The following is a 92737-nucleotide window of genomic DNA, read 5'->3' as shown; positions in this document are numbered from 1 at the left end:
TCAGGGAGAACTCATCTCGGGGCAAGTTTCGTGCTTAGATGCTTTCAGCACTTATCTCTTCCGCATTTAGCTACCGGGCAGTGCCATTGGCATGACAACCCGAACACCAGTGATGCGTCCACTCCGGTCCTCTCGTACTAGGAGCAGCCCCCCTCAGTTCTCCAGCGCCCACGGCAGATAGGGACCGAACTGTCTCACGACGTTCTAAACCCAGCTCGCGTACCACTTTAAATGGCGAACAGCCATACCCTTGGGACCTACTTCAGCCCCAGGATGTGATGAGCCGACATCGAGGTGCCAAACACCGCCGTCGATATGAACTCTTGGGCGGTATCAGCCTGTTATCCCCGGAGTACCTTTTATCCGTTGAGCGATGGCCCTTCCATTCAGAACCACCGGATCACTATGACCTGCTTTCGCACCTGCTCGCGCCGTCACGCTCGCAGTCAAGCTGGCTTATGCCATTGCACTAACCTCCTGATGTCCGACCAGGATTAGCCAACCTTCGTGCTCCTCCGTTACTCTTTAGGAGGAGACCGCCCCAGTCAAACTACCCACCAGACACTGTCCGCAACCCGGATCACGGGTCCACGTTAGAACATCAAACATTAAAGGGTGGTATTTCAAGGTCGGCTCCACGCAGACTGGCGTCCACGCTTCAAAGCCTCCCACCTATCCTACACATCAAGGCTCAATGTTCAGTGTCAAGCTATAGTAAAGGTTCACGGGGTCTTTCCGTCTTGCCGCGGGTACACTGCATCTTCACAGCGAGTTCAATTTCACTGAGTCTCGGGTGGAGACAGCCTGGCCATCATTACGCCATTCGTGCAGGTCGGAACTTACCCGACAAGGAATTTCGCTACCTTAGGACCGTTATAGTTACGGCCGCCGTTTACCGGGGCTTCGATCAAGAGCTTCGCCTTGCGGCTGACCCCATCAATTAACCTTCCGGCACCGGGCAGGCGTCACACCGTATACGTCCACTTTCGTGTTTGCACAGTGCTGTGTTTTTAATAAACAGTTGCAGCCAGCTGGTATCTTCGACTGATTTCAGCTCCACGAGCAAGTCGCTTCACCTACACATCAGCGTGCCTTCTCCCGAAGTTACGGCACCATTTTGCCTAGTTCCTTCACCCGAGTTCTCTCAAGCGCCTTGGTATTCTCTACCTGACCACCTGTGTCGGTTTGGGGTACGATTTGATGTTACCTGATGCTTAGAGGCTTTTCCTGGAAGCAGGGCATTTGTTGCTTCAGCACCGTAGTGCCTCGTCATCACGCCTCAGCCTTAATTTTCCGGATTTGCCTGGAAAACCAGCCTACACGCTTAAACCGGGACAACCGTCGCCCGGCCAACATAGCCTTCTCCGTCCCCCCTTCGCAGTAACACCAAGTACAGGAATATTAACCTGTTTCCCATCGACTACGCCTTTCGGCCTCGCCTTAGGGGTCGACTCACCCTGCCCCGATTAACGTTGGACAGGAACCCTTGGTCTTCCGGCGAGCGGGCTTTTCACCCGCTTTATCGTTACTTATGTCAGCATTCGCACTTCTGATACCTCCAGCATACCTCACAGCACACCTTCACAGGCTTACAGAACGCTCCCCTACCCAACAACACATAGTGTCGCTGCCGCAGCTTCGGTGCATGGTTTAGCCCCGTTACATCTTCCGCGCAGGCCGACTCGACCAGTGAGCTATTACGCTTTCTTTAAATGATGGCTGCTTCTAAGCCAACATCCTGGCTGTCTGGGCCTTCCCACATCGTTTCCCACTTAACCATGACTTTGGGACCTTAGCTGGCGGTCTGGGTTGTTTCCCTCTTCACGACGGACGTTAGCACCCGCCGTGTGTCTCCCGTGATAACATTCTCCGGTATTCGCAGTTTGCATCGGGTTGGTAAGTCGGGATGACCCCCTTGCCGAAACAGTGCTCTACCCCCGGAGATGAATTCACGAGGCGCTACCTAAATAGCTTTCGGGGAGAACCAGCTATCTCCCGGTTTGATTGGCCTTTCACCCCCAGCCACAAGTCATCCGCTAATTTTTCAACATTAGTCGGTTCGGTCCTCCAGTTAGTGTTACCCAACCTTCAACCTGCCCATGGCTAGATCACCGGGTTTCGGGTCTATACCCTGCAACTTAACGCCCAGTTAAGACTCGGTTTCCCTTCGGCTCCCCTATTCGGTTAACCTTGCTACAGAATATAAGTCGCTGACCCATTATACAAAAGGTACGCAGTCACCCCATAAAGAGGCTCCCACTGCTTGTACGTACACGGTTTCAGGTTCTTTTTCACTCCCCTCGCCGGGGTTCTTTTCGCCTTTCCCTCACGGTACTGGTTCACTATCGGTCAGTCAGGAGTATTTAGCCTTGGAGGATGGTCCCCCCATATTCAGACAGGATACCACGTGTCCCGCCCTACTCATCGAGCTCACAGCATGTGCATTTTTGTGTACGGGGCTGTCACCCTGTATCGCGCGCCTTTCCAGACGCTTCCACTAACACACACACTGATTCAGGCTCTGGGCTGCTCCCCGTTCGCTCGCCGCTACTGGGGGAATCTCGGTTGATTTCTTTTCCTCGGGGTACTTAGATGTTTCAGTTCCCCCGGTTCGCCTCATTAACCTATGGATTCAGTTAATGATAGTGTGTCGAAACACACTGGGTTTCCCCATTCGGAAATCGCCGGTTATAACGGTTCATATCACCTTACCGACGCTTATCGCAGATTAGCACGTCCTTCATCGCCTCTGACTGCCAGGGCATCCACCGTGTACGCTTAGTCGCTTAACCTCACAACCCGAAGATGTTTCGTAAAACACCATCGTGTCGCGAAAATTTGAGAGACTCACGAACAACTTACGTTGTTCAGTGTTTCAATTTTCAGCTTGATCCAGATTTTTAAAGAGCAAATATCTCAAACATCACTCGTAAGTGAGTTTTGAGATACATAGGTCGGCGACTTTCACTCACAAACCAGCAAGTGGCGTCCCCTAGGGGATTCGAACCCCTGTTACCGCCGTGAAAGGGCGGTGTCCTGGGCCTCTAGACGAAGGGGACGTATCAGTCTGCTTCGCAAGACGCCTTGCTTTTTACTTTCTATCAGACAATCTGTGTGAGCACTTCAAAGAACGCTTCTTTAAGGTAAGGAGGTGATCCAACCGCAGGTTCCCCTACGGTTACCTTGTTACGACTTCACCCCAGTCATGAATCACAAAGTGGTAAGCGCCCTCCCGAAGGTTAAGCTACCTACTTCTTTTGCAACCCACTCCCATGGTGTGACGGGCGGTGTGTACAAGGCCCGGGAACGTATTCACCGTGGCATTCTGATCCACGATTACTAGCGATTCCGACTTCATGGAGTCGAGTTGCAGACTCCAATCCGGACTACGACGCACTTTATGAGGTCCGCTTGCTCTCGCGAGGTCGCTTCTCTTTGTATGCGCCATTGTAGCACGTGTGTAGCCCTGGTCGTAAGGGCCATGATGACTTGACGTCATCCCCACCTTCCTCCAGTTTATCACTGGCAGTCTCCTTTGAGTTCCCGGCCGGACCGCTGGCAACAAAGGATAAGGGTTGCGCTCGTTGCGGGACTTAACCCAACATTTCACAACACGAGCTGACGACAGCCATGCAGCACCTGTCTCACAGTTCCCGAAGGCACCAATCCATCTCTGGAAAGTTCTGTGGATGTCAAGACCAGGTAAGGTTCTTCGCGTTGCATCGAATTAAACCACATGCTCCACCGCTTGTGCGGGCCCCCGTCAATTCATTTGAGTTTTAACCTTGCGGCCGTACTCCCCAGGCGGTCGACTTAACGCGTTAGCTCCGGAAGCCACGCCTCAAGGGCACAACCTCCAAGTCGACATCGTTTACGGCGTGGACTACCAGGGTATCTAATCCTGTTTGCTCCCCACGCTTTCGCACCTGAGCGTCAGTCTTCGTCCAGGGGGCCGCCTTCGCCACCGGTATTCCTCCAGATCTCTACGCATTTCACCGCTACACCTGGAATTCTACCCCCCTCTACGAGACTCAAGCCTGCCAGTATCAGATGCAGTTCCCAGGTTGAGCCCGGGGATTTCACATCTGACTTAACAGACCGCCTGCGTGCGCTTTACGCCCAGTAATTCCGATTAACGCTTGCACCCTCCGTATTACCGCGGCTGCTGGCACGGAGTTAGCCGGTGCTTCTTCTGCGGGTAACGTCAATGAGCAAAGGTATTAACTTTACTCCCTTCCTCCCCGCTGAAAGTACTTTACAACCCGAAGGCCTTCTTCATACACGCGGCATGGCTGCATCAGGCTTGCGCCCATTGTGCAATATTCCCCACTGCTGCCTCCCGTAGGAGTCTGGACCGTGTCTCAGTTCCAGTGTGGCTGGTCATCCTCTCAGACCAGCTAGGGATCGTCGCCTAGGTGAGCCGTTACCCCACCTACTAGCTAATCCCATCTGGGCACATCCGATGGCAAGAGGCCCGAAGGTCCCCCTCTTTGGTCTTGCGACGTTATGCGGTATTAGCTACCGTTTCCAGTAGTTATCCCCCTCCATCGGGCAGTTTCCCAGACATTACTCACCCGTCCGCCACTCGTCAGCAAAGAAGCAAGCTTCTTCCTGTTACCGTTCGACTTGCATGTGTTAGGCCTGCCGCCAGCGTTCAATCTGAGCCATGATCAAACTCTTCAATTTAAAAGTTTGATGCTCAAAGAATTAAACTTCGTAATGAATTACGTGTTCACTCTTGAGACTTGGTATTCATTTATCGTCCGACGACGTTAAGAATCCGTATCTTCGAGTGCCCACACAGATTGTCTGATAAATTGTTAAAGAGCAGTGCCGCTTCGCTTTTTCTCAGCGGCGCGGGGTGTGCATAATACGCTTTCCCGCTACAGAGTCAAGCATTTTTTTGCTTTTCTCTGCCGGAATTCTCAGGAGAATCCCGCTGACCCGGCGGCTTGTCTGCCGTTGTTCCGTGTCAGTGGTGGCGCATTATAGGGAGTTATTCTGAGCTGACAAGAGGAAATTTAAAATAATTTTCCGAATGCGCGTTTTTTCATCAAAACACCTGTTAGTGTGCCATAAAACAAGCAATTTGCCGTTTTTGCAACCGCAATCACACTTCCAGGTGGCATACTAAGGAGGAAAAAAAGAATAAGGAAGATGAGTATGCCATTAAGCGCACAACAGTTAGCTGCACAGAAAAACCTTTCGTATGTTCTGGCTGAGAAGCTAGCGCAACGGATCTTAAAAGGTGAATACGCACCTGGCACCATTCTGCCTGGTGAAATTGAGCTGGGTGAGCAATTTGGAGTGAGCCGTACTGCGGTACGCGAAGCGGTCAAGACGCTAACGGCAAAAGGAATGGTTTTGCCACGACCACGAATTGGTACGCGTGTCATGCCACAATCCAACTGGAATTTTCTTGATCAAGAGTTGCTCACCTGGTGGATGACTGAAGAGAACTTTCATCAAGTTATTGATCATTTTCTGGTTATGCGTATCTGTCTGGAGCCGCAAGCCTGCTTATTGGCCGCAACGGTAGGCACCGCAGAACAGAAGGCGCATCTCAATACACTGATGGCCGAAATGGTGGCGTTAAAAGAACATTTCCGCCGGGAGCGTTGGATTGAGGTCGATATGGCCTGGCATGAACATATTTATGAAATGAGCGCCAATCCATTTTTGACATCTTTCGCTTCTCTATTTCATTCGGTTTATCACACTTACTTTACGTCAATAACCAGCGACACCGTGATAAAGCTGGATCTACACCAGGCTATTGTCGATGCAATAATCCAAAGCGATGGCGACGCTGCATTTAAAGCTTGTCAGGCGCTGCTACGCTCCCCTGATAAGTAACATAACAAACAGGGCGCTGAATACAGTATGGCGGGTTTGCCGTGCATTGCGGCAAGGGTCATCTTTATACAGACACTAAATCTCACCATCCTGAATACCACCTTATCCGCAACTACTGCCATCATCAGTCATACGCTGACGGTGGCAATGCTTATCAGGGGAATTATTACTGTTGCTTCAGTAGCAGTGTTCATGCTTCTGAAAGCAACTGATGGTAATAATTTGATTAAAAGAAAGCGCAAATCTAAGCCGAGCCGCGCTCCATCAGAATCGGCGTAAGTTGTAGTCGTTGTTGCTGTAGATTTGGCTGTGCCATCCGGTGGATGAGTACATCAATCGCCAGCTCCCCCAGTTCATCTTTTGGTTGATGAATTGTAGTAAGCGGTGGCGTCATAAAGCTTGCCAGTTCAATATCGTCATAGCCAATCACCGCGATATCCTGCGGGACATATAACCCAACCTGATATAGCGCCTGATAAACGCCGACTGCCATAGCGTCATTTCCAGTAAACACTGCCTGTGGGCGTAGCGGATGCGATAACAACTGCTGCATCGCGTCAAACCCGCCGTTAAATTCAAAATCGCCAGTGACTTCATAACCATCAGGAACGTCAAGGCCAGCACGCTTCATTGCCGCCCGATAACCTTCCAGCCGCAAACGTGCAGGCGTTTTATCCAACGGGCCGGTAATACAGGCAATTCGGGTATAACCTTTGTCGATTAGATATTGCGTCGCTAAATCACCGCCCAGCAACGAGTTATCCTGAATAAGATCGCTGTCGCCATCGAACGGCGCCCAGTCCATCATCACTGTAGGGATTGTTGGATAACGTTGCATTATTTCACGCGAAGGCTGGTGTGTTTCAGTACAGAGTAATAGCAAACCATCTACACGCTTTTGCATCAGCGTTTCCAGATTGCGATTCATTCGCTGCTCATCGCCTTCGGTATTACACAGAACAAGACTATAACCGCGCTCGAAACAACTACGTTCAACGCCACGCACCAGTTCAGAATAGAAAGGATTGGTACTGGCAGTGATCAACATGCCAATGGTATGTGTTTGATTGAGCTTGAGGCTACGCGCCAGAGCTGATGGCGCGTAATTGAGTTCTTTAATCGCCGCTTCAACTTTGGCGGTAATCGCTTCACTGACGAAGCGATCTTTATTGATGACGTGAGAAACTGTTGAGGTAGAAACGCCCGCCAGGCGGGCAACATCTTTCATTGTAGCCAAGCGTCACCTCTGCCTGTCTAAAAATGCTTCGATCTCTTCACGCCACGGTACGGAAGGTTGTGCGCCTTTACGTGTTACGGCAATCGCAGCGGCAGCATGGGCAAAACGAATCGCCTCTGGCAATGGTTTTTCTTCCAGCAACGCCGTGATTAACGCGCCGTTAAAGGTATCTCCGGCAGCAATGGTATCGACAGCCTGCACCCGGAATCCAGGAACGCGCTGACCTTCACCATTCACGCTAGCCCATACACCACGACTTCCTAAAGTAATCAGTACAGTACGGATACCTTTTTCATGCAGTACTTGCGCTGCCTTCGCTGCATCTTCATCATTTGCAACACGAATACCGGTGAGCTTTTCTGCTTCCGTTTCGTTTGGCGTAATAATATCCACCAGCGCCAGCAGTTCGTCAGGAAGTTCGCGAGCCGGAGCCGGGTTAAGCGCAACGATAGTCTTATTTTGATGGGCGATTTTCGCCGCTGCCATCACACTTTCGAGTGGTGATTCCAACTGCATTAATAATGCTGACGCGTTGGCAATACGCTCACGTTGCGCTTCCACCAGCGCCGGGGAAAGGGCAGCATTAGCGCCGGCATGAATACCGATGACATTCTCACCTTCGCCATTAACAAAAATCAGCGCCACACCTGTTGATTCGCCTTTGATCACGCTGACCGGAGAAATATCGATGTTATCAGTGGCGAGCTGCTGGCGAACACTCTCACCAATACTGTCATCCCCCGTGCAGGCAATAAACGCGATATTCGCACCGCTACGCCCTGCAGCCACAGCCTGATTCGCGCCTTTACCGCCGAATGCGACTTGATAGTGGTTACCGGTTACGGTTTCGCCTGGAGTAGGAAAAGATTGAAGATTAAGAATGTGGTCAGCATTAATGCTGCCAAGAACAACGAGGCTGCCTGCGTTTTGCATATTCGGGATGTCCATAAAATGCGCCACCGTGTTAGGGTGGCGCGTGCCCTGCTTTTCTTTATATTACACGTTCATCTGTCGATGACGTATTTATGTCACCATCAGGTCATACAACCTGATTAAAACTACTGCTTAACAACCAGTTTCAGATCAACCGGATACTTAGCCTGAACTTTCTCGCCTTTCAGCACTTTATCGGCGGTTTCGACGCCTTTAGCGCCAATCTGATCGGGTAGCTGAGCGATAGTCGCTGCTAGTTTGCCATCATTCACCGCTTTTTCGCCATCCGGTGTACCGTCAAATCCGACGACCATCACATCCGATTTACCGGCAGTTTGCAGTGCGCGCAGCGCGCCCAGCGCCATTTCATCATTCTGCGCGAACACCGCCTGTACATCCGGGTGAGCGGTCAGCAGGTTCTGCATGACGTTCAAACCTTTGGTGCGATCGAAGTCTGCCGGCTGGCTGGCAAGAACGTTAAACTTGTGAGCAGCAACGGCCTGCTGGAAACCTTCACCACGTTCACGAGCAGCGGATGTACCGGCAATACCTTGCAGTTCGATAACTTTTGCACCTTCGCCAGCTTTCTTCGCGATGTAATCACCAGCAATTTTTCCGCCCAGTACGTTATCTGAAGCAATGTGGCTCACCACTTCACCTTTCGTTGCCTGGCGGTCAAGAGTGATAACCGGAATGTTCGCCTGGTTAGCCATCTTCACAGCATTACCTACTGCGTCGGAGTCCGTCGGGTTAATCAGCAGAATTTTGGTGCCGCGAACGGTTAAGTCCTGCACGTTCGCCAGCTCTTTCGCCGGGTTGTTCTGGGAGTCCAGCACCACCAGGTTATAACCGAGTTTATCCGCCTCTTTCTGCGCACCATCTTTCAGCGAAACAAAGAACGGGTTATTGAGCGTGGAAACCACCAGCGCAATGGTGTCTTTTGCCATCGCATTCGCACTGACGGTGGCGCTTAACGCAACAGCAGAAACCAGGGTAGCCAGTTTTTTCATGTTCATATTCAAGATGTCCTGTAGTCGTTATTACTGCTTTTTGTTGTCTACCAGCACCGCCAGCAAAATCACCACCGCTTTGACGATCATCTGGTAATAGGAGGAAACACCTAACAAATTCAACCCATTATTAAGGAAGCCAAGAATTAATGCGCCGATCAACGTCCCAACAATGCGACCTTTTCCGCCCGCCAGGCTCGTACCGCCCAGAACCACCGCAGCAATAGCATCCAGCTCATAGCCAGTACCCGCCGTGGGTTGCGCGGAGGAGAGGCGCGCCACTTCAATGATCCCGGCCAGCGATGCCAGCAGACCACAAAGAGAATAGACGATGATTTTGATTTTATTGACGTTGATACCAGAAAGACGCGTTGCCGCTTCGTTACCACCCAGCGCGTAGATGTAACGTCCCAGACGCGTGTGATGCAGCATGTACCAGGCCGCGAGGAAGACAATCCCCATGATCCAGACAGGCGTCGGAACACCCAGCGGACGACCAATACCAAACCAGCCGAACAGATCGGCGTTCTCAGTAAATCCGGTATTCACCGGGCTACCGTTGGTGTAAACCATGGTCACGCCGCGCAGTAAAAGCATCATAACCAGCGTAGCGATGAACGCCTGGACGCGACCTTTCGCCACAATCACCCCGGTTACCGCACCAATTGCGGCACCTAAGGCGAGAGCGGCTGCGACAGCCACCAGCGCGTTGACTTCAATGCCGACGATAGATGCAGCAACTGCGCCGGTCAGCGCCAACAGAGAACCTACCGACAGGTCGATGCCTGACGTCAGAATAACCAGTGTCATCCCGACCGCCATAATGGCGTTCACCGAGGTTTGCTGGAGAATATTGAATAAGTTATTGATGGTGAAAAAGTTCGGGCTTAACGTCGAGACAATCGCGATCAGCACCAGCAGAGCGATAAGCGATTTCTGCTCCATCAGCCACGCTTTCGTGAAATAACGGCGACCAGAGACAGTCTGGGTTGTCATTTTTTTACTCCTGATTCACGCGATTAAGCTTGCCCACAGCGGCAGCCATTAACACTTCCTGAGTGGCCTGCTCACGAGTAAATTCCCCGCTGAGATGCCCTTCATGCATGACGATAATGCGATCGCTCATGCCTAATACTTCTGGCATTTCCGATGACACCAGAATGATGCTCAAGCCATCGGCTTTAAACTGGTTAATCAGTTGATAGATCTCTTTTTTCGCGCCGACATCTACACCACGGGTAGGCTCATCAAGGATCAACACTTTAGGGCGAGTCATCAGGCCACGAGCAATCGCCACTTTTTGCTGATTGCCACCGGAGAGCAAACCAATTGCCTGTTCCATCGACGGCGTCTTCACGTTGAACAGACGGATAAAATCACTGACCGCCTGCTGCTCATCCGCATGTTTCAGGCTACCACCAGTGCGACTGAAGTAGCGTAGCGCGGTCAGTGACATGTTCTCTTTTACTGACATCCCCAGCACTAAACCGTCGCGTTTACGGTCTTCAGAGATATACACAATGCCATTCGCCAGGCCATCCTGCGGCGAGCGGGTAACGACCTCATGCCCATCCAGGGTGACGTAACCGCTGGTGCGCGGCAGGGCGCCGTAGAGCACTTTCATCAGTTCGGTACGGCCTGCGCCCATCAAACCAGAGACGCCAAGAATTTCGCCTTTGCGTAAAGTAAAAGAGACATCGTTAACGCCGGATCCGCAGAGATTATCGACTTTCAGTAAGACGTCCCCCGGCGCTTTGTCCAGGTGTGGATACTGATCTTCCAGCTTACGCCCCACCATCATCTCAATCAGTGAATCTTCAGTCAGTGATGCTACTTCGCGCTCGGCAATAAATTGCCCGTCACGAAAAACCGTAACGTCATCACAAATCTCGAAGATTTCTTTCATGCGGTGGGAAATATAGACAATGCCGCGCCCCTGCGATTTCAGTTCGCGGATAACGCGGAACAGGGATTCAGTTTCGGTATCGGTTAGCGCATCGGTCGGTTCATCCATAATGATGACTTTCGACTCAAAGCTCAGCACTTTGGCAATTTCCACCATCTGCTGGTCGCCAATAGAAAGATCGCCCACCAGCTTGTCGCTTTTAAAGCGCAGGTTAAGTTTGGCTAAGAGTTTATCCGCTTCGGCATACATGGTTTTCCAGTCAATTTTGCCAAAGCGATTAACAAACTCACGACCGAGGAAAATGTTTTCTGCGATGGTCAACTGCGGGATCAGGTTCAGTTCCTGGTGGATAATCCCAATCCCGGCTTCCTGGGAGGATTTCGGCCCGGTAAAAGTAGTCTCTTTCCCCAGCCATAAAAGCGTACCGGCATCACGGGTATAGATACCGGTCAGCACTTTCATCATGGTGGATTTACCCGCGCCGTTTTCACCCACCAGTGCCATCACACGACCTGGATAGACATTTAACGCGGCTCCCGAGAGAGCTTTTACGCCCGGGAACGCTTTATCGATGCCTTTAAGCTGTAGTAATGCTTCCATGGCGGCCTCAGAACGTCACGCCAGCACAGAGAATGATATTCGCATACGGAGAACATTCTCCGCTGCGAATTACCGCCTGACTTTCTGCGGTTTGTTGTTTGAATTGTTCATGCGTGGTGTAACGAATTTCAATGGTGTTTCCCTGGTGTTTTTGCAGCTGCTCAAGGTGAGTGAGCAACGTTTCGTGGAGTTGCGGATTATGTTGTTTGATCTCTTCCGCGATAATGGCTGCCTCGACCTGCATTTCACTTGTGACGACGCCCAGCACCTGCATAAAAGAAGGTACACCCTGGGTTAATGCCATATCGATACGCGTTGTCGTTTTAGGGATGGGTAAACCAGCATCACACACCACCAGCGTATCGGTATGCCCCAGGCGGGAGATCACCGACGAAATATCAGAATTAAGAACGGCGCCTTTTTTCATTTTTTTCTCCATCAGCGAAACGTTTCGCTGACCCGCAGTTTAATCCCGACTGATTAAGGAAAACCATCACGACGTTACGGAAATGTGATCAACATCGAAACGTTTTACATCGTGAGTAACCATGAAAACAAAAACGCCCCCTTATGGAGAAAGGAGGCGTCTGGAGTTAGATTTCGACCTGAGTACCCAGTTCGATAACCCTGTTTGGTGGAATTTCAAACTGATCTGGCGCGCGCAGCGCATTACGTTGCAACAGCAAGTATAGCTTGCCACGCAGACGCAAGTACCACGGGCGTTTGCCGAGGATTAACGACTCATGCGACATAAAGAAAGAGGTTTCCATCATCCGGCAACTTAACCCTTCCAGACCGCAACGGTGGAAAACTTCTTCCACGTTTGGCGTTTCTCGCCAACCATAACTTGCCACCACGCGCCAGAAAGTGGGCGACAATTGTTCAATCTGTACCCGACGGACGTTATGGACATATGGAGCGTCTTCAGTACGCAGAGTTAACAGAATAACCCGCTCATGCAACACCTTGTTATGTTTAAGGTTATGCATCAACGCAAAGGGAATGACATTAATTGCACGCGACATATACACAGCGGTTCCGGGAACGCGAACAGGCGGTGATTTCTCCAGTGAAGCAATCATCGCTTCCAGAGAGTTACCATGTTCGTGCATCCGACGCAGCAGGCGGAAACGCTCGCTCTTCCAGGTCGTCATCACGATAAACATCACCGTGCCGAGGCTCAGAGGCAACCAGCCACCGGAAAGCAGTTTATCGAGGTTAGCGGTAAACAGAGGGATATCGACACACAGGAAAGCAATCAGGATCAGCGCAACAAAATACTTATTCCAGTGCCAGTTCTGACGCGCCACGGTAGTTGAAAGAATAGACGTCAGTACCATCGTTCCGGTCACCGCAATCCCATACGCCGCCGCCAGGTTGCTGGAGTGCTCAAAGCTGACAATGACAATCACGACTGCGACATAGAGCATCCAGTTCACAAACGGAATGTAGATTTGCCCTGACTCCATTTCAGAGGTGTGAATAATGCGCATCGGCGACAAGTATCCCAGACGTACTGCCTGACGCGTCAATGAGAAGACACCAGAGATAACCGCCTGCGAGGCAATCACCGTTGCCAGTGCTGCAATTATCAGTAGCGGGATCAGTGCCCAGTCCGGAGCCAACAGGAAGAACGGGTTCTTAATCGCTTCCGGGTGTTTTAACAGCAGCGCCCCCTGCCCAAAGTAGTTAAGGGTCAAAGACGGCAATACGACGGTGAACCACGCCAGGCGAATAGGGAACTTACCAAAGTGCCCCATATCGGCATACAGCGCCTCGACACCGGTAATCGACAGTACCACCGCGCCTAACGCAATAAAGGAAACGGTTTTATATTCAAGGAAGAAATGCACCGCCCACATCGGATTCAGCGCATGTAACACTTCCGGGTTGGCAATAATGCTACGTAACCCCAGCCCCGCCAGAATCAAAAACCAGGTCAGCATAATCGGCGCAAACAGCTTACCGACCATAGCAGTGCCATGTTTTTGAATCATAAACAGTAAAGTGAGAACGATGATTGAGAGGGGAACTATCCAGGTATCCAGCTGCGGAGCGACGATTTCCAGACCTTCTATAGCGGACATCACCGAAATGGCAGGAGTTATGACAACTTCACCATAGAAGAAACTGCCGCCGATTAGCCCCATAATCACCAGCATTGACGTCGTTCGCGCCGACGTATTGCGCCCGGCAAGCGACATCAACGTCAGGATCCCCCCTTCACCGGCGTTATCTGCACGCATGACGAAGGTGAGATATTTTATGGAAACCACAAAGATTAGCAGCCAGAAGATCAGCGATAAAAAACCAAACACGGCATCGCGTTCAACGCCAAAACCAAACTGGCCGGACAAACATTCACGAAGTGTATATAACGGGCTGGTACCAATATCGCCGTAGACAACTCCAATCGCCGCGAGGGTAATCGCGGGCAACGATTGCTTATTATCAGTGCTCATAGACTAGTCTTTCGTTGAAATATGAAATGTGTGCGTAGTCCCTTGGCCCACAAAAAAGCGCACAGTATGCACGATTAACGGCAAAATCGTACTCCTAAATGCGGCCACATTAACCTGGCTCAAAGAAAAATAGCCCTCCTTTGAGACTATTTTTGCCACCAGCAAGAAACGTCTATACTCGCAGTTTACGCAGAACTTTTGACGAAAGGACGCCACTTCATTATGGCTCACCCTCATTTATTAGCGGAAAGAATTTCCCGTCTGAGCAGTTCGCTGGAAAAAGGGCTTTATGAACGTAGCCACGCCATCCGCCTGTGTTTGTTAGCGGCATTAAGTGGTGAAAGCGTATTCCTGCTTGGCCCGCCAGGTATTGCTAAAAGTTTAATCGCCCGGCGCTTAAAATTCGCCTTCCAGAATGCGCGCGCGTTTGAATATCTGATGACCCGCTTCTCCACACCGGAAGAAGTTTTTGGCCCCCTTTCTATTCAGGCGTTAAAAGATGAGGGACGCTATGAACGCTTAACCAGCGGCTACCTGCCGGAAGCGGAAATCGTCTTTCTTGATGAGATCTGGAAAGCCGGGCCAGCGATTCTTAATACCCTACTAACCGCTATTAATGAACGCCACTTCCGCAACGGCGCACATGTTGAAAAAATCCCTATGCGTCTGCTGGTGGCAGCATCCAACGAACTGCCAGAAGCAGACAGCAGCCTGGAAGCATTATATGACCGTATGCTGATTCGTCTGTGGTTAGATAAAGTGCAGGATAAAACGAATTTTCGCTCCATGCTGACCAGCCAACAGGATGAAAACGACAATCCCGTTCCGCCATCCTTGCAGGTCACGGATGAAGAATACGAACGCTGGCAGAAAGAGATTGGTGAAATTACGCTGCCCGATCATGTATTTGAGCTGATTTTTATGCTGCGTCAGCAACTGGATAAATTACCGGATGCGCCTTATGTCTCCGACCGTCGCTGGAAAAAAGCGATCCGCTTATTGCAGGCCAGCGCCTTTTTTAGCGGTCGCAGCGCGGTTGCCCCGATTGATCTCATCTTGCTGAAAGATTGCCTGTGGTATGACGCCCAAAGTCTGAATTTAATTCAACAACAAATTGACGTATTGATGACCAGTCATGCGTGGCAGCAACAGGAAATGCTGACGCGACTGAGTGCAATTGTGCAGCGTCGCCTGCAACTTCAGCAACAACAAAGCGATAAAACAGCCTTTACGGTGATTCGTCAGGGTGGCATGTTCAGCCGTCGCCCGCAGTATCAACTTCCAGCCAACATAACCGCCTCCACACTGACCCTGTTGCTGCAAAAACCATTAAAATTGCATGATATGGAAGTTGTTCATATCGCTTTTGAGCGTAGCGCGCTGGAACTGTGGCTGAACAAAGGCGGCGAGATTCGCGGCAAATTAAATGGTATCGGTTTTGCCCAGAAGCTAAATATGGAAGTTGATAGCGCCCAACATCTGGTGGTGCGCGATGTGAGTTTGCAGGAGGCGACTCTGGCGCTGCCCGGCGCATCGGCAGAGGGGCTACCCAGCGAAATAAAACAACAACTAGAAGATCTTGAAAGCGACTGGCGCAAGCAACACGCCTTATTCAGCGAACAGCAAAAATGTCTGTTTATCCATAGCGACTGGTTAGGTCGCATTGAAGCCAGCCTACAGGATGTCGGCACCCAGATTCGCCAGGCGCAACAATGCTAACACTGGATACGCTCAATGTGATGCTGGCCGTCAGCGAAGAGGGATTGATCGAAGAGATGATCATCGCTCTGTTGGCCTCGCCGCAGTTGGCGGTCTTCTTTGAAAAATTCCCACGACTGAAGGCGGCAATCACTGATGATATTCCCCGCTGGCGTGAGGCGCTGCGCAGTCGGCTGAAAGATGCCAGAGTTCCGCAGGAACTCACGGAAGAGGTCATGTGCTATCAGCAAAGCCAGCTTCTTTCCACGCCGCAATTTATTGTGCAACTACCGCAGATACTGGATTTACTGCATCGACTGAATTCCCCGTGGGCCGAACAAGCCCAGCAGTTGGTTGATGCCAACAGCACGATCACTCCGGCATTACACACGCTTTTTCTCCAGCGTTGGCGCTTAAGTCTGATCGTGCAAGCGACGACGTTAAATCAACAGTTATTAGAAGAAGAACGCGAACAACTGTTGAGTGAAGTTCAGGAACGCATGACGTTAAGCGGGCAGCTTGAACCGATTCTGGCAGAAAACAACACCGCAGCCGGTCGTCTGTGGGATATGAGCGCCGGTCAGCTTAAACGCGGCGACTATCAGTTAATTGTAAAATACGGTGAATTTCTTAACGAACAGCCGGAACTGAAGCGCCTGGCGGAACAGCTGGGGCGTTCGCGGGAAGCCAAATCAATACCCCGCAACGATGCGCAGATGGAAACCTTCCGCACCATGGTGCGCGAACCGGCGACCGTTCCTGAGCAGGTTGATGGTCTGCAACAAAGCGATGATATTTTACGCCTTCTACCGCCAGAACTGGCGACGCTTGGGATAACTGAACTGGAGTATGAATTTTACCGTCGGCTGGTGGAAAAGCAGTTACTCACCTATCGCCTGCACGGTGAGTCGTGGCGTGAAAAAGTTATCGAACGCCCGGTGGTACATAAAGATTACGACGAACAGCCGCGCGGACCGTTTATTGCCTGCGTGGATACTTCTGGCTCAATGGGCAGCTTTAATGAACAGTGTGCGAAAGCGTTCTGCCTGGCATTAATGCGCATTGCCCTCGCTGAAAACCGGCGCTGCTTTATTATGTTATTTTCCACCGAGATCGTCCGTTATGAGCTTTCAGGCTCACAAGGCATCGAACAAGCGATTCGCTTTTTAAGCCAGCAGTTTCGTGGCGGCACAGATCTTGCCAGTTGTTTTCGCGCCATTATGGAACGCTTGCAAAGTCGGGAATGGTTTGACGCCGATGCGGTGGTGATTTCTGATTTTATCGCCCAGCGGTTGCCTGACGACGTGACGAGTAAAGTGAAAGAGTTGCAGCGGGTACATCAGCATCGCTTTCATGCCGTGGCGATGTCGGCACACGGCAAACCCGGTATCATGCGCATTTTCGATCATATCTGGCGCTTTGATACCGGGATGCGTAGCCGCCTGCTCAGACGCTGGCGGCGATAAATTATTACAGCAGAGAAGGGACGCTCTCACGAACTGCCGCAGGCCAAACGCCACACTGGACCTGGCCGATATGCGGCAGTTGCAGCAGTAGCATGGTCAAACGAGACTGACCGATACCGCCGCCGATGGTCTGCGGCATTTCACCGCGCAGCAGCGCCTGATGCCACTCCAGTTGCAGGCGATCTTCGTCACCGGTTAGCGCCAGTTGGTGCTTCAGCGTATCGGCATCCACGCGGATCCCCATAGAAGAAAGTTCAAACGCATCTTCCAGCACCGGGTTCCACACCAGAATATCGCCGTTCAGACCTGCATGACCCAGTTCTGACGGAGTGCTCCAGTCATCATAATCCGGTGCACGCACGTCGTGGCGATGACCATCACTCAGCTTGCCGCCAATCCCAACGAGGAATACCGCGCCAAGATCTTTCGCAATCGCCCGTTCACGCCCTTTGGCATCAAGATCCGGATAACGAGACAGTAATTCCTGGCTGTGTACGAAGTGGATCTGATCCGGCAGGAACGGTGTCAGGCCAAACTCCTCACTAACAGCAGCTTCGGTTGCTTTAATTCCCGCCCAGATCGCCTCTACGGTACTTTTCAGAGTCGAGAATTGACGCTCGCCGTCGCCCATTACGCGTTCCCAGTCCCACTGGTCAACATAAACCGAGTGCAGCGGGGAAAGACGGTCTTCATCGGGGCGAAGGGCTTTCATGTGCGTGTACAGCCCTTCGCCCACGCTGAAGTCGTGTTGCCCTAACGTCTGACGTTTCCACTTCGCCAGTGAATGAACCACTTCGAACTGGGCATCAGGCAGAGCTTTCACTTTTACCTGCACCGCTTTTTCACAGCCCGACAAGTTATCCTGCGTGCCATCCCCCACACGACTAAGGATTGGCGCCTGGACTTCAATCAGTCCTAAGCGTTCTTCCAGTTGACGAGAAAAGTGAGATTTCACGAAGCTAATTTGACGTTGTTTGGCAATGTAAGCGGTTTTCATTTTTTTATACTCCTGCGTCCTGTTGCTTATGATTAAGCAACAAAAACCAGCACACATGCAATAATCATTCAATAAAAAGCCTTACTCACTTTTGATTCATTAAAAAAGAAGGCTAAAATAGAATGAATCATCAATATGAATAAGAAAATCCTATGGAAAATTATCTAATCGACAATCTGGACCGTGGCATCCTGGAAGCATTAATGGGCAATGCGCGCACCGCTTACGCTGAACTGGCGAAACAATTTGGCGTCAGCCCGGGGACGATTCACGTTCGTGTAGAGAAAATGAAGCAGGCGGGGATCATTACCGGTGCGCGTATCGACGTTAGCCCGAAACAGCTCGGTTATGATGTAGGTTGCTTTATCGGCATTATATTGAAGAGTGCCAAAGACTATCCTTCCGCTCTGGCAAAACTGGAAAGCCTCGACGAAGTCACCGAAGCCTACTACACCACCGGGCACTACAGCATCTTTATCAAAGTGATGTGCCGTTCGATCGATGCCCTCCAGCATGTACTTATCAACAAGATCCAAACAATTGATGAAATTCAGTCCACTGAAACACTGATCGTCCTGCAGAACCCGATCATGCGTACTATCAAGCCATGATCGGCTTTTTTAATCCCATACTTTTCCACAGGTAGATCCCAGCGCGTTCACAGCGTACAATACGCCACTCTTAATAAAGGTGGCGGTTTATGGCAGATATCACTCTTATCAGCGGCAGCACCCTCGGCGGTGCCGAATATGTAGCAGAACACCTGGCTGAAAAGCTGGAAGAGGCGGGTTTTACCACCGAAACGCTGCACGGTCCGCTGTTGGAAGATTTATCTGCCTCGGGGATCTGGCTGGTTATCAGTTCCACCCACGGTGCCGGAGATATTCCGGACAACCTTTCTCCTTTCTATGAAGCATTGCAGGAACAGAAGCCCGATCTTTCTGCAGTCCGCTTTGGCGCAATCGGTATTGGCAGTCGTGAATATGACACCTTTTGTGGGGCTATCGATAAACTCGAGGCAGAACTCAAAAATTCCGGTGCAAAACAGACAGGCGAAACACTGAAGATCAACATTCTTGATCACGACATTCCGGAAGATCCGGCAGAAGAATGGCTGGGATCGTGGATTAATTTACTCAAATAAGTATACAGATCGTGCGATCTACTGTGGATAACTCTGTCAGGAAGCTTGGATCAACCGGTAGTTATCCAAAGAACAACTGTTGTTCAGTTTTTGAGTTGTGTATAACCCCTCATTCTGATCCCAGCTTATACGGAGCAGGATCACCGATCATTCACAGCTAATGATCCTCAGCAGGTTGTTGATCCTAAAAGATAGATCTGCGTTATCCACAGACAAGATCGATCCTAATAAGAGATCACAATAGAACAGATCTCTAAATAAAAAGATCTTCTTTTTAATACCCAGGATCCCAGGTCTTTCTCAAGCCGTCAAAGTTGAGTAGAATCCACGGCCCGGGCTTCAATCCATTTTCATACCGCGTTATGCGAGGCAATCACCATGTTTTATCCGGATCCTTTTGACGTCATCATCATTGGCGGGGGTCATGCAGGCACCGAGGCCGCGATGGCTGCGGCGCGTATGGGTCAACAGACTCTGCTTTTGACACACAATATCGACACCCTGGGGCAGATGAGCTGCAACCCGGCAATCGGCGGTATTGGGAAGGGACATCTGGTAAAAGAAGTGGATGCACTCGGCGGTCTGATGGCAAAAGCGATCGACCAGGCGGGTATTCAGTTTAGGATACTAAACGCCAGCAAAGGGCCGGCGGTTCGTGCAACCCGAGCACAGGCGGATCGTGTGCTCTACCGTCAGGCAGTACGCACTGCTCTTGAGAATCAACCGAACCTGATGATCTTCCAGCAGGCGGTTGAGGATCTTATTGTCGAAAACGATCGTGTGGTCGGTGCTGTCACCCAAATGGGGCTGAAATTCCGTGCTAAAGCAGTCGTGCTTACTGTCGGCACTTTTCTTGACGGTAAGATTCATATCGGCCTGGATAATTACAGCGGTGGTCGTGCTGGAGATCCGCCTTCCATTCCGCTCTCACGCCGTTTGCGTGAACTTCCACTGCGCGTTGGTCGTCTGAAAACCGGTACGCCGCCGCGTATTGACGCGCGCACCATCGATTTCAGTGTGCTGGCGCAACAGCATGGCGATAACCCAATGCCGGTGTTCTCGTTTATGGGCAACGCAGCACAGCATCCACAGCAGGTGCCGTGCTATATCACCCATACCAACGAGAAAACGCATGACGTGATCCGCAGTAACCTCGATCGTAGTCCGATGTATGCCGGAGTGATCGAAGGTGTCGGCCCACGCTACTGTCCGTCGATCGAGGATAAAGTCATGCGCTTCGCTGACAGAAATCAGCATCAGATCTTCCTTGAGCCGGAAGGGCTAACCTCGAACGAAATTTATCCGAACGGCATCTCCACCAGCCTGCCGTTCGATGTGCAGATGCAAATCGTCCGCTCCATGCAGGGGATGGAAAACGCGAAAATCGTGCGTCCGGGTTATGCCATTGAGTATGACTTTTTCGATCCGCGCGACCTGAAACCGACGCTGGAAAGCAAGTTTATTCAGGGGCTGTTCTTTGCTGGTCAGATTAACGGTACTACCGGTTACGAAGAAGCTGCAGCGCAAGGTTTGCTGGCCGGTCTTAACGCCGCTCGCCTGTCTGCTGACAAAGAAGGCTGGGCGCCTGCGCGATCCCAGGCTTACCTTGGCGTACTGGTCGATGACCTGTGCACTTTAGGAACCAAAGAACCGTACCGTATGTTTACCTCGCGCGCAGAATATCGACTGATGCTGCGTGAAGATAACGCAGACCTGCGTCTGACTGAAATTGGTCGTGAGCTGGGGCTGGTTGATGATGAACGTTGGGCGCGCTTTAACGAGAAGCTTGAGAACATCGAGCGTGAGCGTCAGCGTCTGAAATCGACCTGGGTAACGCCGTCTGCGGAAGCTGCAGCCGAAGTGAATGCTCACCTGACTGCACCGCTTTCCCGTGAAGCCAGTGGTGAAGATCTGCTGCGTCGTCCGGAAATGACCTATGACAAATTAACTACACTGACGCCGTTTGCTCCTGCGTTGACAGACGAACAGGCGGCGGAACAGGTTGAGATTCAGGTTAAATACGAAGGTTATATTGCGCGTCAGCAGGATGAGATCGAAAAGCAGCTGCGTAACGAGAATACCTTGCTGCCTGCGACGCTGGATTACCGCCAGGTATCCGGTCTTTCTAACGAAGTGATCGCCAAACTCAACGATCACAAACCGGCTTCTATTGGTCAGGCTTCGCGTATTTCTGGCGTCACGCCTGCGGCTATCTCCATTCTGCTGGTATGGCTGAAAAAACAGGGTATGCTGCGTCGTAGCGCATAACGCATTAAAAATGCCAGGTAAGCACCCGCTTACCTGGCAACGCATCAAGAACAGGTAATCACCGTGCTCAATAAACTCTCTTCACTGCTGAAAGACGCAGGAATTTCGCTTACCGATCACCAGAAAAATCAGCTTATTGCCTACGTAAATATGCTGCACAAATGGAACAAAGCGTACAACCTGACTTCGGTACGCGATCCTAATGAGATGCTGGTACGCCATATTCTCGACAGCATTGTCGTTGCACCTTATCTGCAAGGTGAACGTTTTATTGATGTCGGCACCGGCCCGGGTCTGCCCGGCATTCCTCTCTCTATCGTACGCCCTGACGCTCACTTCACACTACTGGATAGCCTCGGTAAACGCGTGCGTTTCCTGCGTCAGGTTCAACATGAATTGAAACTTGAGAACATTGAGCCGGTACAGAGTAGGGTAGAAGAGTTTCCGTCAGAGCCACCGTTTGATGGTGTAATTAGCCGTGCTTTTGCCTCTCTGAACGATATGGTGAGCTGGTGCCACCATCTTCCAGGTGAGCAAGGCCGCTTCTATGCGCTGAAAGGACAAATGCCGGAAGATGAAATAGCCCTATTGCCTGCAGAATATCAGGTTGAATCAGTGGTTAAACTTCAGGTTCCGGCTCTGGATGGCGAACGCCATTTGGTGGTGATTAAAGCAAATAAAATTTAATTTTTATCAAAAAAATCATAAAAAATTTATCGGTTTGACTGTTAACAACAACCAGGTTTTCTACTGATATAACTGGTTACATTTAACGCCACGTTTACCGTTTTGCATCAATGAACTAACGTGGCTTTTTTGGGTAAGCAGGAAATAGGTCATCGGTGAAAATATCAGTCTGCTAAAAATCGGCGCTAAGAACCATAATTCGCTGTTAAAATATTATTAAGAATGTCAATGCCTGGTTTTTATTATGTAAATGCCATTTATGAAAACAGTATCTGTTTTTAGACTGAAATATCAGAAACTTGCAATGGCATCATTTGCCAAGTAAATAAATATGCTGTGCGCGAACATGCTCAATCTGTGATCTGAAGCACTCTTTACCACCAGTGTTTACGCGTTATTTACAGTTTTTCATGATCTGGTATGGTTAGCAGAAAAGTCGCAATTGTATGCACTGGAAAAATATTTAAACATTTATTCACCTTTTGGCTACTTATTGTTTGAAATCACGGGGGCGCACCGTATAATTTGACCGCTTTTTGATGCTTGACTCTAAGCCTTAAAGAAAGTTTTATACGACACGCGGCATACCTCGAAGGGAGCAGGAGTGAAAAACGTGATGTCTGTGTCGCTCTTGAGTCGAAACGTTGCTCGGAAGCTTCTGCTCGTTCAGTTACTGGCGGTGATAGCAAGTGGATTGCTGTTCAGCCTCAAAGACCCCTTCTGGGGCGTCTCTGCATTAAGCGGGGGCCTGGCAGTCTTTCTGCCTAACGTTTTGTTTATGATATTTGCCTGGCGTCACCAGGCGCATACACCAGCGAAAGGCCGGGTGGCCTGGACATTCGCATTTGGCGAAGCTTTCAAAGTTCTGGCGATGTTGGTGTTACTGGTGGTGGCGTTGGCGGTTTTAAAGGCGGTATTCTTGCCGCTGATCGTTACGTGGGTTTTGGTGCTGGTGGTTCAGATACTGGCACCGGCTGTAATTAACAACAAAGGGTAAAAGGCATCATGGCTTCAGAAAATATGACGCCGCAGGATTACATAGGACACCACCTGAATAACCTTCAGCTGGACCTGCGTACATTCTCGCTGGTGGATCCACAAAACCCCCCAGCCACCTTCTGGACAATCAATATTGACTCCATGTTCTTCTCGGTGGTGCTGGGTCTGTTGTTCCTGCTTATGTTCCGTAGCGTAGCCAAAAAGGCGACCAGCGGCGTACCAGGTAAGTTTCAGACCGCGATTGAGCTGGTAATCGGCTTTGTTAATGGTAGCGTGAAAGACATGTACCATGGCAAAAGCAAGCTGATTGCACCGCTGGCCCTGACGATCTTCGTTTGGGTATTCCTGATGAACCTGATGGACTTACTGCCTATCGATCTGCTGCCGTATATCGCAGAACACTGGATCGGTTTGCCGGCACTGCGTGTGGTTCCGTCTGCTGACGTGAACGTGACGCTGTCGATGGCACTGGGCGTATTTATCCTGATTCTGTTCTACAGCATCAAAATGAAAGGCATCGGCGGCTTCACGAAAGAGTTGACGCTGCAGCCGTTCAATCACTGGGCGTTCATCCCTGTCAACTTAATCCTTGAAGGGGTAAGCCTGCTGTCCAAACCAGTTTCACTCGGTTTGCGACTGTTCGGTAACATGTACGCAGGTGAGCTGATTTTCATTCTGATTGCTGGTCTGTTGCCGTGGTGGTCACAGTGGATCCTGAATGTGCCGTGGGCCATTTTCCACATCCTGATCATTACGCTGCAAGCCTTCATCTTCATGGTTCTGACGATCGTCTATCTGTCGATGGCGTCTGAAGAACATTAATTTACCAACACTACTACGTTTTAACTGAAACAAACTGGAGACTGTCATGGAAAACCTGAATATGGATCTGCTGTACATGGCTGCCGCTGTGATGATGGGTCTGGCGGCAATCGGTGCTGCGATCGGTATCGGCATCCTCGGGGGTAAATTCCTGGAAGGCGCAGCGCGTCAACCTGATCTGATTCCTCTGCTGCGTACTCAGTTCTTTATCGTTATGGGTCTGGTGGATGCTATCCCGATGATCGCTGTAGGTCTGGGTCTGTACGTGATGTTCGCTGTCGCGTAGTAAGCGTTGCTTTTATTTAAAGAGCAATATCAGAACGTTAACTAAATAGAGGCATTGTGCTGTGAATCTTAACGCAACAATCCTCGGCCAGGCCATCGCGTTTGTCCTGTTCGTTCTGTTCTGCATGAAGTACGTATGGCCGCCATTAATGGCAGCCATCGAAAAACGTCAAAAAGAAATTGCTGACGGCCTTGCTTCCGCAGAACGAGCACATAAGGACCTTGACCTTGCAAAGGCCAGCGCGACCGACCAGCTGAAAAAAGCGAAAGCGGAAGCCCAGGTAATCATCGAGCAGGCGAACAAACGCCGCTCGCAGATTCTGGACGAAGCGAAAGCTGAGGCAGAACAGGAACGTACTAAAATCGTGGCTCAGGCGCAGGCGGAAATTGAAGCCGAGCGTAAACGTGCCCGTGAAGAGCTGCGTAAGCAAGTTGCTATCCTGGCTGTTGCTGGCGCCGAGAAGATCATCGAACGTTCCGTGGATGAAGCTGCTAACAGCGACATCGTGGATAAACTTGTCGCTGAACTGTAAGGAGGGAGGGGCTGATGTCTGAATTTATTACGGTAGCTCGCCCCTACGCCAAAGCAGCTTTTGACTTTGCCGTCGAACACCAAAGTGTAGAACGCTGGCAGGACATGCTGGCGTTTGCCGCCGAGGTAACCAAAAACGAACAGATGGCAGAGCTTCTCTCTGGCGCGCTAGCGCCAGAAACGCTCGCCGAGTCGTTTATCGCAGTTTGTGGTGAGCAACTGGACGAAAATGGTCAGAACCTGATTCGGGTAATGGCTGAAAATGGTCGTCTTAACGCGCTCCCGGATGTTCTGGAGCAGTTTATTCACCTGCGTGCCGTGAGTGAGGCTACCGCTGAGGTAGACGTCATTTCCGCTGCTGCATTGAGTGAACAACAGCTCGCGAAAATTTCTGCTGCGATGGAAAAACGTCTGTCACGCAAAGTTAAGCTGAATTGCAAAATCGATAAGTCTGTAATGGCAGGCGTTATCATCCGAGCGGGTGATATGGTCATTGATGGCAGCGTACGCGGTCGTCTTGAGCGCCTTGCAGACGTCTTGCAGTCTTAAGGGGACTGGAGCATGCAACTGAATTCCACCGAAATCAGCGAACTGATCAAGCAGCGCATTGCTCAGTTCAATGTTGTGAGTGAAGCTCACAACGAAGGTACTATTGTTTCTGTAAGTGACGGTGTTATCCGCATCCACGGCCTGGCCGATTGTATGCAGGGTGAAATGATCTCCCTGCCGGGTAACCGTTACGCTATCGCACTGAACCTCGAGCGCGACTCTGTAGGTGCGGTAGTTATGGGTCCGTACGCTGACCTTGCCGAAGGCATGAAAGTTAAGTGTACTGGTCGTATCCTGGAAGTTCCGGTTGGCCGTGGCCTGCTGGGGCGTGTGGTTAACACTCTGGGTGCGCCAATCGACGGTAAAGGTCCTCTGGATCACGATGGCTTCTCTGCTGTAGAAGCAATCGCTCCGGGCGTTATCGAACGTCAGTCCGTAGATCAGCCGGTACAGACCGGTTATAAAGCCGTTGACTCCATGATCCCAATCGGTCGTGGTCAGCGTGAATTGATCATCGGTGACCGTCAGACCGGTAAAACCGCACTGGCTATCGATGCCATCATCAACCAGCGCGATTCCGGTATCAAATGTATCTATGTCGCTATCGGTCAGAAAGCGTCCACCATTTCTAACGTGGTACGTAAACTGGAAGAGCACGGCGCACTGGCTAACACCATCGTTGTGGTAGCAACCGCGTCTGAATCCGCAGCACTGCAATACCTGGCACCGTATGCCGGTTGCGCAATGGGCGAATACTTCCGTGACCGTGGCGAAGATGCGCTGATCATTTACGATGACCTGTCTAAACAGGCTGTTGCTTACCGTCAGATCTCCCTGCTGCTCCGTCGTCCGCCAGGACGTGAAGCATTCCCGGGCGACGTATTCTACCTCCACTCTCGTCTGCTGGAGCGTGCTGCGCGTGTTAACGCCGAATACGTTGAAGCTTTCACCAAAGGTGAAGTGAAAGGGAAAACCGGTTCTCTGACCGCACTGCCGATTATCGAAACTCAGGCAGGTGACGTTTCTGCGTTCGTTCCGACCAACGTAATCTCCATTACCGATGGTCAGATCTTCCTGGAAACCAACCTGTTCAACGCCGGTATTCGTCCTGCGGTTAACCCGGGTATTTCCGTATCCCGTGTTGGTGGTGCAGCACAGACCAAGATCATGAAAAAACTGTCCGGTGGTATTCGTACCGCTCTGGCACAGTATCGTGAACTGGCAGCGTTCTCTCAGTTTGCATCCGACCTTGACGATGCAACCCGTAAGCAGCTTGACCACGGTCAGAAAGTGACCGAACTGCTGAAACAGAAACAGTATGCGCCGATGTCTGTTGCGCAGCAGTCTCTGGTTCTGTTCGCAGCAGAACGTGGTTACCTGGCGGATGTTGAACTGTCGAAAATCGGCAGCTTCGAAGCCGCGCTGCTAGCTTACGTCGACCGTGATCACGCTCCGTTGATGCAAGAGATCAACCAGACCGGTGGCTACAACGACGAAATCGAAGGCAAGCTGAAAGGCATCCTCGATTCCTTCAAAGCAACCCAATCCTGGTAACGTCTGGCGGCTTGCCTTAGGGCAGGCCGCAAGGCATTGAGGAGAAGCTCATGGCCGGCGCAAAAGAGATACGTAGTAAGATCGCAAGCGTCCAGAACACGCAAAAGATCACTAAAGCGATGGAGATGGTCGCCGCTTCCAAAATGCGTAAATCGCAGGATCGCATGGCGGCCAGCCGTCCTTATGCAGAAACCATGCGCAAAGTGATTGGTCACCTTGCACACGGTAATCTGGAATATAAGCACCCATACCTGGAAGACCGCGACGTTAAACGCGTGGGCTACCTGGTGGTGTCGACCGACCGTGGTTTGTGCGGTGGTTTGAACATTAACCTGTTCAAAAAACTGCTGGCGGAAATGAAGACCTGGACCGACAAAGGCGTTCAATGCGACCTCGCAATGATCGGCTCGAAAGGTGTTTCGTTCTTCAACTCCGTGGGCGGCAATGTTGTTGCCCAGGTCACCGGCATGGGGGATAACCCTTCCCTGTCCGAACTGATCGGTCCGGTAAAAGTGATGTTGCAGGCCTACGACGAAGGCCGTCTGGACAAGCTTTACATTGTCAGCAACAAATTTATTAACACCATGTCTCAGGTTCCGACCATCAGCCAGCTGCTGCCATTACCGGCGTCAGATGATGATGATCTGAAACATAAATCCTGGGATTACCTGTACGAACCCGATCCGAAGGCGTTGCTGGATACCCTGCTGCGTCGTTATGTCGAATCTCAGGTTTATCAGGGCGTGGTTGAAAACCTGGCCAGCGAGCAGGCCGCCCGTATGGTGGCGATGAAAGCCGCGACCGACAATGGCGGCAGCCTGATTAAAGAGCTGCAGTTGGTATACAACAAAGCTCGTCAGGCCAGCATTACTCAGGAACTCACCGAGATCGTCTCGGGGGCCGCCGCGGTTTAAACAGGTTATTTCGTAGAGGATTTAAGATGGCTACTGGAAAGATTGTCCAGGTAATCGGCGCCGTAGTTGACGTCGAATTCCCTCAGGATGCCGTACCGCGCGTGTACGATGCTCTTGAGGTGCAAAATGGTAATGAGCGTCTGGTGCTGGAAGTTCAGCAGCAGCTCGGCGGCGGTATCGTGCGTACCATCGCAATGGGTTCTTCCGACGGTCTGCGTCGCGGTCTGGATGTAAAAGACCTCGAACACCCGATCGAAGTCCCGGTAGGTAAAGCGACTCTGGGCCGTATCATGAACGTACTGGGCGAACCGGTCGACATGAAAGGCGAGATCGGTGAAGAAGAGCGTTGGGCGATTCACCGTGCAGCACCTTCCTACGAAGAGCTGTCAAACTCTCAGGAACTGCTGGAAACCGGTATCAAAGTTATCGACCTGATGTGTCCGTTCGCTAAGGGCGGTAAAGTTGGTCTGTTCGGTGGTGCGGGTGTAGGTAAAACCGTAAACATGATGGAGCTCATTCGTAACATCGCGATCGAGCACTCCGGTTACTCTGTGTTTGCGGGCGTAGGTGAACGTACTCGTGAGGGTAACGACTTCTACCACGAAATGACCGACTCCAACGTTATCGACAAAGTATCCCTGGTGTATGGCCAGATGAACGAGCCGCCGGGAAACCGTCTGCGCGTTGCTCTGACCGGTCTGACCATGGCTGAGAAATTCCGTGACGAAGGTCGTGACGTACTGCTGTTCGTTGACAACATCTATCGTTACACCCTGGCCGGTACGGAAGTATCCGCACTGCTGGGTCGTATGCCTTCAGCGGTAGGTTATCAGCCGACTCTGGCGGAAGAGATGGGCGTTCTGCAGGAACGTATCACCTCCACCAAAACCGGTTCTATCACCTCTGTACAGGCGGTATACGTACCTGCGGATGACTTGACTGACCCGTCTCCGGCAACCACCTTTGCGCACCTTGACGCAACCGTGGTACTGAGCCGTCAGATCGCGTCTCTGGGTATCTACCCGGCAGTTGACCCGCTGGACTCCACCAGCCGTCAGCTGGATCCGCTGGTGGTTGGTCAGGAACACTACGACACCGCTCGTGGCGTTCAGTCCATCCTGCAACGTTATCAGGAACTGAAAGACATCATCGCCATCCTGGGTATGGATGAACTGTCGGAAGAAGACAAACTGGTGGTAGCGCGCGCTCGTAAGATCCAGCGTTTCCTGTCCCAGCCGTTCTTCGTGGCAGAAGTATTCACCGGTTCTCCGGGTAAATACGTCTCCCTGAAAGACACCATCCGTGGCTTTAAAGGCATCATGGAAGGCGAATACGATCACCTGCCGGAGCAGGCGTTCTACATGGTCGGTTCCATCGAAGAAGCAGTGGAAAAAGCCAAAAAACTTTAACGCCTTAATCGGAGGGTGATATGGCAATGACTTACCACCTGGACGTCGTCAGCGCAGAGCAACAAATGTTCTCTGGTCTGGTCGAGAAAATCCAGGTAACGGGTAGCGAAGGTGAACTGGGGATCTACCCAGGGCACGCACCGCTGCTCACCGCCATTAAGCCTGGTATGATTCGCATCGTGAAACAGCACGGTCACGAAGAGTTTATCTATCTGTCTGGCGGCATTCTTGAAGTGCAGCCTGGCAACGTGACCGTTCTGGCCGACACCGCAATTCGCGGCCAGGATCTCGACGAAGCGCGAGCCATGGAAGCGAAACGTAAGGCTGAAGAGCACATTAGCAGCTCTCACGGCGACGTAGATTACGCTCAGGCGTCTGCGGAACTGGCCAAAGCGATCGCGCAGCTGCGCGTTATCGAGTTGACCAAAAAAGCGATGTAACACCGGCTTGAAAAGCACGAAAGCCAGTCTGGAAACAGGCTGGCTTTTTTATTGCGTGCGCCGCGCATATTTTCATCTGGATAGTAGTACAGCAGGATTTGTGCTGTGGTCATTCATGTTCCGCGATTAACACTTTTTATATAAACCAGCGAAATTCTTTGCTGGTTTTCTCGTTTATTCATTGATCGAAATAAGAGCAAAAACATCATGTAGACACTTAAATGAAGGTGCTACCTTACTTTTATGCAGACAAAAGGCGCGCCAATGGTCGAAAATGGTGTTTTCGTCAGTAGGGATAATCCTTTATTGCACAATTTATCCTCTGTCCATTTCACGATGAAAAAAATGTAGTTTTTTCAAGGTGAAGCGGTTTAAATTCGTTCTCAAATCACAGTCAGGACGCGTATGTTGAATAATGCTATGAGCGTAGTGATCCTTGCAGCAGGCAAAGGCACTCGCATGTATTCCGATATTCCAAAAGTGCTGCATACCCTTGCCGGGAAAGCGATGGTTCAGCATGTCATTGATGCTGCGAATGAATTAGGCGCAGCACACGTTCACCTGGTTTACGGTCACGGTGGCGATCTGCTTAAACAGTCGTTGAAAGATGACAACCTGAACTGGGTGCTTCAGGCTGAGCAGTTGGGTACTGGTCATGCAATGCAGCAGGCCGCACCTTTCTTTGCCGATGATGAAGACATTTTAATGCTCTACGGCGATGTACCGCTGATCTCGGTCGAAACACTCCAGCGCCTGCGTGATGCAAAACCGCAGGGTGGCATTGGGCTGCTGACAGTGAAACTGGATGACCCGACCGGTTATGGCCGCATTACCCGTGAGAATGGCAAAGTTACCGGCATTGTTGAGCATAAAGATGCTACCGACGAGCAGCGTCAAATCCAGGAGATCAACACCGGTATTCTGATCGCCAACGGTGCAGATATGAAACGCTGGCTGGCGAAGCTGACCAATAATAATGCACAGGGCGAGTACTACATTACCGATATTATTGCGCTGGCGTATCAGGAAGGGCGTGAAATTGTCGCTGTACATCCGCAGCGTTTAAGCGAAGTTGAAGGTGTAAATAACCGTCTGCAACTCTCCCGTCTGGAGCGCGTTTATCAGTCCGAACAGGCAGAAAAACTGCTGCTGGCGGGAGTTATGCTGCGCGATCCGGCGCGTTTTGATCTGCGCGGTACGCTTACTCACGGGCGCGATGTTGAAATTGATACTAACGTTATCATCGAGGGTAATGTTACTCTCGGCAATCGCGTGAAAATTGGCACTGGTTGCGTGATTAAAAACAGCGTGATTGGTGATGATTGCGAAATCAGCCCATATACCGTGGTGGAAGACGCGAATCTGGCTGCGGCCTGTACCATTGGCCCGTTTGCCCGTCTGCGCCCCGGTGCAGAGCTGCTGGAAGGCGCACACGTCGGTAACTTCGTTGAGATGAAAAAAGCGCGTTTGGGTAAAGGCTCGAAAGCCGGTCATCTGACTTACCTGGGCGATGCGGAAATCGGCGATAACGTTAACATCGGCGCGGGAACCATTACCTGCAACTACGACGGTGCGAATAAATTTAAAACCATTATTGGCGACGATGTATTTGTCGGTTCTGACACCCAACTTGTTGCACCGGTAACGGTTGGTAAAGGCGCGACCATTGCTGCGGGTACTACTGTAACGCGCAATGTTGGTGAAAATGCCCTGGCAATCAGCCGTGTGCCGCAGGCACAAAAAGAAGGCTGGCGTCGTCCGGTTAAGAAAAAGTAATTCTGGCTGGGTAATCCGGCCATCAGGGATGAGGAGATAACATAATCTCCCGCCCACAAGCAGTAACTATAAAAATAACCCCACTCTCTACAAGGCTCGGGGCGCCCGAAAAATCGGGCATACAGGTTGACCGACAACGATATCAATCGGAATTAAAAACTATGTGTGGAATTGTTGGCGCGATCGCGCAACGTGATGTAGCTGAAATCCTTCTCGAAGGTTTACGTCGTCTGGAATACCGTGGTTATGACTCTGCCGGTCTGGCTGTTGTCGACGCAAACGGAAATATGACCCGCTTACGTCGTCTCGGTAAAGTCCAGATGCTGGCTCAGGCAGCGGAAGAACATCCTCTGCATGGCGGCACCGGTATTGCTCACACTCGCTGGGCAACCCACGGCGAACCTTCTGAAGCGAATGCGCATCCGCATGTTTCTGAACACATTGTGGTGGTGCATAACGGCATCATCGAAAACCATGAGCCGCTGCGCGAAGCGTTAAAAGCGCGTGGCTATACCTTTGTTTCTGAAACTGACACCGAAGTTATTGCTCACCTGGTGAACTGGGAACTGAAACAGGGCGGCACCCTGCGTGAGGCCGTTCTGCGTGCTATCCCGCAACTGCGTGGCGCGTACGGTACGGTGATCATGGACACCCGTAACCCGGATACCCTGCTGGCGGCACGTTCCGGTAGCCCGCTGGTGATTGGCCTCGGTATGGGCGAAAACTTTATCGCTTCTGACCAGCTGGCGCTGTTGCCAGTGACTCGTCGCTTTATCTTCCTTGAAGAGGGCGATATTGCGGAAATCACTCGCCGTTCGGTAAACATCTTCGATAAATCTGGCGCGGAAGTAAAACGTCAGGATATCGAATCCAATCTGCAATATGACGCAGGCGATAAAGGTATTTACCGCCACTACATGCAGAAAGAGATCTACGAACAGCCAAACGCCATCAAAAACACTCTCGCCGGACGTATCAGCCACGGTCAGGTTGATCTAAGCGAGCTGGGCCCGAATGCCGATGAACTGCTGTCGAAGGTTGAGCATATTCAGATCCTCGCCTGTGGCACTTCTTACAACTCTGGTATGGTTTCCCGCTACTGGTTTGAATCGCTGGCAGGCATTCCGTGCGACGTCGAAATCGCCTCTGAATTCCGCTATCGCAAATCAGCCGTGCGTCGTAACAGTCTGATGATCACTCTGTCACAGTCTGGTGAAACGGCAGATACTCTGGCTGGCCTGCGTCTGTCAAAAGAGCTGGGTTACCTTGGTTCGCTGGCAATCTGTAACGTTCCTGGCTCTTCTCTGGTGCGTGAATCCGATCTGGCGCTGATGACCAATGCCGGTACTGAAATTGGCGTGGCATCTACCAAAGCCTTCACCACTCAGTTAACTGTGCTGTTGATGCTGGTGGCCAAACTGTCTCGCCTGAAAGGTCTGGATGCTTCCATTGAACATGACATCGTGCATGGTCTGCAGGCGCTGCCGAGCCGTATTGAGCAGATGCTGTCTCAGGACAAACGCATTGAAGCATTGGCAGAAGATTTCTCTGACAAACATCACGCGCTGTTCCTGGGCCGTGGCGATCAGTATCCCATCGCGCTGGAAGGCGCATTGAAGCTGAAAGAGATCTCCTATATTCATGCTGAAGCCTACGCTGCGGGTGAACTGAAACACGGTCCGCTGGCGCTGATTGATGCAGATATGCCGGTTATCGTCGTTGCGCCAAACAACGAACTGTTGGAAAAACTGAAATCCAACATTGAAGAAGTTCGCGCGCGTGGCGGTCAGTTGTACGTTTTTGCCGATCAGGACGCTGGTTTTGTGAGCAGCGACAACATGCACATCATCGAGATGCCGCATGTGGAAGAGGTGATTGCACCAATCTTCTACACCGTTCCGCTGCAACTGCTGGCGTACCATGTCGCACTGATCAAAGGCACTGATGTTGACCAGCCGCGTAACCTGGCGAAATCGGTTACGGTTGAGTAATACTAACTGTTAAGTAAGCAAGGGCTGCCAGCGGGTGGCCCTTTTTCATAATTATTTCCAATAAATTTTCCATTTAGTTAACTAAATAAATATATTCCGAATTTTTACTAATGTCCGCTTACGAACTTGATTTACTATTATTTGAATAATATTTATATAATAAATTTATATTCTCAGATTGATTTATAGATATTAATTTAGCCAAAGCTTTTTCATTGATGTAATATGTGCGCGAATCATAAATACACTTATTAATATAAGTGATGGTTCGGGTTGAAGGATATATTATATCAATGGAGTTTTTATGAAACGTAATATTATTGGCGGTGCATTCACGCTGGCATCTTTAATGCTGGCCGGACATGCGCTCGCAGAGGATGGTGTTGTTCACTTTGTTGGTGAAATTGTTGACAGTAGTTGTGAAGTTACCTCCGATACAGCGGATCAAACCGTTCCTCTCGGAAAAGTCAGTAAAAATGCTTTTTCAGGCGTAGGCAGCGTGGCATCGCCACAGCAGTTCAGTATTAAACTGGAAAAATGTCCGGCAACGTACACGCAGGCTGCGGTTCGTTTTGATGGTACAGAAGCACCTGGCGGCGATGGCGATCTGAAAGTGGGTACTCCGACTACAGCTGCCGATCCGGGTGATTATACCGGCACCGGGGCAGCGATTGTGGCCACTGGTGTTGGTATCCGTATCTTTAACCAGGCTGACAACTCTCAGGTCAAACTTTATAACGACTCAGCTTATACCACTATCGATGGTAACGGCGCTGCGGAAATGAAATTTATTGCACGCTATGTTGCAACAAATGCAGTCGTAACGGCGGGTACAGCGAACGCCGATTCACAATTTACTATCGAATATAAGAAATAATTTATCAGAGCCTTTTTATTCAGTTGGCTTTGGCCAGGGAGTTATTATGTCCAGAAAAAGTTGTTTAATCAGGCTCTTTAAAACAACCCTTTGGTACAAATTATTTATCGCGATTATGTTAAGCCTTTTTTTAGGCCAGCCAGCATTAACCTATGCAGGCGTTGTCATTGGCGGTACGCGGGTTGTTTACATAAGTAATAATGCAGATAAATCTATTTCTGTATTCAGCAAGGAAGAGAAGATCCCTTATCTCATCCAGTCATGGGTGGATCCGTTTAATAAAGATGATAAAAGTAAAGCGCCCTTTACTGTTATACCTCCTGTATCCCGACTTGAACCCGGACAAGAAAAAGTATTACGTATTCTTCACACGAAGGGAATGTCATTACCCGACGACCGTGAATCCGTCTTCTGGCTGAATATCAAAAATATTCCGCCTGCAGCAACCAATAAAGCGGCTAACTCTTTGGAAATTGCTGTTAAAACGCGTATCAAGCTGTTCTGGCGACCAGCAACTATTCGACTTATTCCTGAAGATGCAGCGCCTAAGGTTAAGTGGCGCCGTGAAGGCAAAAATCTGATTGCTGAAAATCCAAACCCGATTCATATCAGTGTGATGGATGTCATTGTTGATGGCCATGATGTGCCTCTCAACATGATCCGTCCTTTCGAAACGCTCTCTTTACCGTTGCCTGCCAATTCTGCGGGTAACCAAATGACCTGGCGATTCATAAATGATTATGGCGCGATAAGCGAACCGCTAAAAAACGCACTGTAAGCATGGCATAAGGATAGGCGTATTATGGTTACGACCAGAATAGCGGTTGGCCTGATGGCAGGGACGTGTCTGATATTCTCACATAGTCTGATGGCCCAGGTCAGCGTATTTAACCCGGCGCTACTGGAAATCGACCATCAATCCGGGGTCGACATTCGTCAGTTTAACCGGGTAAATATGATGCCTCCCGGCGTTTATAGCGTTGATATTTTTATCAACGGTAAAATGTTTGAACGTCAGGATGTGACATTTGTTCAGGATAATCCCGATGCTGATTTACACGCCTGCTTTGTCGCTATAAAAAAACGCTGATCTCCTTTGGCGTAAAAGTTGATGCACTGAAATCGCTCAATGATGTGGATGAAACGGTCTGTATTGATCCTGAGCCACGCATTGAAGGCTCATCCTGGCAACTGGACAGCGATAAACTGCAACTGAATATCTCCATTCCCCAAATCTACATGGACGCGATGGCCTACGATTACATAAGCCCTACGCGTTGGGATGAGGGGATTAATGCGCTCACCATCAACTACGATTTTTCTGGTTCACATACCCTGCGTTCGGATTATGGTTCTCAGGAGACGAATACCAGTTATCTCAACCTGCGCAACGGACTGAATATTGGGCCGTGGCGATTACGCAATTACAGTACCTTAAACACAACTGATGGTCGTGCGGATTACAACTCTATAAGCACCTGGATACAACGTAATATTGCCGCGTTACGAAGCCAGATTATGATCGGCGATACCTGGACGGCGAGCGATATTTTCGACAGCACACAAATCCGTGGCGCACGTCTTTATACCGATAACGATATGTTGCCTGCCAGCCAGAATGGATTTGCCCCTGTGGTGCGTGGTATTGCCAAGTCCAACGCCACGGTCATCATTCGTCAAAGTGGTTATGTGATTTACCAATCTGCCGTTCCACAAGGTGCCTTTGAAATTACCGACCTGAACACTGCCAGTTCGGGGGGAGATTTGGACGTAACTATCAAGGAAGAAGATGGTAGCGAACAACGATTCACCCAACCTTACGCCACTTTGGCAATCCTTAAGCGTGAAGGTCAAACGGATGTCGATGTCAGTGTGGGTGAATTACGCGATGAAGATGGATTTGCGCCAGATGTCATCCAGGCGCAGATCCTTCATGGCCTGCCACACGGGTTTACGTTATATGGTGGTTTACAGGCTGCCGAGAATTATGGATCAGCAGCGTTAGGGATGGGTAAAGATCTTGGTTCTTTGGGCGCTATCTCGTTCGATGTGACTCATGCGCGTGCAAAATTTAGTCATGATGATACGGAAACCGGACAGTCCTATCGCTTTCTGTATTCGAAACGTTTTGATGATACGGACACCAGTTTGCGTCTGGTTGGCTATCGTTATTCCACTGAAGGCTACTATACCCTCAACGAATGGGCGTCACGGAGCAACAGCCCTGACGATTTCTGGCAAACAGGTAACCGCCGCAGTCGTGTGGAAGGAACGCTAACGCAGTCGCTGGGAAGAGATTACGGCAACGTATACCTGACACTAAGTCGTCAGCAGTACTGGCATACCGATGATGTTGAACGATTAATGCAATTTGGCTACAGCAGTAGCTGGAAGCGTCTCTCGTGGAATATCTCCTGGAGTTATTCCAATACCGCTCGTCAGGGGACGAGTAATAATTATGCCAGTGATAACAGCAGTGAGCAGATCTACATGCTCTCTTTATCTGTGCCTTTATCTGGCTGGTGGGGAAATAGCTACGCTACGTATTCCGTTTCACAAAATGATAATTCCGGCAGTTCACATCAGATAGGAATAAGCGGAACAGCCCTGGAAAAAAATAATCTGTCCTGGAATTTAATGCAGTCTTATAACAGCCACGATGATGAAGTTGGCGGTAATATGTCGCTGTCTTATGACGGCACCTACGGTTCACTGAACGGCAGTTATAATTACAGCCAAAATTCCCAGCGACTCAATTATGGCATTAAGGGCGGTATTCTGGCACACAGCGAAGGGGTAACGTTAAGTCAGGAGTTAGGTGAAACCATCGCTCTGGTTAAAGCACCAGGCGCAGCCGGGCTGGAAATTGATAATATGCGCGGTGCCGCAACGGACTGGCGTGGCTACACGGTCAAGACACAACTAAATCCGTATGATGAAAACCGAGTGGCAATCAGTGATAACTATTTCTCGAAAGCAAATATCGAGCTTGATAATACCGTCGTGACGATGATTCCGACGCGTGGCGCAGTGGTTAAAGCTGAGTTTGTTACTCATGTGGGTTACCGTGTTTTATTCAGAGTCATGAATGTAAAAGGTAAGCCAGCACCATTTGGCGCGATGGCTTCAGTACAAAGTACGTCCTCTGCAAACTCAGGGATTGTGGGGGAGCATGGCGAGCTTTATCTCTCGGGGCTTCCTGAAAAGGGGAAAGTAACATTATCCTGGGGCGAAAATGCGACCACAAAATGTACCTTCGATTACACACTCTCATTACCTGCAAGTGAAAGTGGATTAATTGAGCAAGACGTGACATGTCATTAAAAGGATTTTTATGAACAAGAATATTATACGATGGTGGCTGGCTGTTCTTATTATCTCTTTTAGTGGCGTAACACTAGCTGCTCCCAGAGGAATATGTACTCCAGATAATGGAGTTTTTCATAGTACGCTTAATTTTTCAGGCTATCTTATTACAGCAAACGAGAACAGAGTAGGTTCAATATTTAACACTACGGTGACTAATGGTGCCTCTTATCCAGGTCGCTGTCATTGTGATACGGGGCCTTTAGATCGATTCTCCTATATTTACTATACAGCCATAATCAATGATGCCTTAAGCTTTGCTGGTGTTCACTCAAATTTGAATTATTATAATCTTAATCCGAATCTCGATGTGGGTATTGCAATTGATATTCTTGGGGTTGGAATGGTTAATGCCCCGTTTGAGTATCATCCTAATAAGCCTACTACCAGTTACGATTGTGGCCGTATTTCCCCTTTGAATGTTTCCAGCGGTGCGAAAGCGAACATTTCTTTTTATATCAAAAAAACCTTTGCGGGAAAGCTAATTATTCCTGAAACAAAGATATCTACGTTGTATGGAACCATAAGTCGTGATACGCCGGTTGATTATTCTCAACCGATGGCCGACGTTTACATTCGTGGAGATATCACTGCGGCACAAACCTGCGAAATTAATAATTTACAGCCGATTTATTTTGATTTTAAAGAAATACCCGCCTCAGATTTTTCTTCTGTTGCCGGGAGTGCGGTAACAACGCATAAAATCACTAAAACAGTTACTATTGAGTGTGAAAACCTGGGGTTACTGAATACAGACGATATCACCACATCATTTTATGCTACTGAATCCAGTACGGATAATTCTATGGTTGTCACGTCAAACCCCAACGTGGGGGTAAAAATCTACGATAAAAATAATAAGGAAATCAAAGTAAACGGAGGTGAATTGTCGACAGATATGGGCAAAACAACCGTCTATGGCGAGAAAGCAGGCAGCGTCACTTTTTCTGCCGCACCAGCAAGCCTCACTGGAGCTCGCCCCGCGCCCGGAACATTTACCGCGACAGCAACGATAACCGTTGAGATTATTCGCTAGCCGCAGTCTGGCAACGGTGTTCCACGCGCCGTTGTCATCTTATGCATGTTATTCGTCGTTTTTTCCAGGCGCCATGACAAAAAGATGACATCAGTCATCTTTTTTATGGTTAAAAATCAAATTGTTAGTTAATAATATTCTTTTGTCATAAAACTGTCATAAACCTTACATATAACTGTCACCTGTTTGTCCTATTTTGCTTCTCGTAGCCAACAAACAATGCTTTATGAATCCTCCCAGGAGACATTATGAAAGTTATGCGTACCACCGTCGCAACTGTTGTCGCCGCGACCTTATCGATGAGTGCTTTCTCTGTGTTTGCAGAAGCAAGCCTGACAGGTGCAGGTGCAACCTTCCCTGCGCCGGTGTATGCCAAATGGGCTGACACTTACCAAAAAGAAACCGGTAATAAAGTTAACTACCAGGGTATCGGTTCTTCCGGTGGCGTAAAACAGATTATCGCTAACACCGTTGATTTCGGTGCTTCTGACGCGCCGCTGTCTGACGAAAAACTGGCTCAGGAAGGCCTGTTCCAGTTCCCGACCGTGATTGGCGGCGTGGTGCTGGCGGTTAACATTCCGGGGCTGAAGTCTGGCGAACTGGTGCTGGATGGTAAAACTCTCGGTGACATCTACCTGGGCAAAATCAAAAAGTGGGATGACGAAGCCATCGCTAAACTGAATCCGGGTCTGAAACTGCCTTCACAGAACATTGCCGTAGTGCGCCGCGCAGATGGCTCCGGTACTTCCTTCGTCTTCACCAGCTACCTGGCGAAAGTGAACGAAGAGTGGAAAAACAACGTTGGCACTGGCTCTACCGTAAAATGGCCGATCGGTCTGGGCGGTAAAGGTAACGACGGTATCGCCGCGTTCGTTCAGCGTCTGCCGGGTGCCATTGGTTACGTTGAATATGCTTACGCTAAGCAGAATAACCTGGCGTACACCAAACTGATCTCCGCTGATGGCAAACCGGTTAGTCCGACCGAAGAAAATTTTGCCAATGCAGCAAAAGGCGCAGACTGGAGCAAAACCTTCGCTCAGGATCTGACCAACCAGAAAGGCGAAGATGCGTGGCCTATTACCTCTACCACGTTCATTCTGATCCACAAAGATCAGAAGAAACCAGAACAAGGCACAGAAGTGCTGAAATTCTTCGACTGGGCGTACAAAACCGGGGCTAAACAGGCGAACGACCTGGATTATGCCAGCCTGCCGGATAGCGTAGTTGAACAGGTTCGCGCAGCGTGGAAGACCAATATTAAAGATAGTAGCGGTAAGCCGCTGTACTAATAAAACTCCAGGCCGGGTACGGTGTATTACGCCGCATCCGGCATTACAAAATGACTTTGTAAACGCGTTTAACTGAAGAGTAACTTATGGCTGCAACCAAGCCTGCTTTTAACCCACCGGGTAAAAAGGGCGACATAATTTTCAGCGTGCTGGTAAAACTGGCGGCGCTGATTGTGCTATTGATGTTGGGTGGCATTATTGTCTCTCTGATCATCTCCTCCTGGCCGAGCATTCAAAAATTTGGTCTGGCTTTCCTGTGGACCAAAGAGTGGGATGCACCGAACGATATCTACGGGGCGCTGGTGCCGATCTACGGTACGTTGGTGACTTCGTTTATCGCGCTGCTGATCGCCGTCCCGGTGAGTTTCGGTATCGCCCTGTTCCTGACCGAGCTTGCGCCTGGCTGGCTGAAACGCCCGCTGGGTATCGCCATTGAGCTGCTGGCAGCCATTCCAAGTATCGTTTACGGCATGTGGGGCCTGTTTATCTTTGCGCCGCTGTTCGCCGTTTACTTCCAGGAGCCAGTCGGCAATATCCTGTCGAATATCCCGATTGTCGGCGCTCTGTTCTCCGGCCCGGCCTTTGGTATCGGTATCCTCGCGGCAGGCGTGATCCTCGCCATTATGATCATTCCGTACATTGCGGCGGTCATGCGTGATGTGTTCGAACAGACACCTGTGATGATGAAAGAGTCGGCCTACGGTATCGGCTGCACTACCTGGGAAGTTATCTGGCGTATCGTTCTTCCGTTCACCAAAAATGGTGTTATCGGCGGCATCATGCTGGGGCTGGGGCGCGCGCTCGGTGAAACCATGGCGGTGACCTTTATCATCGGTAACACCTACCAGCTCGACAGCGCCTCGCTGTACATGCCGGGCAACAGTATCACCTCTGCACTGGCGAACGAATTTGCGGAAGCGGAATCCGGTCTGCACGTTGCCGCACTGATGGAACTGGGCCTGATCCTGTTTGTGATTACCTTCATCGTCCTCGCCGCATCGAAGTTTATGATTATGCGCCTGGCTAAGAATGAGGGGGCACGCTAATGGCTATGGTTGAAATGCAAACCACTGCGGCGCTGGCTGAATCCCGCCGTAAAATGCAGGCGCGTCGCCGCCTAAAAAACCGTATTGCGCTGACGCTCTCGATGGCGACGATGGCCTTCGGCCTGTTCTGGCTGATCTGGATTTTAATGTCCACCATCACTCGCGGTATCGACGGTATGTCGCTGGCGCTGTTCACTGAAATGACGCCACCGCCAAATACCGAAGGCGGTGGTCTGGCGAACGCCCTGGCGGGTAGCGGTCTGTTAATTTTGTGGGCCACGGTATTCGGTACGCCGCTGGGCATCATGGCGGGGATTTATCTGGCGGAATATGGCCGTAAATCCTGGCTGGCAGAAGTGATTCGCTTCATTAACGACATTTTGCTCTCTGCGCCGTCGATTGTGGTTGGTCTGTTTGTCTACACCATCGTGGTGGCGCAGATGGAGCACTTCTCCGGCTGGGCGGGCGTAATTGCCCTGGCGCTGTTGCAGGTGCCGATTGTTATCCGTACCACCGAGAACATGCTGAAACTGGTGCCGGACAGCCTGCGTGAAGCGGCTTATGCGCTGGGTACGCCGAAGTGGAAGATGATCTCCGCGATTACGCTGAAAGCGTCGGTATCCGGGATCATGACCGGTATACTGTTGGCGATTGCCCGTATTGCTGGTGAAACCGCGCCGCTGTTGTTTACCGCGCTCTCCAACCAGTTCTGGAGCACCGACATGATGCAGCCGATTGCCAACCTGCCGGTGACGATCTTTAAGTTTGCGATGAGCCCATTTGCGGAATGGCAGCAACTGGCCTGGGCCGGGGTATTGATCATCACCCTGTGCGTCCTGCTGCTGAACATTCTGGCGCGCGTTGTTTTTGCGAAGAATAAACACGGTTAACACTTTGCCGGATGCGGCGTGAGCGCCTTATCCGGCCTACGGTAAGCCTGATTAGCGAAGTGCATCAGGCACGATGAGGAAAAGATTGCAATGAGTATGGTTGAAACTGCCCCGAGTAAAATTCAGGTTCGTAATTTGAACTTCTACTACGGCAAATTCCATGCCCTGAAAAACATCAACCTGGATATCGCTAAAAACCAGGTTACGGCGTTTATCGGGCCGTCCGGCTGCGGTAAATCGACGCTGCTGCGTACCTTCAATAAAATGTTTGAACTGTACCCGGATCAGCGTGCGGAAGGTGAAATTCTGCTCGATGGCGACAACATCCTGACTAACACTCAGGATATCGCCCTGCTTCGTGCGAAAGTGGGCATGGTGTTCCAGAAACCGACGCCGTTCCCGATGTCCATTTACGACAACATCGCTTTTGGTGTCCGTCTGTTTGAGAAGCTCTCTCGTGCCGACATGGACGAGCGCGTACAGTGGGCATTGACCAAGGCGGCATTGTGGAACGAAACCAAAGATAAATTGCACCAGAGCGGTTACTCTCTCTCTGGTGGTCAGCAACAGCGTCTGTGCATTGCACGTGGTATCGCCATTCGCCCGGAAGTGCTGCTGCTCGACGAACCGTGTTCGGCACTCGACCCTATCTCCACCGGGCGTATTGAAGAGCTGATCACCGAACTGAAGCAGGATTACACCGTGGTGATCGTCACCCACAACATGCAGCAGGCTGCGCGTTGTTCCGACCACACGGCATTTATGTATATGGGCGAATTGATTGAGTTCAGCAACACGGACGATCTGTTCACCAAGCCAGCGAAGAAACAAACAGAAGACTACATCACCGGTCGTTACGGTTGATTCAGGAGTGCGTTATGGACAGTCTCAATCTTAATAAACATATTTCCGGCCAGTTCAACGCCGAACTGGAAAGTATCCGCACGCAGGTGATGACCATGGGCGGCATGGTGGAGCAACAGCTTACTGATGCCATCACCGCCATGCACAACCAGGACAGCGATCTGGCGAAGCGTGTGATCGAAGGCGACAAAAACGTCAACATGATGGAAGTGGCGATCGATGAAGCCTGCGTGCGCATTATTGCCAAACGTCAGCCGACGGCGAGCGACCTGCGACTGGTTATGGTGATCAGCAAAACCATTGCCGAGCTAGAGCGTATTGGCGACGTGGCGGACAAAATCTGCCGTACTGCGCTGGAGAAATTCTCCCAGCAGCATCAGCCGTTGCTGGTGAGTCTGGAGTCGCTGGGGCGTCACACAATCCAGATGCTGCATGACGTGCTGGACGCGTTCGCGCGCATGGATATTGACGAAGCGGTACGAATTTATCGTGAAGATAAAAAAGTCGATCAGGAGTACGAAGGTATTGTTCGTCAACTGATGACCTACATGATGGAAGATTCGCGTACCATTCCGAGCGTACTTACCGCGCTGTTCTGCGCGCGCTCCATCGAGCGTATCGGCGACCGCTGCCAGAATATCTGTGAATACATCTTCTACTACGTGAAGGGTCAGGATTTCCGTCACGTCGGCGGCGATGAACTGGATAAACTGCTGGCAGAGAAAGATCCGAAAGCGTCACGCTAAGCGTATACCGCATCCGGCAATCTGCGAGTACGTAATCGGACCGGTGAGATATATCACCGGTCTCTTTATTTACTGAGTGATATCCCAGCCGCGAGCCTTCCAGAGTTCTGGTAACTGTGAAAGATGGGTAAAAGTAGTGACTTTCGGATGAACGATCGGCTTATTGTGCGGGTCAGCGCAGAAGTAAAACACTTCCATACCGGCATCGATTCCTGACTGCGCACCGGCGCTGGAGTCATCAACCAGAATGCAGTTTTCAACGTTCACATTCATCGCTTTTGCAGCATGGAACATTAACGCCGGATCGGGCTTCCAGCGTTGGATGTCGTAACCGCTGAACAGTTTTTCCGGGAAATAGTGCAGCATATTGAGTTTGCCAAGCGAATGTTGCATTTTGCTGACCGGGCCGTTAGAGACGACGCACATCGGCACGTTAACGCTCGCCAGCAATTCGTTAGCACCCGCAATCACCTCCAGTTCGCTATCAAACAGACGCGCCACTTCCGCACGGTAAACGTGCTCGGCATCGGCACGAACTATTTCTACGCCCTGTTCTTTGCTAATGATGTCGATGATTTCGTAGAGTTTTACGCCTTTAAAACGGGTAAAAATTTCTTCCAGGTCAACGTGAATGCCAAATTCCCTGAACATTGTGACATAGGCGCGAGAGCAAATGACCTCGCTATCGACCAGCGTACCGTCACAGTCGAAAAATACCGCTTCTATCTGGGACATGTCTTTTCCTTTATCGTTAGTTTAACGTTTTCGTCATGCAGATTGGCGCGACGCAATCGTTGCCGTATAAGCAAATACAATGAAAAAAAGTTATCTTCAGCCGTCCATATTGTCTCATTTTGGTATACGATAGCGACGGATTTTCCCTCCTTGTTCGGAAATAGATAATGAGTCAACAACACACAACCCAGGCTTCTGGCCAGGGGATGCTGGAACGCGTGTTTAAACTGCGCGAACATGGCACGACGGCACGGACCGAAGTGATCGCTGGTTTTACCACCTTCCTGACGATGGTTTACATCGTTTTTGTTAACCCGCAAATTCTCGGCGTCGCTGGCATGGACACCAGCGCCGTCTTCGTCACTACCTGTCTGATTGCTGCGTTCGGCAGTATTCTGATGGGGCTGTTTGCTAACCTGCCAGTCGCGCTGGCTCCCGCTATGGGTCTGAATGCGTTCTTCGCTTTTGTCGTTGTGCAGGCGATGGGCTTGCCATGGCAGGTCGGGATGGGCGCCATTTTCTGGGGCGCGATTGGTCTGCTGTTACTGACGATTTTCCGCGTTCGCTACTGGATGATTGCCAACATTCCGGTGAGTCTGCGTGTGGGGATCACCAGCGGTATCGGCCTGTTCATTGGTATGATGGGACTGAAGAATGCAGGTGTGATTGTCGCTAACCCGGAAACGCTGGTCAGCATCGGTAACCTTACTTCTCACAGCGTACTGCTGGGGAGCCTCGGCTTCTTCATCATCGCCATTCTGGCCTCGCGCAACATTCACGCGGCGGTGCTGGTTTCCATCGTGGTGACAACGCTGCTGGGCTGGATGCTGGGTGATGTCCACTATAATGGCATCGTTTCTGCGCCGCCGAGCGTAATGACTGTCGTGGGTCATGTAGATTTAGCCGGGTCGTTTAACCTCGGGCTGGCAGGGGTGATTTTCTCTTTCATGCTGGTCAACCTGTTTGACTCTTCCGGTACGTTGATTGGCGTGACCGATAAAGCGGGTCTGGCGGATGAGAAAGGTAAATTCCCACGCATGAAGCAGGCGCTGTATGTCGACAGTATCTCTTCTGTTACCGGTTCGTTTATCGGTACATCTTCCGTCACGGCGTACATTGAGTCTTCTTCCGGCGTTTCCGTTGGCGGTCGTACCGGTCTGACGGCAGTGGTTGTCGGCCTGCTGTTCCTGCTGGTTATCTTCCTGTCACCGCTGGCGGGAATGGTGCCTGGCTATGCTGCTGCTGGCGCGCTGATCTACGTGGGCGTACTGATGACCTCAAGTCTTGCTCGCGTGAAATGGCAGGATCTTACTGAATCTGTTCCGGCGTTTATTACCGCCGTGATGATGCCGTTCAGCTTTTCTATTACCGAAGGTATCGCGCTGGGCTTCATTTCCTACTGCGTGATGAAAATCGGTACCGGACGTCTGCGTGATCTAAGCCCGTGCGTAATCATCGTTGCGCTGCTGTTTATCCTGAAGATTGTGTTTATCGACGCCCACTAAAATCGATAACTCGTTAAAAAAACCCGCCATGAGTTACCGCTGGCGGGTTTTTTTATTTAGAGTTTCACCCGCTGAATAAACTCGCCAAATGCGGTCAATTGTCCGGTCAGATGATCCAGTGTTCCTTGATCAATCACTTCTCCGGTTTGTGGATCGACTTTGTTCTGAATCACACCGCCCATAAACTCCGGTTTGTTCATTACCATCGCGTCGAGAAAAACCAGAATCTGGCGCAGGTGATACTGACAGCGCGCGCCGCCAATCACGCCCATTGAGCTGGTCTGAATCAACACCGGTTTACCGGCCAGCGGTTGATCCGGCAGGCGAGATAGCCAGTCGATGGCATTTTTCAGTCCGCCCGGCACGGAGTAGTTATATTCCGGCGTGACGATCACTACGCCGTCAGCCTGACGGATCTGTTCCGCCAGAGCTTCAACTGTCGCTGGAAAACCTTCTTCCTGCTGTACGTCAGCGTCATACAGGGGAATGTCGGCAATGGAAGGTAACGCATTGACTTCCATACCCGCAGGGGCAATTTTCGGCAGTGTACGTGCAACCATGCCATTAAATGAGCCTTTGCGCAGGCTCCCCAGTAACGTAACTACCTTCAATTTTTCAGACATGATGACTCCTGTGGTTGTCTATCAATTTGGCGAAAAAGACTTCACGGTAGAGAGCTGGGCAAAACGCATCATCCGGCTGGTGGGGTTGTTGGCGCGACTGTGAATATCCGGCAGACTTTTCCAGCCTTGCTTACCATCTAACTCCCAGACACTGAGCTTCTCAATCGCTGGAGTGACCGCCACGGACCACACCAGCACGTCCTCTGCGTCGCATAACGCTTCTACATGATTTACATGGGCACATTTCAGGCGTCCGGCAATGGGCAGCAATTGCAGATCGCGCGGGTCGTCATTCAGTACATCGCCGGTAAGTTTTAGCACGCTTCGGCGCAAAGTGATCAGTTGCGCCCGCGCTTCGTTAGGATCGTTCTGCTTACTGATCCATAACGATTCATTGCTGGAAAAAATAGGGTTATCGGGTGCGTGGGGACTATGAAACCCGCGTGTCGCGCGCTGTAGCTCCATATCAAGACCACACTCACCTTCGGTTGTTAACGCCACGCCGACCATATTTCCGGCATAGGATATTGAAAATGATGGCAAATTTTTATCGAGGAAAACCGGCTTTCCTTTAGCCTGGGTGACGATCTCTGGTAATTCGCTTATGCCATACAGCATAGACATCAGTTCTGCGAGTAAACCTCTGGACGCCAGAAAACGACTTTGACGATGAGGGGGTAGATTTCGGGCTTCTTGATGACACCGGGAGGGGAGACGAACAGATATCAGATGTCCTTCCGTTAAAATCCCTCGGGCAAAGTGAGTCGCCATTTTTCGCTCCATGCTTAATGGTCCATTATGAATACAAGAGTAATCATTTGCTGGAACTATGGACAGACTAAAGAGGCGAAAAGTTCGATTTGGATAAGTTTATTACATGTTTTTTACATTCCATCGTGAAATATGGTCGCGTTTTATACGATTTTATTATGCTATCGAGGCGTAAATATTTTTTATGGTTTCCCGTAACCAGACGATCTTTGGGTTATGGCTATTCCGTTTGTGCCACAGCAGAGTAAACGGTACTTCCAGCTTTTTTTGCTGGCTTTCGTCAAACGGGAGAGGAAGAGCAACCAACGGCAGTTGGTGGAGCTGATTGTAGTACTGACAGTAGCGCGGCGCGGTTGCCAGTAGCATATTGTCGGGCTGCGCCGCCATAAATAGCGCCTGCTCAAATTCTGGCAGACTCATAGCAATCGTGCGTTCTCGGCCTAGCTCCTGCAACACATTGTCCAGTGCCCACGTATCGCTCTGTTCCCAGCAAATGCTGATATGCGGATAACGCAGAAAGGTGTCCAGATCCCACGCTTCACGTAGTGCCGGATGATCTTTGCGTAGCCAGACGCAGGGTACATCACTAAACAGCACTTCATAATCAATGGATAACGGCAGTGAACTTAGTAGCTCCCGCGAACGGGGATGGCTTTCACGACCGGAAAAGCCGATATCCACTTCGCCACGGGTAATCGCATCCAGCGAATCGTAATCCCAGTTGCGTAATTTAATAGTCGCCTGCGGGTAACGTTGGTAGATCCGTTTCGACAGCGCATTAAGCATGATCATCATCAGCGGTGATTCTGCCGCCAGTTCAAACTTAAGACCGCGCGGCGTTTCGTGGTGTGGTTTATCCAGCAGCAGATTACTCATTTGCATCCATTCCGCCAGATTTTGTTCCATGCTGACCATCAGCGGTGTAGGCGTCAGACCCAGCGGTGAATTCACAAAGAGCGGATCATCAAACCATGCCCGAAGTTTTGCCAATGACTTGCTCACCGCCGAAGGCGTTACGTTCATCCGCTTCGCCGCTTTGGTTACGCTGCGCTCCTGCATCAGTAGTTGCAGGCAGAGCAGCAAATTAAGGTCAAGAGTGGTGATGGATTTCTTCATGAGCGGTAACAGGGCGTCCAGGAGTGATGAGCATAATCAGCAACAGGCTCACTATGCTACAGGCAATCAGAATCCCGATCAGCATATTCCATGTACCGACACCGACCACCGCCGCCAGCCAAATCCACAGTGATGAACCGCAAACCTGCGCGATGCCTAAGGTCGAGCTGGCCACGCCTGCGCGCAACGAAAACGGGCCTAATGCCTGACTCATTGCCACGCCGAAGCCCACCGAAAAACCGGCGCAAATCAGCGTGATGCCAAACAGAGAAACCGCATGGGAAGGCGAAAATGCAAGGGTGATACCGGCTGCCAGGAATAATACTTGTGACGTGATCATCAGCGTTCGCGGCTTAAAAATTCCCAATGCAAACGGCGTGGAGAATGAAACGGTCATGCTGACGCCTGCGGTCAGCGCCATAATGGTGGCGTATTCTCCGCGCTCAAAACCCATGATTTCCATCATCAATACAGGCGACGTATTCACGAAGGTGAGGATCACCGAAACGCTGAGCGTGGTGATAACGATACGGCTGAGGAAAAAACGGTTAAGCAGCGACTCGGTATTCTTTCGTGGCTTGTCCGAAGCGGCAGGCGCTGCTGGGCGCGTTTCTTTCAGAATAAACAAAGACAGCATGAGTACCGCGATGCCCATCATTGCCATCGCCCAGAACAGACTCTGCCACGGGAATTTAAGCATAATCAGATGTCCGAGCACTGGCGCTAACACCGGAATGATGCAGGTAATGCCGTTGAGTAACGACAGCACTTTTGCCCGGCGTCGATCGTCCAGTGTGTCGCGTAAAATGGCGAACGCCACCACGTAACAACAACCCGCGCCCAGCCCCTGCAGAAATCGCCCGGCAAGAAATAACGTGCTGGTTTCAGCCAGTGAACAGAACACCGAGGCGATAATAAATAGCGCCGCGCCGGGTATGGCGACCGGTTTTCTCCCTGAACGATCGGCCACTTTACCGGCAAATAACATCGCTGCCGCCATCCCCGCCAGATAAACGGAGAACGCAATATGCAACTGCGCTTCGCTGGCATTGAGGTCGGCGGCGATGCGCGGTAAACCAACGAGGTACATATCAATCCCTGCGGGATAAAGTAAAACCAGGGCAAAACTACAAATTAAGAAACGGGACATGAGCTAAAGCGTCCTGACGGGAAGGTGGCGCAAAGCATACGTGGTGAAGGAGAATCAGGCGAGTTGCCATTTGGACATAAGTGATTTCCTGACAGGAAAGAAGCCAGCGAAATGGCTGGCTTCTTGAAGGGATCAGCCAAATTTAGGTAACACGTTAAAGACGTTACCGAACCAGCATAAAATCACAGTTATACCAAAGAGGATAACAATCGCCGGAATGAGATTGCCGCCCCAAACCGTGAACATCTGGTTGGGAAACTTCTTGCGGGCTTTGATTGCCAGTACCGCAGGGATAATGACCGCCCAGATGGTGGCGCACAGCCCGGCACCGCCGATCCCGTAAATAAAGCCGTTCGGGAAGACCAGATACAACAACGCTGGTGGCAGGAAGGTTAACAGCACGGTTTTGAAACGACCGGCGTGGGAGTTATCAATCTTAAACAGATCCGCCAGATAATCGAACAATCCCAGCGTGACGCCAAAGAACGAACTGGCGACAGCCAAGTTAGAGAACACCAGCAGGCAAAACTCGATAATGCCATGTTGTTTGGTGCCGAGGAACGATTTCACCAGTGAATCGACATTGCCGCCGGAGGAGATAATCGCTTTAAAACTTTCACGTGGAATATTCCCCATCGTGCAATACAGCCAGAAGAGATAAATCACCAGTGCCAGCAGCGAACCGAAAACCACGCTTTTGATTAGCTTATCTTTGCGTTTGCCATAGCAAATAATCAGGCTGGGAATATTGCCGTGGAAACCAAATGACGCAAGGCACACTGGCAGAGCCATAAAAATGTACGGGAAGTAAGACGTCCCCGCAGTCGTGCTGGTGGCATCACGTAGAACGGAATAATCGACCTGGAAGAAGAAAGAGCCAAACACAATGACAAAGGAGATAATCTTCAGCCCGAGGAACAACGACGTGATACGGCTGGCGGCTAACGAACTTATCCATAATACGCTGGCGACGAAAATGGCCGTGCAGATCCCGACAATGCGAGGATTGGCATGGTAGCCCAAATTCATTGATATCGTTTCGCTAATGATCGCGCCGTTAGCAGAGATATAGGCGTAAGTGAGAATATAGAGAACGAAGGCAACGGTAATGCCGCTGATAATGTTCCAGGTGTTACCGATTAAATCTTTAGTGATGGTATTAAAACTGGAGCCGACGGGATAATTTAAATTTGCTTCTAATAATAATAACCCAGAATGTAGCATTGAAAACCAGGCAATGATAAGGATAAAGGCACCCCAGAAAAACCAGGCGCCGGCAAGATCAACAGGTAAAGCAAACATACCTCCACCGATTACTGTACCTGCTATAACCATAACACCCCAAAATGCAGAGTGTTTTTTTTCTGCTTGTTCAGTCATGATGCCACCTTTAGAGGAAGGCTATTTTTGTTATTGAGGATGTAGGGAATGGAGTGGCTAACATCCTTATAGCCACTCTGAGTGTATTAATTAAACTTCTTTCAGTTTTGCGGTGAAGTGACGCAATACTTTCGGTTCGTAGGTAAAGGTTAACCCTTTAATATTTGCTGCGTTCTCTTTCACATGTTTGAAGGCTTCAATAATAAAGTCCATATGTGTTTGAGTATAGGTTGCGCGTGGAATGGTTAAACGCAGCAATTCTGCCGGGCACGGCAGTTGTTTACCGGTTTTCGGATCGCGGCCTAACAGGAAAGAACCAATTTCTACCGCACGGATACCGGCGACTTTATACAGCTCGCACGCCAGCGCCTGTGCCGGGAACTGATCTGCCGGAATATGCGGCAACAGTTTACCGGCATCAACGAATGCCGCGTGACCGCCCGCTTGTTGGCAGACAACGCCAATCTCTTCCAGACCATCGACCAGATACTGCACCTGCGCAATACGATAGGCCAGCCAGTCATGATTCATGCCGTCATACAGACCTACCGCCAGACGCTCCATCGCGCCGCCTTCCAGTCCACCATAAGTCGGGAAGCCTTCCTGCACCACGCAAAGGGTTCTGCACTCGGTATAGACATCGAAGAAGCTGTCGTCTTTCACGCACAGCAGGCCGCCCATTGGCACCATCGCATCTTTCTTGGCGGACATTGCCAGCATATCGGCATATTTGTAGGTTTCGCGGGTAATCTGCTCGATAGTCCAGTCTTTGTATTCAGCTTCACGTTGCTTGATGAAATAGGCGTTTTCAGCAAAGCGCGCGGAGTCCATCACTACAGGAATGTCATATTTCTTCGCAATGCTGTACATCGCTTTCATATTTGCCAGAGATACCGGCTGACCGCCTGCGGAGTTACTGGTGATGGTAGCAACGATATACGGCACGTTATTCGGGCCAACTTCTTCAATACCGCGTTCTAAACCTTCGAGGTCAAAGTTACCTTTAAAGTCGTAACGCACGCCAGTATCGAAGGCTTCTTTGATATAGACGTTACGCACGGTACAGCCGTTAATCTGGCTATGGCCCTGAGTGGTGTCGAAGAAATAGTTAGAGAACGCCACCATTTTGCTGCGATCCAGACCTTTTTCCTGCTCGCGTTTTTTAATCAGTACCGGAATGTAGATTTGCTCTGCACCACGACCCTGGTGAGTTGGAATAGTGTATTGATAACCAAAGATATTCTTCACTGACTCGGCTAATGCGTAGTAGCTGCGGCTGCCGCTGTAGGCTTCGTCGCCGCGCATCATCGCTGCCTGCATACTTTGAGTTACCGCTCCGGTGCCACTGTCGGTCAGTAAGTCGATAAACACATCTTCGCTATCCAGCAGAAATGGGTTCATACCGGATTTAATAATCGCTTCTTCACGGTAAGCACGAGTGGTTCGTTTTACTGGCTCAATAACACGAATGCGGAACGGCTCAGGGAGGTGTTTAAAGTTTTCCATTGCATAATCCTTCATTTATTTTAATTGCAGTGATCCCTGTGAATATTACATTTGCAATATCTATTAATTTTCCACATATATACAAGAACCGTTATTGCTTTAAGAAAGCAATTAAATCAGTAATAGCGTATATAAAAAAGAAAATAAAGACGTAGCAAACTCATAGATCACATTGAATCTAATTCGGTTTGACTCTGATGATGGCTACAGAAGGGCAAATTAAGGGCGGTGATCGACAATTCTGTTGTCAATATTAAACCACTTTGAGGTCACACATATATGTAAGGTATTCATAATGTACTTATCCTCGAAAGACACAACGTTACAGTATAATACTCAAGATTTTTGTCTATTCTGAAATTGTTTAAATGTGAATCGAATCACAAACGGTTGCGAAACAATATTAAATGCTTTTTTAAGAAAATAAGTTACGTAAGAAGGCTAAGGTTTATAAAAAGGGTTGAGTAATAATAAGAGTGCTAACAAGAAAGCAAAGCCGCATCAGGCAATCTGGATGCGGCTTTGTAGGTACGGGTTACTTACCGATACAGAAGCTGGAGAAAATTCGCCCCAGCAGATCGTCAGAAGTAAATTCCCCGGTGATTTCGCTTAAGTTTTGCTGTGCCAGGCGTAGTTCTTCCGCAAGCAATTCACCCGCCCATGCACCTAACAGTTGCGCTTTGCCCTGTTGCAGATGCTCCGCCGCTTGTTCCAGCGCCTGCAGGTGACGACGGCGCGCCAGGAAACCGCCTTCCATATTAGTGTCGAAACCCATGCTCTGTTTGAGATGGTTACGCAACACATCCACGCCTTCGCCAGTCCTTGCAGAGAGACGAATCAACGCGTGACCGTTCACTTCGCTCATTCCCAGCGTTTCGCCGGTGATATCAGCTTTATTGCGCACCACGGTGATCGGCAGTTTCGCAGGCAAACGGGCGATAAATTCTGGCCAGATTTCTGCCGGATCAACGGCGTCTGTCGTCGTGCCATCAACCATAAACAGCACGCGGTCGGCCTGTTCAATTTCCTGCCACGCTCGCTCGATACCAATACGTTCCACTTCATCACTGGCTTCACGTAGCCCGGCGGTATCGATGATATGCAGTGGCATTCCGTCAATGTGGATATGCTCACGCAGCACGTCACGCGTGGTTCCGGCTATATCAGTCACTATCGCCGCTTCACGCCCTGCCAGCGCGTTTAACAGGCTCGATTTACCGGCGTTAGGACGCCCGGCAATCACCACCTTCATCCCTTCGCGCAGCAGACTGCCCTGACGTGCTTCTGCACGTACTGCATCGAGATCGGCAATCACGTCATTGAGCTGGGCTTCAATTTTACCGTCGGAGAGGAAATCGATCTCTTCATCGGGGAAATCAATCGCCGCTTCGACGTAAATGCGCAAGTGGGTGAGGGCTTCAACCAGATGATTGACCCGTGCGGAGAACGCGCCTTGCAGTGAGTTAAGCGCCGAACGAGCCGCCTGTTCTGAGCTGGCGTCGATAAGATCCGCAATCGCTTCGGCCTGGGCTAAATCGAGTTTATCGTTAAGAAACGCGCGTTCTGAAAACTCACCAGGGCGAGCAATCCGCAGTCCAGGAATGGTCAGAATACGTTTTAACAGCAGGTCGAGGATGACCGGACCGCCATGACCTTGCAGTTCCAGCACATCTTCACCGGTGAACGAGTTCGGGCCAGGGAACCATAGCGCGATGCCCTGATCCAGCACGCTGCCGTCGGCGTCTTTGAACGGAAGATAATCGGCGTAGCGCGGCTTAGGCAATTTACCCAGCACGGTTTCGGCAACTTCACGGGCTTTGAGGCCGGAGATGCGCAGGATGCCCACACCACCGCGTCCCGGTGGGGTTGCCTGGGCGACGATAGTGTCGTTATGGCTCATGGTTTATCTCATCAATACAAATAAAAAAGGCGGTCAACTGACCGCCCTTATTTTAGCGAAAACTCACCGAATCAGGATTTTTTCTTCTCGCGGCTATGCAGACCACGTTTTTCCAGACCACGGTAAATCAGCTGCTGCTGAATAATGGTTACCAGGTTGCTGACGATATAGTACAGCACCAGACCTGACGGGAACCACAGGAAGAACACGGTGAAGATGACCGGCATGAAGGTCATGATCTTCTGCTGCATCGGGTCGGTCACGGTGGTCGGCGACATCTTCTGAATGAAGAACATCGTTACGCCCATCAGGATCGGCAGGATGTAGTACGGGTCCTGTGCAGACAGGTCGTGGATCCACAGTGCAAACGGCGCCTGGCGCAGCTCAACGGAACCCATCAGCATGTAGTACAACGCCAGGAAGATTGGCATCTGGATCAGCAGCGGGAAGCAGCCGCCCAGCGGGTTAACCTTCTCAGCTTTATACAGCGCCATCATTTCCTGGCTGATACGCTGTTTGTCATCGCCCAGACGCTCACGCATTGCCTGAATCTTCGGCTGCAGCATACGCATCTTCGCCATGGAGGTGTACTGCGCTTTGGTCAGCGGGTACATGATGCCACGAACGATAAAGGTGATGATGATAATGGAGAAGCCCCAGTTACCCACAAAGCTATGGATCCATTTCAGCAGTTTGAACAGCGGCTGAGAGATGAACCACAACCAACCGTAATCAACGGTCAGATCCAGGTGCGGAGCAACGGCCGCCATTTTGTCCTGGATTTCCGGGCCAACCCACAGGGTGCTGTTCATCGCGCCAGTCTGACCTGGCTGAACCAGTACCGGCTGAGACTTATAGCCGATAGCGGCAATGCCGTTACCCAGATTAGCGGTATAGAAGTTGTTGGTGCCGTCGTTATGCGGGATCCATGCAGTTGCGAAATACTGTTGCAGCATCGCAACCCAACCACCTTTCGAAGAGATGTTCAGGTTTTCGTTGTCAGCAATAGTATCGAACTTGTATTTCTCGTACTTCTCGTCAGGCGTGGAGTACGCCGCGCCACGGAAGGTATGCAGCGCAAAGTTGCTGCTTCCGGTATCGAGATGCGGTGGCAGAGTGATGGATTGCTTCAACTGACCAAAAGTGGAGATCTCCAGCGGTTTTTCGCCAGCGTTCTGCACGTTGTAGTTGACGTTGACAGCGTAATCACCACGTTTCAGGACAAACGTTTTGGTAAACGTGTTGCCTGCCGCGTCGGTATACGTCATCGGCACCTGCAGTTCGTTTTGACCTTCCGCCAGCACATAAGCGTCTTTTTCGACGTTATACAGCGGACGCGGGCCATTAGCCGGGTTATCCGGGCCATCACGACCGGTCAGACCGCTCTGTGCCTGATAAATAAACTGCGGTGAGGTTTCCAGCAGCTGGAACGGCTGGGTAGAGTTCAGCTCTTTCGGGTAAGCCGGCAGCAGGGCCTGCTCAACATCACCACCACGGGTGTTGATGGTCAGATCAAGCACGTCGGTTTTAACCGAAATCAGTTTCCCCTGGCCACTGGCCGGTACGCCCTGGTCGGCGGCGCTACCCGCTGCGGTGGTCGTTGTCTGCGTGGTCTGTTGAGCCTGAGGTTGCGGGTTTTTATCCTGCTCCCAGGCTTGCCAGATCATGAAAGACACGAACAGCAAAGCGATGACTAAAAGATTGCGTTGCGAATCCATCGTTAGTGTTCTCTGGTATCAAATGGTCCGGGCGGGACGGGATCGTCACCACCAGGGTGTAAAGGGTGGCATTTTAATACGCGTTTCACCGTCAACCAACTGCCTTTTATCACTCCAAACCTGCGCAATGCCTCAATTCCGTAGCTTGAACAGGTTGGAGTGAAACGACAATGCGGCCCGAGTAGCGGACTAATCAGGCGTTGGTAGACCCGAATGAGGGCTATCAGGACCCGCGAGCCAGGCGACAGTGGCGGCGCCATAATTTTTCCAACGCTTCCGAGAGAGCACGGTTATCGAGGTCGGCAACCCCTTTTTTCGCCACCACCACGAAATCCATAGCCGGGAGTTCATGTTGGCGTAGACGGAAGCTTTCACGCGTCAGACGTTTAATCCGATTGCGTTCATGCGCTCGTCGAACGTTTTTCTTGGCGACTGTAAGACCGATACGGGGATGCCCCAGCGAATTCAGGCGGCCGAGGATGGTGATTTGCGGCGTGCCAGCCCGTTGTGGCTGCTGGAAGACGAATGTGAATTGACTGGGAGTTAACAAGCGTAACTCCCTGGGAAATGCGAGCTTAACCACTCAGGGGTTAGCTTTATTACTTAGAAACGGTCAGACGAGCACGGCCTTTAGCACGACGACGTGCCAGTACCTGACGACCATTTTTAGTAGCCATACGAGCACGGAAGCCGTGAGAACGGTTGCGCTTCAGTACAGACGGTTGAAAAGTGCGTTTCATGGCGATTTCTACCTAAACTTGAATAAATTCAATGGCTTTATTGGATATCCGTCCGAAAATCGAACGATGGACACCGAAGCCATGGGTGATTAAAGAGGCCGGATTGTAATAATTGTACACTCCGGAGTCAATTCTCTTTCCTTATTTACCGCGCTTTTCCGCACCTTTTCACAGGGAAAAAGTGCAACTGTATACCGGTGAAAACCAGCATTGCGCGTCGGGTGGAGGATTATACGGGCTACCAGGTAAAGCGCAAGGATCGCTCAGGATCTTTATTAGATCGATTAAGACTAATTTTGTTTATGGTCATTAAATTTTCCAATATGCGGCCTAAATCGTGCCCGCCTTGTGCCGGGATCGTTTACACTTAACGGGTTCTGGAAAGCCCTGTGGATAAATCGGGAAAATCTGTGAGAAACAGAAGATCTCTTGCGCAGTTTAGGCTATGATCCTCGGTCCCGATCGTTTTGCAGGATCTTGATCGGGCATATAACCGCAGACAGCGGTTCGTGCGTCACCCTCATGCAGGGTCTTTTCGACGTGCGTCAACAATCATGAATGTTTCAGCCTTAGTCATAATCGACTTTTGTTCGAGTGGAGTCCGCCGTGTCACTTTCGCTTTGGCAGCAGTGTCTTGCCCGATTGCAGGATGAGTTACCAGCCACAGAATTTAGTATGTGGATACGCCCATTGCAGGCGGAACTGAGCGATAACACGCTGGCCTTGTACGCGCCAAACCGTTTTGTCCTCGACTGGGTACGGGACAAGTACCTCAATAATATCAATGGACTGCTAACCAGTTTCTGCGGAGCGGATGCCCCACAGCTGCGTTTTGAAGTGGGCACAAAGCCCGTGACACAAACGCTGAAAGTCCCTGCCAGTAACACCGTTGCACCAGCTCAGGCCGCTCAGGTGCAACCGCAACGTGCTGCACCTGCGGCGCGCTCGGGTTGGGATAACGTTCCGGCTCCGGCAGAACCGACCTATCGTTCCAACGTTAACGTTAAACATACATTTGATAACTTCGTCGAAGGTAAATCTAACCAACTGGCGCGCGCGGCGGCTCGCCAGGTGGCAGACAATCCTGGCGGTGCCTATAACCCGCTGTTCCTTTATGGCGGCACGGGGCTGGGTAAAACTCACCTGCTCCATGCGGTGGGTAATGGCATTATGGCGCGCAAGCCCAATGCCAAAGTGGTTTATATGCACTCCGAACGTTTTGTGCAGGACATGGTAAAAGCTCTGCAAAACAACGCGATCGAAGAGTTTAAACGCTACTACCGTTCTGTTGATGCGCTGCTGATCGACGATATTCAGTTTTTTGCTAATAAAGAACGATCCCAGGAAGAGTTTTTCCACACCTTCAACGCCCTGCTTGAAGGTAATCAGCAGATCATTCTCACCTCGGATCGCTATCCGAAAGAGATCAACGGCGTTGAGGATCGTTTGAAATCCCGCTTTGGCTGGGGACTGACTGTGGCGATCGAACCGCCAGAGCTGGAAACTCGCGTGGCGATCCTGATGAAAAAGGCTGACGAAAACGACATTCGTTTGCCGGGCGAAGTGGCGTTCTTTATCGCCAAGCGTCTACGATCTAACGTACGTGAGCTGGAAGGGGCGCTGAACCGCGTCATTGCTAACGCTAACTTTACCGGACGGGCGATCACCATCGACTTCGTGCGTGAGGCGCTGCGCGACTTGCTGGCATTGCAGGAAAAACTGGTCACCATCGACAATATTCAGAAGACGGTGGCAGAGTACTACAAGATCAAAGTCGCAGATCTCCTTTCCAAGCGTCGATCTCGCTCGGTGGCGCGTCCGCGCCAGATGGCGATGGCGCTGGCGAAAGAGCTGACTAACCACAGTCTGCCAGAGATCGGCGATGCGTTTGGCGGTCGTGACCACACGACGGTGCTTCATGCCTGCCGTAAGATCGAGCAGTTGCGTGAAGAGAGCCATGATATCAAAGAAGATTTTTCAAATTTAATCAGAACATTGTCATCTTAATCCTATGAAATTTACCGTAGAACGTGAGCATTTATTAAAACCGCTACAACAGGTGAGCGGTCCGTTAGGTGGTCGTCCTACGCTACCGATTCTCGGTAATCTGCTGTTACAGGTTGCTGACGGTACGTTGTCGCTGACCGGTACTGATCTCGAGATGGAAATGGTGGCACGTGTTGCGCTGATTCAGCCGCACGAACCAGGGGCGACGACCGTTCCGGCGCGCAAATTCTTTGATATCTGCCGTGGTCTGCCTGAAGGCGCGGAAATCGCCGTGCAGCTGGAAGGTGAACGGATGCTGGTGCGCTCCGGGCGTAGCCGTTTTTCGCTGTCTACCCTGCCTGCGGCAGATTTCCCGAACCTCGATGACTGGCAGAGTGAAGTTGAATTTACCCTGCCGCAGGCGACGATGAAGCGTCTGATTGAAGCGACCCAGTTTTCCATGGCCCATCAGGACGTTCGCTATTATTTAAACGGTATGCTGTTCGAAACCGAAGGTGAAGAGCTGCGCACCGTGGCGACCGACGGTCACCGTCTGGCGGTCTGCTCAATGCCGATTGGTCAGTCTTTGCCGAGCCATTCGGTGATTGTGCCGCGTAAAGGCGTGATTGAACTAATGCGTATGCTCGACGGCGGCGACAATCCGCTGCGCGTGCAAATTGGCAGCAACAACATTCGCGCTCACGTTGGCGACTTTATTTTCACCTCCAAACTGGTGGATGGTCGCTTCCCGGATTACCGTCGCGTTCTGCCGAAGAACCCGGACAAACATCTGGAAGCAGGCTGCGATCTCCTCAAGCAGGCGTTTGCTCGTGCGGCAATTCTCTCTAACGAGAAATTCCGTGGTGTGCGCCTGTATGTCAGTGAAAATCAATTGAAAATCACCGCCAATAACCCGGAACAGGAAGAAGCGGAAGAGATCCTCGACGTCACCTACAGCGGCGCAGAGATGGAAATCGGCTTTAATGTCAGCTATGTGCTGGATGTTCTGAACGCACTGAAATGCGAAAACGTGCGCATGATGCTGACCGATTCGGTTTCCAGCGTGCAGATTGAAGATGCCGCCAGCCAGAGCGCGGCTTATGTTGTCATGCCAATGAGACTGTAATGTCCCTCACCCGCTTGTTGATCCGCGATTTCCGCAATATCGAAAACGCGGATCTCGCTTTATCTCCTGGCTTTAACTTTCTGGTGGGTGCCAACGGCAGTGGCAAAACCAGCGTGCTGGAAGCCATCTATACGCTCGGTCACGGTCGGGCGTTTCGTAGTTTGCAGATTGGTCGCGTCATTCGCCATGAGCAGGAGGCGTTTATTCTCCACGGGCGATTACAGGGTGAAGAGCGCGAGACGGCAATTGGTTTAACCAAAGATAAACAGGGCGACAGCAAAGTCCGCATCGATGGTACTGACGGGCATAAAGTTGCGGAGCTGGCGCACCTGATGCCGATGCAACTGATAACGCCAGAAGGGTTTACTTTACTCAACGGCGGCCCCAAATACAGAAGAGCATTCCTCGACTGGGGATGCTTTCACAACGAACCCGGATTTTTCACCGCCTGGAGCAATCTCAAGCGTTTGCTCAAGCAGCGCAATGCGGCGCTGCGCCAGGTGACACGTTACGAACAGCTACGCCCGTGGGATAAAGAACTGATCCCGCTGGCGGAGCAAATCAGCACCTGGCGCGCGGAGTATAGCGCCGGTATCGCGGCTGATATGGCCGATACCTGTAAGCAATTTCTCCCTGAGTTTTCTCTGACTTTCTCTTTCCAGCGCGGCTGGGAGAAAGAGACAGAATACGCTGAGGTGCTGGAACGTAATTTTGAACGCGATCGCCAGCTAACCTACACCGCGCACGGCCCGCACAAAGCGGACTTACGCATTCGCGCCGACGGTGCGCCGGTGGAAGATACCTTATCGCGTGGGCAGCTAAAGCTGCTGATGTGCGCCTTACGTCTGGCGCAAGGAGAGTTCCTCACCCGTGAAAGCGGGCGGCGGTGTCTCTACCTGATAGATGATTTTGCCTCTGAGCTTGATGATGAGCGTCGCGGACTGCTTGCCAGCCGCTTAAAAGCGACGCAATCACAGGTCTTTGTCAGTGCGATCAGTGCTGAACACGTTATAGACATGTCGGACGAAAATTCGAAGATGTTTACCGTGGAAAAGGGTAAAATAACGGATTAACCCAAGTATAAATGAGCGAGAAACGTTGATGTCGAATTCTTATGACTCCTCCAGTATCAAAGTCCTGAAAGGGCTGGATGCGGTGCGTAAGCGCCCTGGTATGTATATCGGCGACACGGATGACGGCACCGGTCTGCACCACATGGTATTCGAGGTGGTAGATAACGCTATCGACGAAGCGCTCGCGGGTCACTGTAAAGAAATTATCGTCACCATTCACGCCGATAACTCTGTCTCCGTACAGGATGACGGGCGCGGTATTCCGACCGGTATTCACCCGGAAGAGGGCGTATCGGCGGCGGAAGTGATCATGACCGTCCTGCACGCAGGCGGTAAATTTGACGATAACTCCTATAAAGTGTCCGGCGGTCTGCACGGCGTTGGTGTTTCGGTAGTAAACGCCCTGTCGCAAAAACTGGAGCTGGTTATCCAGCGTGAAGGTAAAATTCACCGTCAAATCTACGAACACGGTGTACCGCAGGCACCGCTGGCGGTTACCGGCGATACCGATAAAACCGGCACTATGGTACGTTTCTGGCCGAGCCTCGAAACGTTCACCAATGTGACCGAGTTCGAATATGAAATCCTGGCGAAACGTCTGCGTGAGTTGTCGTTCCTCAACTCCGGCGTTTCCATTCGCCTGAAAGACAAGCGTGATGGTAAAGAAGACCACTTCCACTATGAAGGTGGTATCAAGGCGTTTGTCGAGTATCTGAACAAGAACAAAACGCCAATCCACCCGAATATCTTCTACTTCTCCACCGAAAAAGACGGTATCGGCGTCGAAGTGGCATTGCAGTGGAACGATGGCTTCCAGGAAAACATCTACTGCTTTACTAACAACATTCCGCAGCGTGACGGTGGTACTCACCTGGCAGGTTTCCGTGCGGCGATGACCCGTACCCTGAACGCCTACATGGACAAAGAAGGCTACAGCAAAAAAGCCAAAGTCAGCGCCACCGGCGACGATGCGCGTGAAGGGCTGATTGCGGTTGTGTCTGTGAAAGTACCAGACCCGAAATTCTCCTCCCAGACCAAAGACAAACTGGTTTCTTCTGAGGTGAAATCGGCGGTAGAACAGCAGATGAACGAACTGCTGGCAGAATACCTGCTGGAAAACCCAACTGACGCGAAAATCGTGGTCGGCAAAATCATTGATGCTGCCCGTGCGCGTGAAGCTGCGCGTCGCGCCCGTGAAATGACTCGTCGTAAAGGCGCGCTGGACTTAGCTGGCCTGCCGGGCAAACTGGCGGACTGTCAGGAACGCGACCCGGCGCTTTCTGAACTGTACCTTGTGGAAGGGGACTCTGCGGGCGGCTCTGCAAAACAGGGGCGTAACCGCAAGAACCAGGCGATTCTGCCGCTGAAGGGTAAAATCCTCAACGTTGAGAAAGCCCGTTTCGATAAGATGCTTGCTTCCCAGGAAGTGGCGACGCTTATCACCGCGCTTGGTTGTGGTATCGGTCGTGACGAATACAATCCGGACAAACTGCGTTATCACAGCATCATCATCATGACCGATGCGGACGTCGACGGCTCGCACATTCGTACATTGCTGTTGACCTTCTTCTATCGTCAGATGCCGGAAATCATCGAACGCGGTCATGTCTACATTGCTCAACCGCCGCTGTACAAAGTGAAGAAAGGCAAGCAAGAGCAGTACATTAAAGACGATGAAGCGATGGATCAGTACCAAATTTCTATCGCTCTGGATGGTGCATCTTTGCATACCAACGCCAGTGCACCAGCTTTAGCTGGCGAAGCGTTAGAAAAACTGGTGTCGGAGTACAATGCGGCGCAGAAAATGATCGTTCGCATGGAACGTCGCTATCCGAAAGCAATGCTGAAAGAGCTTATCTATCAGCCGACGCTGACGGAAGCGGATCTCTCTGACGAGCAGATTGTGACCCGCTGGGTGAACGCGCTGGTCAGCGAACTGAACGACAAAGAACAGCACGGCAGCCAGTGGAAGTTTGATGTCCACACCAATGCCGAGAAAAACCTGTTCGAGCCGATTGTTCGCGTGCGTACCCACGGCGTGGATACTGACTATCCGCTGGATCACGAGTTTATCACCGGCGGCGAATATCGTCGTATCTGCACGCTGGGCGAGAAACTGCGTGGCTTGCTGGAAGAAGATGCGTTTATTGAACGTGGTGAACGTCGTCAGCCGGTAGCCAGCTTCGAGCAGGCGCTGGACTGGCTGGTGAAAGAGTCCCGTCGCGGCCTCTCCATCCAGCGTTATAAAGGTCTGGGCGAGATGAACCCGGAACAGCTGTGGGAAACCACTATGGACCCGGAAAGCCGTCGTATGCTGCGCGTTACCGTTAAGGATGCGATTGCCGCCGACCAGCTGTTCACCACGCTGATGGGCGACGCCGTAGAACCGCGTCGTGCGTTTATCGAAGAGAACGCCCTGAAAGCGGCGAATATCGATATTTAATGGCGTTAACCATGCGAGCGTGCCTGATGCGCTACGCTTATCAGTCCTACGAGACTCCTGCAATGTATTGAATTTGCATGATTTTGTAGGCCGGATAAGGCGTTAACGCCGCATCCGGCAAGAAGCTATAAGAAGAGGGCGGAGATTATCTCCGCCCTTTTTATTTCTGCAATCCGCAATTATCATCCCGCAGAACTATACTTTTTGAGTCAACACGTAACGCTTTACAGGTGATTATCATGGGGCTTTTTGATGAAGTTGTCGGTGCCTTTCTGAAAGGCGATGCGGGGAAATATCAGGCGATTTTAAGTTGGGTTGAGGAGCAGGGCGGCATTCAGGTGCTGCTGGAAAAACTGCAAAGTGGCGGCTTAGGTGCCATTCTCACATCCTGGTTGAGTAACCAACAAAGTAATCAACCGGTGAGCGGAGAACAACTGGAGTCGGCGCTCGGCACAAATGCGGTGTCCGATCTCGGGCAAAAACTGGGTGTAGATACCAGTACGGCTTCCAGCTTGCTGGCAGAGCAACTGCCAAAGATTATTGATGCCCTCTCGCCGCAGGGCGAAGTTTCGCCGCAAGCCAATAACGATTTGCTTTCCGCAGGGATGGAACTGCTGAAAGGAAAACTTTTCCGCTAAGCAAAAGGGGAGCACGCAACGCGCGTTGCATCCCCGTTTTCCCTCCGGTGTTGTACTGATTTTTGAGCGCAATCGCGTTAGCATGGGTCAGGAAACAATCTACCTGGGGAACTCATGGCTATCAAACTCATTGCTATCGATATGGATGGCACCCTTCTGCTGCCCGATCACACCATTTCACCTGCCGTTAAAAATGCGATTGCCGCAGCTCGCGCCCGTGGCGTGAATGTTGTGCTGACAACAGGGCGTCCTTATGCAGGCGTTCACAACTACCTGAAAGAACTGCATATGGAACAGCCGGGCGACTACTGCATTACTTACAATGGCGCGCTGGTGCAGAAGGCCGCTGATGGTAGCACCGTAGCGCAAACCGCTCTCAGCTATGACGACTACCGTTTCCTGGAAAAACTCTCTCGTGAAGTCGGTTCTCACTTCCACGCGCTGGATCGCACCACGCTGTACACCGCCAACCGCGATATCAGTTACTACACGGTGCATGAGTCGTTTGTGGCCACCATTCCGCTGGTATTCTGCGAAGCGGAGAAAATGAACCCTGACACCCAGTTCCTGAAAGTGATGATGATTGATGAACCCGCCATCCTCGACCAGGCCATCGCGCGCATTCCGCAGGAAGTAAAAGAGAAATACACCGTGCTGAAAAGTGCACCGTACTTCCTCGAAATCCTCGATAAACGCGTCAATAAAGGCACCGGCGTGAAATCGCTGGCGGAAGTGTTGGGCATTAAGCCGGAAGAAATTATGGCGATTGGCGATCAGGAAAACGACATCGCAATGATTGAATATGCAGGCGTTGGTGTGGCGATGGATAACGCCATCCCGTCAGTGAAAGAAGTGGCAAACTTTGTCACCAAATCCAACCTTGAAGATGGCGTGGCGTTTGCAATCGAAAAGTATGTGCTGAATTAATCAATGGGCGGGCAAACAGCATAAATGTGTTTGCCCGCAGCGATTAACAATTTCTGGTCGTGCATAAAATCAGGAACTGGAGTGGTGAAGTCACAATATCCAGCGTAATGGTGACTGGCAGCAGCGCATTAGCGAGTCCGCGCGGGACGCCATTTGTTGTTTTGTACTCATAAAATCCCACCGTAAAGGGCTGATGGAAAACCATCACATTTGAGTAATCCGCTTTTTTATTTTTCTGGTGGATAGAGCCTTTCAGGCCGTCCAGCATCCATGTACAACGCTGAGAATCACACACAAAACCATATTGTGTCGCCAGTGCTTTATCTTCCTCGTTATCCCAGTCGTAATAGAGCGTTATTGCACCAGAAAAATTCGTATCACTGCTGCTTAAAATAAATTTCGCATTATCGGAAACGGTGATTCTTTCGCCATGAATTGCCGGATCGTTCAGCATTTTAACCACCTCACCGCCGCCGGTGGTCAACAGGTAGTCCAGAGATTCGCCAACAAAAACATAGCCTTTCGTTCCGTTACTGTCTTCAGCCAGCGATAACCCCTTAATCGTGTCTGACCGCCATTGCTGGGCATGTGGACGGCTTGCGGTATTGGAAACCAACCCCCAGGTGATACATCCGGTCAACACGAATGCCAAAGAACATACACTGGCAGCCTTAAAAAATCCCTTAAAATTCAAGCTCATGATTAATCCTTTAAACAACAATGAAACAGCTGAAAGCATACCTTTCTTTTCACTTATTTAGGATAAAGCATCCTGCTTTCAGAATAGTGCCCGGCGCAATTCATCTGCGGAATATGCGCCACACCACTGCGCATAATCCACTTTCTTAAGGCAGGTGCAGTCAGGCATCGGCTTTTTAATATCTTGCTGTAGAGTTTTAAACGCAATTTGCGGGTGGCGCGCCAGTAAGCGGCATTGAGCTTCTCTGGCTGCTTCAGTAACACCGAACGCAGTATTTCCGCACTGTCCAGCGCATAGCTAATCCCCTCCAGCGAGCTGGCGCTGATGAATCCTGCCGCTTCACCAATAAGAAAGGCGTTGTTCTTACCGCAGACAAAATCCTGCCAGCGTGAGGGAAATAACACCGTGCATTTTTCGCTTTTCACCGCTTTGCCAAACTGGAACTGAAAGGCGTTCATTTTTTCTTTCAGCGCCGCGAAACACGCCTGACCGTCTTTCATCGGATAGGCTCCGCCAAAGATAAAATAACCGTCTTTGCTAATACTCCATGAATAACAGTCCGTTATCGCATTATCAAAGATACAGGAGTAGAACGGCACCGGATGTTTCTCTGCGAACCACTGCTGGATAGCGACATATTTACGAATCTGATGATCCGGGTAGAGATGTCGCCGCACCATCGAGTTGGCACCATCGGCACCGATCAGATAGCGGGCGGTAATATGCTGCTCCCAGCCGTCTGCGCGAAAAATGACATGCCATTTATCATCCTCACGCCAGATTTTTCGACACAGGCTGTCGTGGTAAACCTCAACGCTGGCGGGGATCAGTGACTTCATCCACAAGTCGAAAGCATGGCGATTAATATTGATATAGCTCCGTTGGTAGTTACGCGTGAGCGATGCGGCGACGTCGACGGTTTTGACGCTGAAAATCTGCGGATTGGCGATCACATCGACAGGAAGCGTCAGTCCATCGCGAATAAAAGAACGCTGTGCGTCCGGTGCCAACAGACTGCCACAAGGCTTGCTGAAACCTTCAGTACCGCACTGGTGCTTTTTATCCAGCGCGATGACCTGCATTTTGCCTGCTAACTGCCGCGCCAGCGCCGAACCTGCCGGGCCGAGGCCAATAATCGCCACGTCGAAATGTTCCATCTTTTTACTCACATTCATCACGATGGCAAAAGACTATTGTCTGAAAGTGAAGTCCTTGTGAAGTATGATGGCGGGAACCGTTTTGTATCAGGATCACGCCATGAAACAACTCACCAACGCTTCACGAAATCACTTGCTCACCAATACCAATACCTGGACACCCGACAGCCAGTGGCTGGTGTTTGATGTGCGCCCTTCTGGCGCGTCGTTTACCGGCGAGACCATTGAGCGCGTGAATATCCATACCGGCGAGGTCGAGGTTATCTACCGGGCGTCACAGGGCGCACACGTCGGCGTGGTGACCGTTCATCCGAAGTCAGAGAAATATGTCTTCATCCACGGTCCTGAAAATCCTGATGAAACATGGCATTACGATTTCCATCACCGTCGGGGTGTGATTGCTGAAGGCGGCAAAGTGAGTAATCTCGATGCAATGGATATTACCGTTCCGTACACTCCAGGGGCGCTACGCGGCGGCAGCCATGTGCATGTTTTTAGCCCGAACGGTGAAATGGTGAGTTTTACTTATAACGACCATGTAATGCATGAACTTGATTCGGCGCTGGATTTGCGAAACGTCGGGGTGGCGTCACCGTTTGGCCCGGTCAACGTACAAAAGCAGCATCCGCGTGAATACAGCGGTAGCCACTGGTGCGTGCTGGTGAGTAAAACTACGCCCACGCCGCAGCCTGGCAGTGATGAAATCAATCGCGCTTATGAAGAAGGATGGGTAGGAAACCACGCACTGGCGTTTATTGGCGACACGCTTTCGCAAAAGGGCGAGAAAGTGCCGGAGCTGTTTATTGTTGAGCTGCCGCAAGATGAAACAGGCTGGAAAGCAACAAGTGATGCGCCGTTAAGCGGAACGGAAACAACCCTGCCTGCGCCACCGCGCGGCGTCGTGCAGCGACGTTTAACCTTTACACACCATCGGACTTATCCGGGGTTAGTCAACGTCCCGCGCCACTGGGTACGCTGTAACCCGCAGGGAACGCAAATCGCGTTTTTAATGCGCGATGATTACGGCATTGTGCAACTGTGGCTTATCTCGCCAAAGGGCGGTGAGCCGCGCCAGTTAACTCATAACAAAACGGATATTCAGTCTGCATTTAACTGGCATCCGTCAGGAGAATGGTTGGGCTTTGTGCTGGATAATCGGATTGCTTGTGCCCATGCGCAAAGTGGCGAGGTTGAGTATTTAACTGATAATCACGCCAACCCACCTTCGGCAGACGCCGTGGTCTTCTCGCCGGACGGTAAATGGCTGGCGTGGATGGAAGCAGGTCAGCTGTGGATCACCGAAACGGGTCGCTAGTCAGTTCGCTGGCATTCTGGCTGGTGGAATGACGGCATTGATGGCTTGCGCATCGGCTTCGCTTTTTTCCACGCGCGAGCGCACCGAACTGTCTTTGCGGAACGCATCCCACGGCAGCAAAAGTGTGTCCATGACTGCGGTAAATGGCATATCGAGAATCGCCAGCGATTTGGTTCCCCAGTTTGTCGTGTCATCGCCAATCATGGTGACACTAGCGCGGGTGCCGGGATACGTTCCCTCCTTACCTCCGGTATGGGACATTACGCTGGAGCATCCTCCGAGTAATGTCATTCCGCTGCATATCATGGACGCTAACAACACATTTCTTATCATAATAAATTCATCTGTTAATCGTGGGTGTTGGCATGATGTGTTATAGCGATCCCTTGCCGAAAATAACATCATCATCATGTCGCACTGTGGCGGCTATCGCACTTTAACGTTTCGTGCTGTCCTCCAGTCTATGCAATAGACCACAAACTGCAAAAAAAAGTCCGTTGGAAAGGCTTGAAAAGTGCATATCCAGACCCATTTTTATACCGTAGCTGATGAGAACGCGCCTGATGGGTGTTCTGGCTACCCGACCTGTCCATTGTGGAAGGTCTTATATTCTCGCTGATTTCAGGAGCTATTGATTATGCGTAACTTTGATTTATCCCCGCTTTACCGTTCTGCTATTGGATTTGACCGTTTGTTTAACCACTTAGAAAACAACCAGAGCCAGAGTAATGGTGGCTACCCTCCGTATAACGTTGAACTGGTAGACGAAAACCATTACCGCATTGCTATCGCAGTCGCGGGTTTTGCTGAGAGTGAACTGGAAATTACCGCCCAGGACAATCTGCTGGTGGTGAAAGGTGCTCATGCTGACGAACAAAAAGAGCGCACCTATCTGTACCAGGGCATCGCTGAACGCAACTTTGAACGCAAATTCCAGTTAGCCGAGAACATTCATGTTCGTGGTGCTAACCTGGTAAATGGTCTGCTGTATATCGATCTCGAACGTGTGATCCCGGAAGCGAAAAAACCGCGCCGTATCGAAATCAACTAATTCCCTAAGGCCGCCAGGCGCGGCCTGACATTTCCATGCTCGCCGTCAGGGAGCATATGCGAATCTTCGGATTTGCAGGTACTTACTCGCTTCTTAGAAGGAGAAATGACTATGCGTAACTTCGATTTATCCCCACTGATGCGTCAATGGATCGGTTTTGACAAACTGGCCAACGCATTGCAAAACGCCGGTGAAAGCCAGAGCTTCCCGCCGTACAACATTGAGAAAAGCGACGATAACCACTACCGCATTACTCTGGCGTTGGCTGGTTTCCGTCAGGAAGATTTAGAGATTCAACTGGAAGGTACGCGCCTGAGCGTAAAAGGCACGCCTGAGCAGCCAAAAGAAGAGAAGAAATGGCTGCATCAAGGGCTTATGAATCAGCCGTTTAGCCTGAGCTTTACGCTGGCTGAAAATATGGAGGTCTCTGGCGCAACCTTCGTTAATGGTTTGCTGCATATTGATTTAATTCGTAATGAGCCTGAACCCATCGCAGCGCAGCGTATCGCTATCAGCGAACGTCCCGCGTTAAATAGCTAATTAGCTATTCTTTTTGCCCCGCCAGTCTGGTGGGGCTTTTTTTATCTACCATCTCCAACTCTGTATTAATTTTCGCCAGGTTAAGATGTTCCGGCACTCTCTTTCCCGTGATAATGTGCGCCATAAGGCAAATCTGCTTCACCGATTCAGCCATAATCCCTGGTAATTAAAATGTTATTTCAAGAGAAATGGACGATGAGTGATATAGCATTAACAGTCAGTATTCTGGCTTTGGTGGCGGTTGTCGGTTTGTTTATCGGCAACGTCAAGTTTCGCGGCATAGGATTAGGCATTGGCGGCGTGCTGTTTGGTGGGATCATCGTCGGCCATTTCGTTTCTCAGGCTGGGATGACATTAAGTAGCGATATGCTGCATGTTATCCAGGAATTTGGCCTGATCCTGTTTGTTTATACCATCGGGATTCAGGTGGGGCCGGGCTTCTTTGCCTCATTGCGCGTCTCCGGGTTACGCCTCAACTTGTTTGCTGTTCTGATAGTCATTATCGGCGGTCTGGTTACCGCTATCCTGCATAAACTTTTCGATATTCCACTGCCTGTGGTGCTGGGGATTTTCTCTGGCGCGGTCACCAATACGCCAGCATTGGGGGCAGGTCAGCAAATCTTACGCGATCTCGGCACACCGATGGAGATGGTCGATCAGATGGGGATGAGTTACGCGATGGCGTATCCATTCGGCATTTGTGGGATTTTGTTCACCATGTGGATGCTGCGAGTTATTTTCCGCGTCAATGTTGAGACTGAGGCCCAGCAGCACGAGTCCACGCGAACCAACGGCGGTGCGCTAATCAGGACGATTAACATCCGTGTTGAGAACCCTAATTTGCATAATTTAGCCATTAAAGATGTGCCGATTCTTAATGGCGATAAAGTTATCTGCTCACGATTGAAACGAGAAGAAACCCTAAAAGTGCCTTCGCCAGAGACCGTTATTCAACTTGGCGATTTGCTGCATCTGGTGGGACAGCCTGCGGATTTGCATAATGCACAACTGGTGATTGGTCAGGAGGTGGATACTTCGCTATCAACGAAAGGCACCGATTTGCGCGTCGAACGCGTGGTGGTCACCAATGAAAATGTGCTCGGTAAACGTATTCGCGACCTGCACTTTAAAGAACGCTATGACGTTGTTATCTCGCGCCTGAACCGTGCCGGGGTTGAACTGGTCGCCAGTGGCGATATTAGCCTGCAATTTGGCGATATCCTCAACCTGGTGGGGCGGCCTTCTGCTATTGATGCCGTTGCCAATGTATTAGGTAATGCGCAGCAAAAACTGCAACAGGTTCAGATGTTACCGGTGTTTATTGGTATCGGTCTTGGCGTGTTGTTAGGCTCCATTCCCGTGTTTGTGCCTGGATTCCCGGCGGCATTGAAGCTGGGGCTGGCTGGGGGGCCGCTGATTATGGCGCTGATCCTTGGGCGTATCGGCAGTATCGGCAAGCTTTACTGGTTTATGCCGCCAAGCGCCAACCTGGCGCTGCGGGAGCTGGGGATCGTACTGTTCCTCTCGGTAGTGGGTCTGAAATCCGGCGGCGATTTTGTCGATACCCTGGTCAATGGTGAAGGGCTAAGCTGGATTGGTTATGGTGCCCTGATCACTGCAATTCCGCTGATTACAGTCGGCATTCTGGCGCGGATGTTAGCCAAAATGAATTATCTGACCATGTGCGGGATGTTGGCTGGCTCTATGACCGATCCTCCGGCGCTGGCGTTTGCCAATAATCTTCATCCTACCAGCGGTGCGGCGGCACTCTCTTACGCCACGGTGTATCCGTTAGTCATGTTCCTGCGCATTATCACACCACAGTTACTTGCGGTGCTTTTCTGGAGTATCGGTTAATTCTTTTGCGGGTGGAGTTGCCGTAAACGGCACTCCACCCGGCATTTCAGAACACCACCGAGCCGCTTAAACCAGTGAACCGCCGGTCAGGAAGGAAAAGATCAGGAATATCAGCAGAAGACCGCAGATGATGCCGATACCAAAAAGCAAGGTATGGAAAGCCAGTGTCCCGCCGCCAAAAACCAGAGCGCCGCGAATGCCCCAGCGATTTTCCTTACGCATACCGCCAACAAATGCGCAAAGTAGCGCGGCAATGGCCAGTGCGATGCCGCCTTGATCGAGGATTTTATCGATATCAGGCGTCTCTTTTTTCTCCACTGTCGTAATTTTTTCACCTTTTATTCCAGCGAGAAGACCTCTTTTAATTTCAGCCGTTTTGTCCGCCACGATGCTTTCAAGCGTTGGCGGCGGTGCGGAAAAAGGGCCGAAGGAAAAGTGGATAATGCCCATCATTAAAGCGATGGCACCGAACAGCATACCCAGTGAACTGATTTTATTTTGCGCTAAGATATCCATCTGACCTCCTTGTAGCGGATGGCAAAGCATATCAAGAAAACATCGACCGAAATTCCTAAAAATAGACGGATAAAACATCACTATTGTGAAATTGCAAAGGAGCCATAATGAAAATATCCCGCCTCGGTGAAGCACCCGATTACCGCTTCTCGTTGGCTAATGAGCGTACATTTTTGGCGTGGATCCGTACTGCATTAGGGTTTCTGGCAGCAGGTGTGGGGCTGGATCAGCTTGCGCCGGATTTCGCCACGCCAGTCATTCGCGAGCTGCTGGCGTTATTGCTATGCTTATTTTCTGGCGGACTGGCAATGTATGGTTACTTGCGCTGGTTACGCAATGAAAAAGCGATGCGTCTGAAAGAAGATTTACCCTACACCAACAGCTTATTAATCATCAGCTTAATATTGATGATCGTGGCGGTGATCGTTATGGGACTGGTATTGTATGTCGGATAGCCGCAAAGCCAGACGGATTGCCGACCCTGGCCTTCAGCCGGAACGCACATCGCTGGCATGGTTTCGCACCATGCTGGGCTATGGCGCGTTGATGGCGCTGGCCATCAAACACAACTGGCATCAGTCAGGCATATTGTTCTGGATTTCTATTGGCATCCTCGCCTTTGTGGCACTAATCCTCTGGCGCTATACACGAAATCGTAATTTAATGGATGTGGTTAATAGCGATTTTTCCCAAATTTGCGTAATCCGTGACAAATTTATGATCTCCCTCGCGGTGTTATCTCTCGCAATACTGTTTGCTGTTACGCATATACACCAACTTATCGTATTAATTGAGAGAATCACATGACAGGAAGTCAGGTTATAGATGCTAAAGAGGACAGGCATAAACTGGTTGTAGAGTATAAAGATGCATTACAACCAGATGATTTTTATCAGAATTTCAAACAGAGGGGCATCCGCGCCGTGCAACTCATTCCCCATATAGAATTTGATGACCGGGGCGAGCTGACGGCAGCGTCGGTGACAACCGAGTTATGGGGACAATTTTTAATCGCCCTGTTCGAGTGTTGGGTGCGGACAGATATCAGTCGTATATCAATCGAGCTTTTTGATGTCACGCTGCAAAAATGGTGCGGGAACGACAGCCAACAACCACGGCGGGGCTGTCAGGAGTGTGACTGGTATCTCCTGTGCCCTCATGCCAGGGATGGTCAGTCGGGCAAGGTACTTTGTGCTGGCTATCAGGCTTTTTATTCCCACTCCGCGCCGCACATGCGGGTAATGCGCGACTTGATAAAGCAGCATCGTTCTCCAGTGGAGTTGATGACGATGCTGTGGTGAGGTGAGTTAAACGGGCTGTCCCTGCTGCGACATCCGCGTCGCCAGCGGCAGCCAACACAGCACGATCAACAATCCCATTAAGGTCATCAATAACCCCAGGCTGCCCTGACCGGTTTGCGGCAACATCGCGGAGAGCGACGCCAGCACGCCGGAACCAATGTTTTGCAGACCACCGACCAGTGCGCCAGCCGTGCCCGCCAGGAAGGGGAAAGGCTCCATCGCGCCGCTGGTTGCCAGCGGAAATAGCATCCCGGCACCGAAAAAGAACAGTGCTGCGGGAACGAGCAGCGTCCAGACATTCATCACGCCAAACCAACTGGGGAGCCACATCATCAGTCCTGCCAGCAGGCAACAGATAACGGACTGCCACATCAACGAAGCGAACCGTTTATTCGGGCGTCCGGCAAACCATGCACCGAAAAATGCCGCCGGAATTGGCAGAATAAACAAAATACTGACCGTCATACTGCTCAGTCCTAATACTGCGCCCATCAGCACCCCAGAACAGGCTTCGAAGGCGGCAATCCCTGCCAGACCGCCAATCAGCATCAGTAAATAGCAGTTAAAACCGCCATTTCCAAAGAGCGTTTTGTAGCTGGTGAGCAGACGCGTACGCGGCGCATCGACAGGGCGCGTTTCTGGCATCCAGCGCGCCATACTGAAGGTCACGCCAGCACAAAGCACCAGTAAAAACAGATAGCAGGCTCGCCAGTTCCACATGGTATCCAGTAGGCCGCCAATTAATGGTGCGAGCAAAGGGCTGACCAGAATACCCATATTTAACATGCTATTAGCGTGACGTAGCTGTGTCCGTTCATACAAATCACGCGGCAATGTACGCGCCATCACACCACCGACACCGGTTCCCATCCCCTGCATTGCGCTGGCAGTAATCAATACCGTCAGGCTGGAGGTGGTGACCGCAACCAGCGTCGCTAACATAAAAATGGACATTCCGACGAGGATCACCGGGCGACGACCAACCCTGTCGGAAATTGGGCCATAAAATAGTTGTGAGACACCGTAGGTCAGCAGATAAGCGCCCATTACGCTCTGCACCGCCCCTTCACGGACGTTGAGATCGCGCGCCATATCGGCAATAGCAGGAATATAAATAGTTTGCGCCATCTGACCGACGGCCACGAGTAATACCAACATCAATAATAAATTGACGTTTCTATGCCTTTTCATTATCACAGACGCTTATAAAAATATATTTAGAATAAGTTACTACGCATTCGAATAAATGCGGGAGAGAAATCTATCACATTGATAAATGTTAGCCAGATATATATGAGGAATAGTAATAAGAAAAACGGCAGAATATATAAACAAAAGCGGCAATAAATGTTGCCGGAAGGGACTTTGACTTAAATAAATTCTGTAGGTCGGAAAAGATGCATCAGCATCGCATCCGACACCCATTTGCAAGCAGAATATGAAAGGGGAGCGGTTTCCCGCTCCCCTTTAGTGCGGCTTGAATCTGAATTACTTAAGGTATTTCAGAACAGCATCAAGCAGTTGCAGTGCTGCAACAATGAGTTTGAGGATAAGAATGGCGATATCCACCAGGCTCATACGCGTCTCCTGTGGTTCAGGAGCACTACCAGCCGACGTACCTTTCCGCTGCCTGTGGTCGGCTGTTGTGCACGCGGTATCTCAAGGAGAAACGTTGTGCTGTTGACATAACACAGTGTGCTCACGCGGGGTTAAGGCGCTGACGGCACCACCCGTTTCAGCCAGGACTTAGTGCGCCGGGTAACGATGCGGCCCCCGCATAACACATTGCGTACAGTGATATTATAGAATTGCACTGTATAAATAAACAGTAATTTTTAGACAAAACGCAAACTGTGATCGATACTCAACTATGCGCTAAATAAGTCAAAATTCGTGCCGAAATTGCGTGTTCTACGCGGAACACGTATACTTTCAGTGTTGACATAATACAGTGTGCTTTGCGGTTACCAGCCGCGAGCGGCTGACGAAACCTCGCTCCGGCGGGGTTTTTTGTTACCCGCGATTTCAGTACAAAACGTGATCAATCCCTCAATTTTCCCTTGATGAAAATTTTTCCATTGTCTCCCCTGTAAACCTGTGCTTGTATAAATATTGTTAAACACAAAACCAACAAGGTCCCCAATGACTATTTCCATGCTCAACGCAAAACTACTACCAACTGCGCCATCCGCCGCAGTGGTCGTCGTGCGTGTGGTGGTGGTCGTCGGCAATGCGCCGTAGGGACTGGAACAACACACGATTCCAAAACCCCGCCGGCGCAAACCGGGCGGGGTTTTTCGTTTAAGCACCCCCGGAAAGTCGGCTCAAAAGAAAAGGACTGGAGCATGGCAAGTTCGGGCATAACATCGACACGCAAGCGTTTTACCGGCGCAGAATTTATCGTTCATTTTCTGGAACAGCAGGGCATTAAGATTGTGACGGGGATACCGGGCGGCTCGATTCTCCCTGTCTATGACGCCTTAAGCCAAAGCACGCAAATCCGCCATATTCTGGCTCGTCACGAACAGGGCGCGGGATTTATCGCCCAGGGGATGGCGCGTACCGACGGCAAACCAGCGGTTTGCATGGCCTGTAGTGGGCCGGGGGCGACTAACCTGGTGACCGCCATTGCCGATGCGCGGCTGGACTCCATCCCGCTGATTTGCATCACCGGTCAGGTTCCGGCCTCGATGATTGGCACCGACGCCTTTCAGGAAGTCGATACCTACGGCATCTCTATCCCCATCACCAAACATAACTATCTGGTCAGGCATATCGAAGAACTCCCGCAGGTCATGAGCGATGCCTTCCGCATTGCGCAATCAGGCCGTCCTGGCCCGGTGTGGATAGACATTCCTAAGGATGTGCAAACAGCGGTTTTTGAGATTGAAGAACAGCCGGCTATGGCAGAAAAAGCCGCCGCACCCGCCTTTAGCGAAGAGAGTATTTGTGATGCGGCAGCGATGATTAACGCTGCCAAACGTCCGATACTTTATCTGGGCGGCGGTGTGATCAACGCACCTGAGCGGGTGCGTGAACTGGCAGAGAAAGCGCAATTGCCCACCACTATGACCTTAATGGCGCTGGGCATGTTGCCAAAAGCGCATCCACTGTCGCTGGGTATGCTGGGGATGCACGGCGTGCGCAGCACCAACTATATCTTGCAGGAGGCGGATCTGCTGATTGTTCTCGGAGCACGTTTTGATGACCGGGCGATTGGCAAAACCGAGGAGTTCTGTCCGAACGCCAAAATCATCCATGTGGATATCGACCGCGCAGAGCTGGGTAAAGTGAAGCAACCGCATGTAGCGATTCAGGCGGATGTCGATGACGTGCTGGCGCAACTGATCCCGCAGGTGGAAGCCCAGCCGCGAGAAGAGTGGCATCAACTGGTGGCTGATTTACAGCGCGAATACCCGTGTCCAATTCCAAAAGCGTGCGATCCCTTAACACATTACGGCCTGATTAATGCCGTTGCCGCCTGCGTGGATGACAACGCGATTATTACCACCGATGTTGGTCAACATCAGATGTGGACGGCGCAGGCCTATCCGCTCAATCGTCCACGTCAGTGGCTGACCTCTGGCGGGCTGGGAACGATGGGCTTTGGTCTGCCTGCGGCGATTGGCGCGGCGCTGGCGAACCCTGATCGCAAAGTGTTGTGTTTTTCCGGTGACGGCAGTCTGATGATGAATATTCAGGAGATGGCCACCGCCAGCGAAAACCAGCTTGATGTCAAAATCATTCTGATGAACAACGAAGCTCTGGGGCTGGTGCATCAGCAACAAAGTCTGTTCTACAAGCAGGGTGTTTTTGCCGCTACCTATCCGGGCAAAATCAATTTTATGCAGATTGCCGCCGGATTCGGCCTCGAAACGTGTGATTTGAATAATGAAGCCGATCCGCAGGCCGCGTTGCAAGAAATTATTAATCGCCCTGGTCCGGCACTGATTCATGTACGGATTGATGCGGAAGAAAAAGTTTACCCGATGGTGCCGCCAGGTGCGGCGAATACTGAAATGGTGGGGGAATAAACCATGCAAAATACAACTCATGACAACGTGATTCTGGAACTCACCGTTCGCAACCATCCTGGTGTAATGACGCATGTTTGTGGGCTTTTTGCCCGCCGCGCCTTTAACGTTGAAGGCATTCTCTGTCTGCCTGTTCAGGACAGCGACAAAAGCCATATCTGGCTACTGGTGAATGATGATCAGCGGCTGGAGCAGATGATAAGCCAGATCGACAAACTGGAAGATGTGGTAAAAGTGCAGCGTAATCAGTCCGACCCGACCATGTTTAACAAGATTGCTGTGTTCTTTCAGTAACCGCTCAAGGCTTGAACAGCGGCGCGCTTATCGTTAAGGTAAGCGCGTTTTTTTTACCCGCCAGGACAAGACCATGATAACCGTTGCCCTTATAGACGATCACCTTATCGTCCGCTCCGGCTTTGCGCAGTTGCTGGGGCTGGAACCTGATTTGCAGGTAGTTGCCGAGTTTGGTTCGGGGCGCGAGGCGCTGACCGGGTTGCCAGGGCGCGGTGTGCAGGTGTGTATTTGCGACATCTCCATGCCGGATATTTCCGGACTGGAGTTATTAAGCCAGCTTCCAAAAGGTATGGCGACGATTATGCTCTCCGTTCATGACAGTCCGGCGCTGGTTGAACAGGCGCTCAATGCGGGCGCACGCGGCTTTCTCTCCAAACGCTGTAGCCCGGACGAACTGATCGCTGCGGTGCATACCGTTGCCACGGGCGGCTGTTATCTGACGCCAGATATCGCCATTAAACTGGCATCCGGTCGCCAGGATCCGCTGACCAAACGCGAACGTCAGGTGGCGGAAAAGCTGGCGCAAGGGATGGCGGTGAAAGAGATTGCCGCTGAACTGGGCTTGTCGCCGAAAACTGTGCACGTACATCGCGCTAATCTGATGGACAAACTGGGCGTCAGTAACGATGTTGAACTGGCTCGCCGCATGTTTGATGGCTGGTGATGAAGACATTTTTCTCCCGCTTAAATACTGTAATTTCCTGCTTTTTTATCTTCTCTGCAGCATGGTTTTGCCTGTGGAGTATTAGCCTGCATCTGGTTGAACGACCGGATCTGGCGGTATTGCTGTTTCCGTTTGGTCTGCGACTGGGGCTGATGTTGCAATGCCCGCGTGGATACTGGCCCGTGTTGCTGGGCGCGGAATGGCTGCTGATTTACTGGCTGACGCAGGCTGTCGGGTTAACGCATTTTCCGTTATTGATGATCGGTAGTTTATTGACGTTACTGCCCGTGGCGTTGATTTCCCGCTTTCGCCATCAGCGCGACTGGCGCACATTGTTGTTACAGGGGGCTGCGTTGACGGCGGCAGCGTTGTTACAGTCGCTGCCCTGGCTTTGGCACGGGTATGGTAACGAATCGTGGAACGCGCTGTTATTAACCTTAACTGGTGGTCTGACGCTGGCTCCTGTTTGCCTTGTGTTCTGGCACTACCTGGCGAATAACACCTGGCTGCCGCTGGGGCCGTCGCTGGTTTCTCAGCCGATAAACTGGCGCGGGCGGCATCTGATTTGGTACTTGCTGCTGTTTGTTATCAGCCTCTGGCTGCAACTGGGGTTGCCGAACGAACTGTCGCGCTTTACGCCATTCTGCCTGGCGCTGCCGATTATCGCTCTGGCCTGGCACTATGGTTGGCAAGGGGCGCTGATTGCGACGTTGATGAATGCCATTGCGCTGATTGCCAGCCAGACATGGCGCGATCATCCGGTAGATTTATTGCTCTCGCTTCTGGTGCAAAGTTTGACGGGGCTGTTACTTGGTGCAGGTATTCAGCGACTGCGTGAGCTTAACCAGTCGCTACAAAAGGAGCTGGCACGCAATCAGCATCTTGCCGAACGTTTGCTGGAAACCGAAGAGAGCGTGCGCCGCGATGTGGCGCGTGAACTGCACGACGATATCGGTCAGACTATCACCGCCATTCGTACTCAGGCGGGCATTGTTCAGCGGCTGGCGGCAGATAACGCCAGCGTGAAGCAGAGCGGGCAGTTAATCGAACAACTGTCGCTGGGAGTTTACGACGCGGTGCGCCGCTTGTTAGGGCGGTTACGTCCGCGCCAGTTGGATGATCTCACCCTGGAGCAGGCTATCCGTTCACTGATGCGAGAAATGGAGCTGGAAGGTCGCGGCATTGTCAGTCATCTCGAATGGCGGATAGATGAATCAGCATTAAGTGAAAACCAGCGTGTGACGCTGTTTCGAGTCTGCCAGGAAGGGCTGAACAACATTGTGAAACATGCCGATGCCAGTGCGGTCACGCTGCAAGGCTGGCAGCAGGATGAGCGATTGATGCTGGTGATTGACGACGATGGTAGCGGTTTGCCGCCAGATTCAGGTCAACACGGTTTTGGTCTCACCGGAATGCGCGAGCGCGTAACGGCGTTGGGCGGCACCTTGACCATATCTTGTCTGCACGGCACGCGCGTCAGTGTCTCTCTACCCCAACGTTATGTGTAAGGCTTGATGATGTTGCAGTTCCTGAAAGCGCCTGCCGACGCGCCGCTGATAAGCGATAAACGTGAAATTGATGCCCGCTATCGCTACTGGCGTCGGCATATTTTGCTGACAATCTGGTTGGGCTATGCGCTGTTTTATTTCACGCGTAAGAGTTTTAACGCCGCGATGCCGGAAATCCTCGCCACTGGCGTGCTAAGTCGTAGCGATATCGGCCTGTTAGCAACCCTGTTTTACATCACCTACGGCTTGTCGAAGTTTGTTTCCGGCATTGTCAGCGACCGCTCAAATGCGCGTTATTTTATGGGGATGGGGCTTATTGCGACTGGCATCATCAACATTCTGTTTGGATTTTCCACTTCGCTATGGGCGTTTGCCGTGCTCTGGGTGTTGAACGCTTTTTTCCAGGGCTGGGGTTCGCCAGTTTGTGCGCGGCTGTTAACCGCCTGGTATTCACGTACCGAGCGCGGCGGTTGGTGGGCGTTATGGAACACGGCGCACAACGTTGGCGGCGCGTTAATCCCTATTGTGATGGCGGCAGTCGCGCTGCATTACAGTTGGCGTATCGGGATGATGGTTGCCGGCTGTATGGCGATAGTTGTGGGGATTTTTCTCTGCTGGCGATTGCGCGATCGCCCGCAGGCATTAGGTTTACCGGCGGTCGGCGAATGGCGGCACGACGCGCTGGAGGTTGCCCAGCAGCAGGAAGGAGCAGGGCTGACGCGTAAAGAGATCCTCACCAAATATGTGTTGCTGAATCCGTATATCTGGTTGCTTTCGTTCTGCTACGTGCTGGTCTACGTGGTTCGCGCAGCGATCAACGACTGGGGCAACTTGTACATGTCCGAGACGCTTGGCGTCGATCTGGTCACGGCGAATACAGCAGTGACGATGTTTGAACTGGGCGGATTTATCGGTGCGCTGGTTGCCGGTTGGGGTTCGGACAAACTATTTAATGGTAATCGTGGGCCGATGAATTTGATTTTCGCCGCCGGGATTTTGCTTTCAGTCGGCTCGCTGTGGCTGATGCCTTTTGCCAGCTACGTGATGCAGGCGACTTGCTTCTTCACCATTGGTTTTTTTGTTTTTGGCCCACAGATGTTAATCGGTATGGCGGCGGCAGAGTGTTCCCACAAAGAAGCGGCAGGGGCGGCGACGGGGTTTGTCGGCTTGTTTGCTTACCTGGGAGCGTCGCTTGCTGGTTGGCCACTGGCGAAAGTGCTCGATACCTGGCACTGGAGCGGTTTTTTTGTGGTTATCTCTATTGCCGCCGGGATTTCGGCCTTGCTATTACTGCCCTTTTTGAATGCTCAGGCACCCCGCGAAGCGTGATACATCTCACCTTTTTACCTCATATCCGGCAAAACTAAGAAATTTTCCAGGTTTTGCCTGGACACTATCTCAGGCCTGATTGGCTGCTGATTTTTACAATGCCATCATTCATTAATTCTTTCCCCAATTAATTCAAGTTGCAGGAATACATGCAGCTAAAGCACCTGCGGCTTGAAGAATGATGGGAAATCAGGAGTAACCCATGCTGGCTTTCCTCAACCAGGTTCGCAAGCCGACTCTGGATCTTCCGCTCGAAGTGCGGCGCAAAATGTGGTTCAAACCGTTCATGCAATCCTACCTGGTGGTCTTTATTGGCTACCTGACGATGTATCTGATTCGCAAGAACTTTAACATTGCGCAGAACGACATGATCTCCACTTACGGGTTGAGCATGACGCAGCTGGGGATGATTGGCCTGGGCTTCTCCATCACTTACGGCGTAGGTAAAACGCTGGTTTCCTACTATGCCGACGGCAAAAATACCAAACAGTTCCTGCCGTTTATGCTGATCCTCTCCGCCATTTGTATGCTGGGCTTCAGCGCCAGCATGGGCAGCGGCTCAGTTAGCCTGTTCCTGATGATTGCCTTCTACGCCTTAAGCGGCTTTTTCCAGAGTACCGGCGGCTCATGCAGTTACTCCACCATCACCAAATGGACGCCACGTCGTAAGCGCGGGACGTTCCTCGGTTTCTGGAACATTTCCCACAACCTCGGTGGCGCGGGCGCGGCGGGTGTGGCGCTGTTCGGTGCAAATTACCTGTTCGACGGTCATGTGATCGGCATGTTTATCTTCCCGTCGATTATCGCGCTGATTGTCGGTTTTATCGGTCTGCGTTACGGCAGTGACTCCCCTGAAGCTTATGGCCTCGGTAAAGCCGAAGAACTGTTCGGTGAAGAGATCAGCGAAGAGGACAAAGAGACTGAGTCCACGGATATGACCAAGTGGCAGATCTTTGTTGAGTATGTGCTGAAAAACAAAGTGATCTGGCTGCTGTGCTTCGCCAATATCTTCCTGTACGTGGTACGTATTGGTATCGACCAGTGGTCAACCGTGTACGCGTTCCAGGAACTGAAACTCTCTAAAGCGGTGGCGATTCAGGGCTTTACGCTGTTTGAAGCAGGCGCACTGGTCGGTACGCTGCTGTGGGGCTGGCTCTCTGACCTGGCGAACGGCCGCCGTGGCCTGGTCGCCTGCATCGCGCTGGCGCTGATTATCGCGACACTCGGTGTGTATCAGCACGCCAGCAATCAATATATCTACCTGGCTTCTCTCTTTGCATTAGGTTTCTTGGTATTTGGTCCGCAACTGTTGATTGGCGTGGCGGCTGTTGGCTTTGTACCGAAAAAAGCGATCGGCGCAGCCGACGGGATTAAAGGCACCTTCGCCTACCTGATTGGTGACAGCTTTGCCAAGCTAGGTCTGGGGATGATTGCCGATGGTACTCCGGTATTCGGCCTCACCGGCTGGGCTGGAACCTTCGCCGCGCTGGATATCGCCGCAATTGGCTGTATCTGCCTGATGGCGATAGTCGCGGTAATGGAAGAACGCAAAATCCGCCGCGAGAAAAAAATTCAGCAGTTGACAGTGGCATAAACGTAACTGGTGACTTTTGCCCGGCATGACGCCGGGCATTTTTTTATTCTGCAATTTCCAGCGTAGTGAAGGCAAACTTCTCGCCATCAAACAAGCCCTGGCTGGTCAGTTTCAACGCGGGGATCACTGGCAGGGAAAGAAACGCCATCTGAATAAACGGTTCATCCGGTAACGGACCACATTCGCGGGCGGCGACTTTCAGGGCGTCAATTTGTTCCGCCAGCGACTGCGCCGTGTCGGTGCTCATCAGCCCGGCAATAGGCAACGGTAGATGGCTCTGCACCTGACCGTCACGTACAACACACAGCCCGCCGCCATCCTGAATCACCTGATTTACCGCCAGCGCCATCTCTTCTGCGCTGCGACCGATCACCACAATATTATGGCTGTCATGGCTGACCGTCGCAGCCAGCGCGCCTTCATTCAAACCAAAGCCGCCGAGCAAGCCACAGGCCGGAGCCAGCCGTTGCCCGTAACGCTCAAGCACGGCAATAAAGCACACATCATCGCGATCAAAACCGTTTTCACTGTAAACACTGGAGCGGGAGTGCGTAATCAGCTCATTATGGATAACGTCAATGACCCGATAGCGTTTTCCGGGCGTAAATTGCAGGGCAAAGTCGCTGGCGGAAACCGGCTGGCGAGCAATAGTATTGCCATACGGTGGGGCGGATTGCGCCAGTCTCGCCGACTCTTGTGCTTGCAAGGTTTGCGCGTCAATCGGTTCGCCTTTCACCAGTACCTGCTGCACCGTGACCTTCCGCGCATCACTTAGCAGGACGATATCGGCCTGTTTGCCGGGCGCCAGTAAACCGAGATGATTAAGACCAAAATGGCGCGCTGTTGACCAACTGGCTACGCGATATGCCACATGCAGCGGCACATTGTGCTGTTCGATCAGCCGACGGATTAAGGCATCGATATGCCCTTCATGGGCGATTTCCCACGGGTTACGGTCATCGGTACAGAGCATACATTGTGGGCTATTAAATTCGTTGATTAACGGAGCCAGCGCGTTGAGGTTGCGGGCAGCGGACCCTTCACGGATCATCAACGACATGCCGAGTTGTAATTTCCGACGGCCTTCTTCCAGCAAATAGCTCTCATGGCAGTTTTCAATACCGGCAGCAATATAGGCGTTAAGTTCTTTACCGCCTAAACCGGGGCAGTGACCGTCCAGCGTCAGATGGCGAAATGCGTCCAGTTTATCGAGCAGCGCATCCTGCCCGCTAATTACGCCTGGGTAGTCCATCATCTCCGCGAGGCCAGTAACCTGCGGGTGATCTCGCCAGGCGAGCATCTGTTCGAGAGTAAAACTGGCGCCGTTTACATCGCAGCCTTCCAGTGCGGGTACGCAAGAGCTGACTTGCAAATACTGATTCTGCTTTGCCTGTTCGGCGCAGCGGGCAAACCAGGCGAATCCGGCTTCGCCCATGACATTGACGATTTCATGGGGATCGCAAATAACAGTTGTCAGGCCGCGTGGCAGGGTGGCTGTTTCAAAGGTGACCGGCGTCATCATGCTGGATTCAATATGCAGGTGAGCATCAATAAATCCTGGTACTGCCGTTGCGCCGTTAGCATCAATTCGGTGTAAAGCTGGAGCGTTGACGTATTCTGCGCCAACACCAGCAATGTAACGCCCTTTAATCACAATCGGGCCGGAAATTTCTCCGCCATTGATCAGATCCAGAATAGAGACATTATCAATAATATAATCGGCAACGGCTTCACCACGGGAAACGGCTAACAATTCCTGGTATTCGCTCCGACTAATGTAATGAAATTTATGGTTAATAGAATTATTCATGTTTTTCTCATTTTGATTTTATCAAATTGATTATTATTTATCATAAAGAAACGTCGCGAGATTATTAAAGAATATCCATTAATGTGCAATTGAAATGTGATAATTATCACTGAACCAGTGTTGTCATTTGTTTTACAAAAGCAAGGATTTAAAATTCCTTCAATGGACAAAAAAATGAATAATGACAATACCGATTACGTGAGTAATGAATCAGGGACGCTTTCGCGATTATTTAAACTTCCTCAACATGGAACCACCGTCCGCACAGAATTGATTGCGGGGATGACCACTTTTTTAACCATGGTGTACATCGTTTTTGTTAACCCGCAAATCCTCGGTGCGGCACAAATGGATCCGAAAGTGGTATTTGTCACCACTTGTTTAATTGCCGGTATTGGCAGCATTGCGATGGGGATATTTGCTAACTTGCCCGTGGCGCTGGCACCGGCGATGGGGCTGAACGCCTTCTTCGCGTTCGTGGTCGTGGGGGCGATGGGGATCTCCTGGCAGACCGGGATGGGAGCCATATTTTGGGGCGCAATCGGACTGTTTTTGCTCACGCTTTTTCGTATCCGTTACTGGATGATTTCCAACATTCCGTTAAGTTTACGTATTGGTATCACCAGTGGTATCGGGTTATTTATTGCCTTGATGGGATTAAAAAATACCGGTGTTATTGTCGCCAATAAAGATACGCTGGTTATGATTGGCGATTTAAGTTCTCACGGCGTGTTGTTAGGTATTTTAGGTTTTTTTATTATAACTGTGTTGTCATCACGTAATTTTCATGCGGCGGTGTTGGTTTCTATTGTTGTTACTTCCTGCTGTGGATTATTTTTCGGTGATGTTCATTTTAGCGGCATCTATTCCATTCCACCCGATATTAGCGGTGTCATTGGTGAAGTCGATTTGAGCGGCGCGTTGTCGCTTGAACTTGCCGGTATCATTTTCTCCTTTATGCTGATCAACCTATTTGATTCATCAGGAACATTAATTGGTGTAACTGATAAAGCTGGCTTAATAGATAGTAACGGTAAATTCCCCAATATGAATAAGGCGCTGTATGTCGATAGCGTCAGTTCGGTGGCGGGTGCGTTTATCGGCACCTCGTCTGTTACCGCCTATATTGAAAGTACTTCTGGTGTGGCGGTCGGTGGTCGCACGGGGCTGACTGCGGTTGTGGTCGGCGTTATGTTCCTGTTGGTTATGTTCTTCTCACCGCTGGTGGCAATGGTTCCCCCCTATGCGACTGCCGGGGCGCTCATCTTCGTGGGCGTGTTAATGACCTCAAGTCTGGCGCGCGTTAACTGGGATGATTTTACCGAATCGGTGCCCGCATTTATTACTACGGTGATGATGCCCTTTACTTTCTCGATCACCGAAGGTATCGCGCTGGGCTTTATGTCGTACTGCATTATGAAAGTCTGTACCGGGCGCTGGCGCGATCTGAACCTGTGTGTGGTGGTTGTAGCAGCGCTGTTTGCGCTGAAAATCATCCTGGTGGATTAGTATCTGATAAGTGTTTCCAGATATCATGAGTGTCAGTTACGCAGGAGAACTCATGATCTGGATAATGCTCGCTACGCTGGCGGTGGTGTTTGTGGTTGGTTTTCGGGTGCTGACATCCGGAGCCAGAAAGGCGATTCGCCGCCTGAGCGATCGGCTGAATATTGATGTCGTACCCATCGAATCGATGGTCGATCAGATGGGAAAGTCAGCGGGTGACGAATTTTTACGTTACCTGCATCGCCCGGATGAGTCGCACCTGCAAAATGCTGCGCAGGTGTTGCTCATCTGGCAAATTGTCATTGTCGATGGCAGCGAACAGAATCTGTTGCAATGGCATCGGATTTTACAAAAAGCCCGCCTCGCAGCTCCCATTACCGACGCTCAGGTCAGGCTGGCGCTGGGTTTTCTGCGCGAAACAGAACCTGAAATGCAGGAGATTAACGCTTTCCAGATGCGCTATAACGCATTCTTTCAGCCTGCCGAGGGCGTTCACTGGCTGCATTAAAACCGCTTCGTCTTATCAGCCTACAGACCGCGCCTGACCTGTAGGGGGGATAAGGCGTTCATGCCGCATTCGGTAATCTTTGCCCTGTTCCGTTTCGATCTTAACTCCAGCTCAAGCAACACCGTAAAGGTTGCAAAAACGTTAAATGCGTCACACATTTCAATGCTAAACTGACCGGCTTTTCCCCTGAAACATGCCACGGGTAACACCATGAGTGAACATATCGAAGAAAACTGTGGCGCGGATGCCATCACCCGACCGAACTGGTCAGCCGTTTTCTCGGTGGCGTTTTGCGTCGCCTGCCTGATTATCGTTGAGTTTTTGCCTGTTAGTTTGCTGACGCCGATGGCGCAGGATTTAGGGATTTCGGAAGGGCTTGCCGGGCAATCGGTGACTGTGACCGCCTTTGTGGCGATGTTTGCCAGTTTGTTTATTACCCAGACAATTCAGTCCACCGACCGCCGCTACGTTGTCATTCTGTTCGCCGTCTTGCTGACGCTCTCTTGCTTGCTGGTTTCCTTTGCCAGCTCGTTCAGAATGTTATTAATCGGTCGAGCCTGTCTCGGGCTGGCGCTGGGTGGATTCTGGGCGATGTCAGCGTCGCTGACTATGCGTCTGGTGCCGCCTCGTACGGTGCCGAAGGCGCTGTCGGTGATCTTCGGCGCGGTTTCTATTGCGCTGGTGATTGCCGCGCCGTTAGGCAGCTTTTTAGGCGAGCTTATCGGCTGGCGCAATGTCTTTAATGCGGCAGCGGTGATGGGCGTGCTGTGTATTATCTGGATTATCAAATCATTGCCTTCGCTACCTGGCGAACCGTCACATCAGAAGCAAAATACCTTCCGCCTGTTGCAGCGTCCGGGGGTGATGGCCGGGATGATTGCTATCTTTATGTCCTTTGCGGGGCAGTTCGCTTTCTTCACCTATATTCGACCGGTGTATATGAATCTGGCGGGATTCGGCGTGGATGGCTTAACACTGGTACTGCTGAGTTTTGGTATCGCCAGTTTTGTCGGTACGTCGCTTTCGTCGATCATTCTTAAACGTTCAGTAAAACTGGCCTTAGCGGGAGCACCGTTAGTGCTTGCTCTTAGTGCGCTGGTACTGACGTTGTGGGGAAGCGATAAAATTGTTGCTACCGGTGTGGCGATTATCTGGGGGCTGACCTTTGCTTTAATTCCCGTGGGCTGGTCAACGTGGATCACCCGCTCATTAGCCGACCAGGCAGAAAAGGCGGGATCTATTCAGGTGGCTGTTATTCAGCTTGCCAATACCTGCGGCGCGGCAATTGGCGGTTATGCACTGGATAACATTGGCCTGACTTCGCCGTTAATATTGTCCGGCACGTTGATGTTGCTTACCGCGCTGTTGGTTACTGCAAAAGTGAAAATGAAGAAATCCTGATATCAGGCTAAAGAAGTGTTGGTCAGCGGCTGTTGCCGCTCTTACATATCCGGGCATTCTACCCTGCCCAACGCTTCCCAGTAGTTACTCTGATTATTACGCTCCATCGCCACGATGGCTTCGCGTATGTGTTGTTTATTGCTTTCATCAGACAACATTAACTTTTCCCACGCTTCATCTGATAACGATGCCTGCGGGGTACAAATTTTTCGCAAATCCTGTAATACCGTATTTTTCTCTTTCGCCGATTGTAACGAGCTAAAAGGCGACTCGGCATATACGATACCCGGCATCGCGAAAACAGCGAAAATAAGAAGCAGCGTCGTTGGTTTCATGAGTTCTACCTTTTTACAAATGGCATCGAATGAAGCATAAGTGTAGTTTGTTTTCATCGCTCTAATCATGCTGTACGAAACGCGTTTTAGTATTCAGTAAGAAGTGCCAGACCTTATATTCCTCTTTTATTCCTTTTTCTTCTTATCGATAGCATTTCGTTTTTTAACCGCAGCGACCTTACCGCTATAGTCAGGTAATCATTAATAAAAGGATAAAAAATGAAACTGACAACACATCATCTACGAACAGGAGTAGCGTTATTACTGGCAGGAATACTACTGGCAGGCTGCGACCAGCAAAGTAGCGATACAAAACACATTAAAGTTGGGGTCATAAACGGTGCCGAACAGGATGTGGCGGAAGTCGCTAAAAAAGTGGCTAAAGAGAAGTATGGCCTTGAGGTTGAACTGATTGGATTTAGCGGTTCATTGCTGCCGAACGATGCAACAAATCATGGTGAACTGGATGCCAATGTATTCCAGCATCGCCCTTTCCTTGAACAGGATAATCAGGCGCACGGTTATAAACTGGTGGCGGTGGGGAATACCTTTGTCTTCCCCATGGCGGGCTATTCGAAAAAAATCAAAACGGTCGATCAGCTAGAAGATGGGGCGACAGTGGCGATTCCGAATGATCCGACCAACCTTGGGCGGGCGCTGTTACTGTTGCAAAAAGAGAAACTGATTACGTTGAAAGAGGGGAAAGGTTTACTGCCAACGGCGTTGGATATTACCGATAACCCGCGTCATTTACAGATTATGGAACTGGAAGGGGCACAGTTGCCGCGCGTACTGGACGACCCGAAAGTGGATGTGGCGATTATCAGCACGACTTATATTCAGCAAACCGGGCTTTCCCCGGTGCATGACAGCGTATTTATTGAAGATAAAAATTCGCCGTATGTGAACATTCTGGTGGCGCGGGAAGATAACAAGGATGCAGAAAACGTGAAGGAATTTTTGCAATCTTATCAATCACCGGAAGTTGCTAAAGCGGCAGAAACTATCTTTAACGGTGGCGCGGTGCCGGGCTGGTAATTATCAACCGCGCCGCGCCGGACGATTACATTTTTCTGGCGCGGCGGCGGGAATCCATTGAAATCAAAATGACCGATGACAGAATCAGCAGCGTTCCCAGCCAGTCAGGTAATGTGAAAGTGATCCCCAGCAGCAGTAAAGAGAGCAGCGCGCTACTTAATGGTTCTGCACAGCTCAAAATGCTGGCTTTTGGCCCGCCAATTAACTGTGCGCCTTTCAGATACAGACTAAAAGTCAGCGAAGTTCCAATTACCACCAGATAGAAAAACGCCAGAATCAGACTGCCATTAACCACAAAATTTGTTCCTTGTCCGGCATAAAAGGGCAGCAGGATCAGACCACCAATGAGCATACTCCAGCCAACCACTGGCAGTGTGCCGTAACGGGCAATGAGCGTTGAGGGGTATGTCGTATAGAATGCGGCAGCAAATGCCGAGGCGATACCCCAGAATAACGCAGCAGGAGAGATCGATAATGACGTCGGATTACCGTGTGTCACCAATAAAAACGTACCAATCAGCGATGTCAGAATGGCGCAAAAAACCAGGATGCCGGGGCGTGATTTACGTACCAGTGAGAACCATGCCACGATAATCGTTGGTGATAAAAATTGCAGCACCGTTGCTGTAGCGGCATTGGATTTTTCAATTGTCAGTAAGAAAGTAAGCTGGACGGTCAGTGCGCCAACAACGGAAAAAATCAGCAGGCTGATGGCATCTTTATGATTTTTAATGATTGAGAAGACTTTATCGCCGTGGACAAAGGAGAGCGTTAGCAGAATAAAACCGGCAAATATCAGTCGCGTCATGGTAAGAAACTGCGATGACATCTGGCTTTGCTCCATGATGTATTGTGCGCAGACACCTGAACTTCCCCACAATACGGCGGCAATTAGAACGTTCAGCATCCCCTTTCTGGTGGAACCCATTTTTCCCTCTGCATACGGTTTTGTTGTTTATGTATGCAGGCATGATAGCAAAAATGGCAAGGATGGCTCTGTTCATATAAAGCATATTTATGTTGCCTTTCAGCAATAGTTACGCATCTTTATCAATAACAGGCAGGCCGTTGATACGTCTGACATTATTATCGCCAGCCAGAAGCAATCTAAAAATAAAATCGACCGTGAGGCTTTTATATTATTCTCGTCGGAACCATGAATATTCTTCTCATAAGTATCCTTCATGGTTTGCGTAGGTCGTTATTCAAAAGCATCGAAATTTCTTATCACGTCGCAATGAAATATTTTGCATTAGCGTCGCTGACAAATAGCGTGGGTAATTTGATGAGGTCGAGCATTATTCTTTATCTTTATGAAACGCGTGAAATGCTTATTAAACCGTCATGTTATGGCGTTATCATTTTTTTCTGACAACATGCTACTGTTCGCTTTTTAAACGCGAAGAATGCTATGCAAATCCATAAAGTGATCAAACCCGAGTTTGTGAAGAAGTTTTCCTGTGTCGGTCCTGACTGCCTGATTTCCTGTTGTCAGGGATGGCAAATAGATATCGACAAGAAAACTCATCATGATTACCTCAACGCACACCATCCGGAAATCTCCAGCCTGGCGAAAGAGAATTTGATGCTGGTGCGAAAAGGTAAACAAAGATATTCGAGAATTAAGCTGGACGCGCAGGGACAGTGTCCGTTTCTCGACGAAAATAAACTCTGCCTGGTTCATCGCGAGCTGGGAGGCAACGCGCTTTCAGTTACCTGTTCTACTTATCCACGTTGTAAAAAGCACTACGCGGATACAACTCGTTATTCGATGACGCTTTCATGTCCAGAAGTAGCCCGGCTGGTATTGTTCGATGCCGACAGCATGTTAGTGCATGAACAAGATGAGCTGCTGGCGAAGGCGAAAAACAATATCATCGCCCGGCAGCAGCCGGTTAATCAGATCCAACAGATTGTGCATCTCTTTGCCTGGCACCTTCTACAGGCACCATCGTTGAACGTTGAAGAGAACCTGATGGCGCTGGCACAGTTTATGGTTTACTTGCAACGCATTGAGTTCGATCTGCATCGCCATTTTGCGCAGGCCGAACAGTATCATCAGGAACTATTAAGCGAGCTGGCGGCAGGTATAAGTTTGACTCATCGCTCAATGTCAACGGAGTCGGTTGGATTGAAGGTGCGCGCGCTGTCGGCATTGGGTTCACTTATCGCGAATGAAGGCGCCAGGGATAACATTATCGCTGGGGTGCATCGGAAGATGGCGGCGTATTTAAACATTACAGCCAGTACGGATAAGCAGGATCTGGTCGACAAGTTTGCAGTTCTGGATAAGCAATGGCAGCAGCTTTGCCAGGATTCTATCCTTAGCGCCCCGCATGTATTGCGCAATTTACTGACCTACAAAATTTACCACTGTCATTTTCCGGATGCTGATTTCTCAACGATCATGCGCCAGGTTTACCGTTTAATCCTCGATTATTTCTATATTAAGCATTTGTTGAGTGTGACATCGCTGGAAGTAACTCCTGATGAGGCAACGGTGTTAAAGATTGTGGCGAGCCTTGCCGAGAAAACCTTGCATTCGCCAATTATCGATCAGCGGATGGATAAAGCGATTGACATGATCAATGCCGGGGACGATCTCTCCTGTCTGCTGTTGATTTGTTGAATTTGCCTGCCGGAGACTGGGTTAAGTCTTTGTCTGACATGTCGCCGCCATTGCAATAAATGTTAAGAAAGAACTCGGTTAAGCCGATTGAATCATGAACAGAAGAAAATGTCTGGTTTTAATCGTATTACAAGGGATTGGTGAACGTCAGAAGAGGCATTTTGGCGGAAGATCACAGGAGTCGAACCTGCCCGGGACCGCTGGCGGCCCCAACTGGATTTGAAGTCCAGCCGCCTCACCGGAGACGACGATCTTCCGCGCCTCGATTGCTACATGGAGGCGGGGCGCATTATAGCTAGTTCCTCGCCTTATCACATCCCCCATCACACTTTTTTCCGTATCGTTTCGTCTTGCCATGATCCCTTTCACAGAAACCTTCAGCAAATCCATAAGTTACATTTTGGCGCTACCGCGATCACAGAAAACAAGAAACGTAAGTTGATAACAAAAAATAGCAATATCCGCACTCTTAAGGATGGTTTACTTTCGGGCTGTCTGACTGGCGCCTTCTTCACTTGTCATGCTTGCGGTAACAAAAATTTCAGAACGAAAGGAACGGATTATGAAAATCAGCGATGGAAACTGGCTTATTCAACCTGGTCTTAATTTGATTCACCCCATCCAGGTTTTTGATGTTGAGTTGCGGGAAAAGGAGATGGTGGTT

General features: G+C 50.7%; 83 protein-coding genes, 2 tRNA genes, 2 rRNA genes, 3 pseudogenes and 1 other annotated feature (1 of these 91 running past the window's edge). Of the genes and pseudogenes, 55 read left to right on the top strand and 35 right to left on the bottom strand.

Annotated elements, in window-relative coordinates:
• The 3 genes from WES_RS00055 to WES_RS00065 all read right to left on the bottom strand — a co-directional run.
• Positions 1–2792 (bottom strand): 23S ribosomal RNA (locus WES_RS00055); the annotation flags it as partial.
• Positions 2793–2983: 191 nt separating this feature from the next.
• Positions 2984–3059: transfer RNA gene (locus tag WES_RS00060), tRNA-Glu, on the bottom strand.
• An 85-nt stretch (positions 3060–3144) separates the two neighbouring features.
• Positions 3145–4686: ribosomal RNA gene (locus WES_RS00065) — 16S ribosomal RNA — on the bottom strand.
• A 477-nt stretch (positions 4687–5163) separates the two neighbouring features.
• On the opposite strand from WES_RS00065, the gene WES_RS00070 reads away from it, so the two are divergent.
• Both WES_RS00070 and WES_RS24615 read left to right on the top strand, forming a co-directional pair.
• A complete protein-coding gene (locus WES_RS00070; protein ID WP_001131157.1) occupies positions 5164–5856 on the top strand; it encodes a FadR/GntR family transcriptional regulator in 693 nt (230 codons plus the stop codon).
• Positions 5857–6015: 159 nt separating this feature from the next.
• Positions 6016–6135, top strand: a pseudogene (locus WES_RS24615) (hypothetical protein); the annotation flags it as partial.
• On the opposite strand, the gene rbsR reads toward WES_RS24615, so the two are convergent.
• From rbsR to kup, 7 genes are all read right to left on the bottom strand, one after another.
• Positions 6101–7093 (bottom strand): ribose operon transcriptional repressor RbsR, encoded by a 993-nt coding sequence (gene rbsR / locus WES_RS00075; protein ID WP_016159913.1) that lies wholly within the window; start codon positions 7091–7093, stop codon positions 6101–6103. The pseudogene WES_RS24615 and the gene rbsR sit on opposite strands and share 35 nt — an antisense overlap.
• 3 nt (positions 7094–7096) lie before the next feature.
• A complete protein-coding gene (rbsK, locus tag WES_RS00080) occupies positions 7097–8026 on the bottom strand; it encodes a ribokinase (protein ID WP_016159914.1) in 930 nt (309 codons plus the stop codon).
• A 125-nt stretch (positions 8027–8151) separates the two neighbouring features.
• Positions 8152–9042 (bottom strand): ribose ABC transporter substrate-binding protein RbsB, encoded by an 891-nt coding sequence (rbsB, locus tag WES_RS00085; RefSeq protein WP_001056273.1) that lies wholly within the window; start codon positions 9040–9042, stop codon positions 8152–8154.
• A 24-nt stretch (positions 9043–9066) separates the two neighbouring features.
• Positions 9067–10032 carry a ribose ABC transporter permease gene (gene rbsC, locus WES_RS00090; protein WP_000211858.1) on the bottom strand — a complete coding sequence of 322 codons (966 nt, stop codon included), beginning with the start codon at positions 10030–10032 and terminating at the stop codon, positions 9067–9069.
• A 4-nt stretch (positions 10033–10036) separates the two neighbouring features.
• Entirely contained in the window at positions 10037–11542 is a 1506-nt protein-coding gene (gene rbsA / locus WES_RS00095) for a ribose ABC transporter ATP-binding protein RbsA (protein WP_016159915.1), read from the bottom strand.
• A 7-nt stretch (positions 11543–11549) separates the two neighbouring features.
• Positions 11550–11969: a D-ribose pyranase gene (gene rbsD, locus WES_RS00100; protein WP_016159916.1), complete on the bottom strand. Its 420-nt coding sequence runs from the start codon at positions 11967–11969 to the stop codon at positions 11550–11552.
• A gap of 166 nt (positions 11970–12135) precedes the next feature.
• Positions 12136–14004, bottom strand: a complete 1869-nt coding sequence (gene kup, locus WES_RS00105) for a low affinity potassium transporter Kup (protein WP_000102310.1) — start codon at positions 14002–14004, stop codon at positions 12136–12138.
• Between the two features lie 222 nt (positions 14005–14226).
• On the opposite strand from kup, the gene ravA reads away from it, so the two are divergent.
• Together ravA and viaA are read left to right on the top strand one after the other, a co-directional pair.
• The gene (ravA, locus tag WES_RS00110) at positions 14227–15723 is read left to right on the top strand and encodes an ATPase RavA (RefSeq protein ID WP_010350991.1); all 1497 of its coding nucleotides are present in this window, start codon (positions 14227–14229) and stop codon (positions 15721–15723) included.
• On the top strand, positions 15717–17168 hold the full coding sequence (gene viaA, locus WES_RS00115) for an ATPase RavA stimulator ViaA (protein ID WP_016159917.1): 1452 nt from the start codon (positions 15717–15719) through the stop codon (positions 17166–17168). The genes ravA and viaA overlap by 7 nt, the downstream gene beginning before the upstream one ends.
• A 4-nt stretch (positions 17169–17172) precedes the next feature.
• Here viaA and asnA read toward each other — a convergent pair whose 3' ends face one another.
• On the bottom strand, positions 17173–18165 hold the full coding sequence (gene asnA / locus WES_RS00120; protein ID WP_000845138.1) for an aspartate--ammonia ligase: 993 nt from the start codon (positions 18163–18165) through the stop codon (positions 17173–17175).
• Between the two features lie 152 nt (positions 18166–18317).
• On the opposite strand from asnA, the gene asnC reads away from it, so the two are divergent.
• From asnC to phoU, 24 genes and pseudogenes are all read left to right on the top strand, one after another.
• The gene (asnC, locus tag WES_RS00125) at positions 18318–18776 is read left to right on the top strand and encodes a transcriptional regulator AsnC (RefSeq protein WP_000432970.1); all 459 of its coding nucleotides are present in this window, start codon (positions 18318–18320) and stop codon (positions 18774–18776) included.
• A gap of 89 nt (positions 18777–18865) precedes the next feature.
• Positions 18866–19309, top strand: a complete 444-nt coding sequence (gene mioC, locus WES_RS00130; RefSeq protein WP_000763742.1) for an FMN-binding protein MioC — start codon at positions 18866–18868, stop codon at positions 19307–19309.
• A gap of 378 nt (positions 19310–19687) precedes the next feature.
• Positions 19688–21577 carry a tRNA uridine-5-carboxymethylaminomethyl(34) synthesis enzyme MnmG gene (gene mnmG / locus WES_RS00135; protein WP_000499771.1) on the top strand — a complete coding sequence of 630 codons (1890 nt, stop codon included), beginning with the start codon at positions 19688–19690 and terminating at the stop codon, positions 21575–21577.
• Between the two features lie 63 nt (positions 21578–21640).
• Positions 21641–22264, top strand: a complete 624-nt coding sequence (gene rsmG / locus WES_RS00140; RefSeq protein ID WP_000932852.1) for a 16S rRNA (guanine(527)-N(7))-methyltransferase RsmG — start codon at positions 21641–21643, stop codon at positions 22262–22264.
• A gap of 616 nt (positions 22265–22880) precedes the next feature.
• Entirely contained in the window at positions 22881–23261 is a 381-nt protein-coding gene (gene atpI, locus WES_RS00145; RefSeq protein WP_000116663.1) for a F0F1 ATP synthase subunit I, read from the top strand.
• An 8-nt stretch (positions 23262–23269) separates the two neighbouring features.
• Positions 23270–24085 carry a F0F1 ATP synthase subunit A gene (gene atpB / locus WES_RS00150; protein WP_000135622.1) on the top strand — a complete coding sequence of 272 codons (816 nt, stop codon included), beginning with the start codon at positions 23270–23272 and terminating at the stop codon, positions 24083–24085.
• Positions 24086–24131: 46 nt separating this feature from the next.
• Positions 24132–24371: a F0F1 ATP synthase subunit C gene (atpE, locus tag WES_RS00155; RefSeq protein ID WP_000429386.1), complete on the top strand. Its 240-nt coding sequence runs from the start codon at positions 24132–24134 to the stop codon at positions 24369–24371.
• Positions 24372–24432: 61 nt separating this feature from the next.
• On the top strand, positions 24433–24903 hold the full coding sequence (atpF, locus tag WES_RS00160; protein ID WP_001052219.1) for a F0F1 ATP synthase subunit B: 471 nt from the start codon (positions 24433–24435) through the stop codon (positions 24901–24903).
• 14 nt (positions 24904–24917) lie between these two features.
• Complete coding sequence (gene atpH / locus WES_RS00165; protein ID WP_001288587.1) at positions 24918–25451, top strand: F0F1 ATP synthase subunit delta; 534 nt, start codon at positions 24918–24920, stop codon at positions 25449–25451.
• Positions 25452–25463: 12 nt separating this feature from the next.
• Positions 25464–27005: a F0F1 ATP synthase subunit alpha gene (atpA, locus tag WES_RS00170; protein ID WP_001176745.1), complete on the top strand. Its 1542-nt coding sequence runs from the start codon at positions 25464–25466 to the stop codon at positions 27003–27005.
• Between the two features lie 50 nt (positions 27006–27055).
• Positions 27056–27919 carry a F0F1 ATP synthase subunit gamma gene (gene atpG / locus WES_RS00175; RefSeq protein WP_000896498.1) on the top strand — a complete coding sequence of 288 codons (864 nt, stop codon included), beginning with the start codon at positions 27056–27058 and terminating at the stop codon, positions 27917–27919.
• A 26-nt stretch (positions 27920–27945) separates the two neighbouring features.
• A complete protein-coding gene (gene atpD, locus WES_RS00180) occupies positions 27946–29328 on the top strand; it encodes a F0F1 ATP synthase subunit beta (RefSeq protein ID WP_000190506.1) in 1383 nt (460 codons plus the stop codon).
• A gap of 20 nt (positions 29329–29348) precedes the next feature.
• Positions 29349–29768 carry a F0F1 ATP synthase subunit epsilon gene (locus WES_RS00185; protein WP_001251965.1) on the top strand — a complete coding sequence of 140 codons (420 nt, stop codon included), beginning with the start codon at positions 29349–29351 and terminating at the stop codon, positions 29766–29768.
• Between the two features lie 405 nt (positions 29769–30173).
• The gene (gene glmU, locus WES_RS00190) at positions 30174–31544 is read left to right on the top strand and encodes a bifunctional UDP-N-acetylglucosamine diphosphorylase/glucosamine-1-phosphate N-acetyltransferase GlmU (RefSeq protein WP_000933710.1); all 1371 of its coding nucleotides are present in this window, start codon (positions 30174–30176) and stop codon (positions 31542–31544) included.
• A gap of 161 nt (positions 31545–31705) precedes the next feature.
• Positions 31706–33535, top strand: a complete 1830-nt coding sequence (gene glmS, locus WES_RS00195; protein WP_000334113.1) for a glutamine--fructose-6-phosphate transaminase (isomerizing) — start codon at positions 31706–31708, stop codon at positions 33533–33535.
• Between the two features lie 304 nt (positions 33536–33839).
• On the top strand, positions 33840–34412 hold the full coding sequence (gene lpfA-O113, locus WES_RS00200) for a long polar fimbria major subunit LpfA-O113 (protein WP_000827801.1): 573 nt from the start codon (positions 33840–33842) through the stop codon (positions 34410–34412).
• Positions 34413–34458: 46 nt separating this feature from the next.
• Positions 34459–35190 carry a long polar fimbrial chaperone LpfB-O113 gene (lpfB-O113, locus tag WES_RS00205; RefSeq protein WP_000088108.1) on the top strand — a complete coding sequence of 244 codons (732 nt, stop codon included), beginning with the start codon at positions 34459–34461 and terminating at the stop codon, positions 35188–35190.
• 24 nt (positions 35191–35214) lie between these two features.
• Positions 35215–37736: pseudogene (gene lpfC-O113, locus WES_RS00210) on the top strand (long polar fimbrial usher protein LpfC-O113).
• A 10-nt stretch (positions 37737–37746) separates the two neighbouring features.
• Positions 37747–38814 (top strand): fimbrial protein, encoded by a 1068-nt coding sequence (locus WES_RS00215; protein ID WP_016159920.1) that lies wholly within the window; start codon positions 37747–37749, stop codon positions 38812–38814.
• A gap of 248 nt (positions 38815–39062) precedes the next feature.
• Positions 39063–40103, top strand: coding sequence for a phosphate ABC transporter substrate-binding protein PstS (gene pstS / locus WES_RS00220; protein ID WP_000867146.1), 1041 nt, complete (start codon positions 39063–39065; stop codon positions 40101–40103).
• 86 nt (positions 40104–40189) lie between these two features.
• Entirely contained in the window at positions 40190–41149 is a 960-nt protein-coding gene (gene pstC / locus WES_RS00225) for a phosphate ABC transporter permease PstC (RefSeq protein WP_000741617.1), read from the top strand.
• Positions 41149–42039 carry a phosphate ABC transporter permease PstA gene (pstA, locus tag WES_RS00230; protein WP_001251991.1) on the top strand — a complete coding sequence of 297 codons (891 nt, stop codon included), beginning with the start codon at positions 41149–41151 and terminating at the stop codon, positions 42037–42039. The genes pstC and pstA overlap by 1 nt, the downstream gene beginning before the upstream one ends.
• Before the next feature lie 90 nt (positions 42040–42129).
• Positions 42130–42903, top strand: a complete 774-nt coding sequence (pstB, locus tag WES_RS00235; RefSeq protein WP_000063120.1) for a phosphate ABC transporter ATP-binding protein PstB — start codon at positions 42130–42132, stop codon at positions 42901–42903.
• Positions 42904–42917: 14 nt separating this feature from the next.
• Positions 42918–43649, top strand: a complete 732-nt coding sequence (gene phoU, locus WES_RS00240) for a phosphate signaling complex protein PhoU (protein ID WP_000377802.1) — start codon at positions 42918–42920, stop codon at positions 43647–43649.
• A gap of 69 nt (positions 43650–43718) precedes the next feature.
• Here phoU and yieH read toward each other — a convergent pair whose 3' ends face one another.
• Positions 43719–44384: a 6-phosphogluconate phosphatase gene (yieH, locus tag WES_RS00245; protein WP_000078046.1), complete on the bottom strand. Its 666-nt coding sequence runs from the start codon at positions 44382–44384 to the stop codon at positions 43719–43721.
• A gap of 167 nt (positions 44385–44551) precedes the next feature.
• Between yieH and adeP the strand changes: the two genes are divergently transcribed.
• Entirely contained in the window at positions 44552–45889 is a 1338-nt protein-coding gene (gene adeP, locus WES_RS00250; protein ID WP_016159921.1) for an adenine permease AdeP, read from the top strand.
• Between the two features lie 56 nt (positions 45890–45945).
• On the opposite strand, the gene yieF is transcribed toward adeP, so the two are convergent.
• The 13 genes from yieF to WES_RS24760 all read right to left on the bottom strand — a co-directional run bounded on the left by yieF (position 45946) and on the right by WES_RS24760 (position 57103).
• Positions 45946–46512, bottom strand: coding sequence for a class I chromate reductase YieF (gene yieF / locus WES_RS00255; protein ID WP_001291116.1), 567 nt, complete (start codon positions 46510–46512; stop codon positions 45946–45948).
• A gap of 21 nt (positions 46513–46533) precedes the next feature.
• A complete protein-coding gene (locus tag WES_RS00260; protein ID WP_010347267.1) occupies positions 46534–47283 on the bottom strand; it encodes a 4'-phosphopantetheinyl transferase family protein in 750 nt (249 codons plus the stop codon).
• A gap of 156 nt (positions 47284–47439) precedes the next feature.
• A complete protein-coding gene (yidZ, locus tag WES_RS00265) occupies positions 47440–48399 on the bottom strand; it encodes an HTH-type transcriptional regulator YidZ (RefSeq protein ID WP_016159923.1) in 960 nt (319 codons plus the stop codon).
• A complete protein-coding gene (gene mdtL, locus WES_RS00270) occupies positions 48374–49549 on the bottom strand; it encodes a multidrug efflux MFS transporter MdtL (RefSeq protein ID WP_016159924.1) in 1176 nt (391 codons plus the stop codon). Before mdtL ends, yidZ begins: the two co-directional genes overlap by 26 nt.
• Before the next feature lie 132 nt (positions 49550–49681).
• A complete protein-coding gene (gene tnaB / locus WES_RS00275) occupies positions 49682–50929 on the bottom strand; it encodes a low affinity tryptophan permease TnaB (protein ID WP_016159925.1) in 1248 nt (415 codons plus the stop codon).
• A 90-nt stretch (positions 50930–51019) separates the two neighbouring features.
• Positions 51020–52435 (bottom strand): tryptophanase, encoded by a 1416-nt coding sequence (gene tnaA, locus WES_RS00280; RefSeq protein WP_010347274.1) that lies wholly within the window; start codon positions 52433–52435, stop codon positions 51020–51022.
• 219 nt (positions 52436–52654) lie between these two features.
• Entirely contained in the window at positions 52655–52729 is a 75-nt protein-coding gene (gene tnaC, locus WES_RS0121945; RefSeq protein WP_032147965.1) for a tryptophanase leader peptide, read from the bottom strand.
• A 241-nt stretch (positions 52730–52970) separates the two neighbouring features.
• Complete coding sequence (gene mnmE, locus WES_RS00285; protein WP_000019084.1) at positions 52971–54335, bottom strand: tRNA uridine-5-carboxymethylaminomethyl(34) synthesis GTPase MnmE; 1365 nt, start codon at positions 54333–54335, stop codon at positions 52971–52973.
• A 71-nt stretch (positions 54336–54406) separates the two neighbouring features.
• Entirely contained in the window at positions 54407–56053 is a 1647-nt protein-coding gene (yidC, locus tag WES_RS00290; RefSeq protein WP_000378258.1) for a membrane protein insertase YidC, read from the bottom strand.
• Positions 56054–56055: 2 nt separating this feature from the next.
• Positions 56056–56313, bottom strand: coding sequence for a membrane protein insertion efficiency factor YidD (gene yidD, locus WES_RS0121940; RefSeq protein ID WP_001307474.1), 258 nt, complete (start codon positions 56311–56313; stop codon positions 56056–56058).
• The gene (gene rnpA / locus WES_RS00295) at positions 56277–56636 is read right to left on the bottom strand and encodes a ribonuclease P protein component (protein ID WP_000239730.1); all 360 of its coding nucleotides are present in this window, start codon (positions 56634–56636) and stop codon (positions 56277–56279) included. The genes yidD and rnpA overlap by 37 nt, the downstream gene beginning before the upstream one ends.
• 16 nt (positions 56637–56652) lie before the next feature.
• Positions 56653–56793: a 50S ribosomal protein L34 gene (rpmH, locus tag WES_RS00300; RefSeq protein WP_000831330.1), complete on the bottom strand. Its 141-nt coding sequence runs from the start codon at positions 56791–56793 to the stop codon at positions 56653–56655.
• 238 nt (positions 56794–57031) lie between these two features.
• Positions 57032–57103 (bottom strand): hypothetical protein, encoded by a 72-nt coding sequence (locus tag WES_RS24760; RefSeq protein WP_123056761.1) that lies wholly within the window; start codon positions 57101–57103, stop codon positions 57032–57034.
• A 296-nt stretch (positions 57104–57399) separates the two neighbouring features.
• Between WES_RS24760 and dnaA the strand changes: the two genes are divergently transcribed.
• The 6 genes from dnaA (at position 57400) to yidA (ending at position 64986) form a co-directional block, all read left to right on the top strand.
• Complete coding sequence (dnaA, locus tag WES_RS00305; protein ID WP_000059098.1) at positions 57400–58800, top strand: chromosomal replication initiator protein DnaA; 1401 nt, start codon at positions 57400–57402, stop codon at positions 58798–58800.
• Positions 58801–58804: 4 nt separating this feature from the next.
• The gene (gene dnaN / locus WES_RS00310; protein ID WP_000673456.1) at positions 58805–59905 is read left to right on the top strand and encodes a DNA polymerase III subunit beta; all 1101 of its coding nucleotides are present in this window, start codon (positions 58805–58807) and stop codon (positions 59903–59905) included.
• Positions 59905–60978 carry a DNA replication/repair protein RecF gene (gene recF / locus WES_RS00315; RefSeq protein ID WP_000060089.1) on the top strand — a complete coding sequence of 358 codons (1074 nt, stop codon included), beginning with the start codon at positions 59905–59907 and terminating at the stop codon, positions 60976–60978. The genes dnaN and recF overlap by 1 nt, the downstream gene beginning before the upstream one ends.
• A gap of 28 nt (positions 60979–61006) precedes the next feature.
• Positions 61007–63421 carry a DNA topoisomerase (ATP-hydrolyzing) subunit B gene (gene gyrB / locus WES_RS00320; protein ID WP_000072052.1) on the top strand — a complete coding sequence of 805 codons (2415 nt, stop codon included), beginning with the start codon at positions 61007–61009 and terminating at the stop codon, positions 63419–63421.
• Positions 63422–63660: 239 nt separating this feature from the next.
• On the top strand, positions 63661–64059 hold the full coding sequence (locus WES_RS00325; protein ID WP_016159926.1) for a YidB family protein: 399 nt from the start codon (positions 63661–63663) through the stop codon (positions 64057–64059).
• Between the two features lie 114 nt (positions 64060–64173).
• A complete protein-coding gene (gene yidA, locus WES_RS00330; protein ID WP_000985555.1) occupies positions 64174–64986 on the top strand; it encodes a sugar-phosphatase in 813 nt (270 codons plus the stop codon).
• A gap of 43 nt (positions 64987–65029) precedes the next feature.
• Here the strand turns inward: yidA and WES_RS00335 are convergent, their stop codons facing one another.
• Positions 65030–65686 (bottom strand): YidX family protein, encoded by a 657-nt coding sequence (locus WES_RS00335; RefSeq protein ID WP_016159927.1) that lies wholly within the window; start codon positions 65684–65686, stop codon positions 65030–65032.
• Between the two features lie 53 nt (positions 65687–65739).
• Positions 65740–66843, bottom strand: a complete 1104-nt coding sequence (cbrA, locus tag WES_RS00340) for a colicin M resistance lipid reductase CbrA (RefSeq protein ID WP_016159928.1) — start codon at positions 66841–66843, stop codon at positions 65740–65742.
• Between the two features lie 100 nt (positions 66844–66943).
• Between cbrA and WES_RS00345 the strand changes: the two genes are divergently transcribed.
• Positions 66944–68158, top strand: a complete 1215-nt coding sequence (locus WES_RS00345; protein ID WP_010350484.1) for a YidR family protein — start codon at positions 66944–66946, stop codon at positions 68156–68158.
• Here the strand turns inward: WES_RS00345 and WES_RS00350 are convergent, their stop codons facing one another.
• Positions 68159–68491 carry a YceK/YidQ family lipoprotein gene (locus tag WES_RS00350; protein ID WP_064732606.1) on the bottom strand — a complete coding sequence of 111 codons (333 nt, stop codon included), beginning with the start codon at positions 68489–68491 and terminating at the stop codon, positions 68159–68161.
• A 238-nt stretch (positions 68492–68729) separates the two neighbouring features.
• Positions 68730–68802, top strand: a sequence feature (ROSE (Repression Of Heat Shock gene Expression) occurs in the 5'-region of heat shock genes and acts as an RNA thermometer to modulate expression.).
• On the opposite strand from WES_RS00350, the gene ibpA reads away from it, so the two are divergent.
• The 3 genes from ibpA to WES_RS00365 all read left to right on the top strand — a co-directional run bounded on the left by ibpA (position 68796) and on the right by WES_RS00365 (position 71606).
• Positions 68796–69209 (top strand): small heat shock chaperone IbpA, encoded by a 414-nt coding sequence (gene ibpA, locus WES_RS00355; protein WP_001243437.1) that lies wholly within the window; start codon positions 68796–68798, stop codon positions 69207–69209. It overlaps the preceding feature by 7 nt.
• A 111-nt stretch (positions 69210–69320) precedes the next feature.
• Positions 69321–69749: a small heat shock chaperone IbpB gene (gene ibpB / locus WES_RS00360; protein ID WP_001243431.1), complete on the top strand. Its 429-nt coding sequence runs from the start codon at positions 69321–69323 to the stop codon at positions 69747–69749.
• A gap of 195 nt (positions 69750–69944) precedes the next feature.
• Entirely contained in the window at positions 69945–71606 is a 1662-nt protein-coding gene (locus tag WES_RS00365; protein ID WP_016159930.1) for a putative transporter, read from the top strand.
• A gap of 66 nt (positions 71607–71672) precedes the next feature.
• On the opposite strand, the gene yidI is transcribed toward WES_RS00365, so the two are convergent.
• Positions 71673–72122, bottom strand: coding sequence for a protein YidI (gene yidI / locus WES_RS00370; RefSeq protein ID WP_000352014.1), 450 nt, complete (start codon positions 72120–72122; stop codon positions 71673–71675).
• A gap of 107 nt (positions 72123–72229) precedes the next feature.
• On the opposite strand from yidI, the gene WES_RS00375 reads away from it, so the two are divergent.
• The 3 genes from WES_RS00375 to WES_RS00385 are packed head-to-tail and all read left to right on the top strand — an operon-like array spanning position 72230 to position 73423.
• Positions 72230–72577: a YidH family protein gene (locus WES_RS00375; protein WP_000703956.1), complete on the top strand. Its 348-nt coding sequence runs from the start codon at positions 72230–72232 to the stop codon at positions 72575–72577.
• Positions 72567–72929 (top strand): DUF202 domain-containing protein, encoded by a 363-nt coding sequence (locus tag WES_RS00380; protein ID WP_001285299.1) that lies wholly within the window; start codon positions 72567–72569, stop codon positions 72927–72929. The genes WES_RS00375 and WES_RS00380 overlap by 11 nt, the downstream gene beginning before the upstream one ends.
• Positions 72926–73423, top strand: a complete 498-nt coding sequence (locus WES_RS00385; protein ID WP_000148079.1) for a radical SAM protein — start codon at positions 72926–72928, stop codon at positions 73421–73423. The genes WES_RS00380 and WES_RS00385 overlap by 4 nt, the downstream gene beginning before the upstream one ends.
• Before the next feature lie 6 nt (positions 73424–73429).
• On the opposite strand, the gene emrD is transcribed toward WES_RS00385, so the two are convergent.
• On the bottom strand, positions 73430–74614 hold the full coding sequence (gene emrD / locus WES_RS00390) for a multidrug efflux MFS transporter EmrD (RefSeq protein ID WP_016159931.1): 1185 nt from the start codon (positions 74612–74614) through the stop codon (positions 73430–73432).
• A gap of 297 nt (positions 74615–74911) precedes the next feature.
• On the bottom strand, positions 74912–75001 hold the full coding sequence (gene tisB, locus WES_RS00395; RefSeq protein WP_000060506.1) for a type I toxin-antitoxin system toxin TisB: 90 nt from the start codon (positions 74999–75001) through the stop codon (positions 74912–74914).
• A gap of 564 nt (positions 75002–75565) precedes the next feature.
• Between tisB and ivbL the strand changes: the two genes are divergently transcribed.
• The 7 genes from ivbL to uhpT all read left to right on the top strand — a co-directional run bounded on the left by ivbL (position 75566) and on the right by uhpT (position 82846).
• Positions 75566–75664 (top strand): ilvB operon leader peptide IvbL, encoded by a 99-nt coding sequence (ivbL, locus tag WES_RS00400; protein WP_016159932.1) that lies wholly within the window; start codon positions 75566–75568, stop codon positions 75662–75664.
• Between the two features lie 104 nt (positions 75665–75768).
• A complete protein-coding gene (ilvB, locus tag WES_RS00405) occupies positions 75769–77457 on the top strand; it encodes an acetolactate synthase large subunit (RefSeq protein WP_000168415.1) in 1689 nt (562 codons plus the stop codon).
• 3 nt (positions 77458–77460) lie between these two features.
• Positions 77461–77751: an acetolactate synthase small subunit gene (ilvN, locus tag WES_RS00410; RefSeq protein WP_001181709.1), complete on the top strand. Its 291-nt coding sequence runs from the start codon at positions 77461–77463 to the stop codon at positions 77749–77751.
• 73 nt (positions 77752–77824) lie between these two features.
• Positions 77825–78415 (top strand): response regulator transcription factor UhpA, encoded by a 591-nt coding sequence (uhpA, locus tag WES_RS00415; RefSeq protein WP_000633679.1) that lies wholly within the window; start codon positions 77825–77827, stop codon positions 78413–78415.
• A complete protein-coding gene (uhpB, locus tag WES_RS00420) occupies positions 78415–79923 on the top strand; it encodes a signal transduction histidine-protein kinase/phosphatase UhpB (RefSeq protein ID WP_010350494.1) in 1509 nt (502 codons plus the stop codon). Before uhpA ends, uhpB begins: the two co-directional genes overlap by 1 nt.
• Positions 79924–79932: 9 nt before the next feature.
• Positions 79933–81252 (top strand): MFS transporter family glucose-6-phosphate receptor UhpC, encoded by a 1320-nt coding sequence (gene uhpC, locus WES_RS00425; protein WP_010350496.1) that lies wholly within the window; start codon positions 79933–79935, stop codon positions 81250–81252.
• 202 nt (positions 81253–81454) lie between these two features.
• Positions 81455–82846: a hexose-6-phosphate:phosphate antiporter gene (uhpT, locus tag WES_RS00430; protein WP_000879190.1), complete on the top strand. Its 1392-nt coding sequence runs from the start codon at positions 81455–81457 to the stop codon at positions 82844–82846.
• 43 nt (positions 82847–82889) lie between these two features.
• Here uhpT and adeD read toward each other — a convergent pair whose 3' ends face one another.
• Entirely contained in the window at positions 82890–84656 is a 1767-nt protein-coding gene (adeD, locus tag WES_RS00435) for an adenine deaminase (RefSeq protein WP_016159933.1), read from the bottom strand.
• 174 nt (positions 84657–84830) lie between these two features.
• Here adeD and adeQ point away from each other — a divergent pair, with 174 nt between their 5' ends.
• The 3 genes from adeQ to nepI all read left to right on the top strand — a co-directional run bounded on the left by adeQ (position 84831) and on the right by nepI (position 88071).
• Complete coding sequence (gene adeQ / locus WES_RS00440; RefSeq protein ID WP_016159934.1) at positions 84831–86165, top strand: adenine permease AdeQ; 1335 nt, start codon at positions 84831–84833, stop codon at positions 86163–86165.
• A gap of 52 nt (positions 86166–86217) precedes the next feature.
• Positions 86218–86670 (top strand): DUF1198 domain-containing protein, encoded by a 453-nt coding sequence (locus tag WES_RS00445; RefSeq protein WP_010354440.1) that lies wholly within the window; start codon positions 86218–86220, stop codon positions 86668–86670.
• A gap of 210 nt (positions 86671–86880) precedes the next feature.
• Positions 86881–88071, top strand: a complete 1191-nt coding sequence (gene nepI / locus WES_RS00450; protein ID WP_016159935.1) for a purine ribonucleoside efflux pump NepI — start codon at positions 86881–86883, stop codon at positions 88069–88071.
• A gap of 41 nt (positions 88072–88112) precedes the next feature.
• Here nepI and yicS read toward each other — a convergent pair whose 3' ends face one another.
• Positions 88113–88406 (bottom strand): protein YicS, encoded by a 294-nt coding sequence (gene yicS, locus WES_RS00455; RefSeq protein ID WP_010350505.1) that lies wholly within the window; start codon positions 88404–88406, stop codon positions 88113–88115.
• Positions 88407–88625: 219 nt separating this feature from the next.
• Between yicS and nlpA the strand changes: the two genes are divergently transcribed.
• A complete protein-coding gene (gene nlpA, locus WES_RS00460; RefSeq protein WP_000779441.1) occupies positions 88626–89444 on the top strand; it encodes a lipoprotein NlpA in 819 nt (272 codons plus the stop codon).
• Between the two features lie 3 nt (positions 89445–89447).
• Here nlpA and WES_RS00465 read toward each other — a convergent pair.
• Positions 89448–90372, bottom strand: a pseudogene (locus WES_RS00465) (carboxylate/amino acid/amine transporter).
• 483 nt (positions 90373–90855) lie between these two features.
• Here WES_RS00465 and fliB point away from each other — a divergent pair.
• On the top strand, positions 90856–92073 hold the full coding sequence (fliB, locus tag WES_RS00470) for a flagellin lysine-N-methylase (protein ID WP_016159936.1): 1218 nt from the start codon (positions 90856–90858) through the stop codon (positions 92071–92073).
• Positions 92074–92235: 162 nt separating this feature from the next.
• On the opposite strand, the gene WES_RS00475 is transcribed toward fliB, so the two are convergent.
• A tRNA-Sec gene (locus WES_RS00475) sits at positions 92236–92330 on the bottom strand.
• A gap of 305 nt (positions 92331–92635) precedes the next feature.
• Here WES_RS00475 and yicI point away from each other — a divergent pair.
• Positions 92636–92737: the beginning of an alpha-xylosidase gene (yicI, locus tag WES_RS00480; RefSeq protein ID WP_016159937.1), read on the top strand. The gene runs 2217 nt beyond the window's last position; 102 of the gene's 2319 nt are visible here — the first part of the coding sequence; it begins with the start codon at positions 92636–92638; the stop codon falls past the right edge of the window.

Origin of the sequence: Escherichia sp. KTE31, assembly GCF_000407925.1 — a bacterium.
GTDB classification, from domain to species: Bacteria; Pseudomonadota; Gammaproteobacteria; order Enterobacterales; family Enterobacteriaceae; genus Escherichia; species Escherichia ruysiae.
The sequence above is the reverse complement of the archived record's forward strand: the minus strand, read 5'-3'. Positions and strand labels throughout refer to the sequence as shown.

What these genes read in the sequence shown, in the direction of transcription:
- WES_RS00070 (WP_001131157.1), top strand. Translation starts at nt 5,164, where the DNA reads ATGCCATTAAGCGCACAACAGTTAGCTGCACAGAAAAACCTTTCGTAT.
- rbsK (WP_016159914.1), bottom strand. Translation starts at nt 8,026, where the DNA reads ATGCAAAACGCAGGCAGCCTCGTTGTTCTTGGCAGCATTAATGCTGAC.
- rbsB (WP_001056273.1), bottom strand. Translation starts at nt 9,042, where the DNA reads ATGAACATGAAAAAACTGGCTACCCTGGTTTCTGCTGTTGCGTTAAGC.
- rbsC (WP_000211858.1), bottom strand. Translation starts at nt 10,032, where the DNA reads ATGACAACCCAGACTGTCTCTGGTCGCCGTTATTTCACGAAAGCGTGG.
- rbsA (WP_016159915.1), bottom strand. Translation starts at nt 11,542, where the DNA reads ATGGAAGCATTACTACAGCTTAAAGGCATCGATAAAGCGTTCCCGGGC.
- rbsD (WP_016159916.1), bottom strand. Translation starts at nt 11,969, where the DNA reads ATGAAAAAAGGCGCCGTTCTTAATTCTGATATTTCGTCGGTGATCTCC.
- kup (WP_000102310.1), bottom strand. Translation starts at nt 14,004, where the DNA reads ATGAGCACTGATAATAAGCAATCGTTGCCCGCGATTACCCTCGCGGCG.
- ravA (WP_010350991.1), top strand. Translation starts at nt 14,227, where the DNA reads ATGGCTCACCCTCATTTATTAGCGGAAAGAATTTCCCGTCTGAGCAGT.
- viaA (WP_016159917.1), top strand. Translation starts at nt 15,717, where the DNA reads ATGCTAACACTGGATACGCTCAATGTGATGCTGGCCGTCAGCGAAGAG.
- asnA (WP_000845138.1), bottom strand. Translation starts at nt 18,165, where the DNA reads ATGAAAACCGCTTACATTGCCAAACAACGTCAAATTAGCTTCGTGAAA.
- asnC (WP_000432970.1), top strand. Translation starts at nt 18,318, where the DNA reads ATGGAAAATTATCTAATCGACAATCTGGACCGTGGCATCCTGGAAGCA.
- mioC (WP_000763742.1), top strand. Translation starts at nt 18,866, where the DNA reads ATGGCAGATATCACTCTTATCAGCGGCAGCACCCTCGGCGGTGCCGAA.
- mnmG (WP_000499771.1), top strand. Translation starts at nt 19,688, where the DNA reads ATGTTTTATCCGGATCCTTTTGACGTCATCATCATTGGCGGGGGTCAT.
- atpI (WP_000116663.1), top strand. Translation starts at nt 22,881, where the DNA reads ATGTCTGTGTCGCTCTTGAGTCGAAACGTTGCTCGGAAGCTTCTGCTC.
- atpB (WP_000135622.1), top strand. Translation starts at nt 23,270, where the DNA reads ATGGCTTCAGAAAATATGACGCCGCAGGATTACATAGGACACCACCTG.
- atpE (WP_000429386.1), top strand. Translation starts at nt 24,132, where the DNA reads ATGGAAAACCTGAATATGGATCTGCTGTACATGGCTGCCGCTGTGATG.
- atpH (WP_001288587.1), top strand. Translation starts at nt 24,918, where the DNA reads ATGTCTGAATTTATTACGGTAGCTCGCCCCTACGCCAAAGCAGCTTTT.
- atpA (WP_001176745.1), top strand. Translation starts at nt 25,464, where the DNA reads ATGCAACTGAATTCCACCGAAATCAGCGAACTGATCAAGCAGCGCATT.
- atpG (WP_000896498.1), top strand. Translation starts at nt 27,056, where the DNA reads ATGGCCGGCGCAAAAGAGATACGTAGTAAGATCGCAAGCGTCCAGAAC.
- atpD (WP_000190506.1), top strand. Translation starts at nt 27,946, where the DNA reads ATGGCTACTGGAAAGATTGTCCAGGTAATCGGCGCCGTAGTTGACGTC.
- WES_RS00185 (WP_001251965.1), top strand. Translation starts at nt 29,349, where the DNA reads ATGGCAATGACTTACCACCTGGACGTCGTCAGCGCAGAGCAACAAATG.
- glmU (WP_000933710.1), top strand. Translation starts at nt 30,174, where the DNA reads ATGTTGAATAATGCTATGAGCGTAGTGATCCTTGCAGCAGGCAAAGGC.
- glmS (WP_000334113.1), top strand. Translation starts at nt 31,706, where the DNA reads ATGTGTGGAATTGTTGGCGCGATCGCGCAACGTGATGTAGCTGAAATC.
- lpfA-O113 (WP_000827801.1), top strand. Translation starts at nt 33,840, where the DNA reads ATGAAACGTAATATTATTGGCGGTGCATTCACGCTGGCATCTTTAATG.
- lpfB-O113 (WP_000088108.1), top strand. Translation starts at nt 34,459, where the DNA reads ATGTCCAGAAAAAGTTGTTTAATCAGGCTCTTTAAAACAACCCTTTGG.
- WES_RS00215 (WP_016159920.1), top strand. Translation starts at nt 37,747, where the DNA reads ATGAACAAGAATATTATACGATGGTGGCTGGCTGTTCTTATTATCTCT.
- pstS (WP_000867146.1), top strand. Translation starts at nt 39,063, where the DNA reads ATGAAAGTTATGCGTACCACCGTCGCAACTGTTGTCGCCGCGACCTTA.
- pstC (WP_000741617.1), top strand. Translation starts at nt 40,190, where the DNA reads ATGGCTGCAACCAAGCCTGCTTTTAACCCACCGGGTAAAAAGGGCGAC.
- pstA (WP_001251991.1), top strand. Translation starts at nt 41,149, where the DNA reads ATGGCTATGGTTGAAATGCAAACCACTGCGGCGCTGGCTGAATCCCGC.
- pstB (WP_000063120.1), top strand. Translation starts at nt 42,130, where the DNA reads ATGAGTATGGTTGAAACTGCCCCGAGTAAAATTCAGGTTCGTAATTTG.
- phoU (WP_000377802.1), top strand. Translation starts at nt 42,918, where the DNA reads ATGGACAGTCTCAATCTTAATAAACATATTTCCGGCCAGTTCAACGCC.
- yieH (WP_000078046.1), bottom strand. Translation starts at nt 44,384, where the DNA reads ATGTCCCAGATAGAAGCGGTATTTTTCGACTGTGACGGTACGCTGGTC.
- adeP (WP_016159921.1), top strand. Translation starts at nt 44,552, where the DNA reads ATGAGTCAACAACACACAACCCAGGCTTCTGGCCAGGGGATGCTGGAA.
- yieF (WP_001291116.1), bottom strand. Translation starts at nt 46,512, where the DNA reads ATGTCTGAAAAATTGAAGGTAGTTACGTTACTGGGGAGCCTGCGCAAA.
- WES_RS00260 (WP_010347267.1), bottom strand. Translation starts at nt 47,283, where the DNA reads ATGGCGACTCACTTTGCCCGAGGGATTTTAACGGAAGGACATCTGATA.
- yidZ (WP_016159923.1), bottom strand. Translation starts at nt 48,399, where the DNA reads ATGAAGAAATCCATCACCACTCTTGACCTTAATTTGCTGCTCTGCCTG.
- mdtL (WP_016159924.1), bottom strand. Translation starts at nt 49,549, where the DNA reads ATGTCCCGTTTCTTAATTTGTAGTTTTGCCCTGGTTTTACTTTATCCC.
- tnaB (WP_016159925.1), bottom strand. Translation starts at nt 50,929, where the DNA reads ATGACTGAACAAGCAGAAAAAAAACACTCTGCATTTTGGGGTGTTATG.
- tnaA (WP_010347274.1), bottom strand. Translation starts at nt 52,435, where the DNA reads ATGGAAAACTTTAAACACCTCCCTGAGCCGTTCCGCATTCGTGTTATT.
- mnmE (WP_000019084.1), bottom strand. Translation starts at nt 54,335, where the DNA reads ATGAGCCATAACGACACTATCGTCGCCCAGGCAACCCCACCGGGACGC.
- yidC (WP_000378258.1), bottom strand. Translation starts at nt 56,053, where the DNA reads ATGGATTCGCAACGCAATCTTTTAGTCATCGCTTTGCTGTTCGTGTCT.
- yidD (WP_001307474.1), bottom strand. Translation starts at nt 56,313, where the DNA reads ATGGCGCCGCCACTGTCGCCTGGCTCGCGGGTCCTGATAGCCCTCATT.
- rpmH (WP_000831330.1), bottom strand. Translation starts at nt 56,793, where the DNA reads ATGAAACGCACTTTTCAACCGTCTGTACTGAAGCGCAACCGTTCTCAC.
- dnaN (WP_000673456.1), top strand. Translation starts at nt 58,805, where the DNA reads ATGAAATTTACCGTAGAACGTGAGCATTTATTAAAACCGCTACAACAG.
- recF (WP_000060089.1), top strand. Translation starts at nt 59,905, where the DNA reads ATGTCCCTCACCCGCTTGTTGATCCGCGATTTCCGCAATATCGAAAAC.
- gyrB (WP_000072052.1), top strand. Translation starts at nt 61,007, where the DNA reads ATGTCGAATTCTTATGACTCCTCCAGTATCAAAGTCCTGAAAGGGCTG.
- WES_RS00325 (WP_016159926.1), top strand. Translation starts at nt 63,661, where the DNA reads ATGGGGCTTTTTGATGAAGTTGTCGGTGCCTTTCTGAAAGGCGATGCG.
- yidA (WP_000985555.1), top strand. Translation starts at nt 64,174, where the DNA reads ATGGCTATCAAACTCATTGCTATCGATATGGATGGCACCCTTCTGCTG.
- WES_RS00335 (WP_016159927.1), bottom strand. Translation starts at nt 65,686, where the DNA reads ATGAGCTTGAATTTTAAGGGATTTTTTAAGGCTGCCAGTGTATGTTCT.
- cbrA (WP_016159928.1), bottom strand. Translation starts at nt 66,843, where the DNA reads ATGGAACATTTCGACGTGGCGATTATTGGCCTCGGCCCGGCAGGTTCG.
- WES_RS00345 (WP_010350484.1), top strand. Translation starts at nt 66,944, where the DNA reads ATGAAACAACTCACCAACGCTTCACGAAATCACTTGCTCACCAATACC.
- WES_RS00350 (WP_064732606.1), bottom strand. Translation starts at nt 68,491, where the DNA reads ATGATAAGAAATGTGTTGTTAGCGTCCATGATATGCAGCGGAATGACA.
- ibpA (WP_001243437.1), top strand. Translation starts at nt 68,796, where the DNA reads ATGCGTAACTTTGATTTATCCCCGCTTTACCGTTCTGCTATTGGATTT.
- ibpB (WP_001243431.1), top strand. Translation starts at nt 69,321, where the DNA reads ATGCGTAACTTCGATTTATCCCCACTGATGCGTCAATGGATCGGTTTT.
- WES_RS00365 (WP_016159930.1), top strand. Translation starts at nt 69,945, where the DNA reads ATGAGTGATATAGCATTAACAGTCAGTATTCTGGCTTTGGTGGCGGTT.
- yidI (WP_000352014.1), bottom strand. Translation starts at nt 72,122, where the DNA reads ATGGATATCTTAGCGCAAAATAAAATCAGTTCACTGGGTATGCTGTTC.
- WES_RS00375 (WP_000703956.1), top strand. Translation starts at nt 72,230, where the DNA reads ATGAAAATATCCCGCCTCGGTGAAGCACCCGATTACCGCTTCTCGTTG.
- WES_RS00380 (WP_001285299.1), top strand. Translation starts at nt 72,567, where the DNA reads ATGTCGGATAGCCGCAAAGCCAGACGGATTGCCGACCCTGGCCTTCAG.
- WES_RS00385 (WP_000148079.1), top strand. Translation starts at nt 72,926, where the DNA reads ATGACAGGAAGTCAGGTTATAGATGCTAAAGAGGACAGGCATAAACTG.
- emrD (WP_016159931.1), bottom strand. Translation starts at nt 74,614, where the DNA reads ATGAAAAGGCATAGAAACGTCAATTTATTATTGATGTTGGTATTACTC.
- tisB (WP_000060506.1), bottom strand. Translation starts at nt 75,001, where the DNA reads ATGAGCCTGGTGGATATCGCCATTCTTATCCTCAAACTCATTGTTGCA.
- ivbL (WP_016159932.1), top strand. Translation starts at nt 75,566, where the DNA reads ATGACTATTTCCATGCTCAACGCAAAACTACTACCAACTGCGCCATCC.
- ilvB (WP_000168415.1), top strand. Translation starts at nt 75,769, where the DNA reads ATGGCAAGTTCGGGCATAACATCGACACGCAAGCGTTTTACCGGCGCA.
- ilvN (WP_001181709.1), top strand. Translation starts at nt 77,461, where the DNA reads ATGCAAAATACAACTCATGACAACGTGATTCTGGAACTCACCGTTCGC.
- uhpA (WP_000633679.1), top strand. Translation starts at nt 77,825, where the DNA reads ATGATAACCGTTGCCCTTATAGACGATCACCTTATCGTCCGCTCCGGC.
- uhpB (WP_010350494.1), top strand. Translation starts at nt 78,415, where the DNA reads ATGAAGACATTTTTCTCCCGCTTAAATACTGTAATTTCCTGCTTTTTT.
- uhpC (WP_010350496.1), top strand. Translation starts at nt 79,933, where the DNA reads ATGTTGCAGTTCCTGAAAGCGCCTGCCGACGCGCCGCTGATAAGCGAT.
- uhpT (WP_000879190.1), top strand. Translation starts at nt 81,455, where the DNA reads ATGCTGGCTTTCCTCAACCAGGTTCGCAAGCCGACTCTGGATCTTCCG.
- adeD (WP_016159933.1), bottom strand. Translation starts at nt 84,656, where the DNA reads ATGAATAATTCTATTAACCATAAATTTCATTACATTAGTCGGAGCGAA.
- adeQ (WP_016159934.1), top strand. Translation starts at nt 84,831, where the DNA reads ATGAATAATGACAATACCGATTACGTGAGTAATGAATCAGGGACGCTT.
- WES_RS00445 (WP_010354440.1), top strand. Translation starts at nt 86,218, where the DNA reads ATGATCTGGATAATGCTCGCTACGCTGGCGGTGGTGTTTGTGGTTGGT.
- nepI (WP_016159935.1), top strand. Translation starts at nt 86,881, where the DNA reads ATGAGTGAACATATCGAAGAAAACTGTGGCGCGGATGCCATCACCCGA.
- yicS (WP_010350505.1), bottom strand. Translation starts at nt 88,406, where the DNA reads ATGAAACCAACGACGCTGCTTCTTATTTTCGCTGTTTTCGCGATGCCG.
- nlpA (WP_000779441.1), top strand. Translation starts at nt 88,626, where the DNA reads ATGAAACTGACAACACATCATCTACGAACAGGAGTAGCGTTATTACTG.
- fliB (WP_016159936.1), top strand. Translation starts at nt 90,856, where the DNA reads ATGCAAATCCATAAAGTGATCAAACCCGAGTTTGTGAAGAAGTTTTCC.